The 115,343-nt window shown below is 48.0% G+C and carries 98 protein-coding genes and 1 pseudogene (2 of these 99 running past the window's edge); 26 read left to right on the top strand and 73 right to left on the bottom strand.

Annotated features, from left to right (window positions below; translation table 11 throughout):
- Positions 1-228, top strand: the 3' portion of a protein-coding gene (locus ACU70B_RS04475; RefSeq protein ID WP_447185146.1) for a hypothetical protein. Its footprint begins 324 nt before the window's first position; 228 of the gene's 552 nt are visible here — the last part of the coding sequence; its start codon lies off the left edge, out of view; its stop codon occupies positions 226-228.
- Between the two features lie 274 nt (positions 229-502).
- On the opposite strand, the gene ACU70B_RS04470 is transcribed toward ACU70B_RS04475, so the two are convergent.
- The 7 genes from ACU70B_RS04470 to ACU70B_RS04440 all read right to left on the bottom strand — a co-directional run bounded on the left by ACU70B_RS04470 (position 503) and on the right by ACU70B_RS04440 (position 7,560).
- Entirely contained in the window at positions 503-1,345 is an 843-nt protein-coding gene (locus ACU70B_RS04470) for an FAD/NAD(P)-binding protein (RefSeq protein WP_447185145.1), read from the bottom strand.
- Positions 1,332-2,354, bottom strand: coding sequence for a 4Fe-4S dicluster domain-containing protein (locus tag ACU70B_RS04465; RefSeq protein ID WP_447185144.1), 1,023 nt, complete (start codon positions 2,352-2,354; stop codon positions 1,332-1,334). The genes ACU70B_RS04470 and ACU70B_RS04465 overlap by 14 nt, the downstream gene beginning before the upstream one ends.
- 11 nt (positions 2,355-2,365) lie before the next feature.
- On the bottom strand, positions 2,366-3,271 hold the full coding sequence (locus ACU70B_RS04460; RefSeq protein WP_447185143.1) for a 4Fe-4S dicluster domain-containing protein: 906 nt from the start codon (positions 3,269-3,271) through the stop codon (positions 2,366-2,368).
- Positions 3,268-3,702 carry a hydrogenase iron-sulfur subunit gene (locus tag ACU70B_RS04455; RefSeq protein ID WP_447185142.1) on the bottom strand — a complete coding sequence of 145 codons (435 nt, stop codon included), beginning with the start codon at positions 3,700-3,702 and terminating at the stop codon, positions 3,268-3,270. Before ACU70B_RS04455 ends, ACU70B_RS04460 begins: the two co-directional genes overlap by 4 nt.
- Positions 3,693-5,678, bottom strand: a complete 1,986-nt coding sequence (locus tag ACU70B_RS04450) for a 4Fe-4S binding protein (RefSeq protein ID WP_447185141.1) — start codon at positions 5,676-5,678, stop codon at positions 3,693-3,695. Before ACU70B_RS04450 ends, ACU70B_RS04455 begins: the two co-directional genes overlap by 10 nt.
- Positions 5,679-5,785: 107 nt before the next feature.
- Complete coding sequence (locus ACU70B_RS04445) at positions 5,786-6,988, bottom strand: CoB--CoM heterodisulfide reductase iron-sulfur subunit B family protein (protein ID WP_447185140.1); 1,203 nt, start codon at positions 6,986-6,988, stop codon at positions 5,786-5,788.
- A complete protein-coding gene (locus ACU70B_RS04440) occupies positions 6,985-7,560 on the bottom strand; it encodes a 4Fe-4S dicluster domain-containing protein (RefSeq protein WP_447185139.1) in 576 nt (191 codons plus the stop codon). Before ACU70B_RS04440 ends, ACU70B_RS04445 begins: the two co-directional genes overlap by 4 nt.
- A 490-nt stretch (positions 7,561-8,050) precedes the next feature.
- Between ACU70B_RS04440 and ACU70B_RS04435 the strand changes: the two genes are divergently transcribed.
- Positions 8,051-8,794, top strand: a complete 744-nt coding sequence (locus ACU70B_RS04435) for an HD-GYP domain-containing protein (protein WP_447185138.1) — start codon at positions 8,051-8,053, stop codon at positions 8,792-8,794.
- Positions 8,795-8,808: 14 nt separating this feature from the next.
- Here the strand turns inward: ACU70B_RS04435 and ACU70B_RS04430 are convergent, their stop codons facing one another.
- The 9 genes from ACU70B_RS04430 to ACU70B_RS04390 form a co-directional block, all read right to left on the bottom strand.
- On the bottom strand, positions 8,809-10,026 hold the full coding sequence (locus ACU70B_RS04430) for an MFS transporter (RefSeq protein WP_447185705.1): 1,218 nt from the start codon (positions 10,024-10,026) through the stop codon (positions 8,809-8,811).
- Positions 10,027-10,070: 44 nt separating this feature from the next.
- On the bottom strand, positions 10,071-10,817 hold the full coding sequence (locus tag ACU70B_RS04425; RefSeq protein WP_447185137.1) for a polysaccharide deacetylase family protein: 747 nt from the start codon (positions 10,815-10,817) through the stop codon (positions 10,071-10,073).
- A 371-nt stretch (positions 10,818-11,188) separates the two neighbouring features.
- The gene (locus ACU70B_RS04420) at positions 11,189-11,662 is read right to left on the bottom strand and encodes a hypothetical protein (RefSeq protein ID WP_447185136.1); all 474 of its coding nucleotides are present in this window, start codon (positions 11,660-11,662) and stop codon (positions 11,189-11,191) included.
- On the bottom strand, positions 11,662-12,285 hold the full coding sequence (locus ACU70B_RS04415) for a YiiX/YebB-like N1pC/P60 family cysteine hydrolase (RefSeq protein WP_447185135.1): 624 nt from the start codon (positions 12,283-12,285) through the stop codon (positions 11,662-11,664). Before ACU70B_RS04415 ends, ACU70B_RS04420 begins: the two co-directional genes overlap by 1 nt.
- Positions 12,282-12,407, bottom strand: coding sequence for a hypothetical protein (locus ACU70B_RS04410; protein WP_447185134.1), 126 nt, complete (start codon positions 12,405-12,407; stop codon positions 12,282-12,284). The genes ACU70B_RS04415 and ACU70B_RS04410 overlap by 4 nt, the downstream gene beginning before the upstream one ends.
- A gap of 89 nt (positions 12,408-12,496) precedes the next feature.
- A complete protein-coding gene (locus tag ACU70B_RS04405) occupies positions 12,497-12,664 on the bottom strand; it encodes a twin-arginine translocase TatA/TatE family subunit (protein ID WP_447185133.1) in 168 nt (55 codons plus the stop codon).
- A gap of 64 nt (positions 12,665-12,728) precedes the next feature.
- Positions 12,729-13,550 (bottom strand): cytochrome c biogenesis protein CcsA, encoded by an 822-nt coding sequence (gene ccsA, locus ACU70B_RS04400; protein ID WP_447185132.1) that lies wholly within the window; start codon positions 13,548-13,550, stop codon positions 12,729-12,731.
- Positions 13,551-13,610: 60 nt separating this feature from the next.
- The gene (locus ACU70B_RS04395; RefSeq protein ID WP_447185131.1) at positions 13,611-14,588 is read right to left on the bottom strand and encodes a cytochrome c biogenesis ResB family protein; all 978 of its coding nucleotides are present in this window, start codon (positions 14,586-14,588) and stop codon (positions 13,611-13,613) included.
- 33 nt (positions 14,589-14,621) lie between these two features.
- The gene (locus ACU70B_RS04390) at positions 14,622-15,161 is read right to left on the bottom strand and encodes a cytochrome c3 family protein (RefSeq protein ID WP_447185130.1); all 540 of its coding nucleotides are present in this window, start codon (positions 15,159-15,161) and stop codon (positions 14,622-14,624) included.
- Positions 15,162-15,434: 273 nt separating this feature from the next.
- On the opposite strand from ACU70B_RS04390, the gene ACU70B_RS04385 reads away from it, so the two are divergent.
- Positions 15,435-17,147 (top strand): FAD-dependent oxidoreductase, encoded by a 1,713-nt coding sequence (locus ACU70B_RS04385; protein WP_447185129.1) that lies wholly within the window; start codon positions 15,435-15,437, stop codon positions 17,145-17,147.
- Positions 17,148-17,210: 63 nt separating this feature from the next.
- On the opposite strand, the gene ACU70B_RS04380 is transcribed toward ACU70B_RS04385, so the two are convergent.
- Complete coding sequence (locus ACU70B_RS04380; protein ID WP_447185128.1) at positions 17,211-19,361, bottom strand: sigma-54-dependent Fis family transcriptional regulator; 2,151 nt, start codon at positions 19,359-19,361, stop codon at positions 17,211-17,213.
- A 219-nt stretch (positions 19,362-19,580) separates the two neighbouring features.
- Between ACU70B_RS04380 and ACU70B_RS04375 the strand changes: the two genes are divergently transcribed.
- The 8 genes from ACU70B_RS04375 (at position 19,581) to ACU70B_RS04340 (ending at position 28,833) form a co-directional block, all read left to right on the top strand.
- Complete coding sequence (locus ACU70B_RS04375) at positions 19,581-20,771, top strand: PucR family transcriptional regulator (RefSeq protein ID WP_447185127.1); 1,191 nt, start codon at positions 19,581-19,583, stop codon at positions 20,769-20,771.
- A 269-nt stretch (positions 20,772-21,040) separates the two neighbouring features.
- The gene (locus ACU70B_RS04370; protein ID WP_447185126.1) at positions 21,041-21,250 is read left to right on the top strand and encodes a hypothetical protein; all 210 of its coding nucleotides are present in this window, start codon (positions 21,041-21,043) and stop codon (positions 21,248-21,250) included.
- A 79-nt stretch (positions 21,251-21,329) separates the two neighbouring features.
- Complete coding sequence (gene pdaA / locus ACU70B_RS04365) at positions 21,330-22,235, top strand: delta-lactam-biosynthetic de-N-acetylase (protein WP_447185125.1); 906 nt, start codon at positions 21,330-21,332, stop codon at positions 22,233-22,235.
- A 204-nt stretch (positions 22,236-22,439) separates the two neighbouring features.
- Complete coding sequence (locus ACU70B_RS04360; protein WP_447185124.1) at positions 22,440-23,129, top strand: hypothetical protein; 690 nt, start codon at positions 22,440-22,442, stop codon at positions 23,127-23,129.
- Positions 23,130-23,232: 103 nt separating this feature from the next.
- Positions 23,233-24,702 (top strand): hypothetical protein, encoded by a 1,470-nt coding sequence (locus tag ACU70B_RS04355; protein WP_447185123.1) that lies wholly within the window; start codon positions 23,233-23,235, stop codon positions 24,700-24,702.
- On the top strand, positions 24,703-26,283 hold the full coding sequence (locus ACU70B_RS04350; RefSeq protein ID WP_447185122.1) for a hypothetical protein: 1,581 nt from the start codon (positions 24,703-24,705) through the stop codon (positions 26,281-26,283).
- Between the two features lie 3 nt (positions 26,284-26,286).
- Positions 26,287-27,987: an Hsp70 family protein gene (locus ACU70B_RS04345; protein ID WP_447185121.1), complete on the top strand. Its 1,701-nt coding sequence runs from the start codon at positions 26,287-26,289 to the stop codon at positions 27,985-27,987.
- A gap of 24 nt (positions 27,988-28,011) precedes the next feature.
- Positions 28,012-28,833 carry a hypothetical protein gene (locus ACU70B_RS04340; protein WP_447185120.1) on the top strand — a complete coding sequence of 274 codons (822 nt, stop codon included), beginning with the start codon at positions 28,012-28,014 and terminating at the stop codon, positions 28,831-28,833.
- A 177-nt stretch (positions 28,834-29,010) separates the two neighbouring features.
- Here the strand turns inward: ACU70B_RS04340 and ACU70B_RS04335 are convergent, their stop codons facing one another.
- The 3 genes from ACU70B_RS04335 to ACU70B_RS04325 all read right to left on the bottom strand — a co-directional run bounded on the left by ACU70B_RS04335 (position 29,011) and on the right by ACU70B_RS04325 (position 32,437).
- Positions 29,011-29,313, bottom strand: coding sequence for a hypothetical protein (locus tag ACU70B_RS04335; protein ID WP_447185119.1), 303 nt, complete (start codon positions 29,311-29,313; stop codon positions 29,011-29,013).
- Between the two features lie 429 nt (positions 29,314-29,742).
- Entirely contained in the window at positions 29,743-30,237 is a 495-nt protein-coding gene (locus tag ACU70B_RS04330) for a MerR family transcriptional regulator (protein ID WP_447185118.1), read from the bottom strand.
- Positions 30,238-30,595: 358 nt separating this feature from the next.
- Positions 30,596-32,437, bottom strand: coding sequence for an acyl-CoA dehydrogenase family protein (locus ACU70B_RS04325; RefSeq protein ID WP_447185117.1), 1,842 nt, complete (start codon positions 32,435-32,437; stop codon positions 30,596-30,598).
- A 659-nt stretch (positions 32,438-33,096) separates the two neighbouring features.
- On the opposite strand from ACU70B_RS04325, the gene ACU70B_RS04320 reads away from it, so the two are divergent.
- The gene (locus ACU70B_RS04320) at positions 33,097-33,744 is read left to right on the top strand and encodes an acetate uptake transporter (RefSeq protein WP_447185116.1); all 648 of its coding nucleotides are present in this window, start codon (positions 33,097-33,099) and stop codon (positions 33,742-33,744) included.
- Positions 33,745-33,844: 100 nt separating this feature from the next.
- On the opposite strand, the gene ACU70B_RS04315 is transcribed toward ACU70B_RS04320, so the two are convergent.
- The 4 genes from ACU70B_RS04315 to ACU70B_RS04300 form a co-directional block, all read right to left on the bottom strand.
- Positions 33,845-35,677 (bottom strand): acyl-CoA dehydrogenase family protein, encoded by a 1,833-nt coding sequence (locus ACU70B_RS04315; RefSeq protein WP_447185115.1) that lies wholly within the window; start codon positions 35,675-35,677, stop codon positions 33,845-33,847.
- A gap of 42 nt (positions 35,678-35,719) precedes the next feature.
- Complete coding sequence (locus ACU70B_RS04310) at positions 35,720-36,499, bottom strand: CoA-transferase subunit beta (protein WP_447185114.1); 780 nt, start codon at positions 36,497-36,499, stop codon at positions 35,720-35,722.
- Between the two features lie 18 nt (positions 36,500-36,517).
- Positions 36,518-37,564 carry a CoA transferase subunit A gene (locus tag ACU70B_RS04305; protein ID WP_447185113.1) on the bottom strand — a complete coding sequence of 349 codons (1,047 nt, stop codon included), beginning with the start codon at positions 37,562-37,564 and terminating at the stop codon, positions 36,518-36,520.
- Between the two features lie 399 nt (positions 37,565-37,963).
- Complete coding sequence (locus ACU70B_RS04300; RefSeq protein ID WP_447185112.1) at positions 37,964-39,109, bottom strand: stalk domain-containing protein; 1,146 nt, start codon at positions 39,107-39,109, stop codon at positions 37,964-37,966.
- 457 nt (positions 39,110-39,566) lie between these two features.
- Here ACU70B_RS04300 and ACU70B_RS04295 point away from each other — a divergent pair, with 457 nt between their 5' ends.
- Entirely contained in the window at positions 39,567-42,665 is a 3,099-nt protein-coding gene (locus ACU70B_RS04295; RefSeq protein WP_447185111.1) for a PAS domain S-box protein, read from the top strand.
- A 94-nt stretch (positions 42,666-42,759) separates the two neighbouring features.
- On the top strand, positions 42,760-43,545 hold the full coding sequence (locus ACU70B_RS04290) for an enoyl-CoA hydratase/isomerase family protein (RefSeq protein ID WP_447185110.1): 786 nt from the start codon (positions 42,760-42,762) through the stop codon (positions 43,543-43,545).
- On the opposite strand, the gene ACU70B_RS04285 is transcribed toward ACU70B_RS04290, so the two are convergent.
- Positions 43,546-44,229 carry an MBL fold metallo-hydrolase gene (locus ACU70B_RS04285; RefSeq protein ID WP_447185109.1) on the bottom strand — a complete coding sequence of 228 codons (684 nt, stop codon included), beginning with the start codon at positions 44,227-44,229 and terminating at the stop codon, positions 43,546-43,548.
- Between the two features lie 104 nt (positions 44,230-44,333).
- Here ACU70B_RS04285 and fakB point away from each other — a divergent pair, with 104 nt between their 5' ends.
- Entirely contained in the window at positions 44,334-45,167 is an 834-nt protein-coding gene (gene fakB / locus ACU70B_RS04280; RefSeq protein WP_447185108.1) for a fatty acid kinase binding subunit FakB, read from the top strand.
- 32 nt (positions 45,168-45,199) lie between these two features.
- Here fakB and metF read toward each other — a convergent pair whose 3' ends face one another.
- The 16 genes from metF to asnB all read right to left on the bottom strand — a co-directional run bounded on the left by metF (position 45,200) and on the right by asnB (position 62,922).
- A complete protein-coding gene (gene metF, locus ACU70B_RS04275) occupies positions 45,200-46,063 on the bottom strand; it encodes a methylenetetrahydrofolate reductase [NAD(P)H] (RefSeq protein ID WP_447185107.1) in 864 nt (287 codons plus the stop codon).
- 25 nt (positions 46,064-46,088) lie between these two features.
- The gene (icd, locus tag ACU70B_RS04270) at positions 46,089-47,354 is read right to left on the bottom strand and encodes an NADP-dependent isocitrate dehydrogenase (RefSeq protein ID WP_447185106.1); all 1,266 of its coding nucleotides are present in this window, start codon (positions 47,352-47,354) and stop codon (positions 46,089-46,091) included.
- Between the two features lie 25 nt (positions 47,355-47,379).
- Positions 47,380-47,880 carry a 3-isopropylmalate dehydratase small subunit gene (locus tag ACU70B_RS04265; RefSeq protein ID WP_447185105.1) on the bottom strand — a complete coding sequence of 167 codons (501 nt, stop codon included), beginning with the start codon at positions 47,878-47,880 and terminating at the stop codon, positions 47,380-47,382.
- 15 nt (positions 47,881-47,895) lie between these two features.
- On the bottom strand, positions 47,896-49,152 hold the full coding sequence (locus ACU70B_RS04260) for a 3-isopropylmalate dehydratase large subunit (RefSeq protein ID WP_447185104.1): 1,257 nt from the start codon (positions 49,150-49,152) through the stop codon (positions 47,896-47,898).
- A 38-nt stretch (positions 49,153-49,190) separates the two neighbouring features.
- Positions 49,191-50,369, bottom strand: coding sequence for a homocitrate synthase (nifV, locus tag ACU70B_RS04255; RefSeq protein WP_447185704.1), 1,179 nt, complete (start codon positions 50,367-50,369; stop codon positions 49,191-49,193).
- A 19-nt stretch (positions 50,370-50,388) separates the two neighbouring features.
- Positions 50,389-51,837, bottom strand: coding sequence for an Asp-tRNA(Asn)/Glu-tRNA(Gln) amidotransferase subunit GatB (gatB, locus tag ACU70B_RS04250; RefSeq protein WP_447185103.1), 1,449 nt, complete (start codon positions 51,835-51,837; stop codon positions 50,389-50,391).
- 3 nt (positions 51,838-51,840) lie between these two features.
- Positions 51,841-53,298 carry an Asp-tRNA(Asn)/Glu-tRNA(Gln) amidotransferase subunit GatA gene (gene gatA, locus ACU70B_RS04245; RefSeq protein WP_447185102.1) on the bottom strand — a complete coding sequence of 486 codons (1,458 nt, stop codon included), beginning with the start codon at positions 53,296-53,298 and terminating at the stop codon, positions 51,841-51,843.
- 14 nt (positions 53,299-53,312) lie between these two features.
- Positions 53,313-53,597 carry an Asp-tRNA(Asn)/Glu-tRNA(Gln) amidotransferase subunit GatC gene (gene gatC / locus ACU70B_RS04240; protein ID WP_447185101.1) on the bottom strand — a complete coding sequence of 95 codons (285 nt, stop codon included), beginning with the start codon at positions 53,595-53,597 and terminating at the stop codon, positions 53,313-53,315.
- Between the two features lie 174 nt (positions 53,598-53,771).
- Positions 53,772-54,503, bottom strand: coding sequence for a GltB/FmdC/FwdC-like GXGXG domain-containing protein (locus ACU70B_RS04235; RefSeq protein WP_447185100.1), 732 nt, complete (start codon positions 54,501-54,503; stop codon positions 53,772-53,774).
- Entirely contained in the window at positions 54,484-55,737 is a 1,254-nt protein-coding gene (locus ACU70B_RS04230; RefSeq protein WP_447185099.1) for an NAD(P)/FAD-dependent oxidoreductase, read from the bottom strand. The genes ACU70B_RS04235 and ACU70B_RS04230 overlap by 20 nt, the downstream gene beginning before the upstream one ends.
- A gap of 34 nt (positions 55,738-55,771) precedes the next feature.
- On the bottom strand, positions 55,772-56,245 hold the full coding sequence (locus ACU70B_RS04225; protein ID WP_447185098.1) for a 4Fe-4S dicluster domain-containing protein: 474 nt from the start codon (positions 56,243-56,245) through the stop codon (positions 55,772-55,774).
- A 5-nt stretch (positions 56,246-56,250) separates the two neighbouring features.
- Entirely contained in the window at positions 56,251-57,732 is a 1,482-nt protein-coding gene (locus ACU70B_RS04220) for a glutamate synthase-related protein (RefSeq protein WP_447185097.1), read from the bottom strand.
- Between the two features lie 14 nt (positions 57,733-57,746).
- Entirely contained in the window at positions 57,747-58,868 is a 1,122-nt protein-coding gene (locus tag ACU70B_RS04215; protein WP_447185096.1) for a class II glutamine amidotransferase, read from the bottom strand.
- Positions 58,869-58,895: 27 nt separating this feature from the next.
- Positions 58,896-60,230 carry a type I glutamate--ammonia ligase gene (glnA, locus tag ACU70B_RS04210; RefSeq protein WP_447185095.1) on the bottom strand — a complete coding sequence of 445 codons (1,335 nt, stop codon included), beginning with the start codon at positions 60,228-60,230 and terminating at the stop codon, positions 58,896-58,898.
- A gap of 5 nt (positions 60,231-60,235) precedes the next feature.
- Positions 60,236-60,892, bottom strand: a complete 657-nt coding sequence (locus ACU70B_RS04205; RefSeq protein WP_447185094.1) for an ANTAR domain-containing response regulator — start codon at positions 60,890-60,892, stop codon at positions 60,236-60,238.
- A 182-nt stretch (positions 60,893-61,074) separates the two neighbouring features.
- Positions 61,075-62,922, bottom strand: coding sequence for an asparagine synthase (glutamine-hydrolyzing) (asnB, locus tag ACU70B_RS04200; RefSeq protein ID WP_447185093.1), 1,848 nt, complete (start codon positions 62,920-62,922; stop codon positions 61,075-61,077).
- Positions 62,923-63,214: 292 nt separating this feature from the next.
- Between asnB and ACU70B_RS04195 the strand changes: the two genes are divergently transcribed.
- Complete coding sequence (locus ACU70B_RS04195) at positions 63,215-64,864, top strand: NAD+ synthase (RefSeq protein ID WP_447185092.1); 1,650 nt, start codon at positions 63,215-63,217, stop codon at positions 64,862-64,864.
- A 55-nt stretch (positions 64,865-64,919) separates the two neighbouring features.
- Here the strand turns inward: ACU70B_RS04195 and ACU70B_RS04190 are convergent, their stop codons facing one another.
- The 3 genes from ACU70B_RS04190 to ACU70B_RS04180 form a co-directional block, all read right to left on the bottom strand.
- Positions 64,920-66,257 (bottom strand): ammonium transporter, encoded by a 1,338-nt coding sequence (locus tag ACU70B_RS04190; RefSeq protein WP_447185091.1) that lies wholly within the window; start codon positions 66,255-66,257, stop codon positions 64,920-64,922.
- Between the two features lie 82 nt (positions 66,258-66,339).
- Positions 66,340-66,678, bottom strand: a complete 339-nt coding sequence (locus tag ACU70B_RS04185; RefSeq protein ID WP_447185090.1) for a P-II family nitrogen regulator — start codon at positions 66,676-66,678, stop codon at positions 66,340-66,342.
- 94 nt (positions 66,679-66,772) lie between these two features.
- A complete protein-coding gene (locus ACU70B_RS04180) occupies positions 66,773-67,855 on the bottom strand; it encodes a carbamoyl phosphate synthase small subunit (protein ID WP_447185089.1) in 1,083 nt (360 codons plus the stop codon).
- Between the two features lie 390 nt (positions 67,856-68,245).
- Between ACU70B_RS04180 and ACU70B_RS04175 the strand changes: the two genes are divergently transcribed.
- From ACU70B_RS04175 to gdhA, 3 genes are all read left to right on the top strand, one after another.
- Positions 68,246-70,879: a PEP/pyruvate-binding domain-containing protein gene (locus ACU70B_RS04175; RefSeq protein ID WP_447185088.1), complete on the top strand. Its 2,634-nt coding sequence runs from the start codon at positions 68,246-68,248 to the stop codon at positions 70,877-70,879.
- A 100-nt stretch (positions 70,880-70,979) separates the two neighbouring features.
- Entirely contained in the window at positions 70,980-71,189 is a 210-nt protein-coding gene (locus tag ACU70B_RS04170) for a hypothetical protein (protein ID WP_447185087.1), read from the top strand.
- The gene (gene gdhA, locus ACU70B_RS04165; RefSeq protein ID WP_447185086.1) at positions 71,168-72,499 is read left to right on the top strand and encodes an NADP-specific glutamate dehydrogenase; all 1,332 of its coding nucleotides are present in this window, start codon (positions 71,168-71,170) and stop codon (positions 72,497-72,499) included. Before ACU70B_RS04170 ends, gdhA begins: the two co-directional genes overlap by 22 nt.
- 62 nt (positions 72,500-72,561) lie before the next feature.
- On the opposite strand, the gene ACU70B_RS04160 is transcribed toward gdhA, so the two are convergent.
- From ACU70B_RS04160 to ACU70B_RS04135, 6 genes are all read right to left on the bottom strand, one after another.
- Complete coding sequence (locus tag ACU70B_RS04160; protein ID WP_447185085.1) at positions 72,562-73,719, bottom strand: LL-diaminopimelate aminotransferase; 1,158 nt, start codon at positions 73,717-73,719, stop codon at positions 72,562-72,564.
- Between the two features lie 23 nt (positions 73,720-73,742).
- The gene (gene dapF / locus ACU70B_RS04155; RefSeq protein WP_447185084.1) at positions 73,743-74,666 is read right to left on the bottom strand and encodes a diaminopimelate epimerase; all 924 of its coding nucleotides are present in this window, start codon (positions 74,664-74,666) and stop codon (positions 73,743-73,745) included.
- A 336-nt stretch (positions 74,667-75,002) separates the two neighbouring features.
- On the bottom strand, positions 75,003-75,692 hold the full coding sequence (locus ACU70B_RS04150; RefSeq protein ID WP_447185083.1) for a DUF554 domain-containing protein: 690 nt from the start codon (positions 75,690-75,692) through the stop codon (positions 75,003-75,005).
- Between the two features lie 188 nt (positions 75,693-75,880).
- Positions 75,881-77,863, bottom strand: a complete 1,983-nt coding sequence (gene ligA, locus ACU70B_RS04145) for an NAD-dependent DNA ligase LigA (protein WP_447185082.1) — start codon at positions 77,861-77,863, stop codon at positions 75,881-75,883.
- Positions 77,864-77,891: 28 nt separating this feature from the next.
- Positions 77,892-79,982 (bottom strand): ATP-dependent helicase, encoded by a 2,091-nt coding sequence (locus tag ACU70B_RS04140; RefSeq protein WP_447185081.1) that lies wholly within the window; start codon positions 79,980-79,982, stop codon positions 77,892-77,894.
- Positions 79,983-80,255: 273 nt separating this feature from the next.
- Positions 80,256-83,780, bottom strand: a complete 3,525-nt coding sequence (locus tag ACU70B_RS04135) for a PAS domain S-box protein (RefSeq protein WP_447185080.1) — start codon at positions 83,778-83,780, stop codon at positions 80,256-80,258.
- Between the two features lie 206 nt (positions 83,781-83,986).
- Here ACU70B_RS04135 and ACU70B_RS04130 point away from each other — a divergent pair, with 206 nt between their 5' ends.
- The gene (locus ACU70B_RS04130; protein WP_447185079.1) at positions 83,987-84,406 is read left to right on the top strand and encodes a Smr/MutS family protein; all 420 of its coding nucleotides are present in this window, start codon (positions 83,987-83,989) and stop codon (positions 84,404-84,406) included.
- A 2-nt stretch (positions 84,407-84,408) separates the two neighbouring features.
- Here ACU70B_RS04130 and ACU70B_RS04125 read toward each other — a convergent pair whose 3' ends face one another.
- The 10 genes from ACU70B_RS04125 to ACU70B_RS04080 all read right to left on the bottom strand — a co-directional run bounded on the left by ACU70B_RS04125 (position 84,409) and on the right by ACU70B_RS04080 (position 96,093).
- Positions 84,409-84,972, bottom strand: a complete 564-nt coding sequence (locus tag ACU70B_RS04125; protein WP_447185078.1) for a phosphatase PAP2 family protein — start codon at positions 84,970-84,972, stop codon at positions 84,409-84,411.
- A 26-nt stretch (positions 84,973-84,998) separates the two neighbouring features.
- On the bottom strand, positions 84,999-86,549 hold the full coding sequence (locus tag ACU70B_RS04120) for a methyl-accepting chemotaxis protein (RefSeq protein ID WP_447185077.1): 1,551 nt from the start codon (positions 86,547-86,549) through the stop codon (positions 84,999-85,001).
- Between the two features lie 155 nt (positions 86,550-86,704).
- On the bottom strand, positions 86,705-88,966 hold the full coding sequence (locus tag ACU70B_RS04115; protein WP_447185076.1) for an anthranilate synthase component I: 2,262 nt from the start codon (positions 88,964-88,966) through the stop codon (positions 86,705-86,707).
- Positions 88,953-89,822: a 3-deoxy-7-phosphoheptulonate synthase gene (aroF, locus tag ACU70B_RS04110; RefSeq protein ID WP_447185075.1), complete on the bottom strand. Its 870-nt coding sequence runs from the start codon at positions 89,820-89,822 to the stop codon at positions 88,953-88,955. Before aroF ends, ACU70B_RS04115 begins: the two co-directional genes overlap by 14 nt.
- On the bottom strand, positions 89,809-90,612 hold the full coding sequence (trpA, locus tag ACU70B_RS04105; protein WP_447185074.1) for a tryptophan synthase subunit alpha: 804 nt from the start codon (positions 90,610-90,612) through the stop codon (positions 89,809-89,811). The genes aroF and trpA overlap by 14 nt, the downstream gene beginning before the upstream one ends.
- Positions 90,612-91,805 carry a tryptophan synthase subunit beta gene (trpB, locus tag ACU70B_RS04100; RefSeq protein WP_447185073.1) on the bottom strand — a complete coding sequence of 398 codons (1,194 nt, stop codon included), beginning with the start codon at positions 91,803-91,805 and terminating at the stop codon, positions 90,612-90,614. The genes trpA and trpB overlap by 1 nt, the downstream gene beginning before the upstream one ends.
- A complete protein-coding gene (locus tag ACU70B_RS04095) occupies positions 91,792-92,418 on the bottom strand; it encodes a phosphoribosylanthranilate isomerase (RefSeq protein WP_447185072.1) in 627 nt (208 codons plus the stop codon). The genes trpB and ACU70B_RS04095 overlap by 14 nt, the downstream gene beginning before the upstream one ends.
- A 301-nt stretch (positions 92,419-92,719) precedes the next feature.
- Entirely contained in the window at positions 92,720-93,499 is a 780-nt protein-coding gene (gene trpC / locus ACU70B_RS04090) for an indole-3-glycerol phosphate synthase TrpC (protein WP_447185071.1), read from the bottom strand.
- Entirely contained in the window at positions 93,493-94,515 is a 1,023-nt protein-coding gene (trpD, locus tag ACU70B_RS04085) for an anthranilate phosphoribosyltransferase (RefSeq protein WP_447185070.1), read from the bottom strand. Before trpD ends, trpC begins: the two co-directional genes overlap by 7 nt.
- A gap of 690 nt (positions 94,516-95,205) precedes the next feature.
- Positions 95,206-96,093 (bottom strand): class I SAM-dependent methyltransferase, encoded by an 888-nt coding sequence (locus ACU70B_RS04080; RefSeq protein ID WP_447185069.1) that lies wholly within the window; start codon positions 96,091-96,093, stop codon positions 95,206-95,208.
- Positions 96,094-96,299: 206 nt separating this feature from the next.
- Here ACU70B_RS04080 and ACU70B_RS04075 point away from each other — a divergent pair, with 206 nt between their 5' ends.
- Positions 96,300-97,538, top strand: a complete 1,239-nt coding sequence (locus tag ACU70B_RS04075; protein WP_447185068.1) for an IS3 family transposase — start codon at positions 96,300-96,302, stop codon at positions 97,536-97,538.
- An 8-nt stretch (positions 97,539-97,546) separates the two neighbouring features.
- Here ACU70B_RS04075 and istB read toward each other — a convergent pair whose 3' ends face one another.
- Positions 97,547-98,323, bottom strand: coding sequence for an IS21-like element helper ATPase IstB (gene istB, locus ACU70B_RS04070; protein ID WP_447184671.1), 777 nt, complete (start codon positions 98,321-98,323; stop codon positions 97,547-97,549).
- Between the two features lie 9 nt (positions 98,324-98,332).
- A complete protein-coding gene (istA, locus tag ACU70B_RS04065; RefSeq protein ID WP_447184670.1) occupies positions 98,333-99,871 on the bottom strand; it encodes an IS21 family transposase in 1,539 nt (512 codons plus the stop codon).
- Between the two features lie 162 nt (positions 99,872-100,033).
- Between istA and ACU70B_RS04060 the strand changes: the two are divergent.
- Positions 100,034-100,414: pseudogene (locus ACU70B_RS04060) on the top strand (transposase); the annotation flags it as partial.
- Positions 100,415-100,559: 145 nt separating this feature from the next.
- On the opposite strand, the gene ACU70B_RS04055 reads toward ACU70B_RS04060, so the two are convergent.
- The 5 genes from ACU70B_RS04055 to ACU70B_RS04035 form a co-directional block, all read right to left on the bottom strand.
- Entirely contained in the window at positions 100,560-101,051 is a 492-nt protein-coding gene (locus ACU70B_RS04055) for a prolyl-tRNA synthetase associated domain-containing protein (RefSeq protein ID WP_447185067.1), read from the bottom strand.
- A 252-nt stretch (positions 101,052-101,303) separates the two neighbouring features.
- Complete coding sequence (locus ACU70B_RS04050) at positions 101,304-102,422, bottom strand: hypothetical protein (RefSeq protein WP_447185066.1); 1,119 nt, start codon at positions 102,420-102,422, stop codon at positions 101,304-101,306.
- Between the two features lie 172 nt (positions 102,423-102,594).
- Positions 102,595-103,128, bottom strand: coding sequence for a hypothetical protein (locus ACU70B_RS04045; RefSeq protein WP_447185065.1), 534 nt, complete (start codon positions 103,126-103,128; stop codon positions 102,595-102,597).
- Positions 103,129-103,376: 248 nt separating this feature from the next.
- The gene (locus ACU70B_RS04040; RefSeq protein ID WP_447185064.1) at positions 103,377-104,615 is read right to left on the bottom strand and encodes a hypothetical protein; all 1,239 of its coding nucleotides are present in this window, start codon (positions 104,613-104,615) and stop codon (positions 103,377-103,379) included.
- 529 nt (positions 104,616-105,144) lie between these two features.
- Positions 105,145-105,633, bottom strand: coding sequence for a GNAT family N-acetyltransferase (locus ACU70B_RS04035; protein WP_447185063.1), 489 nt, complete (start codon positions 105,631-105,633; stop codon positions 105,145-105,147).
- Between the two features lie 214 nt (positions 105,634-105,847).
- On the opposite strand from ACU70B_RS04035, the gene ACU70B_RS04030 reads away from it, so the two are divergent.
- Complete coding sequence (locus ACU70B_RS04030) at positions 105,848-106,597, top strand: flavodoxin family protein (protein WP_447185062.1); 750 nt, start codon at positions 105,848-105,850, stop codon at positions 106,595-106,597.
- A complete protein-coding gene (locus ACU70B_RS04025; RefSeq protein WP_447185061.1) occupies positions 106,587-106,958 on the top strand; it encodes a YkvA family protein in 372 nt (123 codons plus the stop codon). The genes ACU70B_RS04030 and ACU70B_RS04025 overlap by 11 nt, the downstream gene beginning before the upstream one ends.
- Positions 106,959-106,989: 31 nt before the next feature.
- Here ACU70B_RS04025 and ACU70B_RS04020 read toward each other — a convergent pair whose 3' ends face one another.
- The 6 genes from ACU70B_RS04020 to ACU70B_RS03995 all read right to left on the bottom strand — a co-directional run bounded on the left by ACU70B_RS04020 (position 106,990) and on the right by ACU70B_RS03995 (position 114,707).
- A complete protein-coding gene (locus ACU70B_RS04020) occupies positions 106,990-108,333 on the bottom strand; it encodes an acetyl-CoA hydrolase/transferase family protein (RefSeq protein WP_447185060.1) in 1,344 nt (447 codons plus the stop codon).
- A 49-nt stretch (positions 108,334-108,382) separates the two neighbouring features.
- Complete coding sequence (locus ACU70B_RS04015) at positions 108,383-109,750, bottom strand: acetyl-CoA hydrolase/transferase family protein (RefSeq protein WP_447185059.1); 1,368 nt, start codon at positions 109,748-109,750, stop codon at positions 108,383-108,385.
- Between the two features lie 35 nt (positions 109,751-109,785).
- The gene (locus ACU70B_RS04010) at positions 109,786-111,129 is read right to left on the bottom strand and encodes an acetyl-CoA hydrolase/transferase family protein (protein ID WP_447185058.1); all 1,344 of its coding nucleotides are present in this window, start codon (positions 111,127-111,129) and stop codon (positions 109,786-109,788) included.
- 212 nt (positions 111,130-111,341) lie between these two features.
- Entirely contained in the window at positions 111,342-112,727 is a 1,386-nt protein-coding gene (locus ACU70B_RS04005; RefSeq protein ID WP_447185057.1) for a sigma-54 interaction domain-containing protein, read from the bottom strand.
- 164 nt (positions 112,728-112,891) lie between these two features.
- Positions 112,892-114,184, bottom strand: coding sequence for a DUF4179 domain-containing protein (locus ACU70B_RS04000; RefSeq protein ID WP_447185703.1), 1,293 nt, complete (start codon positions 114,182-114,184; stop codon positions 112,892-112,894).
- A gap of 1 nt (position 114,185) precedes the next feature.
- The gene (locus tag ACU70B_RS03995; RefSeq protein ID WP_447185056.1) at positions 114,186-114,707 is read right to left on the bottom strand and encodes an RNA polymerase sigma factor; all 522 of its coding nucleotides are present in this window, start codon (positions 114,705-114,707) and stop codon (positions 114,186-114,188) included.
- A 145-nt stretch (positions 114,708-114,852) separates the two neighbouring features.
- Here ACU70B_RS03995 and relB point away from each other — a divergent pair, with 145 nt between their 5' ends.
- Both relB and ACU70B_RS03985 read left to right on the top strand, forming a co-directional pair.
- Entirely contained in the window at positions 114,853-115,065 is a 213-nt protein-coding gene (gene relB / locus ACU70B_RS03990; RefSeq protein WP_447185055.1) for a type II toxin-antitoxin system RelB family anti-toxin, read from the top strand.
- A protein-coding gene (locus tag ACU70B_RS03985; RefSeq protein WP_447185054.1) for a DUF2178 domain-containing protein crosses the window boundary here: on the top strand, positions 115,062-115,343 show its 5' portion. It continues 117 nt past the right edge of the window; 282 of the gene's 399 nt are visible here — the first part of the coding sequence; the start codon lies at positions 115,062-115,064; its stop codon lies beyond the right edge, outside the window. The genes relB and ACU70B_RS03985 overlap by 4 nt, the downstream gene beginning before the upstream one ends.

Below are 115,343 nucleotides of genomic sequence, written 5' to 3'. Positions count from 1 at the left end.
GAAAACAGGCTTAGTGATTATCTGGATTATCTGAGCGGCTTGATAAAAATCAAGGCCTCCGGGTCATCGACGGAGTATGAGTCTTTACTGGCCAGGTTAAAAGAAATCTTATCGGCTAAAGCAATCAAGCCGGGAAGCCTCTCTGACTTTCAAGGGCTGCTGGAAGAGAACGGATGGCTGGCCAACGCGATTGGCGTTATCCTGACCAGTTGGATCAGCCGCAATTAGCATTAAGGGTGCCTGCAGTTTGGTATGCAGGCACCCTTAGAAGTTTGGTGGGAAACTTCCCTAGGAAGGTGTAGCCGCAATATGGATTAAAAGAGATAAAGGCGAGGGAAAGCGATGGAACCTCAGTCCCCTACCCCTAACCATTATTAATCCACAACATCGGCTTTACCACAGCAGAAGGCCGGGCTTTTAAGGAATATTGCGGCTACGACTTCCGCTCTCTCCACAAACGTTTATCCGAACACTAGAAATACTATCCGGGTTGGGGGAGCATCTACCACTCCGGGGGCAGTTTTTTAAGCTGGGCCAGGGTGAAAACCGGGCCGTCCAGACAGATATACTCGCTGCCCACGTTGCAGCGTCCGCACTTGCCGATGCCGCATTTCATCCGCATTTCCAGGGTACTTATGACCTGTTCATCGGTGTATCCCATCTTCTCCAGAGACTGCAGTACGAACTTTATCATTATCGGCGGTCCGCAGACAACTGCTATTGTGCCCTCTGGTGAGGGATTTATTTCTTCCAGGTAGGCCGGGACAAATCCTACATGACCGTCCCAGGCTGCTTCCGGGTTGTCAATGGTGGTATAGACTTCAGTATCTTTTTCCCGGGGCCATTTTTCAAAGAGCTCATCTTTAAAACAAAGATCGGCATAGCTGCGGCTGCCATATATTATCTGAATTTTGCCATAGTCCGCACGGTGTTTAAAGCAGTACTTGATAAAGGAACGCAAAGGAGCCAGCCCGATACCGCCGGCAATAAACAGCATATCCTTGCCTTTGCAGTCCTCTACCGGGAATCCGTTGCCGTATGGTCCTCTGACCCCCAGTTTCTGCCCCACTTCTATCCGATGTAATTCATCGGTCATCAAGCCCACTCTTTTTATGGCAAATTGCAGGTACTCCTGTTCTTCCTGCCAGGAAACGGAGTACATACCTTCACCTACCGGCAAGAGGGACACCATCCCCAACTGACCCGGCATAACATCAAAGGGTACTCCCCCGTCAACACTGCGTACAAAGAAACTCTTGACATCCGGGGTTTCGTCTTTAATGTCTATAACTTCCACAATTCCCGGAACCAGCGGGTTCTCACAGTTACACTTATGCTCCGGCACTGGTATCCGCCTCCTTAATCCGCTTTATAATCTGGGCTATATTTATCCCGGCCGGACAGGCCACTATGCATCTGCCGCAACCGGTGCAAAGGGGTTTGCCATATCTCTCCTTAAAAAACTCCAGCTTGTGCAGAAAGCGGTTACGGAAGCGTTCCCGGGTATCACTACGGGGATTGTGACCACCAGCCATCTGCGTATATTCGCCATACATACAGGAATCGTAGCAACGGAAGCGATAGCCTTCATCTCCCCACGATTTTACCTGAACATCGAAACAATAGCAGGAGGGGCAGACATAGGTACAAATACCACAGGTCTGACAGGTCTGGGAAAGGTCATCCCATATCGAATCTTCGAACATGTCTTTAAGTTTTTCGGCTACCCCCCCATAATCCACCTGGTGCTTAAAAGCCTGCATCGGCGGTGCTGCAGCCTCTTTATTTTCCAGCAGGGAACTCAGGGCCGCAGTCAGTTTATCACCTTTTTCGGTCTTGCTTTCCCAGATGTAGGCATCCCCGCTATCCCTGAGAATCACATCCGCATTAGCCGGTTCAATCGGATCAATGCCCATGGCATCGCAGAAGCAATTATCTCCCGGCTGGTAACAGGCATGGGCTATTATAGCGGTATTTTCCCGGCGGGCTGCATAAAGGCTGTCTACATAACCCATGGTTAAAAACACATCATCAAAACAGCCGATAGCCGCCGCGTCACAGGAACGGATGCCAAAAATAATGCTGGGTTCACGGTTTTCAAAGCTTTCCTTTATTTCCACTCCCTGACCATTGCCGATAAAACTGTAAATCCTCTCGGTCTGAGGGAATACTATCCCTTTCGGAGGAAGCATAACATTTAAAGCATCCAGCATCAGCTGGTCGCTCCCGGCCTGATAGCTCTTCCAGGGATAATAGCCGCTCTCCTCTCCCCGGGCCAGGGGGACAAACAGCTCAGCCTGCCGGCTTAATAAATCAAGGGCAGCATTTAGTTTTGATTTGCTTAATATCTGCATATCTTCACCCCCTATAGGAAATTATCCGGGTCGTTTTCCTGATAGCTGCTAAGGGGTGGTTTAGCCCCCTCAGTATAAGCCATACCCGCTTCATAAGGCCCGAAGAAAGTGTTTACATCTTTGATCAGCTTCTGGTTTATGAGCATAAGAGGGATGTTTACCGGGCAGACCCGTTCACATTCGCCACACTCAACACAGCGTCCGGCCATATGGGAGGCCCGCACCAGGTGGTACATAAAATTGTCGCTGATACTGGTTTCCCGTCCTACCCACTGGGGCTTCATCTCATCAAATATACAGGTGCGGCAGTTGCAGGCTACACAGGCCTGACGGCAGGCGTAGCAGCGAATGCAGCGGGAAAATATGTCTTCAAAGAAGCGATAGCGCTCATCGACAGACATGTTTTCTATATCCTGTACCTGCTGGAAACGCCCCTCCTGCACCCGTGGGGTCTCTTTCTCGCCAATCAATTCATCATAGATAACCGGGTTGGGCTCAATGCAGTTAACGCATTTTGCAGCCAGCCCGGAATCAGCTGCAACAGGGAAGAATCCCGATTTGTTTTTGACCGCCTGCAGCGGGTCTTTCATTCCCGGGCAGGGGACTCCTACTATATACAGGCGTTCTCTCTGGAATTGACCGTCTTGCAATAATCTAATGATTCCGCGGGAATCGCAGCCCTTGGCTACAATTCCTATCTTCTCGTTTCCATCCCGGTATTTTAACAGGGTATTGGCCAGGTTATGAATCGAATACTCGTTAAATACCAGCTTTTCGACATCTTCCACCCGGCGGGCGATAAAGGGACGGGTCTGGTGTTCCTCCGGACCTTTTTCCCAACCCAGAAACATTTGCACCTGACCATTTTCCAAAAGCCGGGCAGCAATTTCTCTTATTTTTAAGGTTATATCTGTCATCTTGCATCCCTCAGCTTTCCGTTAGGTCCCAGCGACTTGACGTCGGCCACCAATTTTTCCATGGTCTGCTGAAACTTAATGCCTTCAGCCCCAGATATCCAGGCAGTCTGGTATCTTTCCGGCTCCACCCCGATATATTCCAACATACTCTTCATTATCGTGTGGCGGCGGCGGTTATAGTAATTGCCACTACCATAGTGGCATTCACCCGGGTGTCACCCCGATAAAAGCACTCCGTCTGCCCCCCGGTTGAAGGCCCGCAGTACAAACATGGGATCCATGCGTCCGGAGCACGGTGTACGGATAATCCTGACATCGGCCGGATATTCCAGATGGTTCAGACCGGCCAGGTCAGCCGCCGCATAGGTACACCAGTTACAGGCAAAAACGATTATCCTGGGCTCCCAGCCAGTTTTGCTGTCTATAGACATAAAGCATCCACCTCCGCTACCAGTTGTTCGTCGGTAAAACCTTTGGTATTCAGGGCTGCACTGCGGCAGGCGGGAACACAGGCTCCACATCCCTGGCAAAGGCTGCTGTTGATTTGCGCTACATTACGTTTGATGGGACCATGATGCCCTCTCTCCTGAATCTCACCCAGGGTGATGGCATTGTAAGGGCATATGGGAACGCATAGCCCGCAGCCCGAACATTTATTGGTGTCGACTTCGGAAACCATCGGCTCCGTGGCCAATTCGGTTTTAGCCAAAAGCCCCATCACTTTCGCTGCAGCCGCACTGGCCTGAGCCACTGAATCCGGAATATCCTTGGGTCCCTGGCAGGCTCCGGCCAGAAATACGCCGGCGGCAAATGTTTCTACCGGCTGCAGTTTGGGATGGGCTTCCTGATAAAAGCCATCCTTGTCGATGGAAAAGCCTATCGTCCTGGCCAGTTCGCCCGAACCCATGGAAGGCACCATGGCAGTCGCTAAAACCACCATATCAGCTTCCACTTCAATGGGCCGGCCTATAAGGCTGTCTTCAGCTTTTAAAACCAACCGGTCCCCGCGGGGATAAATCTTGCTTACCCGGCCTCTAATATATCTGGCTCCGGCATTAAGGGAGCGCTGGTAAAATTCTTCGTAGTTCTTGCCGGCAGTGCGCACGTCCATATAGAATACATAGGCTTCGCTATCGGCAATTTTATCCTTTACCTGATAGGCATGTTTGGCCGTGTACATGCAGCAGGCCCGGGAGCAATAGCTCTTGCCCTTGGTGTCATCCCGCGAGCCCACGCACTTGATAAAGGCAACGCTTTTAGGTTCCCTGCCATCTGAAGGCCTCTTTATCTTGCCTCCGGTAGGACCACCGGCGCTTACCAGGCGTTCAAAGTGCAGACTGCTGACTACATCCGGGTATTTGCCATAACCGTACTCCCCGTAGGCCTCTTCCCAGTTAAACAGGTCATAACCGGTAGCCATAACTATGGCTCCTGCCTCCCGGGTTATATACTCATCCTGGTCATCAAACTTGATGGCCTGGGTTGGACATACCTTCTCACAGACCCCGCACTTGCCTTTGGTCAGCTTGGTACAATGTTCGGCATCTATATAGGGTTTGCCCGGAACTGCCTGGGGGTAGACCTTGTGAATCGCGGTTCTTAAACCCAGACCCAGGTCAAACTCATCCTTGATTTTCTTGGTGGGACATTTCTCCATACAGGTACCGCATCCGGTACAGGCATCCCAGTCAACGTATTTCGCCTTTTTCTTGATGGTTATATTAAAATTGCCGATATATCCGGTAACTTTGGTTACCTCGGCATAGGTTATAAGTTCAATGTTAGGGTGCTGCGCCACAGCAACCATCTTGGGGGTGCCTATTCAGGCGGCGCAGTCCATGGTAGGAAAGGTTTTGTCAATCTGGGTCATTTTGCCCCCGATACTGGCTTCCCTTTCCACCAGTATTACCGGATGCCCGGCTTCGGCAATGTCCAAGGCCGCTTGCATTCCGGAAATACCGCCTCCCACTACCAGTGCCTTCCGGGTAACCGGAATTGTAGAAATCTGCAGCGGTTTATTGCGCAAAACCTTGTTAACTGACATTCTGACCAGGTCAATAGCCTTTCGCGTGGCCTCTTCCCGGTCATGATGAACCCAGGAATCCTGTTCTCTGATATTGACCATCTCGAAAAGGTAGGGGTTTATCCCGCCTGCCTCCACCGCTTTACGAAAAGTCTTTTCATGCATACGCGGTGAACAGGACGCAACTACAACCTGGGACAGCCCCTGCTCTTCAATCGATTTTCTGATTAACTCCTGTCCCGGGTCCGAGCACATATATTTATAGGTGGTGGCAAATACAACCCCGGGCAGCTTTAAAGCTTCCTCTGCCACCCGAACGGTGTCTACCACGGAAGCTATGTTGGTGCCGCACTCACATACGAAAACACCCACCCGTTTGCTCATCTTCTCTCCCTCCTTAAATCACTGGATTAACACAGACTCTATGATCGTTCTCAAACTGTATCAAAATTTTATCTATAGTAAGGGGTGAGGGGATAACGCCTATCCTCCTATGAGCCTGCTTTTTCTCTCTTTTTAAGCTCACCGGTGACAAAAGCATCGGCGGCTTTGCCGGCTTTATCCTTATCGGTAATCATAAGCTCGGCCAGACGGGCTATCTTTTTCTCATCCCCGGTTATTATCTCCGCCAGTATTTTAGCCCTTTCCTCGCCTTCAATCAGACGGGCGGCCATCTTGTCAGGGCTCTTGTTGAAGGCCTTGATCATGGCATCTATCTTTTTCTGCAGCGCTTCGGCATCTTCATTACCAGCAGCATCAGCAGTTTTATCTTCACTTCCTGCTTTTTCGGCTTTTTTCGGGGCTGCCGCTTCCATCGCCGCCGCCCGGGCCGGAAGTGAAGCCAGATAGCCCTTTGCCTCCACAAAGTGCTTGCCTATGCCTATTTCGTCCGGGCTGGCTCCGCCGGCCAAAGCTACCAGTTCGGTTACGTAATATACCGGCAGGCCCAGCTTTTCGCCAGCTGCCTTTTCTGCTCCCGCCTGGCGCATATCAAGATTAAGCATACAAAGAGGGCAGGCCGTAACCAGGCAATCAGCCCCGGCATCTCTGGCATTACTTATCACATCATAAATCATTTTGGCCCCAATTTCCGGCCTGGAGGTAGCGAGGGCTGCACCACAGCACTCGACTTTGAAGGGCCAGTCCACCGTCTCTGCCCCCAGTGCTTGCACAATCCGGTCCATGCTCCGGGGGTCTTCCGGGTCATCAAATCCGGTATGCTCCACCGGTCTAACCAGTAAACAGCCGTAATAGCAGGCCGCTTTCATTCCCTTCAAAGGATTTTTAACCATGGCTTTTATTTTATCTGCCCCCACCTTGCCATCCAGCCATTCCAGAACGGAAACAGTAGAGGTTTGGGCGGCAAAATCCATATCTATTACTTCTTTAATCTGCTCCCGTACCGCTTCATCCTTACGTGCTATCAATTCGGTGCTGTGCAAACGGTTATAGCAGGCGGCACAGGGAGCAAGAATCATGTCCATGCCGTTTTGCTCGGCAATGGCAAGATTCCTGGCCGGCAGAGCCAGGGACAACAGTTTATTGGTATTATGGGCAGATGTGGCCCCGCAGCAATTCCAATCTTTAAGTTCCTTCAGTTCCGTTTCCAAAAGCAGGGCGGTTTTTTTCGTGGAAAGATCATATTCTATAGCGCTGCCCTCCGAGGAACAACCAGGATAGTAGGCTAGTTTCATTCTTGCTCACCCCTCATCTTTTCAGCCCGTTCAAATATCTTCTTTACCTGTTCCCGGCCCTTTATTTTAGCGGGCAAGAGGTGAACCTTGCCCCGACTCATCATAGGCAAACCCAGTTGGGCATCCTTGAAAGGCTGCATGGTTTTCAGGTTATGCTTTAAGAGCAGCCCGGCCTCAAATGTTCTCCCGAAATTTCTAACTCCACCCAGAAAGGCTTCATTAAATATGGCTACTTTTTTATCACTAATTTTCCCTTGCGCCAAGGCTTCCCGCCTCAAGGTGTCCATTAGAGAAGCTATATCAACCCCTCTGGGGCAACGGGCGGAACAGGTATCGCAACTGGCGCAAATCCATATGCTCTCAGCATTCAGGGCCTCATCAGTCAAGTTGAGCTGCAATAACCTGATAACCTGCCGGGGGGTATAATCCATAGCGAACCCCACCGGACAACCAGCAGAACACTTGCCGCACTGGTAGCACAAATTAATGCTGGTTCCGGCTTCCTGTTCTATCCTGCTCAGCAGGGCGCGATCTTTTCCTTGAGGAGGTACCAGTTTTACAGTAGTCCCCATAAGCTTCACTCCTTTCCTAAAAATGCCTTGCGATAAGCTGGCGCATGCTAAAGCAGGCTTTTCACAAGACATGAACCCCATCTTCTAATCTAAACTTAGTAGCGCTACTTTTACAACCGTATTTAGCAGGATATTAAGGGATTTTATGTATACCCCCTATATATAATTGCAGCTTAAACTGTTTATACTGCCCAAATTGCTTTATTCTGGCAAATTCGCGCTTTTTCGATATCGATATTTAATTATAATACATATAAGCCGCCTATTTATGTTAAATCTTTGTTAATATTTCAGTCTCTGCATGCTGCAGAAGGCAATGAATATGCATTTCCGGGCTTTCCCTGCCACCTGCCGGCTCATGCCAGTCTTGCCAATAGAAGGGCAAAGATGTCTATTGTTCTAGGACGATATCCCTAATCTGTGGTAGAATTTACCCAGGCTGTCTGTTATTCTAATTTATAATTACTATTGGCGCTGGCAGGTTCCAAGGATGTTTAATTCTCATATTTTAAACGTTACTGTGATTATAGCAGTTTTTGGAATATGTGGTTGTCTTATAATTTTTTCCTGGGTAAGCTGGGCGTATCTATGTGCCATCCGGGAGCTAAAGCAGCATTTCCTGGCGGTACGCCAGGAATATGCTGCTGCAGTAGAAAACATAGAAGACGTGGTAATTTCGTTGGCTCGAGCTATTGATGCCAAGGATCGCTATACCGAAGGCCATACCGAACGGGTTAGTCAATATGCATTGTTTCTGGGAGAAAGGATGGGTATGAATGAAAAGCAATTAAAAAATCTGCGGATTGGAGCATTGATTCATGATATAGGAAAAATCGGAATTGACCAAAATGTACTCAACAAAACCAGTCCCTTAACCCCTGGCGAGAGGCAACAGATTGAATCCCATCCTATTCTGGGGGCTGATATTTGCCATCCGCTTAATTCGCTGCATGATGCCATGCTCATCATCCGTAATCATCATGAGAAAATGGACGGATCCGGGTATCCCGACGGGCTCAAGGGAGATGAGATACCGCTGGAGGTAAGAATAGTAACTATAGTAGACATCTTTGATGCATTGACTACAGATCGGTCTTATCGGTCAGCTTTGAGCATAAATGAGGCCCTCAGTATCATCAGGCAAGAGGCTGATGAGGGGAAACTCGATCCGGTGCTGGTAAGGGAGTTTGAAATTGTGCTGCAGGATATGTTCTCAATGGTGAAGGATGCCTGAAAGCGCCAAAACCTCTAGCTCCCTTCCCCCGCCGGGCTGATGGCAAATTCGTGTAAATGAAGCCTTATGACTAGGTAAGTCAGGATCATAATAGCGGTTCCAAGCAAATAGGGACTAAAGATGCTAAGCTCATATAAACCACCGCCCACTACCGGCCCAATTATCCTGCCCAGACTCCCAAAAGACTGCATTAATCCCAGAGACGTACCTTGACCCTGGTCATTATACTGAGTTGCCAGGGTTGAAGAACTAGGCCCAATTAATGATACACCAATATTATAGATAGCTGCAGCGAGTAATAAAGACACCATATCAAAGGCAAAAAGAATCAGGCTTAGGCCGGCAGCAGACAGCAACAGCCCTGCTTTTATGAGACTCATATCCCCAAATCGCTTTACCAGCCTACCAATCAGACTTCCTTGGACTATCACCCCGATTGCCCCCAGTATAGTAAAGAGCAGCCCTATCTCTTTAGGTCCGAAAGCCGCTCGATGAGCAGCAAAGAGAACAAAGGTAGCTTCAAACATAGCGGCACTAAAATTAAGTATCAAAGCCAGCGCAAAAAGTGGAAACAACGGGCTGGCAATCACGCGGGAAGATAAGGCTGCGCTTGCATCGGCCACTGCATTTATACCTGTCCTGCTAAGTGTTTCAGGAAGATACCTGTAGGCAAAAGGCCAGGTAACCAGAGCCAACCCTCCCGCAATAAAAAACGGCATAGAAAGGCCCTGTTGCCCCAGCCCCCCGCCCAGAGCAGGTCCAAAAATCAATCCCAGTCCCATAGCCGCACTCATGAGACCAATACCCTGCGATCTCTCATCCTCGCTGGTGGTATCCGCTACGTAGGCCATAGCCGCAGGCAGAGTAGCTGATGAAATAGCACCGGAAAGAATCCTTACCGCAAACAGCATCCATAGTTCGCTGACCAGGCCAAATAGGACAAAGGTAATACCATATCCCGACAACCCGATCAGTATTACCGGCCGCCGGCCTATGCGGTCTGATAAACGACCCCAAAAGGGAGCAAGCAGAAAATGCATCAAGGAATAGGTAGCCATGAACAGACCCAGAATACTTGCATTTCCTCCCAACTCAACAAGGAAGAACGGCATTATGGGAATGATGATGCCAAAGCCAACCATAACCAGAAATAAGATAAAAAAAAGAATAGCTATTGACCGAAGATTGTTTTGCACTTTTATTGCCCTTCCTGATGATACCTGTGAAGTTATTGTTTGCGCTTTAATAGATTCTTATTTACAGGAAGAACCAAGGATTACTCCCGGGATGCAGACTCCCGGTTTAAAGGCCGCTTTTGAGCCAGTTCTTCGAGGGTGACGAATCGATAACCTTGTTTGGAGAGGTTTTCGATTATCAAGCGGGTAGCCTCCACATCTTTCCAGCGTAAATCCGTCCGGCCATCGTGAATAAGAACAATCTCGCCAGGATGAGCATGCTTAATCACCCGGGCCGCCATTAATTCCGGGGTAGGTGCATCATGGTGGTCAGCCGATATGCTCCACAGCACCACCGTATAGCCCTGTTTATGCAGCATTTTGATTATTTTCTGGTTCAGAATGCCTCGCGGGGGACGAAAAAGGCAAGCGTTCTGGTTGGCTAAACGTTCTATGCTCTGCTGGCATCGGGCTACTTCTTTTTTTATGCTTTCCGGGGATTCTGCTCGTAAATTTTTAGGGTGAGTATAGGTATGGTTGGCAATAAGATGGCCCCGGCCGGAAACTTCCTCTACTATCTCGGGATACTCCTCCATGCGGCTGCCAATCATAAAAAACGTGGCTTTGGCCTGATATTGATCCAGGATATCCAGAATCTGGGGGGTATAGATGGGATGGGGACCATCATCGAAGGTAAGGGCGACTATTTTGTCCCGGGTAAACAGTTCGTAGACTACACCGCTGTAGGCAACCCCGAAATCCGGTATAAAAAAAGGTATAACCAGCGGCAACAGCAAAAGCAGCAATATGATTTTAATCAAAAAACTTCCATTCTTACCCGGTCTCACAGGAATCCCCTTTCGCCAGCAACGAATAGGCCGTATACTAATCTATACTTTAATTGCATTTATATATTTCACAATTTAATATTTGCTTGATTTTTCCAGTATAGCCGCTATGAATTTGTCCATAATATGATTAGAGTCAAGCGATACCATTTTGTTAAAGTTCTAAGTCCTTCAAACTGAAGATAAATCTTAGTACTATTTTAACAAAGCTTCCGTAAGGAGTATCGCTGGCTTGATAAAAATCCGCTGGTTAATTTTTCTCACATAGTTGTCGGTCGATCCGATTTTCTAATGATTGAGAAAGAACCAGCGGATTATTTTATGGTGCAATAATGGCCTCAACCTTCGCCGCTGCTCAATCGACTCTCTCATCAAACCCGTTTGCGGCCGCAGCTTCCCGGAATGTCATGAGTCATCCCGATATCATACTGAAAATTACTTAAAAAGTAATGATACGCCGTCATGATAAAAGGCAAAGCGAGAAGCAAGTAGTAGTAGAGGGGCCATCCCCGCCAAGCGATGCCTGGCAGGAGTGAAAGCACAGGCATTAAGGGGGTATACCAGAACAGCATAACGAAGAAGGCGTAGTTGCTTAGATCACAAACAGTGGTATGGCTTATGATAAATAAAAACAACAAAATGCCCGGTCCCTGCCAGGCCAGTATAACCGCTCGCCTGCTGCCGGAGGCATATGGTTCCAATTTACGGGCTTCGATGCCTACGACCAGCAAGTAGAGAAAGGCGAGCAGGATGTCCCAGGGCGGATAATAGGTACTCAAGCCTACCGCCAGGAAAGCGCAAATATGAATAAAATATAAGCGTAAAATAGCCTTCGCAATCTTCATTAAACACTTCTTTCCCGTATTACCTCAACCAAATCGCTCTTATAAAAAAGATCGGGAGCGACCCAGAAATCGTTTCCCGGATCAAAGTCAAGCCCCTGCTCAAAATAGGCTTTCCACATAATTTTAGTGCAGTTCCAGTACCTTTCCCCATTTTTAAATGCCAGAGGATAAAACATGGCTCCCTGCTGCTTACCGGCATAATCGACAGCCCTCTTTTTTACCGCAGCATCAGCCTTTACCCGTAAAAGGCACACTTCACTGTATTGCCGGTAGTGGCTGACGGGTTGAACATTGACCCCAAGGTCGCCATAACTCTCCATAACTTCCCCCTTGCCCAGATAAATGCCGACGTGGGAAAAGCGCCCATAGGCACAGCCTGGATAAGCTCCCAGGATTAAATCCCCGGGTTCCAGCCCCGCAAACGAGATATCATTGCCGTAATAGCTGTTAAATCCGTAGCCGATGTGACCCTGGCGGGCACTTTTAACATAGACGTACATTACCGCTTTATCGTCTCGAAATATATGCTGGTTGCTCAAGGCTATCAGGCTAAAGAATATCAAGGCCAGAAAAGGAAATATTACCAGGTTAAAATGCTTCCCTCTCACAAAAAATCCTTTCATAGCGTCACCACCAGAACCAGATTCCATATATTCAGCATAGCGGCGACCGGCCAGCGGACGCAGCCGTTTCTCCAAGGGATGGCATCAGGCTGGCAATAATCATCACCGCCCCATACTACCATTTCCTATCTACCCCCAGCTTCCCCCTATAGACCACTTTTACCGATATTTTTAGCATATCATACTTTTTAAAATTCAATGTATGTTAACCTCACCCAATATCACCATTCCTCCAAAGCGTTCCTCCCGGGCTTTTTAAAGCTGTCTTGCCCACGGCCTCTGCTGCTTTAGTCAGCTTACCCGGGCCAAAAACGAGCAATACTACCATCAGAATAACAGCCAGCTCCCGGCGACCCAAGCTTCCTATAAAAGTAAACATAGCAGATTTTTTCCTCGATTATCTTTTCATTTCTTATGTGCCTGATATTTCCACCGCTAAGATTTTAACACACAAAAGTATTATTTATGCATTGCACAGCATAGCTGTGCAAGCCGGGCAATAGAAAGTTGACTCCGAAAAAAGTGAACAGGACCAGCAGGTACCCTGTCATTACCACCAGGCAGGCATATCTCCCCTGCCAGTTCTGTTTTTTATAAAGATGCAAATACAGAGCATATATGATCCAGGTAATGAGTGCCCAGGTTTCCTTGGGGTCCCAGGTCCAGTAGCTGCCCCAGACCTGCTCCGCCCAAACGGCTCCAGATACGATGGACAGGGAAAGCAGGGCAAAGGCGGCGGCAATGATCCGGTAGATAGGATCGGGCATTAGACCGGCATCGGCCTGGAAAAGCTTCTTTGCCGCCAGACCGGCTGCCAGGGTAAAACCGGCATAGGCCAAAGCGGCGGTTAAAACATGTATGGAAAGCCAGGGGCTTTTCAGAGCGGGCATTAGAGGACTTGTCTCCATCAACTGCCCTTTCATGACCATAAGTACGATAAGCATAAAAAGGGCCGCTATGAACATTACATATCCACCTACCCCTTTTAGCTGACGGCGCGTTTCCAGACATAGATATAACCCCACCGTTATCCAGGTAAAACTCAGCAAAAACTCACTGCCGTTGCTTAATGGCAGCCTTCCCGTCAGGATGCCCCGCAGGACTAACAACAACAGGTTTGAAAAGCATCCTGTACCTGCCAGTATCCAGGCCAATCTTAAAACCGGCCGTTTTCCTGCTGCCTCTCCCCAGAAATAGAGACCTGCCGCCAGCGCATATAGGATAGCTACCCAATAAATTGTTGCTTTGATCAGCGTTATCACCATTTTCACCACCACTAAACTTTTATTCGCATGTTCCGACCAAGCTTTATGCAGTATGTTATTTTATGAATAGGCCGCCTTTCTGTTCAGCACTGCTGCTATCCAGGCCATCGTTACCCCCATGGTTAACAGCACCCCCCCGCATAAAACCAGCGGCAGTCCCGGATCTGACTTGAGCTTCAGGACCGTGTAGGGTTCGACTCCGGTAAAAACGACCTCATGCCCGGCATCCAGCCTGACTTTTTCCCCTGCTTTGACTGCGCCGATTCCCTGAAGCTGCTCACCCTTATAAACGGAGAAAATAAGATGGGGATTATTAGGCCTCATGCTCCTGGAGGTCATTCCCTGCCGGGGATCGAAATCAGGCAGATAACGATAAGCCTTCAAGGCCTGACGGCTGTCGGGAAACGTTATCCGGTCGCCTTCCCGGCACAGCCTTTCGGTTTGCTTTTCCCCGGCCAGGACGAGTTGAACTTTGATGAAATATCCGTAACTCATCTGGTAGACTTTCACTCCCTGATAACGCAATGGATGGTTGACACTGATAACCGCTTTCTGCTCGGCTTGGTGATTTTTTAAAATGGTAAGATATGAATAGTACTGCGCAGTGGAGCCATCTTCGTTATACCGCATCTCAAAATCATCCAACTGCAGCACAAAAGGCTTCTTGGCTTTTATTTCCCGGATATCGGCGCTTTGACCCTTGACCAGATGGATCTCGCCGGTTTGCCCCCAATACATGCAAACAGCTCCTCCGGCAATAATCAAGACCACACCCAGATGCAGCCCGGTCAGACCGGTCTGCATCAGCAACTGCCGAGCCGGGAGACGACGGGCATAAGCTTTCGGAAGCCCCCTGATCTGTCGGGAGGTACATAGCAGCAGGTTGAAAAAAAGCAAGCCCAGCAGGATTTTAAAGATAATCGTCTTATAAAACGTATCCGGCAGGAATGCACTGCCCAAGGCTGCAGCCAGGCCAACCAGGACCAGCAGAACCAACCCGGTTTGCATAGCAGCCAGAAACCCCATCATCTTTTTCATGATTCTTCCGCCTGCTGTCATTCTAATCACTCCCTACCTGGCCCAGCTGTCATCCAATTCCAGCGTCCAGTCGAAAAAATGACATTGTGCACACATGACTTTAGATTCCTGATGCATGCTGTGACACAAATTACATTCCTGTTGGCCATTATGCGAATCATGGGGATTGGATTCTTCAAAATCGGTTTTCGCTTGAATCGCAGTAAAATCATCATGACAATCCAAGCAAAGCTGCTTGGGAAACTCACGTTTTTCCAAAGGTGTCTGATAGTTGCCGGTGATGTACTTAACCCCCTCTTCCATCTGGGTGGAAATAGAAGGTGTGTGACAATCATGACAGTTCACATCCGCATCGGCATGTTTCTTAGCCAGAAGGCTGCTGTCCTGCCAGGAATCATAATAGGGTTTCATGATATGACAGCTGTTGCAAAAAGAAGGCCGGTCACTGATCTTTACCATCCATATGCCCCCTCCTGCTCCAACCGCAACCACTACCAGGGCAGCTATCATCAGTACCTTTTTATTAAAAAACCTGGCTCGAAACCCCTTGGATTTCCTATCGTTACCTCCCATGACGGTTCCCTCCTGTCCTAAACTTGAATGATTGCTCTTCTCATAACAAATCGTTGTTTATGCAGTATATAACTCCGCTCGCCCTGTTGCCTATGGAGATTCCTCCAAACAAATTCAGGAAAAGATACAATGACGCTATTAAATCAGGGATGATAAGCTGAATTATGCAAACATCTGCACAGCGTCGACCGTATAAGGTTCATTAGCAGGCTATAAGTATGCATGGTTAGGCATCCAAGCAAACCAGATTTTAATGTTAGAGGAGGCTTTATTATGAGTAATGAAGGGACAGAGCGAAGCGGTATCAATCGCAGAGACTTCATTAAAGGCACTGCCATCAGTGCCGTAGGCGTCGCCTCGGTTAGTCTCCTGGCCGGTTGCGGGCAGGATGACGTCAATCCTGCCGGCAACGGTACGCCATCAGGAACAGCCCAGGCCAGCTATGAGGCAGCCCCTGAACCCATTCCGGAAAAGAAGATTAAAAGCACCGTAACCGTTGATGTAGTTGTAGTTGGCGGGGGAACCGGGGGGATGTTTGCCGCCATCGCCGCTGCCGAAGCCGGAGCTAAGACCATCCTGCTGGAAAAAGGCCCGGTTGCCGCAGCCGGACCGGCCTGGATGGCGGCCGTTAACAGCAGTTTGCAGAAAAAACTGGGGGTCAAAATCGACCGGGATGAACTGGTAGCCGAGATCTGTCGCTATGGGGGACATCTGGTTGATCAGCGGCTGGTTAACCTGTGGGCCGACAAGAGCGGCGAGGTTATGGATTGGTTTATCCCTATCGTGGAAACCGGAGGGCTGCAGGTGATGGTGGAAACCGACATGAAAGAAGGCTCCTACAAGAGTTATCCGGTGGCTCATATAGCCGTCGCACCCGACCAGGAGGCCAACAGTTTTCCCACCGGAGGAATCGGCTCGGTCTATTACCTGCCTATTCTGGTGAAAAAAGCCCAGGAGCTGGGTGTTGAGATCCGCTATGAGACGCCCCTGGTTCAGCTGATTCGAGAGGAAAGAGGCCGGGTAAGCGGCGCCGTCGCCCAAAATTCCAAGGGTGAATATATCCGTTTCAATGCTTTAAAAGGGGTTATTCTGTGTACCGGAGGTTATGCCCGGGATGCGAAAATGGTTGAGGAACTATGTCCCGAAGCCCTGTCCACTAGTATGAGTGTATGCCCGTTGACCAATATCGGCGACGGTATAAAAGCAGCCCTCTGGGTCGGCGCCGCGATGGATCCCACCCATGCCATGATGGTTTTTGACCGGGGAGTCGTTATTGAGGGTAAAAAACTCGGTCCGCCCTGGGAAGGCGGTTATCTGCAGTTAGGCAGTCAGCCTTTCCTGCGCGTCAATCTGCGGGGAGAACGTTTCTGTAATGAAGATTTGCCCTATGATTACGCCTGGGATGCGGCTTTGCTGGAACCAGGCAAGGTATGGTGGGAAATCTGGGACAACAACTGGAAAGCCGACGTGGCCCGCTTCCATACCACCATCTGCTCCCGCATTGTCCCCGGCCCGGGTGCACCTCCCCGAGGCGGCCTGGAACTGCAGGAAAAAGAGATCAATAAACTGGTGAAGATGGGCCTAGTCAAAAAAGCCGACACCATTGAAGGCCTAGCCCAGCAGATGAAGGTACCGGCAGCAGCCTTCAAGGCTACGGTGGGAAGATATAACCAACTCTGTAAACAGGGAAAAGACAGCGATTTCGGCAAGATGCCCTCCCGTTTATCAACGCTGGAGCAAGCACCTTTTTATGCGGCTAACTTGGCCGGCATGCTGATCTGCAATCTGAATGGATTAAGAATCAACACCCAACTGCAGGTACTGGATACTGATTTGCAACCCATTCCGGGACTTTACGCAGCCGGCAACGACAGCGGCTCCTTCTTTGCATTGAACTATCCCGAGATGGTGGGAGGCCTGGCTCTTGGCCGGACAGCAACGTTTGGTCGGCTGGCCGGACAAAATGCCGCCGGCAAAAAAGCTTAACATTCCCCCTTTACAATAATCCTTCAGCATGAGAGTAAGAACGGCATTAAAGTTCTTACTCTTTTATTTATTTATTTCAACTCCGGATCTTACTTGCTCCGGCAGTTCATATGCTTTAATCTTGCGGTACAGGGTAGACCGGCTCATCCCCAACCGCGCAGCCGCTTCGCTGATATTATGATCGGTTTTGAGCAGCGTTTGCATAATGGTGATCTTCTCCATTTCCTTCAAAGACAGTTCCGGGCTCCGGGGATTGCCGGGAACGGTTTCCCATCGCGAACCCGACTGGGCAGAGTTGGAAGCAGCCATTTTTCCCCTGACCTCTTCCGGCAAGTCCGCTGCGTTTATAATTCCGTCCCTGGCCATAGCCACGGCGTAGAGCATGGCATTTTTCAATTGTCGTACATTGCCGGGCCAGCGGTATTGCAATAAGGAGTAAATCGCCGCATCACTTAGCACCGGAACCGGGACCTGCTGATCGCGGGCCATGGTTTCAACAAAAGATTTAGCCAGGCTTATCACATCCAAGCCCCTTTCCCGCAAAGCCGGGAGTTGGAGCGTAAATACCGCCAAACGGTAGTATAGGTCCTGGCGAAATTGCTTCTTATCTACCAAATCAGCCAGCTTTTTGTTGCTTACCGTAATTAACCGGAAATCAACCGGAATATAGCGGCTGCCGCCAACCCGCATAACCGTTTTTTCTTCCAGCACGCGTAATAGCACGGCTTGCAATTCCAGGGGCATATCCCCGATTTCATCCAAAAACAACGTACCTTTGTGGGCCAGTTCTATTTTTCCGGGCCGTCCTCGCCTTTCAGCCCCGGTAAAGGCCCCCCCTTCATAACCGAAAAGCTCACTCTCAATGAGGCTTTTGGGAATCGCCGCACAATTTACGGCGATAAAGGGTTGATGGGGACGGCTGACGTTGTGAACGGCCTGAGCCAGAACCTCTTTGCCGGTTCCGCTTTCCCCCTGAATGAGAATATTGGCATCCAGCCGGGCAAACCTCTGGGCCCTGTCGATTAACCTGAGCATGGGCTCAGAATAACCGATCATCGTATCAAAGGTGAATCTGGTTGCAAGTCCGGCTGGACTGAGCAGTTTTCCGGATCGATCACCGGGCTTGATGCTTAACACGCAGCCATAGATCTTTCCGTAAGGATCCTTCACCGGATGGATGGAACGCAGGTGCAGGGGTTGATCACAGCCGTCGATTCTTACCTCTCGATCAAGGACCGGCCGGCCGGTCTCCAATACCGATTTAACCAGGACTTGATCAGCAAAAATATTTTCTGTTTGGTCCGGACTCAATACCTGCCCCAGCGATTGCAGCAGTTTTTGCGCAGCCATATTCGACTTGGTAACGATTCCCTTCCGGTCAATAGTCAATACGGCATCTTCTGCAGCCTCCAGGGTAACGCTGAGCAATTCGCTGTTCAAGGATAGCTGATACTGGTTTTGAATGGCCCAGGCCGTAGAAACCGTTAACCCCAATGAGTGAACATTTTGATGATGCAGATAAGGACTGATGATGGTCAAACTGCCGGCCAGATGACCGCCGGCATCAAAGATGGGGGCTGAAGAACAGGCGGTCTGGTTAAGGCTCAGCGTATTTATATCCGGAGCCAATAATTGATCTGTATGATTGCCCAGTAAAAGCCCCAGCACATACGAACAGGTCTCCAGGTACATCTCGGGGCCGCATAATTGAATGGGTCTTCCCAGCAGAAGGCTCAGCACATGGGAGCAGGTTCCCACCGATTCTTCCGTCCACACTGCTCCCGGAGTAAGTTGAAACCGTTCTTTGACCTGCTCCAGAACCTTCTGATTTCCGGTAACCACCCGCAGAATAATGCCCTTATCATCGGTCAGGAAAACCAGGTAATTGCTGTCCATGTTCTGCAGTTGATGGATATACGGATCAGCCGCCTTTATAAAATAATCTTTTTCCCGCAGCAGCTCTGCAAAATCAGCTTCATCGAGTATATTACAGTGGTTATACGAAAAAGGGTCCAAGCCGTAATTATAGGATCTGATCCAGGAGGCAACGATCTCTGGACGTACCAGATCCACCTGGGCCGGGCTGATGCGCTGACGAATCAGATCCGCCTTTTGCTTTTTGATGCGTTCCATCAGAATAACTTCGTTATGGTTCGGATTCCGCGAAATGATATTATCTCGAATAGGACTTAGCATCTGCTCCAGAGACCACATGATTATCTCTCCTTTGAAGGACTATATACCTTGGCGTTCACTGTATTCTCATAATAGCACATTTTATGTCTGTTCGTGTCACCAACAAGCTATTCATGTACTATTTTGGGAAACGCTTGCTTGCCCTTAATGGGCAGCAAACCTTGAAATAACTTCTTTATCAACCCATTCCCAGGGTTGGCATACATGTTGCAATTAATATCGGCGAGGTGATGTACGATGTCGGTTGCAGCAGGATGTGCATACCAATTAATCGACGGGCTGCTGGAAGAAGGATTGACCTATGTTGCTTCCTATCTGGAAAAAGCAATCAATCGCTCCATTATCATTGCGGATCACAACGGCTTGATACACTACCCTAATCTGCCCCTGAATTCTGCCGGAATTGATAACGTTTTCATTCAGCTGCCGTCCAAACCGGCAGAAAATGCCTATGGTTATCAGGAAAGTGAAAAATCTTTATATTATCCGATTGAATGCAACGGGAACCAGGTTTATATTATCGTCAAAAGCCTGTCTAAAAACAGGCTGGCCCCGAGTTTGGCCATACTCCAGGAGGCCAAATTGGCGATCAAGTGCTATTTTTCCGATTTAAGCAAAAGGGAAAGGAGCAAACCGTCTTTTGAGCAAAACCTGGCTGATTATTTGTTTAAACCAAATCAAACCGATATAGCCGCTATTCTTAAATTAAGCGAGTCGGAACTGGATATACATGCGCCTTTCTATGTCAGCCTGATTGAAGCCGATACAACCGACCCGGCCCTCGATTGGCATAGAATTGGAGTTTATTGCCGTGATTATTTCAAGCATACCCGGCCCGATGTTATTCCTCTAACCGGGCCCAATGGTCTGGTTATTCTATTCCCCGCCGGCAATTTCCCTCCCCTGCAACCAGAGTCTGATTTGCCAGCCTTAAGCAACTATAAAAAAGGGCTGGAAACCCGATTCAATCTGAAGTTGTCTCAGGGTATAGGCCAATCTTATGCCTTGCTGGATTTGAAAAAAAGCTTTCACGAGGCCCGCATCGCTTTAACCCTGTCCCGGCTCATGGGAATAAAATCTTTCGATCAGCCGTTTTCAGCCCTGGGGATATGCTCACTTATCTTTTCTCAGGAGGTAAAGGTTCTGAGCGATTACTGCCAAAAAACGCTGTATCCGCTAACGGAGTATGATAGAAACCACCAGGGCGAACTGCTGGCTACGCTAAGACAATTGCTGGATAACAGCTTCAACTGGAAGGCAACGGCAGACAGCCTGTTTATCCATATTAACACCCTTTATTACCGCATCAATAAAATAGAACATTTACTTGCACTTGATCTGTCCCGGATGGATACCCGGGTCAATCTCTATACCGCCATTAAAATATGGGATACGCTTAAATGCAACCGTCTTTTAGATCAACGGTAGCGGCTGCGGATATCTCCTCCGCAGCTGGTAACGTTTTAAAGCCATGATGCTTCCAGCTTGGGAATCACTGACATATCTGGCGGGGACGGATTTCGACCAGCGGGTTATTTCGTTTCGAAATATATGCTGGATATTCAAAGCTGTCAGGGTAAAGAAGGCCGGGGCCAGGAAAAAATATTAGCAGGTTGATAGCTTCCGTTCATAAAACTTCTTTCATAGTGTCACCATCAGGGCCGGATTCTATATATTTAGTATAGAGGTGAATTGTAATGGCCCGTTGTCAGGTTTCAAAGCTTTTGCTCGACGATTATGATATGCTTAGCCGATACATGGAAGGCAAAGCGGTTAAAATGATTTTAAACTGCACCGAAAACAATATCAGCATGCTCATGGAAGATGGTATTATTATCGACTTTTCCAATCTGGAGGACGAAATAATATTTGACATTCGTTTACCTGCAAGTTCCGACAGTAATTGACGTAAAATAAAATAATAGAAGGCAATTCCTTGCAACCATTTTAAAAATCGACTTTCAAACTTGGAAAGAAGGACAGATCATGAAAAAATTGCCGGTCTTTTTAGTAATCATACTATTACTTGCGCTGCCAGCAGGTTGTAAGGAAGATTCTCCTTCCGGTTCCAGTCCTGACTTTGTTTCTGAAGTTAGCCAGGCTCCGCCGCCCCAGACTAAATCTGCCGAACCTGCGGAGCCGGTAAAACCTGCGCAGCAGCAAGCTAAAGATCCTGCTCCGGCAGTGCCTGCTGCTGCCAATAATCCTGTTCAGAAATCTTACTCCTGGTATTTTCGTCCCAATAGCGAGCACCAACCCCCTTCAGTAAGTGAAGATATCCGGATAATGCTGGCGAACAATGATGCTTTTTATGTTTTACCTAATAAGGACAACAAAATTTATCTCACTTTTGATGAGGGTTACGAAAATGGATATACCGCTCAGATCCTGGATATTCTGAAAGCCAATAACGTCCGGGCCGCCTTCTTTATCACCGGTCATTATCTTAAAAGCCAACCCGAACTGGTGACGAGAATGAAAAACGAAGGCCACCTGGTATGCAACCATACATTAAATCACCCTGATTTATCCACTGTTTCCCAGGAGAAGCTCGAACAGGAGACTAGTTCCCTGGATAACAACTTCCGAGACCTTACCGGCCAGGAAATGGACAAATATCTGCGTCCCCCCATGGGTAATTATTCTCCCGCCAGCCTTGGCTATGCTAGAGAAATGGGATATCACACCGTTTTCTGGAGCATGGCCTTCAAGGATTGGGACGTAAATAACCAACCCGGAGCTGAATATTCCTACCAGCATGTAATTAATAATATTCACCCCGGCGCGGTAATCCTCCTGCATGCCGTTTCCCAGAGCAACACCGAGGCCCTGGACGGAATAATCAAAGATTTAACTGCCCAGGGCTACGTTTTTGCTCTATTTGATCGATAGCCCGGAAGGCAGCCTGCCCTGACTATATATTAAACACCAACCGGGCCAAGCCGGATCTTAACCCGACTCATCCCAGCGCCGGCAGCCTGTAACTGGCCTGAGAAGGCTGTGCGGCCTTCCCATTTCCTCCATTTCGCTATTTCCCAGCTTACGACTTCCAAAACTTTGCGTTAAAATAATATAAAAGCTTGGCGGTGTAAACGGATGCGCAATATTTTCAGAAAATTAAATAACGGCGAAGAACTGGCTGCTGTTGAGTACGGTAAACTCTTAAGCTACATAGACAGCCTGATGCTTGCTTCACCAGAATCCTATGCCGTCTTTTATGAGCAATATGCTTCTCTGCTGTATCGGGATTATAGTACCTTTATCCCCCGTTTCCGGCAGGGTTTTGATGATTTGCTGAACCACCTCTTGCAGCAGCCTGAAGCTCTGCAATTTCTGCAACAAACCCCCTTGCCCCTGCAGGAATTTCCCGCAGACCTGCACCCTTACCTGCGTTACACCTTCAGCCATCAGGCTGATACCCGGGCTTTGCAGATGGCATTGGGGACTTTGGACCAGTTGCTTCCGGAAACAAACATCTTGCCCTGCCCCCGAAAAGGCCCAATGGTTTACAAATATGAAGACGATAATGAGGGTAAAGAGGCTGGATTACAGACTCATTTTGCCAGGCTGGAACGCTATTCCTTTGTTACCCGTTTACAAACTTACCGCTACCTTACCCGTAACAAAGCCCGCACTGACAGGTTTGAGTATATTGATACCGGCCTTTTGGGAGGTATTTTTACCAATAAGGATAAATCCATTTATTACCTGGTATTCTTAAGCGAAAAAGACGCTCGTAAAGCTGAGAATGCCTGCCGGGTTTTGAATACGGCCTTTTATTCATGAAGATGAAAACAGCTACGGATTAACACAGATTTTTTAAGATTACAGCGCAAATCACAAATCATGATTAATCAGCGCTATCCGCGTGCAGCAAGGAGAATGCATTATGCAGGATATTTTGGGGCAATATCAGCATATATCGGAGAACGATGATATTTTCACATTCTGGGAGCAGGAATTAAGCATGCGCACAGCTCTGCGCCGGAGGGCTTTAACTACTGCGGTTATGGTAGACAGTACTGCCCAGGTGGACTTTCTTTACCGCTCTCTGTATTATGCCGGACGCAAGTATGACTTCTTTAAGATTCTTTTCTCCAGTCTACGGTTTATGCCGGTACTACAGTGGCTGGTTCATGCTCCCGCCCAGGTAATGGATGATTTTTTGAGCTTTCTGCCCTGGTATATCCTTAATTCCAGGGTGAAACCGGCAGACCTGGAGTTTATGGCCCGCATCTACCAGGAAGAGCATCGGCCGGCTTTTGAAGCGGTTATTAACATATTGGACCAAGATAGTTGTCTTCACCTTACCTCACGGACAGCTAATGCCGAATTACGCCGCTTATTAAAGGCCAGGCAGGCAACCCTGCAGCAGATGCGGATGGAATCCTATTACGGGTTGGAGGGGCCGCCCCGCAATAATAGTTTCCCGACCCTTTACGGGGACAAGGTGGAGCTTATTAGAGGCGCCTTGGAACAGCTGCAACACAGCAGTGCCGATAATTTTTCCGACCCTTATCAGGCTGACCGTTTTCTACTGCAGATAGAGGCCGCCGAAATGGTCTTCAAATGCGGCTTAGCAGAAGACAGCCTGGCATTCCTGCTGGACATCTACAGTGATTACCAGCAAAAAAACCGTCTGGTAGAAATAATGAGCGACCACAAGATTTATAAGGGCCTGCATCAATTGCTTCGTGCTGTCATACCGGTCTATAGCCTGGTTTATGACCCATTGCAGGCCTATGCCTGCGCCCGCCATTTATATGAACAGTATTTTCCGCTTATAAGCCCCGAAGCTGCACCTCTGCAGTATCTCAAACTATGGGAAGTGATTACAGCCGGATTCAGAACTGATGCTCCCGATAATCTCCTGGAGTTGCTATATACGGCCAAAAAAGCTGAGCAGTTCCGGCCTGCAGAGCTGCCGCTGCTGACGGAGGAAGATATAGGAAGAGGTTTAAGCCCGCAGCGTCTGGAAGAACTGCTGGGAAATGGAGAAGAAAAACTTAGTGCTCTGCCCCATGAGGCATTTGTAGTTTTGGAACTTATCCGGCTGCTGCATTACAAAAAGCGGACAACGCTGCATGGGAAAACGGCTTCGCGCTTGCTCGGTGCTTATTTACTGCTGTGGCAATGGCTTCCCTGCCGAACCTTTATGCATAGTGATTTGCTCGACCAGATAGCACCGTTGGTTGACAACAACAGCCGCTACCAGGCTCAGCGTATAATAGATTTCATGCATACTATGACCAGCGGCAGACTAAAGAGCGAACTGGCTACCCGTCCACAGTTGTTTCGCCAAAAGGGTGAGAATATTCGCCGGGGTATTCTGGCCGGCAGATTAATGGGGGCATTGTAAATGGACAGCAAAGATTTTGACCCGGATTTCTTCACCCAACAATTGGAGCAAATACTTTTCAGACTGAGACAGGAAATAGACTTATCATTACCTGCTGTTGCCCGAGAAGGCAACGATGAGTGGGATAAATATCTCCATGAGCTTAATGCCTTCTATTATCGCAGCTTCAGCGAACGACTATTCCCGCTTTACAAAAATTCAGTACAGGAGGAAATGACCCGGCTTTTAAAAATAAGCTCTCAGGAAGACATGGTAAAAAGAGACATCATGGCTAATATTAAACGCTATGCCATACTCTACAACCAGGTTAAAAGCGTATTATCCCTGTTTAAAGCATCCCGGGAAAAGGCCGGCGAGGCTCGGCTGGCCATAAGCCGGCAACAGGATTATCGGTCAGCGGAGTTATTATGTACGCTGAAACAGCTGCACGGAGGATTTGCCCGTCTGGAAGAGCTAACCGCCGGAACCTTGAGCTGGATGCAGGATCAGGAATTGCTGCCCGTATGGCAAAACCATCCGGCCGCCCTCCCCGCCCTGCAGTTGATGCCTTCCCTGGACCGGGATAACCCTGTGATAGGCGATGCTTTAAATCGTCTGCTGGTTTATCTTACCTACCTGGCTAAAAGCCTGGCCCGGCTCCGGCACCGTCAGGACGACAAGAAACAAATCCGAGGGATCATCGGGGAAATGATGGATCGGCGCCCGGATTTTTTACCAGCTGCCGAAGTTAAAGCCCTGTCTTATTTTTACAAGGTTCAGATTGAAGCTGAAGCAGACCTTTATCTTAATGTTTTAATCCTTAGCTCAGCCAGTGAGGAACCCGTTCTCTTTAACCGCAGTTTGCTGGATTTTGAAAACTGGGTCAGCGGTTTAATCCGTTTAATAGAAAAGGCCACATCCGGTTATAGTCCGGTCATTTGCGCCAGTGTAAGCCTGGATTATAATCTTAATGTGGAATTCATTAAAAATCTTAACCGGGACATCCGCGACGGAGTCGAAGCAATAGCCAGCCTCAAGCAGGATTTGTCTGATTCAAGCGAGCCTGATCTTACCTACTTCGGCAGCCGGACCCTGGAGACTTTGCAGCCGCTGCTGCTCCGGCTCAAAGAGGCTCGGCACAGCCAAGTATTGGCCGGTTTCCCCGAGATTGCCACTCGCCTCAACCGATTGGAAGCGGAATCATCTTTATGGGCGGCCCGCATAGATTTGCTCAACCAGAGACAGGAACATCACAATGAAGTTCTCAGACAGTTCTTAAGCATTATTAATATGCTGGACAACCATCTTAATCTACTGGCCAATATCCGGGCTGACCTGGAGAGAATACTGGCCCCCCGCAATATATCCCGAACCTGGAAGGGAACAGCCGTGAAGGTCGAGCGTATCCCTTTGGAAAAGGGGCAAGTATTCCCTCCCGACTACCTGTATCTCCTGGACAAACACCTGGTTGAAACCCGTATTGGCAAGGACGGGGAGGAAGCCAACCTGATCCTGCATGAAGAAGGGGACGTCTTTATTATTCGGGTCGATGAACTGGTGGAGGAAGAAATGCCCTACCTGCTCATCGTCCAGAAGGGTTGAATTATGCACCTGGGAATTGATTTCGGAACTTCATATACCAAACTGGGCTATATCAAAAATGGCAGGTTTATTAACCTGGCCGGGCCCGGTGCTCAGATTCCAAGTCTGGTAGTGTATCTGCCTAACCAGGCAAAAAAACTGTATTTCGGCAAAATAGCCCAGCGGCTGAATGAGCCCGGAGCAACCCAGGCACGTTTTTTTAAGCTGGAATTGAAGCGCAATCCAGGTTTTAGACTGGGGGAATATACTCTAGAGGATATCATAAGAGAGTATTTTATATTTCTTAGGGACGAGTATGTACAGCCTGGGGGCGAGAAGATCGACTCGGTTACGGTTTCGGTACCCAATTACTTTGGACTCCGGGCCAGAAGCATATTAATGCAGGCCATCAGCGCAAGTTTTGCGGTGCAGGAAATCTACCTCCTACCCGAGCCCGTGGCAGCTCTGCTGGGGTATAATCATAGGCAACCCGCCAATTATTTGAAAGGAGCAATACTCTGCATCGATATTGGGGGTGGCACTACTGATTTCAGTTTTGTAAGTTTATCCCGCAGCCGTGACGAAATCGTCATGGAGAGTCAATTCCAGATTGGGCATGACGCCTTTTCCGGAAGTGAACTGGATCGGGGGGTTTTGCGCCTTATTCTTAATCCCCTCTTCAGGATGCAGCATAGCTATGAAATACCTTCCCCCATTATATCTGAAAAGAACCTGCAGGGAGCAGAACGATACTGGTTTAACCGCCTCATGGCAACTGCCGAAGAGGTCAAAATAAGGATGAGCCGGCAGAATAGCGCTTATTTTAATATCCCCGGCTTCTACCAGGAGGATTCACTGGTTTTTTCCCTCTCCGCAGAAATATTTTTGGCCCAGCTTGATTCATTTTTTTTCCGCCTGAAGCATTATATCATCCACCATGTTCGGGAACGGGCAGAATACCTGGGGCTTTACCGGGAAGGACGCTTTGCCCTGGATTACCTGCTGCTGTTGGGAGGAGCATCCCAAACCCGGGGGATAAAGGAGCTGATATCTGATTTATGCCCCGGTCCGGAAATAATCTGTCCCCACGATCTTAGCTTCAATGTGGTCAGGGGACTTTGCCTCTGGAAGCAGGAGTATATGCCTTCCGCTATTAGGGTGAAAAGTATTTATCCTTTTAATTTCTATATTGAAAAATGGGACGGGGCAAAGGCTGGCACGGTTTTGCAGAAGATACCTTTTGACACCGAAAATCTGGAGCTTGATATCGGCAGCAGATATAAAATCTTTACGTTTCCGCTACACTCCCCTTACAATCTGGCCAACCAGCCAGACCGCCTGAAGTTGAGGATTTATGAGCTCGCTCAGGGGGATTCCCGGGCCAGTGTGCAGCATTTTATGGGACAGGATCTGGTTTTACAGCTTGACTGCCCAGAAATGGATTCGGATATGGTAGACTTATATCTGAATCTGGGTAATTCCGTTATAGAACTGGGAGAGGGCCATAAGACCAGTCCTATTCCCGCTGCAAAGCCTTTTGCTCATTTTTTTGCCCGCCAGGAAACCGTCCTGGAATATCTCAGTCTATACCCCGGCAGTAATCCTGAGCTTCTGCGCGATTATGCCGGATATCTGCAGCAATATCATAATCTGGCAGCAAGCTCGAATCAGGATTATTCCATACTATTGATCTTTAAACTGCTGGCTTTTTTACAGCTGTTATAGCCGTTTTGAAAGGAATGATATGCAGTGATTACTACTTTTGCTCTTCATCCGGCTGCGTCCAAACATCTCATCGCCAAGGCGGTAAAAGTGCTTCCCGAGGTAGAAAACGCTTTCCGGCGGGGAAAGATTTTTATCGGCGCCGGTACCGGCAATATAGCCGTTGCCCAGGAATTGCTCAATATAAGGCTTGATAAGCCCGGAGCCTATGTTGCCGGTGTTACAACTCAGCAATGTGCCTGCTCCACCGCTGTCAATGAGCGCCGGGGGCCCTTCTGCATCGAAAGGGGGCGCCTGATAAAAACAGATAACTGGCTGGACTTTATACGTTCCATGGCACCCGGTGATATATTTATCAAGGGAGCCAATGCCCTGGATCCGGAAGGGAATGTAGGAATATTAATGGCTGACCCGACTGGAGGAACGATCGGCAATGCCATGGGTATACTGAAAGCCCAGGGAATACAGATGATAACCCCGGTAGGCCGGGAAAAACTGATTCCTTCCTGCCGGGAAGCAGAAAAATTAATGGGCCGGTACCATATCGGTCACCGTTTCGGATTGAAAACCGGTTACATGATAGTGCCCAATAGTACGGTTATTACCGAAATTGAGAGCATAAAGATTTTAACCGGTCTTGATGCCGTCCAAGTGGCCGGCGGCGGTGTAGGCGGCATGGAAGGAGCGGTAATGCTGGCCGTGGAATATGAAAACGAGGAGCAGTCGTTATACCTGCTTGGCCTGGTCAAAGAAGCCCTGCGCCAGCCGCAGCTTAAAATACAACATAAAAAGTGCTCCGAATGCACCGACCCCTGTGATTTCATATCGGGATTCAAGGGCGAGGAGTAAAGGTGTTCCGGAGGGGTGAGGATTTCCCCTCCAGGACATTTTGGTCTGTTGTTACTTGTGAATACCCAGCTATAATTAGCAGCGGCATAAAAAAGCAGCAGACAAACCAGCCTGTTTCATCCGCTTTGTCTGCCGCTTGATTTGAAAAATTTCCGGGAGGATCCTCATCAGGGCTTTTTATCTGCGAAGAGAGTCCAGTTCCTTTTCCTGGGCAGTGAGACGTTTATCAAGCCGTTTAATGTCAGACCAAATTTCTCTTATATCACGTTTAATATCCGCAACATCATTCTGCAACTTAGCTTGACCGGCTTCAAGGCTGGCTTGGCCGATTTGCAAATCAGCCAGCCCTATTTGCAAATCGGCTTGGCCTTTCTCCAGATTAGCCTGGCCTTTCTCCAGATTAGCCTGGCCCTCTTTAAGAGATTTAATGTCTGACTGTATAGATTCAAGGATGATGAGGATTTTTTCTTCGTTTTTCATTTGACAATACCCCTTAGTATGAGCTTAGCATTATAATACCATAAAAACAGGAAAAAGGATTTTATATCCTCATCCAAGGACTTTTTTTATTTTCTGACACCATTTTCCCTGGTAAAATTTAATTGGGTACAATAAAGCCACCCCGATGATTTCGAAATCATTGGGGTGGCTTGCTTTTTATACGGAGAGCATAGCAGCGCTTCTTTCTTATAATCACAGTATAGGGAAATCCCCTATCAAATTATATTATGCAAAAGTAGAATTTTTTCTGCCCCGGTCGGCCCAGTTTAAGTGCCACCTTTGGCACCCGAGCCTACCACCAAAGTAGTAGGCGGCCGTTTTGCCTGAAACAAGCTAAAGCGGAAGCTTTTCCCCTTTTAATGCAACTGGCAAGTATCAGGATAGAGGGCGAGTCCCTTCCCCATCCCCTCATTTTCCCCTCAGGCGGGATAGCCAGGATTTCCGGCCTTCTTGTTGCTCAGCCTTCCAAAGATTCAAGAACTCATCTATCTTCTTTTCCCTTTCCAGATTGCGCTGCTCTACCTTTTGTTCCAATTTTTCCATTCTTTGTTCTAAACGACGATTCTGCTGCAGTAATTCCGTATTCTGTTCCCTGATCTGCCGGGCCAGGGACACCATCTCGACCAAATCCAGAGCTGCACCGGCACTGCTGGGGGCGATACCAGTTTCTTCAGCTTCCTCGGTATTTTCCAAAGCCAGCTTTATTGCCGTAGTGTTAAGTCCCCTGCTTTTTAACTGCAGAACCAGCCTTAAGGTATCAAGGTCGGAATCAGTATAGAGACGGTCACCCCGTTCGTTACGTTTTATTTTTAATTTGAGCGAATTCTCCAGGTAGCGCAAAGTATGCTGTTCTATTTCCAAAATTTCTGCCACTTCACCAATTTTATAAAATCTTTCTTCCAAAGTAGCACCTTTCCCCCTCTCACTTCATAGATTGTTATCAGGCGCAGCAATAAAGTTCCAAACCTGTAAAATCGGCAATCTTAAGCTTACAACAAATTGTGAAGTACCCCTCATAGCAGCCAAAATTTTTAAGTTCACTATCAACTTGATAATTAACTTTATTGTAAGCCTTACTTTCCCTTCCCTCTCTTTAAATGCTCATATAACAAGTACTTGGTAAATATATATGAGCATTACCGTCCTGAATAGGACGGCTTTTTTTTTACATGGGTGTCCGGACCAGCAGAGCCGCCCCTTTGTTGCCTGCCTTACATCAAAAAAAAAGCCCCCACCGCAGTGGGGGCCAACCGGATAAATGTTAGTATTCGAATGCTCCAATAGGAACGTCTAAAACTGAGGTATCTCCATCCTTAACAATTTCCGCTACCGCCCATACATTAGGAACAACATTTCTCAGGTAGTAACGGGCAACGGCTACCTTGCCGGTATAGAATTCGTAGTCAAAGTGGCCCGCCCCAACCTCCTGGGCTTTCTTGGCAGCCAGCAAGGCCTGGTCAAGTATCAGGCGGCCACAGAAAAGCTGCGCAGTTGCGGTCAGGATACGGCGGGAATAAAGCGGCATCATTCCATATTGCTTGTTGCCAAAATAGCCGCCGATAGCCATTTGAATCTGGGTATAAGCATCCAGCGCCCGGCCCAGGTTTTCAAATTCTCTTTCAAAGCCTTCCACACCCTTGTTGGCTTCAAAGAAATCTCTCATTTCCTGAACAAACGCTCCAAAGGCTGCGCCTTTCTTCAGCATCCATTTACGTCCAATGAGGTCCATGGACTGGATGAAGTTGGTTCCTTCCCAAATGGAGTAAATCTTGACATCCCGGGCAATCTGAGCTACCGGGTATTCTTCACAGTATCCATAGCCGCCATAACATTGAATGGCTTCGCCGATCAGCCACCAGGCTTCGTCCGAAGGATAAGCTTTGCAGAGCGGAGTAGCAACTTCTACCAGGTCATTGGCCTTGGCCCTTACTTCGGGATCGGGGTCGCAGTGACGTACATCAAAGGCAAAATAGATTTTGTACATCATAGCGCGCATGGCTTCAACATGAGCCTTGCCGCAGAGCAGGGCGCGTTTGATGTCTTCATGGTTTATAATAGTTACCCGGTCGCCCTTGGGATTGGTCAGCGGGCGGCCCTGAATTCTTTCTTTGGCATAGTCGCGGGCATTATAGTAGGCATTGGCGATACAGGAAAGAGCAGCATGTCCGGTCTCCATGCGGGCACCGTTCATCATCTGGAACATCTGGGCCATACCTTCACCGGCACCATCATTTTCCAGCGGATTTTTGCCCAGCAGCCAGCCCCGGCAAGTGTTGTTTTCGCCAAAGGAAAGGGCCGCCGTACAGGAACCGTGCTGTCCCAGTTTATGTTCCGCCGCCGTAGTTTCGACATCATTCAGTTCGCCCAGGCTGCCATCCTCGTTAACCCAGTATTTGGGTACAACAAACAGCGATATTCCCTTGGTTCCTGATTTTGCCCCTTCTACCCGGGCGAGATAAAGGTGAATAATGTTTTCCGTGAAGTCATTGTCTCCGCCGGTTATAAATATTTTGCTGCCTTTGATTTTGAATAAGCGGGGATCATCGGTAGGATAAGCCCTGGACAAAATATCCCCGACGTCGGAACCGGCAGTAGGTTCGGTCAAACACATGGTCCCGGACCAAGTTCCATCCATCATCTTAGGCAGGAACATTTCCTTCAGATGGTCATCGCCAAAACTTTGAATCAGACCGGCAGCGCCACTGGTCAGAATAATATAAGGTCCAAAGGTGGGATTGGCGGCAGCCAGCATCTCCCATACCATGGAATGCAGGATGTGGGGCAGAACCATGGCGTCTTCTGATTCGTCAATATTACTGGTTCCCCATCCTTCTTGCTGCAGCTGCTTAAACAGCGGTCCAAAGGTAGGCGGCAGGGTTACTTTACCGTTTTCTAATTTGACCGGGTTCTTGTCTCCATCTTCATTAGTGGGCTCCACAACTTCTTTGGCCAGCTTAAGTATTGGTTGCAGAACTGATTTTACATCATCTTTCGAATAGTAATCGGCAAACTGAGGATAATTAAAAATCTGTTCTGTGGGTAGCCATTCTTGAATAATAAACTCAAAATCTCTGATGTTTTGATATGCAAAATTAGCAGCCATCTTTCTATACTCCCTCCATTTTTAAGGAGGCCCCCCAAACAAGCATAGACAGCAGATTGAAATAATATCGCATCCCCTATTTTAAGGAAGCTCCCCCTTTTCTCTAATAAAACAAACTTCCCCCAAGTAAACGCCTATCCGGCAAAAGCTTAAAACTCCCCCCAATCACCCCCTATAATCAGGAATCGCCTCTCCAGCAAGACCTCAGCAGATACCGAAACCCGCCTGGTAACGGCGCCTGCTTCCACCCTAACGGATTAAACTGAAGAGTATCCTTAAAAACCCATAAAATCAGCTTAGCCTTGATTCTCTTGAATGGCACAAAGAATCCTTTAATTGTCTTTATTGCCATACCATTCACAATATGCCATTTATCTGCTATATATTTATTATATCCTTCACCCCGGCATGAGTAAAGCAAAAAGGAAATTCCAATGTTAAGGTCTATCACCAGATTTTGCAGAAGAATGACAGTTCTGATCGTTCCGTCAGGTTTACTCAGAGCAAAAAATGAAAAATGTCACAAACTCAACAGGATTTTGCGAAATGGTGTTGAATATACATGTGGAATAAAAAATATTTATTTCACTAACGGAAAGGAGGGGCAGGCCGGATACCTTTGTAAACATCAAAATCTGTAGATTATTAGGGAGGGAATTATGGCAAACTCAAACGAAACAAAAATTAGCGGGCATATTCAAGAGGTGGTTGCCAATCCGTCACCATTGGGATTATTGGGATTAGCTATGGTGACCCTGGTAGCGTGTACGCAGAAATTGGGGATTACTGATGGAACTGCTTTTATTATTCCCTGGGCCATCTTCCTGGGTGCAACAGCCCAATTCGTTGCTGGCCTTTTTGATTTTAAACATAACAATACCTTTGGCGCTACTGCATTTTGTGGTTACGGCTTCTTCTGGTTCGGAGTAGCAATGACCTGGATGATAGGGAATGGTATGTTCGGAATGAACCCGGACGCGGTAATAGATACCGCTCAACTGGGGTTTGCCTTCCTGGGTTATTTTATTTTTACCGTATACATGACTGTCGGAGCCATGGGCGCCAACAAAGTACTCTTTATTATTTTCTTCCTTATTGATTTGCTTTTCCTGGGATTATTTATGAGCACTCTGGGATGGGGCGGAGAAGCATGGCACGTACTGGCTGCCTATGCTGAACTTGGTATCTCCATATTCTCTTTTTACGGCTCAGCCGCTACGGTACTCAATACCCACTACGGATACACGGTACTGCCCATCGGCGCGCCTTTTGGTCCCTGGACCAGGGCTGCCCAGGCAAAATATTAAATATAAATGGCATAAAAAGCAGGCGTCAACTATCAAGCCTGCTTCTTTATGCGCTCGTGGAAAGGGTCAAGCACCCTTTCCACGAATTTTTATTATAAGTCTAAACCGTAAAAGCCTCCTCTTTAATGTCGAGAACCGAGGTGTCACCTTCTTTAACCACTTCCAGGGTTTTAAACAGGTTCGGTACAATATTGCGGATAAAATACCGGGCCGCCATTACCTTGCCGCTATAAAAAGGATAATCATAATGGTCGTTGCCTAGTTCATCAATCTTCTTCCCAGCCAATACGGCCTGTTCCAGCAGCAGCTGTCCACAAATCAAATCCCCGCTGGCCTGCAGAATCCTGGTAGCATAAAGCGGCATCATCGAGATTTGCTGATTCATGAAATAAGAGGCTATGGTGGTTTGTATCTCTTTATAGGCTTCCACTGCCCGCTTCAATATAGCCATGTCTTTTTCCAATCCGGCTTCAGCGGCATTAGCTGCTGCGAATTCTTCAATCTCCGCCAGCCAATCGGCAAAAACTTTCCCCTTACCCATCATCCATTTGCGCCCTATCAAATCCATTGATTGTATATAGTTTGTCCCTTCCCATATGGAGTAAATCTTAACATCTCTACACAGCTCAGCTACGGGATATTCTTCAGAATAACCATTGCCCCCGAAAACCTGCATGGCTTCAGCCGTTAATTCCCACGCCCGATCGGAACAGTAAGCCTTTACGATGGGCGTGTTGACCTCGATGCGAGCCTTCACCCGCTGAACTTCATCCTGATCCTTGGAACAGGCAGCCACATCGAAATAGTAATAGGTCTTAAATATGAGCGCGCGCATAGCTTCCACATAGGCTTTAAGATCCAGCAGCATCCGCCTGATATCTTCATGTTTTATAATCGGCTGTCTTTCTGACCGGGGATTGGTTATAGGCCGGCCTTGAATGCGCTCGCTGGCATAGGCCACTGCATTATAATAGGCCAGCACGGTTTCAGCCAATGCCGCATGACCGGTCTCCATCCGCGCTCCATTCATCATCTGAAACATCTGGGCCATCCCCTCACCTTTGCCTTCGGCATTCGGAGGATTGCCCAGGATATACCCCCGGCACCGGCTATCCTCGCCAAAAGCCATAACACATGTGGCGGAGCCCTTAATTCCCATCTTATGTTCGATACCTATACAATTGACATCATTGCTGCCGGCTATGTTGCCGTCATCATCCACCCACATTTTAGGTACCACAAACAAAGATATGCCTTTCGTACCAGGTTTGGCGCCTTCAACCCGGGCCAGTACCAGGTGGATAATATTTTCGGTAATGTCCTGATCGCCACCGGTGATAAAACATTTGGTGCCCTTTATCCGGTAAACACCTTCCTCGTCCGTCGGATAGGCCCGGGTTAACAGGTCTCCCACGTCCGAACCGGCATTGGGTTCGGTCAGGCACATGGTGCCGCTCCAATCTCCGCTGTACATCTTCTCCTTAAATAAATTTTTTACCTTTTCGCTGCCATAATGGGCAATAAGCCCTGCCGCTCCGGCCGAAGCAAGTATGTAGGGCATTAAAGCCGCGTTGGCGGCTATTTGATATTCGGTGCAGGCCCGGAAAAGGGTCTGGGGCAGGTGCCCTTCCGTTTCTTCATTCTCGTTGCTGGCCCCCCACCCGTTTTGGTTTAGGAACCGATAAGCCTCTTTAAAGGAAGCCGGAACCGTTACTTTGCCCTCGTCAAACCTGGCCTGAACCTTCTCATTATCGTCCCTGCTGGGGGCGGTTATTTCCCTTGCCACCTTTAAAGCCTGATCCAAAATATTGTCTATATCATCAACACTATAGCAATCCTTGAATTCTTCGAAATTAAAAATCTTCTCCATATCCAGCCATTCTTTGAGTATAAATTTATGATCCCGGGATGAATAAATAAAATTGGTTGCCAAATACAGTACCCCCCTAAACTCACAAACTATTTCTCTATCTAATCAGCTTCCCGGCATTTTGGTGAAGACCGCACGGGCGTCAACATCCCGGCGCAATATCTCCAGAATCTCTTCGCTGGGAACCGGGATAGTCACAACCTCGTCAGGAACCAGCAGTTCAAATCCGGTGCAGGCTTGGGCAATTTCCACGGTCATTCCCGGGTTCAGAGCCTTTATTCGCATACGCTTGCTTACCGGCTCAAAATCAAAAACACCGCACTGGGTAACCACTGCTACCGGGCCTCCGATTAGCCCCGCCTTCTCCCGCGAATCGCCGCCATCCAGGTAACCGGGCGTAGTTATAAAGTCAACCCGGGCGGGAAAGCGATCCGGGGTTTGCAAACCAACCAGCACCGACTTTTCAGTTAGGGATCCAATATCGTTGCCCCCTCCGCTCCCCGGCAATATGGATTTCAGATTATCATAAGAGCCGATTACAGAAGTGTTGACATTGCCATACATGTCTATTTGCGCTCCGCCCTGAAACGCTATATCGACATATCCCAAAGCACACTGACCAAATGAGGCGGCCATTTCCATTACCATCGGGGATTTGCGGAAAGTGAAGGGACATCCCACCGACCAGGGCATATCACCCTCCAAGGGATCCTGACCACCGCTTTCGTATACCATGGTTATGTGGGGAGCATGAGTCTTGGCTGCCAATAAGGCTCCAACCATGGGCAACCCGGTCCCCACATAAACAATCTGCCCGTTTTCAATCTGCAGGGAAATATTGTAGGCCAGCATCTCCAGGGGGTTCGCAGGCGCTGTTTTACTCATAGACTATTACCTCCTTTCCTAATTCCGTTGGGGAATGACTTCCTGGTAGGCAAAGCTAATCTGGGAGTCATCAATATCGGCTTCAGCAGCTTCCATCAACTGGCGCGCCTTATCTATAAAGCGAATGCCCCCCAATTTTTCAATAAAATCATACTGGTCTTTGGTGCTGTAAACCCAGTAGTCAAAGAAATCTTGCACCGCTTCGGCCGACGGTGTGGAGCAGCGAACCAGCCATTCCCACCATTCACGGGCCCAATAGTAGTACCCCGGGCAGCAGCCCGGCAATGCTCCATAGGGCATATCAACTACCGCGTCTACATACCAGAAAGGTATCGACCCACTGGTATTCTCCCGTATAGCCATCTCCGGTACGATTCTTTCCGCAGTGACAATGACCCTGCGGCAGGCGGCAGCCAGAGCAATATCATTCACGGCCGGCCCATCGATTATGGCATTGCCGTAGCGGTCCGCTTTTTGAACATGAATGACGCAAATATCAGGAAAAAGAGCCGGGATCAGGCAGACCGGGTCGTTGTCCTTGCCCACCGGACTATCAATCACTTTAACATAAGGGTTTTGTTTTAACATATCCGAACCCAGCAGTTGCTTGGATGCTATAAACGGGGCACCCAGTTGAGCAGCTTTAAAACCCAGAGCCATAGCACCATGGCTCCAGATGGATACGATTTCCGCCTGTTTGGTTTTTATAACCCGGGCAAAATTCTTGTCGTTGCCTCTCATTTCCACTCCGATATAAGACAGGTGGATTGCTTTCATCAAACCCAGGGCCATTAAATATGAACAGTTGGACATAGGTGAGCCAATACCCACCAGATTCTTTTTCTCCTGGCGAATCATCTCAAAATATGCTTGCAGAGGGGCACGGACATAAGCAAAACCAGTTTCGGCAAAGATGTCCCCATCCTCAACAAACCGCCCTACCGCCTCGCTCAAACTCATTCTTTTATCGACCTTGTCCCGTTTTTTCTTAAGATGATATTCACGGGCTCCTTTAAAATCGACAAGCCGCTGCATTTGCTCCTCTGTTACATACTGATAACCCATAAAATCTGGCCTCCTTTTTTGTATTTTTGGTGTTGCGTAGAAAAGCCCATGTACTCGAATATCACCCCCCATGCTATTCGATAACATCTAATTTGATGGAATTGTGGGACAATTCGACAGGTAGTTTGTGGCAAAAAAGTTGTAAACCGTAATATTTTTACTATTATTATAAAGGCAGGAAATGGTTAATTCAATGCAAAAGATAAATTAAGGAAATATAAGAAATGAATGTAAAAAGGCAGGACACTCTGATAGCGAGTATCCTGCCGGTCATCCTGATTTTCATGACCAAAGATTGCACGGATCAACATAGAATTCTTAAGGTTTTTTAATAGTGGTTAACTCTCCCTTTAATCCATTATCATTGGTGGCTGCATCGTATATCCTTGGGACATGAGGTTAATTTGTCTTAATATCCAGAATTTTTTGATAATAATCCTTTAATATGCTGTGACCATAGGTATCATAATTGGCAAAAGCCCTCTGAAAGTCATTTTCATATTTCACCCTATCAAAACCAGGAAAAGCCCATTTACCTCCCAGGTCAATCCAGCGGGATGCGATCCCCCGGGTAGGCTTGATAAAACGGGGATCGACCAGAACCTTGCCTGCGGGCAGGGGTGCCTTGCAGGCATAAGCATACAGATGCTGGATGTGGGCTTCTACCCCGGTAGCCGGGCTGTCAAAGATGGCACCGTGAACTTCGGCTTCATATCTCACCCGGGCAGGGTCAGCTCCCATGAGGTCTTCTTCGCCGGTAGCTGCGCTCCCAGTAGCCCCCAGTCCACAGTAATTATACTGGTAGGGCTGTACCAGTCCCCCGAATTTCCACCACCCGGTTTCCTTGGCAGCCTGGCAGAATGCAACATCCCCTCTAACCCCATATTCTTTACCTATTTGCAGGTACAGGTCAACCAGTTCCCGTGGTGCGGCCGGGTTGTTCTTTTGCATAATTGCCAGCAGCTCAGCCCTTCCCGCTTCGGCCGCACCCATAATGGTAAGGCCATAATTAATGGCGGGGTCAGGCTCTCCATTCCCAACCGGCTCTTTAGCAGGCGGGTTTTCCCCTGTTGCAGGGTTCCGGTCGACAACTTCATTATCTATCGGCGGGAGTGTGGTGATTACAACCCGGCGAATATCTTTTTCCCACTCCACCTCCATCCCCAAGCCCTCAGCAATTACCCGCAGGGGAACCATAGTTCGGTCTTTCAAGATAAATGGCACCGGCTGTCCGCCCGTTTCGATATAACGGCCGTCAACAAATATCCTCACCCCCATGTCAGTGGGAGAACTGACCAGAGGAAGCTCACGGTTAACTCCGGGAGTAGTAATTATTACCTGACGCTTATCCGGCTGCCAGTATACGTCCCGTCCTAACTCTTCACTGATTACCCGTACCGGAACCATAGTTCGGTCATTTACAATTACGGGCGCAACATCAGATTGAACAACTTTGCCATCGATATGTATGCTTATCGGCTCTGCTGCATGCAGGTTCGCCGCAGCAGCCAGGGTAAATGTTCCCAGAACTAGAAATAATGCCATTACCTGCCATGCTTTCTTAGCTAGCAGCCTGAAAAAAAACAGCGTCAATCTGTGACCATCCGGGCAATCTGCTACCTTAACAGCGAACCTGGGGGGCATCAATGCCCTCCCGGGCGCTATTTTCTTATTAAATCCTAACAACAGTTCTGCACCTCCATACAATTTCCACAATACTTTTTTAATTCCCTTTGCTTCCATCAAAATCCTGCCCGTTATTATTATGATTTTTTTCATACAAAGCTTGCACTTTTACGTCAATAAGCGTGAATAATCGGCTTAATCTTAAGAGTAACCCAAAAAAGAAGAGTATTTACCTATGAATTCAACATAAAACCCTAAAAATATTGCATCGGCAGGAACCATAAGCAGACACATTTTTTAAAAACCATGGTGTAATCTTTTATTTAGCATCTATATTATCTTTCATTTCATTAAAATTCGGGATGGTGAAAAAACCTTGTCGTCAAAAGTAAAACTTCACATTAATATTCTCCTTTTGCTTACCCTGGTCATCGCGGGCTTTATATGGAAAGAAAACCCTTATCATGTCTTCTCGCCTGCATGGACCGTTCATGCCCTGACTCCCCTGTTTATATGGTTTCTGATCATGGCTGCTTTTCTGGCCTATTTGGTTATAAAACTGCGCTCAGCCGAAGCATTCATTTCTGCCAGTCTTGACAAGGCACGGGAAATAGTAACCATTTTTGATGTGGGGGAAAAGCGCTTTGTTTATGTTAATCAGGCAATTAAGGACGTTCTTGGTTACACGGCGGAAGAAGTTTTAAAAGATGATATTCTTCCGAGTATCTTATTCATTGATAAGGAGCAGCCATTTGACAATATAAATAATATCGGGTCATTATCCGGTACAAGGCAGTTGAGGAAAAAAGACGGTAGCCCTATCTATCTGGAGCATACGGCTATTCCCATACATAATAAAGGTCACCTGGACAAGATCGTAATAAGCAGTTGGGATGTCAGTAAACGCATAAAGATGGAGCAAGCGCTGACCACATCGGAAAAATTATACCGCGATATAGTCGAGAACTCTTATAATGTCATATTCATTTATAATGAAAACGGCATCCTCCAGTACATGAACGGTGCGATCAAGGAACATACCGGCTGGGATCCGGAACAGTTCGTAGGTACAAATTGCCTGGAATGGGTTTACCCCGATGATAAAAGAGATATGCATTTGGTTATCCAGCAAGTCCGCCATGGTCCCTTCAGCTTCCGTTTCCGAATGCTGGCTAAAAACGGGGTTATACACGTCAGCGCCCATAACTCACCCATTTTTGATGAATATGGTACTTTCCGGGGAGCGGTAGCCATTGCTGTAAATATAGAGCGTGACCTGGAGCTGGAAAACAAGCTGAAAACATCTGAAGAAAAGTATCATACGCTCTACAACAATGCCCAGGTGGGATTATTGACCAGCAAATTAGACGGTTCCGAAATTATAATGACCAACGAAATAGTTGCTCATATAATGGGCTATAATCGGGCCAGTGATCTTATTGGCCTTCCTTCCCAAGATGTATGGGCCAACCCGGAGGAAAGAAATGCCTTTACCAAGCTTCTGCAGGACGAACATATTATATCCAACTATTATTTTGAAGCCCGCTGTCGCGATAATAGCATAAAGACAATTGAATTATTTGCACGTTTAAACCCCTATACGGAAGAAATTGAATCGAATCTTGTAGATGTAACGGAAAAAATAATTGCCGACAAATGGGCGCACTACCAGGCTTACATATTAGAAAACATTCAAGAAAGTATAATCGCACTGGATACCAAAGGCAAAGTACTGTTCTTAAACCGACAGGCTCAGGAGCTCATCAACTCAAAAGCCGCACCCCAATGCTGCAGCAATAATATCCAGAATATACTGGCTATGAGGGAGGCGGATTTCAAGCAAATGCTGGACGACGTGCTGGCCGGGCGGAGTTGGCAGGGGGAAACCATTCTCTATATTGACGGTATCGGCCGCCATTTCATGCATCGCATCGATTCTCTGCAAGAGAACGGAAGCGTAAGCGGAGCAGTTGTCATATCAACCGATATCACCGAACTGGTAAAAAACCGGGAACAGGCTCAGGCTGCCAATATGGCTAAAAGCCAGTTTCTTGCTAATATGAGTCACGAAATACGCACCCCCATGATAGGTATCTTAGGAGCGGTGGATCTGCTGCACGAGAGCAAACTGGACAATGTCCAAAACGAAAACGTGGAAATCATACGTGAATGCGGTGAACAATTGCTTAATATAATCAACGATATCCTGGACATGTCCAAGATTGAGCTGTCCCTGATGGAGCTGCACCCCCGGGTATGTAACCCCGTCAATATATTCAATCGTCTGGTCAATAATATAGAACCACTGCTCAAGAATAAGGGGCTGCAGGTTAAACTTGACATATCTGCCGATATCCCGGCTCTCATCCGGGTAGATGAGGCCAAACTACGTCAGATTTTAAGCAATCTTTTTTACAATGCGATTAAATTTACCAATCGGGGATATATAAGCTTTACTGCCGCTTTGGAAGAAGAGGACGACCTGTTCTATCTCTCTACGATAATTTCCGATACCGGTATCGGTATTCCCGAATATGAATTCAAAAACATTTTTAATCCTTTTACCCAGGTAGATAATTCTACCTCCCGCCAGTATGGGGGCACTGGTCTTGGCCTGTATATCAGTAAAAGATATGTAGATTTGATGAAAGGTACTATTAACCTTACCAGTGAGGAAGGGGTCGGGACTACTTTTTCTATAAAAATCCCGGTGGAAATTATCTCCCAGCCCGAAGCAGCTAACGAGTCCGGTCTTTATAGCGACGACCGTTTCGAGGACAAGCTGGTGCTGGGTTTTACTCCGGTTAAGATTTTACTGGTGGAGGATAACGACCTTAACCAGAAGATAGTCTCCCAGATGTTGATAAACTACGGTTTTGAAGTAACTCTGGCCAACAATGGGCTGGATTGCCTAAGACTTTTGCAGGAAAGGCATTTCGACGTACTTTTGATGGATATGCAAATGCCGGTAATGGACGGCTATGAAGCTACCCGCATGATACGCCAGTATGAAGAACTGCGGGATATTCCTATAATAGCCATGACCGCTCACGCCATGACTGGTGACCGGGAGAAATGTCTGGCCAGCGGCTGCACCTCTTACATCGCCAAGCCCTTTAAGTCTGAGGAGCTGGCCCGGGAAATCAGGCAGCATTTTAACACCGGCATACCTCCCGGTCATAACCATGACCCCGAGCTTAATAACTTTATAAACGAGCTGTTACCCGAGTTTATGGCCCAGCTTGAAGACATGGTTGACAATCTCGGGTTGGCTTTCGAAAATCGTGATTTACAGGCTATAAAAAGTATCAGCCATGATATTAAAGGTACGGCCGGGATGTATGGCTTCAAGGAGATTTCCAGCAGTGCCGCCTTAATCGAAAAGGCCGCCCGGGAGGCCTCATTTCCAAATATTAAGCATGCTTTGGAACAACTGTATCAGCTCTACGAAGAGGCCAACCAGCAGGTTGGTTGAACAATTCCGGTCGACATTAACTGCTATATAAGGTTATAATTTGTTATAATACTAATTTGTAGCATATAGAGAGATATTTATGGGGGGTATTGTTGTGGAATTTAGTACCATTATTTTTACTGTTAAGGATAACGGGGTAGCCAGTATTACATTGAACCGTCCCGAGCTGTTCAATTCTTTTAATGACGCCCAGATAGGTGATGTTCTGGCAGCCTGCAGGCTGGCAGCAGAAGATGATGCTGTCAAAGTGCTGGTTATAACGGGAGCCGGGAAATCGTTTTCGGCAGGTGGAGATGCGGGTATGCTGGCTGCCATGCAGAGTAGTTTTGATGCCCGCTATATTTTTGACCGCTCCGCCCTGCTTATTCAAACCATTTACAGCTTCCCCAAGCCGGTTATTGCAGCCGTAAACGGGGTAGCCGCAGGAGCCGCTACCGGTGCGGCTCTGGCTTGTGATATCGTGATTGCATCGGAAAAAGCTAAATTTGCGGCTAATTTCGTTAATATAGCTTTTGTCCCGGACGGCGGGACCTCATACTTCCTGTTTGAAAAGCTGGGACATCATCGGGCAGCCGAAATATTATTCACCGGTAAAATACTGGATGCCCAGGAGGGGCTGCAGGCAGGGGTTTTCAACCGGGTAGTCCCGCCGGAATCCCTGGAGGAAGAAGTATATAAACTGGCTGGGAAAATTGCCGCCGGCCCACCCATCACCCTGAAATATATGAAAAATATTCTCCGTGCCTGCAGTGACAACACCCTGCAAACCATAGCATCCCTGGAATCGGGAGCTCAGGTCATGTGCTGGAATTCGCAGGATTTCAGAGAAGGCATCCAGGCCTTTCTGGAAAAGAGGAAACCGGTTTTTCAGGGGAAATAACTAAACCTTAATCCTTATAAACGGCTTGATGTCGCCGGCATTAATCGGGCCGCCATGGCCGGGGTAGATAACCTTCACTCCCCGGCCTTTTAATAGGTTCATACTTTTATTGAATCTGCTCCGGTCATGCATGAACGGAGCCGGGCAAGGCTTTCCCCGAAATAAGTGTTTCCGCACGATCAAATCGCCGGTAATTGCTCTGCCATCCGGCAAAAACAAGGAGGCTGAACCCAGAGTATGCCCGGGGGTAGGCAGTATAAGCCCTTTAATGCCATACTTTTCTAGCTCAACCCTGTTATTAAAGGCTATATCGGCCTTTATGCCATAGCGTTTTTTCACCTTAAGGTTTTTTCCTACCAGCTTAACGGCGCCGGCAACTGGATTAACCGGATAAAGAGGGGCTTGCACCCCTTGATTAAGATAAGGCGCATCCAAGCGTTGGATGGCTACCGGTACATCAATGCTTTTCTTTAACTCAAACAAGCTGCCGTAATGGTCAATATGCCCGTGGGTAATAAAAATCAGACTGATATCCGACTTTTTTATATCATTTTTCTGCATGGCCCTAAGAATCCCCCGGCTAAACCCGGGGTCTCCTGTATCAACTATTATTGTCTTTTCACCTGCAACCAGATAGCTGTTGGCAAAACGTAATGGTATTCTTATGATTCTAGCCTCTGTCATTTTAACTCCCCCGCCAATTCAGATTGCTCTCCTTGACACTGCATATCAATATTAGCTAAACTTATGGTGATTGTTTTCAGAATATTTCGAATAAGGAGGTTGGCATGTCCCGGATACTCATAAGTGATAGCACCTCATATTTACCTGAAGATACGATAAACCACTATGGCATCATTATAATACCTCTTAATATTCATTTGGAAGGAAAATCCTATAAAGAAGGCCGAGATATAAGCCCCACCGACTTCTACAGCATTTTTAAGTCCAGCAAGGAGTTTCCCACCACCTCGCAACCCTCTGCCGGAGAGTTTCTAGAAATATTCCAGAGTCTTGGTTCGGATGACGAAGCTTTAGTGATATTGCTTTCCGCCGAACTCTCTGGAACCGTACAGTCGGCCTTGATGGCTCGCAGCATGCTGCAACCGGAACGGCAAGATAGGATTACTATCATAGATTCCCGTTCTGCCGCCGCAGGACTGGGCTTTCAACTGTTGCAAGCGGGAGAAATGCTTGCTCAGGGCCGGCCGGTAAAGGAAGTCCTGGAAGAAAATAAGCGTATAAAATTTAAGCAGGAGATTTTTTTTGCGGTAGACAATCTGGAATATCTGGTCAGGGGGGGCAGGTTAGGCAAAAAAAGCGGCCTCATCGGTAATCTGCTGAAGCTGAAACCGGTTTTGCGCCTGCAGGACGGCAGGATTGAACTCTTTGACAAAGTGCGTACTTCTCACCGGGCCATACAGGCAATACTGCGGCAGGTGGAACTAAGCCAATCCTGGTTGGAGCAACTGGCTGTAATCCATATTCAAGCGGAAGAGCAAGCTTTACTGCTTCAGCAAAAGCTGCAGGAACAGTACCATCTGCCTGTTCTTATCAGTGAGGCCGGGCCAGTTATCGGCTCCCATGTAGGTCCCGGCACTCTGGGTATAGCTTTTTATTGAAAAAGCGGGGTCTAGAGATCCCGCTTTATATATTAAAGACCCACATTGTTTACTATTTCTGCTATCTGGCGGTATTTATTCATGGTATAGAGATGTATGCCGGGCACTCCGCTATCCAGCAGGTCTTTCACCTGCATAGAGGCATATTCGATTCCCGCTTTTCCCATTCCCTCGGGGTCATTCTCGTACTTATCCACCAGCTTTAAAAGCGGGGCTGGTATGGACGCCCCGCAGAGGTAAATCGTCCTTTTTATCTGCCGGGCATTCAGCACCGGCATAATCCCAGGTACGACCGGGCAGCCTATCTGCATTGCCAGAGCCTTGTCAATAAAATCATAGTATATGCGGTTATCAAAAAAAAGCTGGGTAATTAAAAAATCCACCCCGCAATCAACTTTTTGCTTTAGGTTTACCAAATCATCCTTTAGGCGCAGACATTCGGGATGCCCGGCAGGATAAGCCGCAGCAGCGACACCAAACGCTGCTTTTTTCCGGATATCATGGATTAATTCATAGGCAAAACGATAATCCTGCCGACTTAGATCAAAATTTGGCTCATCCTCAGGCAAATCCCCGCGCAAAGCCAATATATTGTTGATTCCTTCGTTTATCAAGTCGTCCAGAATTTCATTAACCTCTGACCGGGTATGGCGAACACAGGTCAGGTGAGCCAGGGATTCGATCCCGTATTCTTTTTTAATCCGGGCCGCAATTTCCACTGTCCGGGCCCGGTTGCTCCCCCCGGCACCATAGGTAACACTGATAAAACCGGGGTTAAGTGTTCTCAAATGGTCAAGGGTCTCAAAAATAGTCTCCAGCGGGTAATCAGTTCTGGGGGGAAATATCTCCAGGGAAAGAATCGGTGGTTCTCCCCCATATAAATCAATTATTCTCATTTATACCCCTCTCCCCAACCGTTGATTACAGGTTATTGATTAACTCGCTGGCAAACTCCGAACATTTGACCTCCGTAGCCCCTTCCATAAGCCGGGCAAAATCGTAAGTAACCACCTTGCTGGCGATAGTCTTTTCCATGGCCTTAATAATAAGGTCGGCAGCCTCATCCCATTTCAGGTGGCGCAGCATCATCTCTCCCGACAGTATTACCGAGGAAGGATTGACCTTGTCCAGCCCTGCATATTTGGGCGCAGTGCCGTGAGTTGCCTCAAATATGGCGTGACCGGTATCATAGTTAAGGTTGGCGCCAGGAGCTATGCCTATTCCCCCCACCTGCGCTGCCAAAGCATCTGATATATAGTCGCCGTTGAGGTTAAGGGTAGCCACCACGTCAAACTCCTTGGGTCGGGTAAGGATCTGTTGCAGGAACATATCGGCTATAGCATCCTTTATAATGATCTTGCCTTCATTTTCCGCCGCCTTTTGGGCCTTGTCAGCAGCCTGTTCGCCCTCATTGTCCTTTATCCGGTCGTATTGGTTCCAGGTAAAAACCTGGCCGCCGAATTCTGCTTCCGCTACTTCGTAACCCCAATTCTTAAAAGCGCCTTCGGTGAATTTCATTATATTGCCCTTATGCACCAGGGTTACACTCCTGCGGTCATTATGCAGGGCATAGTTAACGGCTGCCCGCACCAGACGTTTGCTGCCTTCTTCGGATACAGGCTTAATACCAATTCCCGAACTCTCAGGGAAACGTATTTTATTGACTTTCATCTCGTCCAGCAGAAACCGGAGCAGTTGCTTGGCCTCTTTTGAATCACGGGCATATTCGATTCCGGCATATATATCCTCGGTATTTTCGCGAAAGATAGCCATATCAACGTATTCCGGATGTTTTACCGGTGAAGGCACTCCTTTAAAATAACGTACCGGGCGCAGGCAGGTATATAAATCCAGTTCCTGGCGCAGGGCAACGTTTAGAGAACGTATTCCCCCCCCCACCGGTGTCGTAAGCGGGCCTTTAATGGCAATTATATAATCCCGGATGATATCCACCGTTTCCTGGGGAAGCCATTCTCCGGTTTTGCCATATGCCTTTTCCCCGGCATAAATCTCTTTCCATACAATTGACTTTTTCCCGTTATAGGCTTTGGCAACTGCGGCATCAAAAACCCGCGATGCCGCCGCCCATATATCGGGCCCGGTGCCATCGCCCTCAATAAATGGAATAATAGGGTGGTCAGGAACCTGCAATATCCCATCCCGAACCGAAATTTTCTCTCCCTGCATGAAGCTTCCTCCTTAAAACCATAACTTAATCAAAGTTAAAGGTGCCGTATTTTTTAAAATGTTCGACCAGCCCACCCTCGGAAAGGATTTGCAGCATTACCTGGGGCAAAGGTGCAATCTTGACATCCAGCCCTTTGGTCCGGTTATGCAATATCCCGGCCTGCAAATCTATTTCCAGTTCATCCCCCTCATCGATTTGGTCGGTATCACATTCTATTACCGGTAAACCCGTATTTATGCAATTGCGATAGAAAATGCGGGCAAAAGATTTTGCCACTACGGCACTTATATCAGCATTGATTATAGCCAGCGGGGCCTGTTCCCGGGAAGAACCACAGCCAAAATTCCTTCCCCCGACAATAAAATCACCTTTTGCCACCTTGGCATAAAAATCCGGATCCAAATCCTCCATAACATGTTTGGCCAGTTCTTTCATATCCAGGGTTTTAAATTTATGCCGTCCGGAAATTATATAATCGGTATTAACGTCATCACCGAACTTGTGTACCCTGCCTTTTAACTCCATCCTTATCCTCCTGCTCTACACTAAAAATTCCCTGGGGTCGGTAATCTTGCCGAACAGCACCGAAGCCGCAACTGTAGCCGGTGAACCCAGGTATATGAAGGCCTTGTTATTCCCCATACGCCCCTTAAAATTACGATTGGCGGTTGAGATAACATTCTCCCCGTCAGAAGGCACGCCGTTATGGGTGCCTACGCAAGGGCCGCAGCCCGGTGTTACCACGGCCGCGCCGGCTTCAACGAATATCTCCAGCAAACCTTCCCGCATAGCCTGAAGCATTACCTGCCGCGATGCCGGGGCTACAATCAGGCGGGTCTGCCGGTCTATTCTGCGCCCTTTGAGAATGCCGGCAGCAATACGCAAATCCTCAATCCTCCCATTGGTACAGGTTCCTATAACTCCCTGCTGAATTGGAGTTCCGGCTACCTGGCCGACGGGGGACACGTTGTCTACGGTATGGGGCTTGGCCACCTGGGGCTCCAGGGTGGAAACATCGTATTCCTTGACCCGGGCATATACCGCATCATCATCAGCCTTTACCGATGCAAAATCTTTCCTGCCGTGAGCATTTACCCAATCTACGGTTTTCTGGTCAGCTTCCATCAATCCGCATTTGGCTCCCATCTCTATGGCCATATTGCTGATGGTGAAACGCTGTTCCACCGAGAGGGCATCGATCGCTTCACCGACATATTCCGCCGCCATGTAGGTAGCTCCGTCAGCAGTTACATCACCAATCAGATACAGAATCAAATCCTTGGAAAATACCCCGGCTGGCAAGGCACCGTTTAACACGAATTTAAAGGTATCCGGTACTTTAAACCATAGCTTGCCTGCTATCAGCCCGGCTGCCAGGTCGGTGGATCCCACCCCGGTCGAAAAGGCATTTATGGCCCCATAAGTGCAGGTATGGGAATCCGCCCCTATCACCAGATCACCCGGAATCACATGACCCTGCTCCGGCATAAGCTGGTGGCAAACACCCTCGCCAATATCGTAAAAATTTATTCCCTGCTCACCTGCAAATACCCGCATTTGCCGATGCAGCTCCGATACTCCTTCCAACGGACTGGGTGAACTGTGGTCAATCACCATGGCCACCCGGGATGGGTCAAAAACCTTAGTAGCCTGCATTTCCGAAAAGGCCTTTATAGCCAGGGGAGAAGTCCCATCCTGCCCCATAACAAAATCCAGACTGGCAATAACAATATCACCAGCCTTGGCATCCTGTCCGCTTTTCCTGCTTAAAATCTTCTCCGCTATCGTCTTCCCCAATGCTTTTACTTCTCCCTTCGGTTGATATTCAGGAATTCCTAGTTATTCTTTTTTGCCTTCAGGTATTCCTCATATATATACATGAGTTCTTTATCAAATAAGGAACGTTTTTTATCTATCGACATCTGCCGTGCCAGGGCCAGTATATCCCGGACCTCATCGTTTTGGAGCTTGATGCCGTACTCCCGGGCAAACTTGGAGCGAATAGCCGCTGATCCCGAGTGTTTTCCTATCACTATCTGCCTTTCCAGACCAACTTCTTCCGGGCTGAACACCTCGTAAGTGAGGGGGTTTTTCAGTACTCCATCCCCGTGTATCCCCGATTCATGGGCAAAAATATTAGATCCTACTATGGGCTTGCTCACCGGCAAATCCCGGCCTGAAGCCCGGGCTACATATTCCGCCACTTCCCGGAACAGGGTGGTATTATAAGGCAGTTCCAGCTTCATCAGGTATTTCATGCCCATAATGACTTCCTGGAGACAGGCATTGCCCGCTCTTTCTCCCAGGCCGTTAACTGTTACGCCTACATATTTGGCCCCGGCATATACCCCCGCCAGGGCATTGGCGGTGGCCATACCAAAGTCATTATGGGTGTGCATCTCTATATCTATCCCCACCGCATTGATTAAGGTGCTTATATAACGGTAGGTAGTAAGGGGATCAAGCGTCCCCACCGTGTCGCAGAAGCGCAGACGGTCGGCGCCCGCATGCTTGGCAATCAGGGCAAATTCCGTTAAATACGCTATATCGGAACGAGAAGCGTCTTCGGCATTGACTGATACATAAAGCTGATTGTCCTTGGCAAACTTGACAGCGTCAGCCATGCGATTCAGCACATCCTGACGGGTAGTCTGCAGCTTGTGCTCAATATGGATATCCGAAGTAGATATGGATATGGCTACCGCATCCACTCCACAGCAAATCGACTGCTCTATATCCGAAATAACCGCGCGATTCCAGGCCATTATACTGGATTTTAAGCCCAGGCTCATTATCTCCTTGATACAGTCTTTCTCAAAACCTCCCATTACCGGGATTCCCGCTTCAATCTGGTCGACTCCCATTTGATTCAGATAGCGGGCTATCTGCACTTTTTCCTGGTTGGTGAATACCACCCCGGCAGTCTGTTCCCCATCCCTTAAAGTAGTATCCACTACATATACCCGGGCATCTTTTTCTTTAAACCAATCTTTTTGAATATCATCCATTTTCATCGACAAACTCGCTCCCCCATCACTCGCTCTTTAAGCGTTCCTTTAACAAAGAGTTGACAACGGCCGGGTTGGCCTGGCCTTTGGTAGCTTTCATCACCTGGCCTACAAAAAACCCGAAAGCCTTTTCCTTTCCATTACGATAATCCTCAACAACACCGGGATTAGCCCCTATAATTTCGTCAATCATCTTCTGCAGAGTTGATTCATCGGATATTTGCACCATGCCTTTTTCCTTAACAACTACATCCGGATCCTTACCGGTAATAAACATCTCCTCAAATACACCTTTAGCCATTTTGCCGCTAATCGTGCCTTTATCAATGAGGGCCAGAAGTCTGGCCATAGCGGCTGGTTTGATCCTGCAAGCGGCAATTTCTATATTATATTGATTCAAATATTTGCTCAGTTCCCCCATCATCCAGTTGGATACCTGCTTGGCATCATCATATAAGGACAGGCACTGGTCAAAATACTCCAGGAATTCGGGGGTTAAGGTCAGAATAGCAGCATCATATTGAGGTAAATCGTATTTCTCCATCAGCCTTTGCTGGGCCTGGTCGGGAAGCTCCGGCAGATCTGCCTTTAATTGCTCTACCCATTCCCGCTCAATCTTAAGGGGCGGCAAGTCCGGATCGGGGAAATAACGATAATCATGGGCTTCTTCCTTACTGCGCATCCCCCTGGTTATCTGTTTTTCTTCGTCCCAGGTTCTGGTCTCCTGAATAATCGCTTCACCGTCTTCAATAGACTCCACCTGCCTTTGGGCTTCATATTCAATAGCTCTTTCCAGAGCCCGGAATGAATTCAGATTCTTAATTTCAGTACGGGTTCCCAGCTCTTTTTGGCCGCAGGGACGCACTGATACATTGGCATCACAGCGCAGTGAGCCCTCCTGCATCTTGCAGTCAGAGACACCGGCAAAAAGCAGAATGGAACGCAGTTTCTCCAAATAAGCCCTGGCCTCCCGAGCACTCCTCATATCCGGCTCGGATACTATTTCCAACAGCGGCATCCCTGAACGATTCAAGTCAACCAGAGAAAAAGGGGTGCTGGTGATATTGCCCTGATGCACCAGTTTACCCGCGTCCTCCTCCATATGCGCCCGGGTTATGCCAACCCGTTTTTTATCGCCGTCCAGATCGATTTCCAGGTACCCGTTCTTGCAAATGGGCAGGTCGTATTGCGAAATCTGATAAGCCTTGGGCAAATCCGGGTAAAAGTAATTTTTCCGGTCAAATTTGCAGATTTCAGCAATTTCACAATTCAGGGCCAACCCGGCTTTAACGGCTATTTCCACCACCTTTTTGTTCAGGACCGGCAGCATACCGGGAAAGCCGGAACAGATCGGGCAAACCTGGGTGTTGGGCTCGGCTCCAAAAGCAGTGGAACAGGAGCAAAATATCTTGGTCGCGGTTTTTAATTCCGCATGTACTTCCAGCCCAATCACGGTTTCATAATTACGGTTCATCAATCATTCACCCCCCAGCGAAGGCTTGACCGCGTGATACGCAGTATTTTGTTCGAAGGCGTAAGCAGCTTTTATCAGGCTGCCTTCATCAAATGGCTTACCAACTATCTGCATACCTACGGGAAGGCCGTCACTGAAACCGCAGGGAACTGATATTCCGGGTAAACCGGCTAAATTAACGGGGACGGTTAATATATCATTCATATACAGGGTTAACGGTTCGCTGCTTTGTTCCCCTATTTTAAAGGCAGTCGTAGGTGTGGTCGGAGAAACGATAATATCAAAATCTTTAAATACTTTATCAAAGTCGTTATTGATTAAGCGTCTTATTTTCAGGGCCTTAAGGTAGTAGGCATCATAATATCCTGAACTCAGGGCATAGGTACCCAGCATAATCCTGCGCTTCACTTCAGCCCCAAAGCCTGCGGACCGGCTATGGGAGAACATGTCGGTCACATTATCAGCCTCGAAATCCCTGAGCCCATAACGGACTCCGTCAAAACGAGCCAGATTGGCACTGGCTTCCGCCGGAGCAATAATATAATAAGCCGGCAAGGCATATTCACTGTGCGGCAAAGAAACCTCCTCGACAATGGCGCCCAATTCTCCGTATTTTTTAAGGGCTTCCATAACCAAATCCCTGGTTTTTTTATCTACCCCCTGCTGAAAATATTCCCGCGGGTAAGCTATTTTCATACCCTTTATATTCGTGCTCAGGAACGAGGTGTAATCCGGTACTTTGATATTAACGCTGGTGGAATCAAGCGGGTCGTAACCACAGATTATATTCATAACCAGAGCACAATCGGCTACGTCCTTGCTGAATACCCCCACCTGATCCAGAGAAGAGGCAAAAGCAACTACTCCCCAGCGAGAAACCCGACCATATGTAGGTTTTAAGCCTACCACCCCACAGAAGGCAGCCGGCTGGCGAATAGAACCACCAGTGTCGGTTCCCAGTGCAAACGGCACCTCACCCGCAGCTACTGCAGCAGCAGAACCGCCGGAAGACCCCCCCGACACCCGCTCCAGATCCCAGGGGTTATGGGTGGGGAAAAAAGCGGAAAATTCAGTGGAAGAGCCCATAGCAAATTCATCCATATTCAATTTTCCAACGGATATGCCCTGCTCGGCATTGAGCCGGGCGGCAACCGTAGCATCATAAGTCGGTATAAATTGCTCCAGCATGCGTGAGGAACAGGTAGTTCTTAAACCGCGGGTACAGATAAGATCCTTGAGGGCAAAAGGCAACCCGGCTATCCGCCCCTGGCGGAGCTCTTTGCGGTTAAGCCCGTCAGCCTTTTGCAGTGCGTTTTCTTCATCCAGGGTAACAAAAGCTCTCACCCTGTCATCCACTTGGTGAATCCGCTGCAATACCGACTCTATAATGTCGCGAGGCGAGATTTCTTCATTGTTCAACTTATCCCGCAATTCATGTAAACCAAGCTCATATAACTCCACAGCCAGTTGCCCCCCTATACGATTTTCGGAACTTTGTACTGGCCGTCTTCCAGCAACGGTCCATTGGCTAATATCTCGTCCCGGGACGGACTTGCCCCTACAATATCCTCGCGAAAAACATTGTAAACCGGCAGGATATGGGCTAACGGTTCTATCTCATCGGTATTGATCTCATTCAAACGGTTGGCATAATCTAATATTAAGCTAAGTTGCCCGGCAAATTCTTTCTTTTCCTTGTCATTAAGGGTCAATCTGGCCAGCAAGGCCACGTGTTCAACCTCGTTTGTCGTAAGGGGCATAACACTACCTCCAAACCCGCTAAAACATTTATGTTCACTATTATATCAAAAAGGCTATCGATAAACTAATTTCTATTCATAAAAAACTGAGTATACAAAATTGTGTACTCAGTTCAGGCAAGATAGCATATATATTTATCCTGGACGTTTGCATGATTACGATATCCGGGTGGATCAACTGACGAATCCGGTATAGAGGGCGGCAAAAGGGCGGTCTCTTTTACGGGTCAGGCGGGTAAACGGCTGTTGCCGGATAAGGTCTAAAGGGTATCCGAAGCAGGCGGCAAAGTCCTCCAGGGCTTGCTCCAATTCGCCCAGTTGGCCGGATTCCATCACTTCGGCTTGCACACCGGAAGCCAGATTATTTACCGGATAGTTGCCACGCAGGTAGATGCTTCCGGCATAAAGGCCGGTACCACAGTATTTACCCACCAGTTCTTGATCACGGTTCAAACCCAATATGATGATAGTTCCTCCGGCCATGTATTCGCCGGCAAATGCCCCGGCAGTACCTCCGACCACGATCAGCGGCTTTTTATCCTGATAGGCTTTCGTGTGAATACCCAGGCGATAGCCCGCATCATCACGAATAAAAAGTTCTCCGCCCCGCATGGCATATCCGGCAATATCACCGGCACGCCCATGAACAATGATGCGCCCTTCACTCATAGTATTGGCCACCCCTTCCTGGCAATTGCCATACAGCACTATTTCCGGCCCGGAGGCAAAGGCCCCCAGGTTGTTGCCGGCCGTTCCTTTTAAAATAAGACTCTTTTTCTGCTGCCACCCACAAGCGATATAGCGCTGCCCGCACAGGTTGGTTACCTCTATTTCCGTTTCATCAGTGCTATTCAGCCTTTGCAGCAGTTCTTCCTGGGAATATCGGTCAGCATTCAATACCGTCATTTTTTTCACCCTCCCATATTTTCTGCCGGTAGGGGGCAGGCAGATTGGCTATTGTGGGATAGCCTTCCACATACTCCTGCCACATTTTTTCCGGAATAGGCAACTGGGTTTCGATAATACTCAATAGCGGGCCTGCTGCTTCCGGCAGATTAATGGCTATGAATTTTTGCAGGCAGTTCTGGTGGTGATGAATTTCCAGATATTTATCATCTTCCTGCCAGTAAAATCTTGATGCTCCGGGTTTGGGAATACCAGCCGCAAAGAGACTCCATCCCTGCAATTTTACCGAATTCATTGCCACTCCGCCCCGATAGAACAAGGTCTGGCCTGACATATTAGCCCCGGCTAGGTATCCTTCCCGGTGGGCATGGGGGAGAAGAGCCATAAATTCACGCTTCGATGTAATGAGATTCGGGGTTTCTATTACATCTCCGGCGGCAAAGATATATTCATCAGAAGTACGCAGGCAGCGGTCGACCACAATACCTTTGCCGACCTTCAGGCCGGCGCTAAAAGCCAGTTCAGTGTTAGGCCTGATCCCGACCGCCATTATCAGTTGATCCGACTGCAGAACCGTTCCACTGCCAAGCTGTATCCGGTGCCGGGGGTAAACTGCCGCCAGTTCGTCACCTGCTATTATTTTGATTCCGGCCTTTTCCAGATATACGCCCAACCGGGCAGCCGCTGTCGGGCTCAAAACCTGGGGCAGTATATGCTGGGCTTTCTCGACCAGGGTAACCCGCAGTCCTCTCTTGAGTAGGGCTTCGGCAGCCTTTAGACCAATCAGGCCTGCTCCTGTTACTACGGCCTCTTGACCCTCTCTGATATTCATATCCAGCCTTTCCACATCCTCTAAAGTATAGAAATTGCTCACCCACCGCTGGTTCAGATCAGAAAGTTCAGGCTGCACCGGTGAGGCTCCACAAGCAAGCAGAAGGCGGTCATAGGCGAGCTGCATTCCACTATCCAAGTTCAGTATCCTGGCTCGGCGGTCTATTTTAATGCCCCGGGCTTTAATCATTTCCACCTGGTTTAATCGAAAAAACGAGTCCGGCCGGAAAGATAAGTCGGCATAGTGAATCGGATCGCTTAAATAATAGGAAATAAGCGGGCGGGTATAGACCCCCCGTTTTTCTCCGTCCAAAACGGTTATTTCCCCCCGCCGGTCAAAGCGCCTTATCCCTTCCACTGCTCCCACGGCGGCGATACCGCTGCCGACAATCAAGTATCTCATCACTCATTCCTCCTGACCGGTTCATAATCAAATTCTATTCCCCATGCACATTATTTTTAGCGCTGCCGGTTGGGCCGCTTTCCTCATCCCAAATAATAGCTTCATTGGGGCAATGCTTTACACAAGCCGGTTCACGATTGCTTTCGCGGCACAGGTCACATTTCAGTATCCCCGGCCTTTCCCGGGAAACTTGCGGGTGGCCGAAGGGACAGACCAGAATACAGGTATAGCAGCTGACGCAACGGCTGTTATCCACATAGACCCGACCATTTTCATCTCTCTGCATGGCGCCACTGATACAGGCATTTATGCAGGGAGCATCCTGACAATGACGGCAGACATTAAAATAGGTCAGTCCCTGCCAATTGATTAAATTAATTCGAGGGAGGGGAGCACCATGTTTGAAAGCCCGTAAAACATTGCCTTGGAAGCCATCATGAGCAGCAGCGCAGTAAATTCTGCATAGGCCGCAGCCTAAGCAATAATCAGGTATAGCTGTTATCTTCATGGCTGTCACCCCTCTTCCCCTGCCGCTTTAACTCCCAGGATTTGCAGTTCCTCGGGTCCAAGCCCGATTCCCCTCAGCATAAGGCGGTTGCCGCGCAGGCTGTCAATAGCATTTATGCCCATAGCCCCCATTATCTCTTTGATTTCATGTTCCCAGGCCTGAAGCAGGTTTTGAGCCCGCCTGGCTCCCACTTCCGGATTTAAACGCCGGCTGAGGTCGGGTCGGGTGGTAGCTATCCCCCAGTTGCATTTGCCGGTAAAGCACATCTGGCATAAGTGGCAGCCCAGGGCGATGAGTGCCGCGGTAGCGATATACACGGCGTCCGCCCCCAGGGCTATGGCCTTTACCACATCAGCGCTGTTTCTGATCCCCCCCGCTGCTACCAGGGAAACCTGCTGGCGAATACCTTCATCCCGCAAGCGGCTGTCCACCTGGGCCAATGCTATTTCTATGGGAATGCCGACATGATCCCTTATTCTCATGGGCGCTGCTCCGGTAGCCCCCCGGAAACCGTCTATGGCCAGGATGTCAGCCCCCGCTCTTGCCACCCCCGAAGCAATGGCACTGATATTATGAACTGCGGCCACCTTGACCGCTATCGGTTTTTTATATCCGGTAGCCACTTTAAGACTTTCTATTAATTGGGCCAGATCCTCAATAGAGTAAATATCATGATGAGGAGCCGGGGATATGGCATCGGACCAAGCCGGTATCATCCGAGTCCGGGCTACCTCCTCACTAACCTTGGCGCCGGGCAGATGACCCCCAATACCCGGTTTGGCTCCCTGGCCGATCTTGATCTCAATCACCGCCGAATTTTCCAGATAGGCGGGGTGAACGCCGAAACGTCCGGAAGCAACCTGGACCACCGCATTATCTTTATAGGAAAATAAATCCGGGTGCAGGCCCCCCTCTCCCGTGTTCCACAAAGTGCCCATCGCATTTGCTGCCCGGGACAGGGATTTATGCACATTAAGGCTTACCGAACCAAACGACATGGCCGAAAACATAATCGGCAGGCGCAGGCTGATCAGGGGTTTCTCCGATGATTGGGAGGGCCCGCTTTTATTGCCCAAAGAAGTATTTAATTCCATAGGCTCCCGCAGAGGATCTATGGAGGGATTGGTTACCTGACTGGCGTTTAAAAGCAGGTGGTCGAAATACGATTTATAAGATCGGGGGTTGCCCATACCGGCAAGCAAAACCCCGCCGCTGTCAGCCTGAGCATATATTTCCCTGATGGTGGCCGGAGTCCAGTGACTGTTAACTCTGAAGCTCAGGGGATACTCCTTTATAGCCAGGGCTTGGGTAGGGCAAAGCGACACACAGCGCTGGCAGGCTACACATTCCTCATCATTGGTCCACATCCAGCCACTTTCAAGCTGGTGCACCTCGTTGGCACATTGCTGAACACAAACGCCGCACTTGATACAGCGGCCCTCCTCCCTTTCCACTTTAAAGACCGGGGCTAACATAGTGAGCGCCATTGCTTTCACCTTCCTTAGGCTGAACGGATAAAAACGCCGGTCAGCTTTGGTTCTAATAGTCCAACTTTGTTGTCAATCAACCCTATTACCGGCTCCCCGCCGGAAGGAGACCATAGTTTATCCAGGATGGGTTCTACTCCGCGTATGGCTGCTTCTTCGCTGCTGACATAAAGAAAATCGTCTTTGCGGGCAGCCACCAGAGGACGCAGCTTGATACGGTCATTGACCGCCACCATACCGTTACCGGTGGCAATAATAATAGAGAAGGGGCCATTAAGCAGCAGACTGGAATACCTATGCCGCAGCCAGGCCAGTTTGGGATCGTCAATATCTTCCCACAGGGGAGCGGCAATGATATTTACGGTCTCATCCAGGCTGAGCCTCTGTTGGCGCATCAGGAAGTCAAAAATATAAGCGATCACTTCAGTATCGGTCTGCAAACTGCAGCAGTAGCCAAGCATCTCCAAAAAGCGGCGGTTGCTGCCGTAGGAGGAAATCTCCCCGTTATGCACCACCGACCAATCCAGCAGGGTAAACGGATGGGCCCCGCCCCACCAGCCCGGTGTGTTGGTAGGAAACCGTCCATGGGCAGTCCACAGGTAAGCCCGGTATTCATCCAGGCGGAAATAAGCGCCTAAATCTTCAGGGTAAGCCACTCCCTTGAACACTCCCATATTATGACCGCTGGAAGCCACAAAGGCTCCGGCTATGCCGGAATTAATCTGCATGACCGTTCGCACCATAAACTCTTCTTCGCCCATCCCCTTTTCATGCAACCGCTCTTCCCGCGGGTCGGCGAAATAGCGCCATGCCAGCGGAGCTTCACCCACCCGGGAATGTTTTCTTACCGGGACGGGTTCCGCGTAATATATTTTAAAATTGCGGTTAAGCAAAGTTTCACTGTCGCTGCGCGCCTTTTCATGGTCATAATAAAGGTGCAGAGCGTATTCCCTTTCATATTGCGGGTAAATGCCATAAGCAGCGAAGCCTCCCCCCAACCCGTTGGAGCGCTGGTGCATACCGGCGATACAGGATATGATCCTGTCACCGCTGAAACAATTACCCTTCTGATTCAATATCCCGGCAATAGCACAGCCGCTCGGGATTCTGACCTCTCCTTCTTTCAGCCGCACCATGTTCACTCCTCTCTTTTACCCTGGTTTTTAATAGCGGCGCAGATACTCCTTGACTTCCCACGGATGCACCTCAATGTTGTAACGCTGCCATTCATCGTATTTGGCCTCCATAAAGCGGGTATAAATATGGGGCCCCAGGGCGTTTATAATAACCTCATCCCGGGCCAACTCCTCCAGGGCTTCACCCAGGTTGCCGGGCAGGCTTTCTATCCCCATGGCTTCCCGGTCTTCCCGGCTCATACGATAAATGTTGGCATCGACCGGCAGCGGGGGCTCGATTTTATTCCTGATACCGTCCATTCCGGCAGCCAGCATCGCGGCCAGAGCCATATACGGATTACAGGTAGGATCGGGATGACGTACTTCTATCCGGGTGGATGCCCCCCTTTTGGCCGGAACCCGGATCAGACAGCTTCGGTTCTTCTCCGACCAGGCAATATAAACCGGGGCTTCGTAACCGGGCACCAGCCGTTTGTAGGAATTTACCCCGGGGTTGGTAACAGCGGCCAAACTGCGGGCATGTTTTATTATCCCCCCCGTATACCAGCGGGCAATGTCGCTTAACTGGCTGGGACTGCCGGAATCATAAAAGGCATTTTTTCCATCCAGAGTCCACAGGGACTGGTGACAGTGCATACCGGAACCGTTAATGCCGCCGATCGGTTTGGCCATAAAAGAGGCATGCAATCCATGCCGTTCGGCAATTGCTCTTACCACCAGCTTGTAAGTCATAATATCATCCGCTATTTTCACAGCGGGACCGTATTTAAAATCAATCTCATGCTGCCCGGGTGCTACCTCGTGATGGGAAGCTTCGATCTCAAACCCCATGTCCTCCAGAGTACATACTATATCCCGTCGGGCATCTTCCCCCAGATCCAGGGGGGCCAAATCAAAATAGGCGGCCTGATCCTGGGTATGAAGCAGCGGCTGACCCTGCCGGTCAACCAGGAAAAGGAAAAACTCGCACTCCGGTCCGGCATTCATGACCATCCCCATCTCTTCCGCTTCTTTTACCACCCGTTTCAGGTTGGTACGCGGGTCACCGGCAAAAGGTTCTTTATCCGGTGTATAAACATCACATATCAGCCGGGCTACGGCACCGTTGCTGGGTCGCCAGGGAAAGATGCTGAAGGTGTCCGCATCAGGAACCAGAAACATGTCGGATTCTTCAATGCTGGCAAAGCCGTCAATGGATGAACCGTCAAACATCAACTCACCGTCCAGAGCCTTTGCCAGCTGGTTTACAGGTATGGCAACATTTTTGAGTATGCCGTGTATATCCGTGAATTGAAGCCTGATAAAGCGAACTCCGTATTCCCTCACTTTTTCCATAACTTCAGCTTGCTTGTCTTTGGTCATCAAAATCACTCCTTTTCTAATCGGTCATCACCGGGAAGCAGATTATCGATAATCTCCCGGGCCACCTGGCGCAGAGTCTGCCCCCGGTTCATGGCTTCTTTCTGGATCCAGCGATGGGCCTGACCTTCATTTATACCCATCTGCGCAATGAGGATTCCTTTGGCCTTATCCAAGAGCTTGCGGGTCTGGAGGGTTTCTTTCAGCTTCCTGATTTCTTCTCTCAGTTCCCCTTCCCGGTGCCAGTACATAAGGGCTGCTTCTACCGCCGGAATCAGATTGTTGTAGTTCAGCGGTTTCATCAGGTAATGAAACTGGTGCATCCGGGGCAATATATCCCGGTCTACCAGAAGTAAAACAGCCGCCAACTGATCCTCACTGATTATAGCCGCGGTTTTTAAGCCCTTGCCGCCTTCAATGCCGCTGTCAACAATAACCAGATCGCAATAAAGGGTCCGGATTCGTCTGAAGGTATGGTTCATGCCTGCTGTTTCAGCCGTGATCTGGTAACCGGCACGGCTTAAAGTTTCAACGATCATTTTGCGTTCCGGCAGTATATCGTCGGCAACAATAATCCGTCCACCCAATAGCATCACCTGCCTTCCAACATCATCACAACTTGGGTTCAGGGCAGAAATAAAAGCGTCCAGTCCAGGTTCTGTCATAGTTATGTAAAACCTGTCTGGACGCCTTTGTCCGCTTGAATAATTATTAAGCTGAAAATGCGTTCACTGCCTTGCTAAATCATTCTAAACCTGCAGCAATCAAGCTGACAAGAGTTATAAGCCAGATATATTGTATACTTGGCAGCTTGATGTTGCTGCTGCTTCAATATGGATTGCACGCATTAGCCGATGGTTACTTTATAGGCTCTTAGCCAGGCATCAAGCTGAAGCAGATAAGCCAGATACTGGGTCTCTCCCATAAGCTGCCCGAACCAAGGCCGGGCGAACAGGCTACCGGATGAGGTCAGCGCACTTCTGACGGCATTGATATCCACCAGCTCCAGCAGCGGTGAAGAAGAGTCATTCACTATTTTTAGAAACCTGCTGTGAACGGTTTGCCGGTAGGAGGGGTTATGGCTTCGGGGATAGGGACTTTTAGGTCTTTGCAAAACATCAGCAGGCAAAATATCCATTAATGCCCGCCGCAGGATTCCCTTGCTCCTCCCGCCCCAGTTTTTCATCTGCCAGGGGATGTTCCAAGCGTATTCCACCAAACGGTGGTCGCTGAACGGAACACGGATTTCCAGCCCCCAGGCCATGCTCATACGATCCTTGCGTTCCAACAAAGCAGGCATAAAACGGGTAATATTCAGATAAGACATTTCCCGTATACGGGCTTCAAAAACTTCTTCACCCGGAATACGCGGCACTTCTTCAAGAGCCTCCCGGTACCTGGCGGTGATATAATCCCATGGCCTGATTGCCGCCGCTGCATCCGGTGATAATAACCGCAGCCGTTCAGGAAGCATTCTGATCCAGGGGAAGTATGGCGTATCCATGGCTTCCTGCTGATAAAACCAGGGATAACCGCCGAAAACTTCATCGGCACATTCGCCGGATAAAGCAACCGTAGCGGTTTTCCTGATTTCCCGGCAAAAGAGGTAAAGGGAAGAATCGATGTCGGCCATTCCGGGCAAGTCCCGGGCCCATGCAGCGGGGAATAAAGCATCCGCCAGTTCCTGGTTGTCGATGGTTATCTGACGGTGTACAGTTCCCAGGCTTTGGGCCACTCTTCCTGCCCACGCGAAATCGGCATCCGGCTGAAATTCACTGATCGCAAAATAATCCTGGTTCTCCGCATAATCAACCGAAAGGCTGTGCAACGGTGTCCGTCCGGCTGGCCTGAATACCTCTGCCGCTAAAGCGGTAAGGGCACTGGAATCCAGGCCGCCGGAAAGAAGGGCGCATACCCCGACATCAGCCACAAGCTGCCTGGAAACCGTATCTTCCAGCAATTCGCGCACCTTTCCGGCCGTCATCTCCAGGTCATCCTCGTGCGGCTTACTTGCCAATCCCCAGTATTTGGTGATACGAACTCCTTTTCTCTGGTATAACAGCCAGTGGCCCGGCTTCAGTTCCGCAATCCCCTTGAAAATCCCCTGACCTGGTGTACGCGAAGGCCCCATGACAAGGATTTCCGCCAGCCCTTCTTTTGTGATTTCGGTTTTTACGGCCGGATGAGCCAGCAAAGCTTTCAATTCCGAAGCAAAAAGGAAGCTTTCACCCTGCCGGGCATAGAAAAGCGGTTTCACCCCCAGGCGGTCACGGGCTAAAAAAAGGCTCCGGTTGAACTCATCCCAGACGGCAAAGGCAAATATGCCGTTTAAACGCTGCAGACAAGCTTCACCCCACTCCATAAATGCCAGCAGAAGCACTTCGGTATCGGAGTTGCGGCTAAGAAAAGTATATTTCCGTGCTTCCAGTTCCCGGCGCAATTCCAGGGTATTGTACAACTCCCCGTTATAGGTAATGGTGTAACTATTGTCCCCGCGCCGACGGGTCATGGGCTGAGCCCCCCCTTCGGGATCCACCACCACCAGCCGCCGGTGCCCCAGAGCTGCGTGTTTTGACAAATAAACACCTTCTGCGTCCGGCCCCCGGTGCCTGACGGCTTTGGTCATCTTATCCAGGATACGGCTCTGCTCAGTCAAATCTTGTTTCCAGTCTATCCAGCCGACAATTCCACACATTTTATTCCCCTCCCTCAAGTTTGAATCTTTATGAGCCAGCCGGAGGAATCCCTTTGCTAAGCGATACCACCGGCCAAAAAAAATGGCGCTTAAGGATCCATGTCCTTGGCGCCATTGCCTTCGCTATAGGATATTAATTTATGGTTCAAATGTGTTTGGAATTTTTCCCCACCGCATTGCAGTATTGCCTTCCGGCAAGTAAATTCCGGGGACTGGTTAATGCCATTGCTTAATTAGTTTGCCGGTGGTAACCTTTTAGCCAGGAACATTCCTGCAGAAAGGACAACCGGCCATGCGAATTACCCTGGCTCAGTTAAATCCGACAGTTGGAGATATTCAGGGAAACATGCTGAAAATGATAGACGCTTGGGAACAGGGCAGTCGGGGAAACAGTGATCTAGTCGTTTTTCCCGAACTGTTTTTACCCGGATACCCTCCCCGTGACCTCCTGGAAAAAGCTTGGTTTATCGAGCAGAACCAACAGGCCCTGCAAAAAATAATCAATGTTTCCGGCAGTTACTCCCATACCGGAATATTATTTGGCATCCCCCAAATAAACAATGGTACCGGCAAGGGGCTGTATAACTCTGCGCTGCTGGTTTACCGGGGGCAAATTCTTGCTTCCCGGCATAAATCCTTGCTTCCGGTCTACGATTTTTTTGATGAAGCCAGGTATTTTGACCCGGCCCCGGATATTCTTACCGTACCTTTCAAAGAAGAAGTGCTGGGCATTTCAATCTGTGAAGACGCCTGGAATGACCCCCGGTTCTGGAACTCCAGGAGCAATTACAGTTTTAATCCCATAGCGGCTCTGGCCGCCCAAGGCGCCACCCTCCTGATTAACATTTCCGCCTCCCCTTTCCATGCCGGAAAGGAAGAAACCCGATACCGTCTTATTTGCAATCATGCTCGCCGTCATGCTTTGCCTTTTATCTACGTCAACCAGGTGGGGGCCAATGACGAACTTATATTTGACGGTCGCAGCATGTGCATCGACCGCAGCGGCAAACCTTTTTTGACTGCCCCCGCTTATGAAGAATATCAGGCAACAGTTGATACCCGAACGCCCGGTTCCGAGAGGCTCCACCGGCCGGATTGCGGAATCGAGTCCGTCTACCGGGCGCTGGGTCTGGGTATAAAAGATTATGTCCGCAAATGCGGTTTTAAAAAGGTGCTGATCGGCCTTTCGGGAGGCATTGATTCCGCACTCACCGCCTGCCTGGCGGTACAAGCCGTAGGGAAGGAAAATGTCCGGGCCATTTCGATGCCCTCACCGTTTTCATCTTCCGGCAGCGTTGATGATTCCCGAAAACTTGCGCAAAACCTGGGTATCGAATGTAACGTACTTCCCATAGGAGAGATTTATCATTCCTATGTCAGGACTCTGGGTGATGCGTCGACCGGGGAAAGCACCGAAATAACGCTGGGAAACATCCAGGCCCGCATTCGGGGCAGTATTTTAATGGCTATATCCAACAAGTACGGTTATCTGCTTCTCTCTACCGGAAACAAAAGCGAATTGGCCGTAGGCTATTGTACCCTCTACGGAGATATGAGCGGAGGGTTGAATGTTCTGGCCGACGTCCCCAAAACCACGGTCTATGAGCTGGCGCATTATATTAACCGCGACGGGGAGCTCATTCCTCATGAAATCCTCAGCAAACCCCCTTCAGCCGAATTGAAACCCGGACAGACGGATCAGGATGAACTTCCTCCCTATGATATTCTTGATCTTATACTGCACTATTATATTGAGGGCGGCTATTCTCCCCAGCAGATAATTGACCTGGGCTTCGGGCCGGTTACCGTAAAATGGGTGATTCAGGCCGTGGACCAGAACGAGTACAAGCGAAGGCAGGCCGCCCCCGGGCTAAAGATAACCGCAAAGGCCTTCGGCATAGGGCGAAGAATGCCTGTCGCCGCACACGTAAAGCATTTCTAAATGAATCCTGGGGCAAAGCCTGCCTGAATCGGCAGGAAAGGCCCGGGTGAGTTAATTAGCAGCTAAGATTCTGCCCATCGCCGCTGACCTGGCTATAGGCAACTTCTCCCTGCAGTGAGGCATCAAGTCCCGCTTCCTCTTCGGAACTGCTTACCCGCAAGGGCAGGAACCGATGAATAAACTTTAGAATCAAAAAGGTCATTATTCCCGCAAAAACATAGGTAGCCGCTACTGCAACAAGCTGCACTGACAACAGACGAATGCCCCCTGATGCCAGAAGGCCGTCGGCGCCGGCGGGATTGACGGCTGTGCTGGCGAAAACGCCAGTAGCCAGAGCACCAAAGGTGCCGCCTACACCGTGGATGCCAAAGGCATCCAAAGAATCATCATAAGCCAGTTTTTCCTTCATTCTGCTTATGGCCAGGTAGCAGACGGGCCCGACCAGCAATCCCATTATGATGGAAGCCAGCGGGCTTACGAAACCGGCGGCCGGGGTAACGGCTACCAGGCCTGCTACCGCACCGCTGACCGCCCCAAACACAGTAGGCTTGCCGTGGTGCAACCATTCTGCTGTCACCCAGGAAAGGGCCGCCGTGGCTGCACAGGTATTGGTAACCAGGAAAGCGAGCGAAGCCAGCCCATCAGCCGCCAAAGCGCTGCCGGCATTAAATCCGAACCAGCCAAACCACAGTAAGGAGGCTCCGGTTATCGTCATGGGCAGGTTATGGGGAACAATCGCTTCTTTTTCCTGACCAATGCGCCGCCCCAGTACCAGAGCAGCTACCAGGCCGGAAATGCCTGAGCTGATATGGACAACAGCACCTCCGGCAAAGTCCAGCGCCCCCAATCGTCCCAGCCATCCTCCTCCCCAGACCCAGTGAGCCAGGGGATCATAGACCAGGGTGGTCCATAACAAGATGAAGATGACAAAGGCAGTGAAATTCATGCGTTCAGCAAAGGAACCGCATATAATCGCACCCGTGATTACCGCGAACATAAGCTGGAAACCAACAAAGGCCAGTTGCGGTATGCTCCCCACCGAAGAACAAGTCGCAATACCCTGCAAGCCTAAAAATTCCAGACTTCCTATCAAACCACCATGGTCAGAACCGAAAGCCAGGGTATAACCGCCTAAAACCCACTGTACCGAAACTATAGCCAGAACCGTAAAACACTGCATCAGAATACTGAGTACATTCTTTTTCCGTACCATCCCGCCATAAAATAAGGCCAGCCCGGGGGTCATCAACATTACCAGAGCGGAACACAGCAGTATAAATGCTGTATTTCCAGGGTCGGCCGGATTTTCTGCTGCCCAGGCAGTAACGGGCAGGCATAGTAAAAGCGAAACCGCAATCATTATGGTAAGCCGTCTTTTTATTCCCGTTTTCATAAAACATCTCTCCTAAAAATAAAAAGGCGTTCACCCGGACCATATATCCGGTGAGCGCCTTTGCCCAACAACCGTTTGCAGTTTACAGAGCCGAATCCCCCCTTTCTTTACTGCTTATCCTGATAATTTCATCTACCGGATAGACGAATATTTTGCCATCGCCAATACTTCCAGTGGAGCAGACCCTTAAAATGGTATCGATTATTCTCTCCAGCCAATAATCGCGGCAGATAATCTCCACCTTGACCTTGGGGAAAAGGTCCACTGACACCTCCTGCCCACGATAGTATTGTTTTACATCCTTCTGCAATCCTCTGCCCATGACATTGTAAATCGTCATTCCTCTGACCTCCAAATCGTTTAAGGCCTGTTTCAGTTCCTCCAGCCTGGTAGGCCGAATGACGGCCTCAACCTTCTTCATTCTCACCCCTCCTTAATAATTCTTAATTAGTAAAAAAAACGCCTGGTTACCCTTCTTATCAGGTAGCTTGGCGCCTTTGCCTGCCATTGATTCTTTATGCCATTGCAGCCAGGAAATCATCAATTAAATACCGGGTATCCTGTGGGCCCGGTGCAGCTTCCGGGTGGAATTGCACTCCCCTTATATTCATTTCCCGGTGTATAATTCCCTCAACACTATTATCGTTTAAGTTTTGAAACCAAAGCTCTGCCCCGGTTTGAACCAGGGAATTCGGTTCGACCGCATAGCCATGATTCTGGGCACTTATATAAATGCGGCCGCTGGTAAGGTCTTTTACCGGATGATTGGCTCCCCGGTGTCCAAATTTGAGCTTATAGGTACTCGCCCCCAGAGCCAGGGACAATAGCTGATGTCCCAGACAAATGCCCAACATGGGTTGGCATCCCAGCAATTTGCGGATTGTTTCGATGGCGTAGGTACATTCACCCGGATCACCGGGTCCATTGGACAATACTATGGCATCGGGAGCCAGCTGCTTAATCTTTTCCGGGCTGGTATGGGCAGGCACCACTATTACCTGATTTTTACGTTTCAGTAATGCATCAACCATGCTCTTTTTAGTGCCAAAGTCCATAAGGAGCAATCGTTTACGGCCTGCACCCAGTCTGACGATATTCTGGCGACCGGCCTGCAGTGCATATCCGCCGGCAGGCGGCTGCATTGCCCTTCGGGCCCGCTCGATGAGATCATTGTTATATTTCAGGGAGGAAGCAAGGACCCCTCCCATGGTTCCCCTCATTCTTAAGTGGCGGGCCAGAGCTCGTGTATCTACTCCGCTAAGACAAGGAACACGGTTTTGAGCCAAAAACTGCTTAAAGCTCATTTTCTGCTGATAATGCTTTCCTCCCTCATCCTCACATAAATCTCTTACCACCATACCCTTGAGCCAGGGATGATCGCTTTCCAGATTTTCCGGGTTTACTCCATAGTTGCCGATCAGAGGGTAAGTCAAAACTACAATCTGACCGGCATAAGATGGGTCAGTGGCTATCTGCTCATAACCGCTCATACTGGTGTTAAAGACTACCTCGCCCGCGGATTCGCAATCCCCGGTATTAAGACGTCCGGAATAGACCGAGCCGTCTTCGAGAACCAGGTATCCTTCTCTCAGGTTCATATTTTTCCCTCCCGGGCAGCAAAAAAACGTCCTTCCTGACTTGATATCGACATAGGTCAAGAGGACGCCTTTGCCCTTGGTAATATTTAGTTTAAGCTTTGCTGTCAATTATTATAGCAGCGCTGAAATTTAAATCAAGGCTATTCATTTCTTTATACTGTATACCTAACATACTTGCTTCCAGATTGCATTGATTAATGCTATACTGAGGTTGGTACAGCTTCGGTTAAAGGCTGACCTGACCCGCAAAGGAGCGGAAATTTAAGAGAATAGCCAGAACGCAAGGACAATGGCGTCCGTGGGTATGCTTGCCGGCATATCAACGGACGCCATTTTTTAGGAATCTATAGGGGCGGATGGTTTAGGAACAACTCCTGAGCAAAGGAGGAAATGATGGTGGAATATAATTGCATATCTACGGGAATTCCAGGTTTAGACACGGTTCTGGATTATTTGCGGCCGGGAGATAACGTAGTATGGCAGGTTGAATCCGTCCAGGATTACCAACGCTTTATAATACCTTTGGTTAAGCAGGGATTAAAAGAAAAGCGCAAAATGGTTTATATACGATTTGCCCACCATGCTCCCGTAATTGATGAATCGACGGTCAAGACCTATCGGTTGAACCCTCAAACCGGATTTGAAGCTTTCTTGAGCCGCGTACACGAAATAGCTGCCCGGGAAGGAGCAAATACTGTTTATGTTTTTGATTCGCTGTCGGATTTATTATACGCATGGGCCACAGACTTGATGATAGGCAACTTCTTTCGCATTATCTGCCCTTATCTTTATAAATTAAGGGCCATAGCCTACTTCGCCATCCTTCGCAACTGCAATTCGCAGCACACGACGATGCGCATCCGCAATACCACCCAGCTGCTGCTGGATGTTTATCGGTATGAAGACAAGTATTATGTTCATCCGCTCAAAGCAAACGGGCGTTATTCCCCCACCATGTTCCTGCCTCACCTGATGGTCAATAATGACATGGTTCCTGTTACCAACAGCTACGAGGTATCGAATCTGTTTGCCCGCTTTCAGCGCTTGGGTGATGCCGGACGCAAATTGGACTACTGGGATAGGGTAATACTGAAAGCCCAGGAATTACAGGACCGAATTTACAGCGGCGAAACAGTCCCGCCGGAAAAAATCAATGCGACGGTTGAGATGCTGTGCCGAATGATGATAGGGCGGGAGACCGGAGTATCAGCTCTGGCTCGCAAACACTTTTCCCTGAGAGATCTGCTTTACATCCGCAGCCGACTCATCGGCACCGGTATGATCGGGGGCAAGGCGGCGGGAATGCTCCTGGCCCGCAGTATCCTGCGCGACAGCCGCGACCATGATTGGCATCTGGTTTTGGAACCGCATGACTCCTTTTTTGTCGGCTCAGACGTCTATTACACCTATCTGATTGAGAACGATTGCTGGAATCTGATATTGGAACAGAGAAAACCGGAAAATTATTTTTCCATGGCCGTAAAATTACGGCAAAGAATATTGGACGGAGTCTTGCCGGAGACCATTCGCGAGCACTTCACCGAGGTTATTGATTATTTTGGTCAGGCTCCGATTATCGTCCGCTCCAGCAGCTTGCTGGAGGACAATTTCGGCCATGCCTTTGCCGGTAAATATGAAAGTCTGTTCTGTGTGAACCAGGGTGATCCCCAGGAGCGCTGCCGCCGCCTTGAGCAAGCCATCAAGTCGGTATATGCCAGTACCATGAGCGAGGATGCCTTGACTTACCGGCGGCAAAGAGGAATGGACCGATGCAATGAACAAATGCCGCTTTTAATTCAACGCGTTTCCGGGTCATATCGCGGCCGCTATTTTTTCCCCGATCTGGCCGGTGTCGCACTATCTCACAATCTTTACGTATGGCAAAAGGGTATGGATCAGAGGGCCGGAATGATGCGTCTGGTAGCAGGTCTCGGAACCCGGGCGGTGGCTCGCACCGGAGGCGATTATACCCGCATTGCAGCTTTGGACCAACCGTTGCTGCGGCCCGAATCGGCCTGGAACGATGTACGCAGCTTTTCCCAGCACCAGGTTGACCTTCTGGATACCGCAGAAAACAGATTGGTTACCGTACCCGTTAATACCCTGGGGGCTTTACGCCCTGAACCGGAGTTCTGGAAATCAGTGGCTGAAGAGGATCATGAACTGCAGCACAACCGCCGCCGGGAAAAGAGATGGGTACTCACTTTTGGCCGAGTGCTGGGCGGCACCTCCTTTCCCCGGATAATCCGGGAGATGCTGAAAACTCTGGAAAAAGCCTATAATCACCCCGTGGATATTGAATTCACCGCAAACTTGAGCGGAGACACACTGAAAATAAACCTGCTGCAATGTCGGCCTATGCAAACTTGGAATAGACATCAAAATCAGCTGCGCGCTCCGCCGATCATCCCGGAAAATGCTGTGTTTATCTCCCAAGGAAATTGCATGGGCGGGAATACTTCCCAGTTGATACAATGGGTCATTATGATTGACTCCAAAGCCTATTCCCGGTTGAATGAGGCCGATAAACACCTGGTAGCACGGTGGGTGGGTCGTCTGAACCGCACTTTTAAACGCCCTGCCGCAACGGCAATGCTGATTGGGCCGGGACGATGGGGAAGCAGTATTCCTTCCCTGGGAGTGCCGGTTTCGTTTGCTGAAATATGCAATTTTGCAGTTCTGGTTGAGATTGCCGGTTGTGGCTATTTGCCCGAAGTATCCTTTGGTACTCATTTTTTTCAGGATCTGGTCGAAAACCGGATAAGCTATGTTGCCCTGTATCCCGGACAAGACGGAGCTTGCTTTAATCCGAAGTTATTGAACAGCTCGAACCAGCCCGACCAAGTCCTGCCCGAAGAGCCTAAGTTGAAGAAGGTCATAACGATTACGGATTTAGCTTCCGTTAACGCACATTTATGGTTTACTGCGAATACCAACAGCGGGACGGTTGCCTGTTATTACGCACCCGATGAAAAAGCTGAATCATGTCCTGCCATGGCATCAGGTAAAGCATTAATCCATTGACAGCAAACAAATCCAGTACTATTATCAAACAGAATAGATTCATAGGTGTGTAATTCCTGGAAAGCAGCCATGACGGTTGCTTAGGTGCAGAACATTGTAAATGAATATTAACAGCGGTAAGAATTCCGGGGACAAAGGCGTCCTTTTGCGTAAATTACTTTGCGCAGAAGACGCCTTTTTGCTTTTTAAAGAAGCCTATCCCCCTTTTGGAGGCATGCTGCATTTTGCCGGCCCCCAAACGGGACTGAGGGACGATCTTTGTCAGGAAGCAGAGAAAGGAGAAATACAATGGGGTATATACAAGATGTGATTAATAAGGTAAAAGCGAGGAACCCGAACGAACCGGAGTTTCACCAGGCGGTAACCGAGGTTCTGGAGTCGCTGGAGCCGGTGCTGGAAAGATATCCGGAGTATAAAAAAGCCGGTATCCTGGAGAGGCTTGTAGAGCCGGAAAGGCAAATCATTTTCCGCGTGCCCTGGGTGGACGATGCGGGTAAAATCCAGGTAAATCGCGGTATGCGTATTCAATTCAACAGTGCCATCGGCCCCTATAAAGGCGGGCTGCGGCTTCATTCTACGGTCTATCCCGGTATTATCAAATTTTTGGGTTTTGAACAGATATTCAAAAATTCTTTAACGGGCTTGCCCATCGGCGGGGCTAAAGGGGGGGCCGACTTTGACCCTAAAGGCAAGTCCGACGGCGAGGTGATGCGTTTCTGCCAGAGCTTTATGACTGAATTATACCGTCATATCGGTGCGGATGTCGATATACCGGCCGGTGATATCGGTGTAGGCAGTCGTGAGATCGGCTACTTATATGGGCAGTACAAGAGAATCACCCAGGCCTATGAGGGGGTATTGACTGGTAAAGGCCTGGATTGGGGCGGCAGCCTGGTTCGAACCGAAGCTACCGGGTACGGTCTGGTTTACTTTATGGATGAGATGCTGAGAGACAAGGGCAAGACCATAGCCGGATCTGACGCAGTGATATCCGGTTCAGGCAATGTGGCGGTTTATGCCGCCGAAAAAATCCATCAGCTGGGCGGTAAAGTCGTGGCCCTGAGTGATTCGGACGGGTATATTTACGATGCCGGCGGAATCAAACTTACTACCGTAAAACGTATCAAGGAGATTGAAAGAGGCAGAATCAGGGATTACGTCAAAGCTCACCCTGCCGCCCAATACTTTGAAGGCAAAGACATATGGCAGATTAAATGCGATATTGCCCTGCCCTGCGCGACTCAAAACGAATTGGGGGAAGAAGATGCCCGGGCTTTGGTTGCCAACGGCTGCTTCGCGGTTGGGGAAGGTGCCAACATGCCGTCGACTCAGGCGGCCATTCGTATTTTCCAGACCAACCAGGTGTTATTTGCCCCCGGCAAAGCCGCCAATGCCGGAGGAGTTGCCACTTCCGCCCTGGAGATGGCTCAGAACAGCATGAGATATTCCTGGACGTTTGAAGAAACCGATGCCAAGCTTAAAAACATCATGGTTAACATATATAGAAATGCCTCCGCAGTGGCCTGTGAATACGGTTATGAGGACAATCTGGCGGCAGGAGCAAACATTGCAGGATTTATGAAAGTAGCCCGAGCCATGCTGGCCCAAGGTGTTGCCTAAACCTTCCTGAAGGAAGCAAAAGGATTTTTCTTTTTGCTTCCTCATCGGGGCGGCAGCGTTAATCAGGAAACCGACCTTATCCTGGTCAAAGCCTCTTTTATCCTGGCAGCATCCACGGTAAGGGCAACCCGGAAATATCCTTCTCCGTATTGACCATAACCATTCCCCGGCGTAATTATAACCCGGGCCTTATCCAAGATGAATTCACAATACTCGGCCGAAGTGTATCCCCGCGGGACCTTTACCCACATATAGAAGCTTCCCCGCGGTGGTCGAAATGACCAGCCCAGCTCACACATGCCTTTCACAGCAACATCACGCCGCTCCCGGTACATCTTCTGCAAGCCGGCCACGTCATCATGAGAACCTTCCAGGGCAGCTATACCAGCATATTGTATGGCCTGAAATATACCGGAATCAATATTGGATTTAAAGCGCCCCATCACTTCCACGGCATTCCGGTTGCCTGCCATCCACCCAATTCTCCAGCCGGTCATATTGTAGGTCTTGGAAAGAGAGTGAAATTCAACCCCCACTTCTTTGGCCCCGGGCGTTTGCAGAAAACTGGGGGCTGCATAACCATCATAAACCAGTTCCGAATAAGCGGCATCATGACAAACCAGAATATCATAGCTGCGGGCAAACTCCACTACCTGCTGATAAAAGCCGATATCCGCCACCGCTCCGGTAGGGTTGTTGGGATAGTTGATAAACATAAGGCAAGCTGTTTGCGCCATGCGAGAGGGAATATCTTCCAGCAACGGCAGGTAGCCGTTTTCTTCTTTTAACGGCATAATGTGCGCAATCCCTCCCGCCAGCTGAGTGGCAATCCCATAGACCGGGTAACCGGGATCAGGGACCAGGTTAACATCACCCGGGTTCATGCAGGCAAACGATATGTGAGCGATTCCTTCTTTCGATCCCAGCAATGACACCACTTCCGTTTGGGGGTCCAGCTCCACTCCAAAACGATTTTGATACCAGCGGGCAACTGCCTCACGATAACGCAATAATCCGACTGAACTGGGATATTGGTGATTGGCTCTTTGGTAAATTGCTTCCGCCATTGCTGCAAGGATATGTTCCGGGGTAGGCTGGTCGGGGTCTCCTATCCCCAGATTAATAACGTCGAGACCTTGTTGCCGGGCCTCATCTATTTTCTTTTCGATACGGGCAAACAGATAAGGGGGTAATTTTTGCATGACAGCGCTTTCCCTCATAAGCACCATCCTCCTCTTCGCTTTTATATGTTCTGCTCAACGATAACACCCTTAAATACCTCAACCGCAGTTCCGGTCATATAAACATGGTCATCCTCAGCATTCCACTCTATCCATAAATCTCCGCCCGGCAAATATACCCGGGCCTGGCGGTTGCTTTTACCCAGCAGGCAGCATGCTACCACGGCCGCACAGGCTCCGGTTCCACAGGCCTGGGTCATTCCTGCCCCCCGCTCCCAAACCCGCACCTTGAGTTCTTCCTTCCCCAGGATCTCAACAAACTCCACGTTGGCGCCGTATGGGAACAAGGGGTTGTTTTCCAAACCGGCTCCCCATTTTTCCAGGGGGATCCGGCTTACATCTTCCACCACAGCCACGGCATGGGGATTTCCCAAGGAAACAGCAGTTACTTTAAAATGCTGTCCGGCAGCGCTTACTGCCATATTCAAATTATCTTCCTTTCTCATTACAGGAAGGTTTAAAGGGTTTAGTCCGGGCTGCCCCATATCTACCCGAACCGCTTTACTTCCCGGGGAAACTATCTTAACCACTCGGGTACCGGCCAAGGTTTTTACCGGGAATTCATCTTTATCAACCAGCCCGGCCTGCTTTGCCCATAAGGCGATACAGCGAATGCCGTTACCGCACATCTCCGCTTCGGAGCCGTCAGGATTGAAGATGCGCATGAAAACACCCTCTTCGGAATCGTAACCGGCAGCCAGAATACCATCAGCGCCAATGCCATAATTGCGATTGCACCAGGACATGCTCAGGGGCCGAAAACGGACTGCTTCCGCAAAGGATTCCGCCCGAACCACAATGAAATCGTTACCCAGACCGTGCATCTTGGTAAAGTTCATAAATCTCACTCCCTTCTTTTTCTGCTCTTGCCCCCTGAGCGAAGGGGCAATATTCTGGACAACAATCTTTCCACCCAGAATCGGCACTGACCAGTCCCCCTCTCCAAAGCGCTGTTGTCAACCCCGGACAGCCACCCTTTCATCTCTATCCGGAAATAAAAAAAACGCCCTTAAGATAAAGTCTGCGGGCCATTTGCAGCTTCACACCCCAAGGACGCCTTTGCCTTCAAAGTATAATATTCAGTTTGACATTATTATAGCACCTCTGCCAATCCAAACAACTCTTTGCGGCTCTTTATACTGTATACCTGTTATAACTGTTGGAGCCGGCTGTTCCGTCAAGGTCTCTCATGCCGGTTCTCCGCCCCGGAGGGCAAGTCTAACCCTCAATCCGACCTATATCAGGGCCTAATATTATGTAAACTAAAAGGGGAGATGCCGGAACAGCAGCATAACAAAAGGAACCAGAATGAGACCCGGCAGGAGATTGGCTACCCGGATGCGGGTAAGACCCAGCAGGTTTAAGCCCAGGCCTGCTATAAGGATTCCGCCCAGAGCGGTGATGTTATCCAACATGGGGCCGCTTAATAGCGGTTTTAAGAAGCCTGCACCCAGGCTGATCGCCCCCTGATAGAGCAAAACCGGTACCGAGGAGAACAATACTCCCATGCCCATGCTGGCGGCAAATATAATGGAGAAAATACCATCCAGCAAGGATTTTACCAACAGAATCTGATAGTTGCCGGTGAGCCCGTCTTCCAGCGCGCCAACCACCCCCATGGCCCCTGCGCAGAAAAGCAGGCTGGCAGAAACAAAGCCCTTTACAAACTCACTCTCTCCGAAGGCGAAGCGGCTTTGGATTCTGGTGCCCAAAACTTCGAGTTTATGCTCCCACTGCCGCCATTCGCCAATCAGGGCTCCAAGCGCCAAAGCCAATCCGATAACGGCAAAATTGTCAGCCTGAAAGCTATATTTCACCCCTATTATAAATACCAGCAAGGCCAGTCCATCCTGAATACTCTTGCTGAAGTTCTCCCTTATCCCCCGGCGTAATAATAATCCTACCAATCCCGCTCCCGCTATTGCGGCCGCATTTATTATAGTACCTGTCACGAAATCACCCTGCCGTAAAATTAATAGAAAATAGGCGCAGATTGCACGGATTAACACTGCTTTTTTTAGGTCAAAACAGTCCCCACCTTTGTTTCACACTCGCCCGCCTGCCTATGCCCGGAGGGTATGGCTCACGGCCACGGGGTTAAGTACTGCAGTGTTATTTATAATATCTTTGTATTCAGTGTCTAGGGCAGCATCTTCATAAACTCTTCTTCCGTCAGTAAGGCAACCCCCAGTTGTATGGCTTTGTCGTATTTACTGCCCGGTTCGCTGCCGGCTACCACGTAACTGGTCTTTTTACTCACGCTGCTGCTGACTTTGCCGCCCAGGGCCTCTATTCTGTCGCTGGCTTCGTTACGGGTCATGCTCTCCATGGTTCCGGTCAGAACGAAGGTTTTACCGGTCAGGGGCTGCAGTCCTTTTTCACTTTCTGCTTCCGCGGTATTGACCCCGGCTGCTTTAAGCCGGGCAATAGTGGCCTGGTTGCGAGGCTCCCGGAAGAACTTGACCACGCTTTCGGCCATTTTAGGGCCAATATCCGGAATACTTAACAGTTGTTCCTCGCCTATCTCCGTAAAGGTCTCGATATCATGGACATACTCGGTCAAAATACGAGCCGTCTTGGCCCCCACATGGCGAATACCCAGAGCGGTCAATAGCCGGTACAAAGGCCGTGATTTGCTGTCTTCAATAGCCCGGATAAGGTTGGTTGCCGATTTAGCTCCCATTCTTTCCAGTCCGGCTATCTGCTCTTCCTGCAGGTAGTAGAGATCATCGACTTTTTGCACCAGTTTTTTCTCCACCACCTGGTCGATAACTGCCGGACCCAGGCCATCTATGTCCATAGCGGTACGGGAAGCAAAAAAGACCAGGCTTTCTTTCAGGCGGGCAGGGCAATTGATGTTCCCGCAGCGATAAGCTACTTCCCCTTCAAATCGCACTACCTGGCTGCCGCAGGCCGGACAATCACGGGGAGGCTCTATCTTCTGCTCATCGCCCTGTCTTCTTTCGCTTATGGGTCTGATTATCTCCGGGATAATGTCTCCAGCCTTGTGTACCAGTACCAGGTCGCCGACCCGGATGTCCTTTTCCTGGAGCAGGTCGAAGTTGTGCATGCTGGCTCGACTCACGGTGGTTCCAGCCAGAACTACCGGCTCCAGAATGGCGGTAGGTGCGATTATTCCCGTTCTGCCGACATTGACTTCCACCTTCAACAAACGGGTTTCTTTTTCTTCCGCCGGAAATTTATAGGCTATGGCCCAGCGCGGGCTTTTGGCAGTCTGACCGAGTTCTTCCCGTTCGGCAAAGGGGTCAAGTTTGATTACAACCCCATCGATTTCATAGGGTAAATCGTGGCGTTTTTCCTGATACTCCTGACTATACTCATAAACCTCGTCTATACCCGGACAAAAACGGGCCTCACTGTTAACCGGGAAGCCCTGCTGCTTTAAATAATCCAAAGCCTGCCGCTGTTTTTCAATTTTTACGTCGTCACAAAAAATAATATCGTAGATGAAAGCTGCCAAGGCCCGTTGAGCGGTAATACCCGGGTTCAGTTGGCGCAGGGAACCGGCAGCGGCGTTGCGGGGGTTGGCAAAAACCCTTTCCCCCTTTTCTTCCTTGTCCTGGTTAAGCCGCAAAAACTCCCGCTTGGGCATATAGACTTCTCCGCGCACCTCCAGGCGGGCAACTTTTTCCTGCAGCCGCAAGGGGATACTTTTTATCGTCTTGATATTGGCAGTAACATCCTCCCCTACCAGACCATCACCCCTGGTAGCAGCATTAATCAGAATTCCGTCCTCATAGATCAGGGCAATGGATACCCCGTCTATTTTCAACTCGGCCATATAAGGAGCCGGGGATACTACCCGCGCCACCCGGCGGTCAAAATCCTTAAGGTCAGCTAGGGAAAAGGCGTTGTCCAGACTGAGTAAGGGCCGACGGTGGGTAACCGGGTTAAATCTTTGCGCCGTCTCTCCCCCTACCCTCTGCGTAGGTGAATCGGAAGTCAAGAATTCCGGGTTTTCCTTTTCCAAGCGACTCAATTCCCGCATCATAAGGTCATATTCCGTGTCGCTTATCAGGGGATCGTCAAGTACATAGTAACGGTATTCATGCTTGCGCAGTTCTTCCCGCAGCTGGTTTATACGCTGGGCAATTCCGGCCACTATAATTCCTCCCTGAAATTTCAGTATTTTAACTTATCTTTTCCAGAGGAGCAATATCTAAACGCAGCGTCCTGGTTCCCGCCCGCTCAAAATCAATTATTGCGGTTTCGTAGTCTTCACTTATGCTAATTATTACTCCCATGCCGAATTTATGATGAATAACAGTATCTCCCTTTTCCAACTGGCAATCGACGATTTCCTTTTCATGAGGTGAAAGTACCAAATCCAACGGTATCTCCTGCAGAAAACGGGAGGGAGGATTGCTCCTCTCATATCCATACAGCAGGCGGCTTACGGCATTAGTCAGGTAAAGCCTTTCCATGGCTCTGGTAATACCGACATAGCAGAGCCGTCTCTCTTCCTCAATCTCCTTCGGGGTCTCACTGCGATAGGAGGGGAAGACTCCCTCCTCCATGCCCGTCATGAATACTACCGGAAACTCAAGGCCTTTAGCCCCGTGAAAGGTCATAAGCATCACTGATTCGGAGTAGTCGATGCCGTCATTGTCCTGAACCAGGGCTATGTCCGCCAGGAAGTCCTCCAGGGTCTCCCCGCCCTCTTTTTCATATTCCAAGGCCAGTGATCTCAGTTCCTCAATATTTTCTATCCGCGTTTGGGCTTCGATCGGATTATTCTTTTTAATATCCTCTACGTAATTGCTCACGCTTATGAGCTGGTCGATGATTTCATGCACCGAAGCTTTATCCGTGCCCATTATGTTAAGAAAATCAATCATGCCGTGAAATTCTTCCAATTTTTCTACTATTTTTTTACTGATACCGGTTATTTCCGGAGCATGAGCCAGGGCTTCCAGGAGAGGCAGGTTTCTCTCCTGAGCAAAAGCCTTGATTTTTTCCAGGGTCTTGTCTCCGATGCCGCGCCGGGGAGTATTTATTATCCGGTCAAAGCTTAAGGTATCATTGGGATTACAGGCCAGCTTAAGATAAGCTATGATATCCTTTATTTCTTTTCTCTCATAGAACCTGCGCGCCCCAATAATCTTATAGGGTATATATCTTCTCACCAGGGATTCCTCCAGAATCCGGGATTGGGCATGAGTGCGGTAAAAAATAGCAAAGTCGCTGTATTTTCTCCCTTCCCGGTCCAGCAGATCCGCAATGGTGTCGGCCACAAAGCGGGATTCCTGATAGCTGTCACTGGCGCAGAAATAAACTACCTTTTCCCCTTCTCCCCGGCTGCTGTATAGGTTTTTTTCCTGGCGCTCCAGGTTGTTGGCTATAAGCGAGTTGGCGGCCGAGAGTATATTCTGGCTGGAACGGTAATTCATTTCCAGCTTGATCACCACAGTATCCTGATAGTCATTCAGGAATCGGGTAATGTTATAGGGCTCTGCTCCCCGCCAGCTGTATATGGATTGATCAGGGTCACCGACCACAAATATATTATGATGGCCCGAGGCTAACAACCGGGCCCAGTAATACTGGGCGTAGTTGGTATCCTGGTATTCGTCGATCATGATATATTTAAACCAATGCTGGTATTTTTCCAGAATGTCGGGATATTGCTGAAAAAGCCTTATACATAGTACTATCAGGTCATCAAAATCAAGAGCATTCAGTTCCTTTAGCCTGGCATTGTAGAGTTTGTATATCCGCAGATTCTTTTCCTTAACATAGTAAGGCAGTTTGAGGCTGTCAAAATGCTTCTCCGGATCCAGCAGACTGTTTTTCACCTGTTTGAAACCGTACAGCAGTTCGTCCGGGGCGGTCTCCAGGTCATTCTCTTCTTTCAACAGGCTTTTTATCAGGGATTTGCACTCGGTTTCATCGACTATGGTAAAGTTAGGCTGGTACCCTAATATTTCGATATCCATGCGCAGTATGCGGTAACAGGCCGCATGGAAGGTCTGTATCCATCTGCCTGCATAGTCAGGTATCATGCCTGCCACCCGGGAGCGCATTTCCTGGGCCGCCTTATTGGTAAAGGTAATGGCAAGAATGGAATTGGCAGGTACCCCCTGCTCAATCAGATGGGCTATTCTTCTGGTAAGAACCCTGGTCTTGCCACTGCCGGCTCCGGCCAGCACCATACAGGGCCCTTCTCTTTGCAAGACTGCCTGCTTTTGTTGTTCATTTAAATCCTTCATCAAATCTATCATAATATTAAAACCACCTTTTGCTACCGGGAATGATAAATTATAAAAAAGCAACGTTTTTTCGGATTTATTCCGGATTACTCCCTTCATCACCTAGCGGCTTGATCTTTCCCACAGTTGTTAAACTAGTATTAATAATACCATAAAGACTAAAACTCTTTCATTCTAATTGGGGACTCCATAAGAGATGAACCTCGACATGTAATGGGGGAAATGCCAGGGAGCAGCACTCCTGCGCATATTACCGGGCCAATTTAAAAATTGCCCCAATATCTATTAGTTCAGGTCGCTTTCGGGCTCGATAACATCTATAAACATACCGACCAGGTCGGGGTCAAATTGAATTCCGGCAAATCTTCTTAATTCTTCGATCGCCCTGCCGTGGGGCATGGCTCGACGATAGGGACGGTCACTGGTCATGGCATCGTAAGCATCAGCCAAAGCTAAAATACGACACTCCAGCGGTATGTTCTCCCCTTCCAGCCCCAGCGGATATCCTTTTCCATTCCACCATTCGTGGTGTTTCAGTATCCAGTCGGCAATGAGCACCAGTTCCGGTGCGGACAGGGCAATGCGGTGGCCTATCTCGCAGTGCCTCTGCATTATAGAATATTCGGATTTGGTAAGGGAACCCCTTTTAAACAGTATCGAATCAGGGACGCCCACTTTGCCGATATCATGAAACTGGGCCAGCAGGCGCAGATCATTTTCCTTTCCTTCAGACAAATCAAGTACCCGGGCCATTTTAACCACCAGGCGCTGCAAGCGGTCCCCATGGCCTTCGGTGATAAAATCCCTCGCTTCCAGTGCCCGCATCAAGGTCTGAACAATGGAACTGCGGGCACTTAACCGGCTATGCAGCTTTTCCCGGTACATATTATTATCAGCCTCTTCGAATATAGTCCCCATTGTGGTTTCCGGGGTAGTGCGCACTGCGTACCCCAAGGATACGCTTAGGGGAAGCTCGGGATTGATCAGGTTGTATTCTCTTACTTTCTCCCTTATGCGGCTTAAAGTCTGTTCCACCGTAATTTTGGAAGTTTCGGGCAGGAGGATGGCAAATTCATCTCCCCCAACCCGGGCAACTATATCGTTTTTGCGGAAACATTGGTTAACCAGGCCGGCCACTGTTTTGAGCAGTCGGTCGCCTTTATCATGACCCAGGGTATCATTGACTATTTTAAGCCCATCTACATCACACATAACCAGACCTATCGGGTCATACCCGCCATTTTCCATAACCGCCATCTGCTCTTCAAAATACAGTCGATTATGTAAGTCCGTAAGAGAATCATGGGTGCTCAAATAGCGCAGTTGTTCCTCGGCTTCTTTTCTTTCCGTTATATCCCGCCCAACCGACTGGTAGTCCACCAACAGGCCTTTTTCATTATACAGCGCCCGATGAGTCCACTGCTGCCAGCGGATCTTTCCTCCTTCCAGCATAACCCGGTGCTCTATGGTAGTAACCGGATTCCTATAGCTTAAACGAGCAATTTCACTTTCCACCAGAACCATATCATCCTGGAGAAAATTGATTCTAAAGTCCTTTCCCAGCAGTTCCGGGCGCTTTTTGCTGAAATAGCGGCAGTAGGTTTCATTTACAAATGTAAGCTCCCCACCCGGTAAAAAGCGACAGATAAGTTCGGTCTGGTCTTCCACGATTCCCCGGTAGCGGGCTTCGCTGATAGCCAAAGCCTCCTCATATATCTTGCGGTTGGTGATATCGAGCAGAGAGGTCACGCTCTGTGTAGTTCCCGGTATCATCGCAATGGTAAGCACTACTTCCTTTATACCGCCATCCCGGCTCAGCAGCTTGAATTCATAGTTACGGGGCGCCTTGTCTGGCGATTCCCGCCGTTTTAAATGATATTCGATCATGCGGTTCCGATGTTCCGGCTCCACAAACATGGTCCACTTCTGCTTCCCCTCTATTTCCTTCTTGCTATAGCCTATCAGCCTTTCCATTTCACTGTTCATCAAGGAAACGGTCATGTCATCTTCGATAATAATAGTAGCTGTTCCCGTAGTCTCAAATATGGTTCGGTATAGGTTTTCCGACTTGCGCAGAGCTTCCTCGGCCTGCTTGCGTTCGCTGATATCGCGCACTATGCCTCTGAAGCCGACTACTGTAATATTATCTTTGATAGGTAAGACGGTAGTTTCTACAAAAAGAGTGGTGCCATCCTTTTTCCTAACCTGCCAATCCAGTTCTTTTACCGATTGCCCGGTATTATATACCCGGTTAAAGGCAGAAAATACCTTGCGTCCGTTTTCACCATCCATGACCTTGCGGTAGTTGTGGCTTTGCAATTCATCTTCGGTATAACCCAGCACTTTAACCAGCCAGGGATTAAAGAAAACAAAGTTTCCGCCCTGGTCGACTTCGAAGTAACCATCTTCGATGCTTTCGATTATATTGCGGTATTTCTCCTCGCTGTCCTTAAGGGCTTTTTGGGCCTGACGATTTTCGGTGACATCCCGCAGTGATTCAATCGCCCCGATTAACTTGCCGCAGCGGTCATAGAGGGGGGCACTCTTCTCCGAGATATAAATCTCGCGTTCTCCGATCTGGGTACAGATACTTTCACCATAAAAATTTCCTCTTTCCTGTTTTAGAAAAATATATCGGCTTTCATCATACGCCTCAGCCCCCAAGGCCAAGTCAATCAACATCGGCCTGCGGCTGCCGTAAAAAATAAGAGAATATTCCCTACTGCCCCTCCCCCATATCTCCCTGTTTCTTACTCCGGTAAGCTCCTCCATGGCCCGATTCCACATCACTACTTTGCCCTCTGCATCAATCACAAAAGTGGGGTCGGGCAGGAAGTTGAATATGACTTCAAGCTGCTGGTGGGCATTGGCCAGAGCCTCTTTATTGCTTTCGGACTCTTCCAGTTGCTGGCGCAGTTCCTCTTCGGCCGCCGTCAGTTGTTCATTGGCAGCCGTAAGTTCTTCCTGTATTCTCTGCAGCTCCTCATTGCTTTGCTTTAAGGCCTTTTCCGTCCTGCGCTGCTCGCTTATATCTTGGGCCAGTACCATTTCCCCGCGAATGCTGCCATCCTCTACAATAGGGGCGGCATTTAAGCGGAATATGCGCTCCTCGCCGTTTTTGTTCAATACCGTAACATTATAACTGTCCGGCTGGCCCTTTTTTAACCTGCGTTCGACCTCAAGCTTAAACGCCTGGCGGTAGCGTTCGGGGACAAAATCCCAGAGAACCATATCCACCGCTTCTTCGGGTTTATAGCCCAGTAAATCCTTGCTCTTCTGATTGGCAAAGGTGATACTTCCATCAAGATCGTAAGTATAAAAGAGCTCGTTCATGTTATCCAGTAAAGTATTGAGGTAAGCTACCTGTTTTTGAGCACTTAATCTGCCCTTTAATAATCTTTGTTCGGCTTTTTTGCGTTTACTGATATTATAAATAAAGAAATACAGACAACCGGGGTCTCCCGATGTCGATAATAGAGAATGCACCAGTATTTCGACCGGCAGGCGGTCGCCGTTTTTCAATAGGTACTCTTTTTCGTAAAAACCCGGCTTTCCCGCCAAAAGGTGATCCTGGATGGACTTTTCTTCCGCGCTTCTCCATTCTGACGGAGTTAAATCCGTTACCCAGTGCTTTTGCAATAGTTCATTCCTGGAATAGCCCAGCAGATTCTGAAATGCCCGATTAAAGTCAATTATTTTGCCGTTTTGATAGGCTATGAGAAAAGGCTGTGGAGAATCGCTCATGAAGTGTTTTAATACCAGCATAGGATTGAAGTTTACAGGCTCTGAGCCAGCGTTTATACCAGTCATAATAACCCCCCTGCCAATGATAGCTCCAATAGCCAAACTGGCTCCAGTCAGTTATTGTTTTTCCATGTATAAGGTTATTTTACATTTCTTTACATCAAGAGTATATCATAAATATATTTATGTTTTTTCTGAAATATCTGATAAAATATCGCCACATCAACACACAGAAATAAGACAGCAAAATACACAGAGAAGGGAATACCGGCATGAGAATAGAGTATCTCGATTTACACGGACTCACGGTGGAGCAAGCCCTGGAAAAGACGAGAAAAAATTTGGCGTGGTGCATGGGACACGGCGTCGATGTACTGGATATTAATCACGGCAAAGGCTATCATAGTGAAAATCGTTTTTCAGTTATTAAGGCTGAAATACGAAAATTTCTTCGTCAGGAAAAATCGCTCCCGGAATACGGTTATAAAGTAGTGTATGGCGAGTCAGATTTACCGGTAGCCTTAAGCTTTGATCAAGGTCATACCCTGGTGGTAGCCCGGGGAAAAGAGAAAGAATACCTGGGCGGAAAAAAGCAGCAGGAAAAAAACCAGCAGCTATACTCGGATGAAGCCCGGAAGGAAAGGAAAAGTCATAAAGCCCGGAAGGCGGGAAAACGCAAACGCTGGAAATAATATCATTGCCCGGAGGAGGTCGGCATTTTTTGCCCTAGCCTTATAAAAATGAAAAGTATAAATCCGCCCATTAAAAATCCAGCCAGAACATCGCTGAAATAGTGCACATTAAGATATATCCGGCTGATGCCGATTAAAAAAACAAGAACACCCAGGATAACGGCCAATGCTTTCCCTGTTCTGCCCGGTAACAACCGTAAAGCCAGATAGGCTAAAAAACCATAAAAAGCGATTGAAATCATGGCATGTCCACTGGGAAAACTGTATCCGGCAGCATAAGTCAGGTGTTCTCCCTCAGGTCTGGGACGGGCAAACAATTCTTTTAACAGCCTCATCACCCACCAGCTGGTAAGCAGGCATCCATCCATAAAAAAGGCCTCCCACCGTTTTTTCCGGAATACCAGCAACACTGAAAACAGCATAGCCAAAATAATAAAGGTACCAGGAGAACCAAAATCGGTTATCTGTAAAAAAAAGCGCTCCAGAGAAGGACCGGATAACTTAACCAGTCCTTCTCTTATCAACTGGTCAACTAGCAGGCTATCACTGCAATTGAATGCCACCATATATATTACCTTTCATATTTTTATAATTATATACGGAATTGCTGAGCCAGGGCTTGCATACTGGCAGCCAATTTGGCCAGAGCTTCCGTTGATGCTGCCATTTCTTCCACCGCAGCCGTGGATTCCTGGGTTATACTGGTTACGTTTTGAACAGCCATAAACGCCTGTTGAATTCCTTCCGCAACATTTTCCACCTGGCCCGCTAATTCCGTTACCTGCATAATTATATTATGAAAAGACGCTCCGGTATTATTTACTATTTTTACTCCGAACTCAACTTTACTCAGACTTTCATTCATAACGTTTACCGCTTTCTCACTTTCGGTCTGAATATTGCTGATTAATTGCTGAATCTCTTCGGCTGCCGCTGCCGACTGTTCTGCAAGCTTCCTGACCTCATCGGCCACAACAGCAAAACCGCGCCCATGCTCTCCTGCCCGAGCTGCTTCGATAGCAGCATTAAGTGCAAGCAAATTAGTCTGTGATGCTATATCCGATACGGTCTTTACAATTACCCCTATTTTCCTGGACATTAAATTCAGCTCGTTAACTACTTTGGTAGCATTTTCGGTTGATAGGTTAATCTCATTCATTTGCTCTAATACGTTATTAACAGCATCTTTCCCTTTTCCTGCTTCATCACTTGTAGTATTGGCTGCTTCTTTAATTCTAACGGCATTTTCACTTACCCGAGTTACCAGATTGGCCAGTTCCACCATACTGGTTGCAGTTTGATTAGCCCCGGCAGACGTTTCCTCGGCACTGGCAGAAAGCTGCTGTCCTGATGAAGCCAGCTCGTTCGCAGCGTCTCTCAAGTTGACAACTATATTATGCAGATTTTTCACCATACTGCTCAAAGCTTCCATCAATATGTCTTCAGCTGAGCGTTTGGCAATGTTTATGCCTAAATTCCCTGCGGCAATTTCACGGGCCGAGCGTGTAATTTGCTCCATAGCTTCTAATAATAGGTTTAGATTATTTTTGATCGCATTGAAATCACCATGATATTTGTCGGTTATTTTTTCCGGTATATCCCCCCGGGAGATCCGCTCTACATACTCGGCCGCCACATTCAGCGGCCCTATCACTGCATCCAGAGTATTGTTTACCCCCTCCACGATTACCCGGAAATCTCCCTGGTGCCTGGTCTCATCTGCCCGGGTAGACAGTTTCCCTTCCACTCCGGCCCGGACCAGGTAATTGGCGTCACTGACCAAAAGATTTACCGCATCGATACAGGTGTTTAGATTGTTTTTGATCGTATTAAAATCACCCTGATATTCATCGGTTATTCTTTCCGGTATTTCCCCCCGAGATATTCTCTCTACATACTCGGCTGCCACATTCAGCGGCCCTATTATTGCATCCAGCATTTCGTTTATATTATTTAACAGTTCTCTGTCAGTTCCGCTGACGTTTGCAACTTTGGCCCGGGCCGATAAATTTCCCTGCCTGATTGCGCTTACCAAAACATTTAACTCATTAAATAATACTATATTGTTTTTCCCGACCTTATCCGGACTATGCTCTCCACCATTATGAAGAAATCTGGATAAACCACGGATCATTCGGCTCATTGATAACTTTCTCCTTTCTCCATAACCAATGTTTTATAGCATATATTATGCAATCATTTATCATGTCGTAACTTTTTTTAACTATTATGTAATATTATGCTATAGAGAAAGGTAAAAAAACCGTATCCCTGCCTCCTCGGTCCCCGCACTTGTTTCTAACCGGTCAGGCTTTCACTTTGTTTCTTCCTTCCAGCCAGATGAGCAGTTACATTCATTATTAACCTCAGGCCGCAATCATCCCGGGCACTCATTATGGACTCGGGATGAAATTGCACCGCAGCAACCGGCAGATGCCGGTGTTCAACTGCCATCACCACATTATCCTGTGATACCGCACTTACCTTAAGGCAATCTGTTACCGCTGCTGCATACAACGAATGGTACCGTCCCACCTTGAATTCCGGGGGAAGTTCTTCCCACAGGCTGCCGGGGTGTAAAATCCTAACCCACCCGGTTTTGCCATGCTGGGGGTACCCCAGCACCCCTAACTGACCCCCGAAGTATTCAACTATGGCCTGTAAGCCCAGACATACGCCGAAAATAGGGATTCCTTGATTAAGGCAGCACTTAATAGTAGCGTCGATATTAAAATCCGCCGGTCGTCCCGGTCCGGGTGAGAGCACTACCAGATTGTAATCCGGAGTCATCTTCATAACCTCAGCAACCAGATTCCAGCGAATCACTTCCACCCGGGCTCCGCTCTGGCGGAAGTAATCGGCCAAGGTATGCACAAAGGAATCCTCGTGGTCGACCAGCAATACTTTCTTGCCTTGCCCGGGCAGGTGCCCGGCTTCTGTTGGCTCAGTAGCCTGAAATTCATGGCTGCTGCGCAAAGCCCTCTTCAGTGCTGCAGCTTTCATATAGGTTTCCGCTTCTTCACTTTCCGGCACCGAATCGTACAACAGCGTAGCCCCAACTCTGATTTGCGCCATGCCCGATTTCATACTGATCGTCCGCAGGGTCAAGCCGGTATTCAGGTCCCCGCTGAAGGTAAAATAGCCTACCGCCCCCCCGTACCATCCCCGGGCCGAGTCCTCATTCTCCTCCAGCCATTGTATGGCCGCCCGTTTGGGGGCGCCGGTAACCGTTACCGCCCACATATGGGTGAGAAAGGCATCCAGGGCATCGAATCCTTCACGCAGGCACCCTTCGACATGGTCAACCGTATGAATCACATGGGAATATAACTCAATCTGCCGTCTCCCTATTACCCGCACTGAGCCCGGCTCACAGATGCGCGACTTGTCATTGCGGTCAACATCGGTGCACATGGTAAGCTCGGACTCATCCTTGCCGGAATTCAATAATTCCCTGATCTGCACCTCATCCTCCAGGGCATCTTTGCCTCGCCTAACCGTTCCGGAGATAGGGCAGGTCTCCACCCGTCTCCCCTCCACCCGGACATACATTTCCGGTGAAGCCCCTACCAGGAACTCGCCCCCGAGATTGATAATGAAACCATAGGGGCTGGGATTAATGGAGCGCAAAGAGGCAAACACCCGGGAAGGAGGCTCAGGGCAGGGCTCGTAAAGGCTCTGGGATAAAACCACCTCGAACAGTTCACCCTGGGCAAATGCCTTTTTAGCAAGCTTAACCTTGTCGGCATAGCGGCCCGGCTGGTGCTCAGGCAAAGCACATAGCGGTTCCCTTACGGCACATTGCCCCCTGCCCGCCAGTTCTCCCTGATGCCCCGGCAACACAGATGCCGGTTCGCTGATTATGCTTCTAGCCTCCCCTGCATACCACGGCTCATCTGCTGATGCCCCACCAAAAGAATAGTCGCTGCGGTAAGCCCGACCCATGCGGTGATCCACCACCAGCAGTTTATCCGGCAAATAAAGCACCAGATCCCATTGATCGGAAGACCTTTCCCGCTTTAACTCCATGGGCTCAAACTGAAAAACCAGATCATAACCAAAGGCTCCATACAGCCCCAGAAACCGGTCTTCCTCTGCCATCAGCAATTCCTGCAGCGCTCTGATTACAGAGAAAACACCGGGCTGCCGACTGCGTTCCTCCTCCCTGAAAAACCCCTCCGCTCCCATAATTCTCCCATATATCACGGGGACTCCTTTGCTATATGAAATATCAAGCACGGCTGCAGTAGAGGCCAGGCAACGGTAGATGGGCGGCAGCAATTTGCGCCCATTGGGATTTAAGGCCTTTATGGCAAACTCTTTTTGCCGGGCCCGGATTTCCAGGCAGGGCTCGATAAACCCGATATCCCACTGGGTATAGCGGCCCGGGTACTCGTAGCTGCTGGAAAAGAGCGCTCCTTTTTGATAATCAATTCTCTCCAATATATAATCACTGGCACCGCTTACCTCAACCTCTTCCACTTCGCGCCGTATCTCAATCCCGCCCTGACTGGCATAGCTTCGTGAAGTAAACTGGCCAGCCGCATTATGTCGGTTCATTGCCGTTCTCCTCTCCGCTGACTCCGGTAATATAAGTTTTGCTGCATATAGCAGCCTGTTTTCTTAATTCCTTGCTCAAGGCGGCAAAAGCCGCCGGAGTAATGGATTGGGGCCCATCGGATAAAGCCTGTTCCGGATTCTGGTGCACCTCTATCATCAGGCCATCCGCTCCGGCAGCAATCGCCGCCCGGGCTACCGGAGCCACCAGGGAACGGCGGCCGGTGGCATGGCTGGGGTCGACTATAACCGGGAGGTGGGAGAGCTCCTTCACCAGGGCTACCGCACCGATGTCAACCGTATTGCGGGTCATTTCCTCAAAGGTACGAATGCCCCGCTCACACAGTATTACCTGCTCATTGCCCGCATCCAGAATATATTCGCAGGCTAACAGCCATTCCTCTATAGTAGCGGCAAATCCCCGTTTCAAAACTACCGGACGCTGAATTCGGCCTGCTTCTTTTAACAGCGTAAAATTCTGCATATTGCGGCTGCCGATTTGAATAATGTCACTGTAGTAAGCCACCTTCTCCATATCCCGCACATCTACAACCTCGGTAACCACCGGCAGGCCGGTCATTTCCCGGGCTTCCTTCAATATCTTTAATCCCTCTTCCCCCAGACCGGCAAAGGAATAAGGCGAAGTACGCGGTTTATAGGCTCCGCCGCGAAGGATATGCACTCCCCTGTCCTTGATCAGGGCTGCAATTTCCAGATAACGGTCCCGGGATTCCACGGAACAGGGCCCGGCTATTACTGTGCAATAACCTTCTCCTATATATACTGGCCCTGCGGGAGATGAAATCTCAATTATGGTCCTGCTGTCACCCTGGCGGGAGGCCAGTTTATACGCTTCCATAGTTCCCCTCCCTGCTGCGGATCAGTTCTTTTATCGCCCTTTCCATCTGCCCGGGCAACAGCCGGGGTCGGGATTCATACTCCTCGATTATCCGGGCCAGATAACTGCCCACAACCACTGCATCGGCATAGTCTCTGAATGTTTCTATCTGCTGCCCGCTGGATATACCAAATCCCAGTGCCAGCGGGGTTGGGGTAAATTTCTTGATCCTCTGCAGGTATTCCTTAATCTCCTGCTCAGGGAGCTCTCTCATTCCGGTTACCCCCCGTACGGATACACAGTAGATAAAGGCTGCCTGCTGTTCGGCTGCCAGTTGGATTCTGTCCTCACTGCTGCTGGGAGCCAGCATGGGTATGGCCTCGAGATGATATTCCTGTAGAACCGGCATTTCATCCAGGGGAAGGTCAGGTACGATTAAGCCTTCTATACCTGCCGCCCGGGCTTCTTGCATAAATCTATCCAACCCCATACGGTACAGGGGATTATAATAGGAAAATAGAATTAAGGGCAAATGGCAGGCCTCACTAACCCGGTGGGCAAATTCCAGGCCCCGTTTCAGGTTTAATCCCTGCTTTATCCCCCGGTGGTGAAACCGTTCAATAACTTCCCCATCAGCCAACGGGTCCGTGAACGGGACACCCAGTTCCAGAAGATCACAGCCTCCCTGTTCCAGGGCCTTGATACAATCCAGGCATAGTTCTTCATCCGGCAGGAGGGCCATTATGAAGGCAATCAAGGCCGGTTTATGTTCCTGCTGGTAACGCAGCATCAGCTCTCTTATTCTGGACATTATTGCACCTCCCGTCTTGATTCCAGGTAGCTCAGGACTTCTTCCGTGTCCTTATCCCCCCGGCCGGAAATATTTATCACCAGGCTGGTTCCGGTCGGAAGCCCGGGGGCCATTTTCAAGGCATAAGCTACCGCATGAGCACTTTCCAGGGCAGGGATAATACCTTCATATTCGCTTAGCATAAGGAAAGCATTTACCGCTTCATCATCACTCACATTGACATAATTGACCCGCTCAGTAGCCCGCAGGTAAGCATGTTCCGGACCCACCCCGGGATAATCCAGGCCTGCGGAAATGGAATGAGTGTCCATTATCTGCCCGTTTTCGTCCTGCAGCAGCTTGCTCAGCGCACCGTGCAGAATACCATCAGTGCCCCGGGAAAGAGTGGCACAATGCTCACCCGCATGGTCACTGCGGCCACCGGCTTCCACCCCGATGAGCTCAACCGGCTCGTTAAGAAAGGGGTAAAATATTCCCATGGCATTGCTGCCGCCGCCCACACAGGCCAGTATGCACGATGGCAGCCGACCTTCCTCCTGCTTAAACTGTTCCTTCAGTTCCCGGCCTATAATGGACTGAAAATTGCGCACTATCATGGGATAGGGATGGGGACCTACCACTGAGCCAATAAGCATATGGGAGTACTCAAAGCTCTGGATAAAATCCCGAAAGGCTTCATTGGTGGCATCTTTTAAGGTCTGACTGCCTTTATTCACCTCTTTTACCTCGGCCCCCAGCATCTGCATGCGGAAAACATTAAGCCGCTGTCTTTGCATGTCGCGAGATCCCATATAAACCGTGCATTTCATTCCCAGCACGGCTGCGGCCGTGGCTGTAGCCACCCCATGCTGCCCGGCACCAGTTTCCGCAATCAGGCGCTCCTTGCCCATCCTTTGTGCCAGCAGGGCCTGCCCCAGAGTGTTGTTTATCTTGTGCGAACCGGTATGATTGAGGTCTTCCCGCTTAAGGTATATACGGGCGGAGCCGACCTCTTGGCTGAGCCGCCGGGCAAAATAGAGTGGTGACTCCCTCCCGACATAGTTTTTCAAGTAGTAGTCAAGCTCCTCACTGAACCCGGAGTCTTCAAGTATTTGCCCGTAAGCCTGTTCTATCTTTTTTAGCGCTGGAATCAGGGTCTCCGGTACGAACCTGCCTCCATAGCGGCCATAATAACCTTTGTCATCGGGATACATCGCCATCAGCCTCCTTTACTTCATTAATAAACGCCTCTATCATCAAAGGGTCTTTGCCTCCTCCGGGATATTCCACCCCGCTGGAAACATCCACAGCCAGGGGGTTCAGCCTTCTTACCGCTGTTCCCACATTACCCGGGTTTAGCCCCCCCGCCAGTATGAATTCAATATCCGGCGGGAGTTCGCCCAACCATTCCCAGTTAAAACTTCTGCCGCTGCCTCCCCTTACGGCAGTACTGCAGGTGTCAAACAGATAAAGGTAAGGTCGCCATCGCCGCAGGTAGTCAGGGTCAGGAGGCCCTTTCAGGGAGAAACATTTGATAACCGGCAGGCTTAACTCCGCCAGGTACTCGGGCGCTTCGTCCCCATGCAACTGCACCAGGTCCAGCCGGCAGTAATCCACGATTCGTTTAACCTCTGCCAGTTCTTCATTAACAAACACCCCCACCTTGAGGATGCCGTCCTTTAGTTCCCGGTTTATGGCGGCAGCCTCCTCTGCCTCAATCCGGCGCGGGGAAGGAGCAAATACTTCCCCAACCGCCCAGGCCCCGCACTTCCCGGCCCAAACCGCTTCCGTCAGGTTTTTTATTCCACATATCTTAACCAGGGTCATTACTTCTTCCCCTCCCATGGCAGGTTATTTAGATGCTTTACAGTTTTGGATGAACCACAGATTACACTGATTTTCACAGATTATTTTTTCTTAATTATTATCAGCGTTAATCTGTGCCTGAAGGGTTTGCTTCCTTAATAGCGACCGCAGGGAACATTTGTGTACCCCATAGGTGTGTCCGTCTGCGTCTATGTTCGTACTAACCCCACCATGGCGTAGCAAACCGCAACCATGAATGAAAATAGAATGATATGGATCAACCACAATGAAAAACCTTTTAAAAATCTGCGTTAATCTGTGTCTATTTCCGTGTTAATCTGTGGTTATTAAGTTCCCGCAGCTTTGCTCCGGGGTCGGGGGCGGTGACCAGGGCTTCTCCTACCAGAACCGCATTATAGCCGTGCCCCTTAAGCAGCAGGACATCCTCCCGGGTCCTGATGCCGCTTTCACTCACCTTGAGCATTGATGGGGGGATATACTGGGCCAGTTCCAGGCTGCGGTGAATGTCTACCGAGAAATCTTTCAGATTGCGGTTATTTACCCCCAGCATCTTTGCCGGCAGGTCCATGGCCTTTTGCAGTTCTTCCCGGTCATGCACCTCCAGCAGCACTTCCAGCCCCAGTTCCCGGCTTTTATCACATAGAGCCAGCAACTCAGGATAATCGTGCAGGGCGGCTATAAGAAGCACCATATCGGCCTGCAGCAAAACAGTTTCGTACAGCTGGACTTCATCAATAATGAAGTCTTTGCGTAAAACCGGCAGGCCGGTAATTTCCTTTACCCGGGGAAGCAGGTCTTTCCGCCCTTGAAATAACCGGCTGTCAGTAATATAGGAAATAGCAGCAGCACCGTTATCCCGGTAACAACCGGCCAGTTGCAAAACATCCATTTCATGAGCCAGTACCCCTTTCACCGGAGATGCCTTCTTGACTTCCGCAATTACGGCCATACTGTCTTGTGAACTTTTGAATACTCTATCCACATCCAGAGGTGGAAGGCGGGAAGCTATATCATCTATTGCCCCACGGCTTTTCAACTCCCGCACTTCCAGCTCTTTAAACCTGACTATCCGCTCTAACATGGGATCACCTTATCCCGGCTGTAGCTGATCATGGCCTGTAATGTTGCCTGGCTCTTGCCGGAATCAATGGCTTCGGCAGCTATCAGCATACCGTCCTCAATATCTGCTGCCCGCTCCGCTGCCACCAGGGCTGCGGCTGCATTAAGGATAACTACCTGCCGATGGGGGCCTGGCATCCCTTGCAATACCTCGCCAATAATCCTGGCATTACTTTCCTTATTTCCCCCCCTGATGGCTTCCAGGCCAAAGGGTGCTATACCCAGGCTCGTGGGGTCGATATTATAGGTTTGCTGCTGTTGCATTCCGGCATCAAAGACCCGGGTTGTGCCAATGGGACTTATTTCATCCATACCGTTTTGGGCACATACTACCAGAGCCCGTTTCCGCCCCAGTTGCAACAAAGTCTGCCCGATTGCTTCCTGCAGGCTGGCATCAGCTATACCCATAACCTGATAAGCCAGGGGACAGGGATTAAGTAAAGGACCCAGGAAATTAAAAATAGTCGCTACCCCCATTCCGCGCCGCAGGGGACCCAATTGCTTCAAAATGGGATGGTAATTGGGAGCAAATAAAAATGTGATTCCCGCCTTATCCAGCATCTCCCTGGCTTCATCCGGGGTGAGCTGAATATTTACCCCCAGGGCTTCCAGGACATCAGCACTGCCTACATTGCCGGTAACCGCCCGGTTGCCATGTTTGGCTACCGGAACTCCGCAACTGGCCGTCACCAGAGCAGCAGCCGTAGATATATTGAAAGTCCCCAAGCCATCTCCCCCGGTGCCGCAGGTGTCTATCAGTTCCAAATCACTGTCAATAGTAATGGCTTCTTCATACAGGGCCTGGACAAAGCCGCTCAGTTCAGCAGCAGTCTCCTTCCGGGTGCGCAGGGCACTCAGAAAGGCAGCCGCTTTTACCTCGGGAATACTCTCATGCAGAAGCATGCGGGCGGTCAAATAGGCCTCTTCCAGGTTGAGGTATTCTCCCCCCACCACGGTTTTCAAATAACGGTCAAACATATTAGCTCTCCTCTCCTCGTCAATTCTCCTCTGTTCTCCGCAGTGTTGTTAATCAACCAGTATTTTGGGGCCAAAAAATCACCATATTTTAAACAGTTGCCTTGAATACGAAACTAAAACGCGCTTAATAGAGGGGCCATCGTTTTAGCCCCCCATCGTGGTTTATGACATAACTCAGGTGAGAAGACAAAATTGTACGCTTAATTAATGTGCTAATGGAGGTAAGAAATAGTTGGGTCGAAGGGTAGTCTAAACCGGGAAGAAATGCTCTTTGCATAATGCAGGGTGTATGGTTGGTACTAAAGAATGGCAGGACAATATGGCCACTGGCCATGCTGGCAGTGGTCGCAGCAGTATTGGGAATCAAGGGAAAATTAAAACCAGCACGGTAGAATGTGCTGGTCACCATATTATAAGACCGGCTCATCTCGTCCATGTTCTCCTCTGCTCTTCTCATCTCGTCAATCTCATCAGCTATTCGCTTGTAGATATTGTAAATTTAACCTCGCTGCAGGTAATTTGTCAATCAGTTATTTTGTAAAAAAATTGCTGATTTCAGGAGCGATACCCCTAAAGATTCTTGACAACCGTCCTTGACCCCAGGCCATAACTACTTATGAAAATAACCAACAGGGTTTTATTTTTTAGTTTCCCTTAAAAAGTCAGCGTCAGTCTGCGTCTTTTTTCTTGCTAAATGTATTTAAACCTGAATGGCATCTCCCGTCTAATATCCTGCTTTAGTTTATCCACCACTGCTGCAGGTACCCTGTTTTCACTTTTGCCCAGAACCAGGCTAAAAGCCCAGCAAAGACCCAGATAAGGCATGATTTTTACCATGTAAGGCTCTCCTGCCGGATAGCGCAGGTGCAACAATGGCGATAAGCCGATATCCCTGACCCCACGGGCTAATTCCCGGTCATCTATCCCGGTATAAGTCTGATATTCCGCCATATCAAAATCGGCATTGTTGGCACCACTATTAGGGGAAAACATCTGCTTTATCATTTGTTTTTTATGCTCGCTGCCGGCCGCCAGGAAGCGGAAAAACTGATAGCGCCTGCTTTTGGTGATGGTTGTGGGATCGGCAATAGTAATGATAACGCCGTTTTCCGATAACCGGTCAGCGGCACTCTTCAGTAAACCAAGCGGTTCTTTGAAATGATGTATGGCCGAAGAGAATACAATTAAATCGTACTCCCCCTCGGAATCCAGAAAAGAGAAGGCATCTGCCTGAACCACATCTATCTCCTGGATGTTATTCTTAGCTATCATTTCCCGGGCAATCGCCAGCATCTTTTCCGACAGATCCACCAGCGTAACCTTGCACTCCGGGGCACAGGATTTAAGCACAAATGCCGCCTTACCCGCCCCCCCGCAGAGGTCGACCGCCCGCAGGCTGTGGTCAAGCGTCTTTTCCAACATATCGGTAACGGCCTTGAAGATTACATTATACTCAATATAGGAATATCGGGGTTCTTCAAAATCTTTATAGAAATTTACAATATGCTCGCTATCATACTTTTCGATATTCGCCTGTAATATATCTTCCTCCGTGCATTCTTCCCACCTTTTCGCCATGTTTTACCCCCACCCTTATCTTTCTTAATATTACTATTTCTCCAAATTATTGCATTACCCTTTATTGTTTTGCAAAGAGCGGCAGTTGAAAAAACCATGACTAGAATGCTTACTCCCAGGGTGATTATGTAATGATTCAAGGAAAAAATGGCCTCTGGAGGTGCGGACAAAATCTTGGACCCTGATAGAGACAGGAGGGTGTCCGTATGTATTCAAGAGAAGAGCGCATGAAGGCAATTGAGCTATACATCAAGTATGATAAAAGTATAGCTGCTGTAATTCATGAACTTGGCTATCCAAGCCGTGGATTATTGCCGAGATGGTATAAAGCATATCTAAAAGAACAAGAGACTGGGATCTTGTGGGATCGATATTCACGATGCTCGAAATATTCACTAGAGCAGAAGATAGCTGCTGTAGAACACTATTTTGAGCATGGTCGCAATTTATCAAGGACGGTAATATTACTGGGGTACCCCTCTAAGGAGGCACTCAGATTATGGTGTGATGAGTTGGCACCAGGAAGTCGCAAAAAGCGTGTTGGAGGTGTACAATGCACTCAAGAGCAGAAGAAAGAAGCCGTAATTGCACTATGCACCAGAACCGGCAATGCTAAAGAAATCGCCAGGGAATATGGCGTCACCCGAGAGGCACTATACAACTGGAAAAACGATCTGCTCGGCAAGGAGGATAGCATAACGATGCCTGAGGCAGAGGACAAACCGCTCCCCGATAACAAGGATGCCCTTTTATCCGAAATCGAATCGCTGAAACGTCAGATTAAAGGACTGAAGCTTGAAAAGGCCATTTTGGAAGGGACAGCAGAGATTATAAAAAAAGATCCGGGCGTCGATCCGAAGAACCTAACAAACAAAGAGAAGGCGATTCTGGCCGACGCCCTGAGAAATGAGTATCCGTTGAAGGAAGTGCTTGCGTGTCTAGGAATGCCACGCAGCAGTTACTTTTACCATCGAAAGCTCGCGTCAATTCCAGGCAAATACGAAGAACTGAGGCGCCGTATCATAGAGTTGTTTGGGGAGAACGGTGGACGATATGGCTACCGACGAATCCATGCTTTGCTTGCGCGAGAAGAAACACGCGTTTCCGAAAAGGTTGTGCGACGTATAATGGGGGAATCCGAGCTTGTTGTTTTCCAAAAAAGGAGGCGGAAATACAGTTCGTACCAAGGCGAGAAGACTCCGGGCGCAGACAACTTAATCGAGCGCAATTTCCATGCGGATGGGCCGAAAGTCAAATGGCTCACGGACATAACGGAATTCGCTATCCCTGCTGGGAAAGTATATCTTTCCCCAATTGTGGATTGTTTTGATGGGTTGCTGCCAAGCTGGTCTATAGGGACTAGCCCTGATGAATATTCCGGTGCGGCGAAGCCGCAGTTCCGGAGAATAGGAAACCGCCTGTCCGGAACTGGAAACCGCACTTGAATAATCCTTTACTCACTAAGCAATTTATCTAGACCATACACTTCACGCATTGAAATGTCTTTTGACGGATCGGTGCTTTCGATATTAATTTTGTATGCATCGTGTACGATGCGGTCAAGAATGGCATCTGCTATTGTGCTGTTATCGCCGCCCAACTGATCATACCAGCCTTCCTGGCGGAACTGGGAACAGAAGATAGTGGAAGACTTCTTTCGGCGCTTATGAAGCAGTTCGAAAATATCCTTACTTTCTGATTCAGAAGGCTTTAAAAGCAGCCATTCATCCAGAATGAGCAGCACTGGATTGGTATACTTGGTCATAACTCTTCTGTAAGAACCGTCAGTTCTTGCAATTTCAAGATCAAGAAGCAGGTCAGGTAACCTTATGTATTTTACTGAATAATATTGCTTGCAGGCTTCCATGCCAAAGGCACAAGCCATGTAGGTTTTTCCGCTGCCGGTTGCGCCGGTAATAAAAATATTTCGGTGCTCGGTGATATATTCACAGGTTGACAGTCTTTGCAGTAACGACTTATTCAGCTTTCTGCCTGAAGCATAGTTGATATCCATAATGCTGGCATCTGGCTGATCCAATTCGGCCTGCCGGATCAACCTTCTCAAACGGTTGTTTTTACGGCTGGTGTATTCGATATCCACCAGCATGCCCAGACGATCTTCGAAAGGTACGTCCTTCATTCTGGGATCGCTCAGCTGGTTGCGAAATGCATCTGCCATAGCAGTAAGACGCATTTCAATCAATTTATCGATTGTACTCTGGTTTGTCATAATGGCTGCTTACCTCCCATAGTAACCGGCACCTCTGGTGATGCCGTATTTGTTTGTGGTGGATTCAGCTATTGGGGATTGATCAGTGATCTGACCATCCTTTCCGGCTGTGAGTATGTTTTTAATACTCTTGTAGCTGGGCGCTGCAGTATAGGAGAGAGCCTTTTTACAGGCCGCTTCCAGACGCTCTGCGGAATATTTATCCGCAAGCTTCAGAAGCCCCATACAGCTTTTGTAGCTCTGTTGTTCCACCCGTTGGGAGGTAAGTATTGCATCAACAGCTTGATACGTATTGATTCCAATTTTATCAGCCCATTTACGGAATCGATCGCCGTTCCATTCCAGATATTTCTGATGGTCTTCCGGCATATGTTCCACAATGGTGCTGTACTGCCCAGGCCTACCGTGTAGACGGGCATGTGAACATAGACGGTTATGGTTAAAGAAAACCTCAATGGTTGTCTCTGTTATCCTTACATCGACCTTGCGTTTGATATACTCACAAGGAACAGAATATAGCATTCTGTCAACAGATATATGATAATTGAACTGAACAGTGGCTTTTTTCCAAGCTGCCAGTTCATAGGGGGTAGCAGGTAAAGGTGCCAAAAGTGACTGTTCTTCCGCAAGAAACAAACTGATCCGGCTACCCTCTTTCTTTTGGAATAACCGGGCATTAAAAGCTTCCAGCTTTACTCCTATGGCCTTGTTTAATTCATACAGAGAAAAGAACTGCTCGTTGCGGAGAGCTGCGGTGATCCAGGTGGATATGTTTCCGACAGATCCCTCCACGTTTGGCTTGTCCTTAGGCTTTCTGACTCTGGCAGGAATGATGGCTGTGCCATAGTGTTCTGCCATTTCATAGTAGGTGGTGTTGACCTGCTGGCTATACCAGCCGCCATTCTGGATCACAGCTGTCTTGCAGTTGTCCGAGACCAGAATCTTAGCCACACCGCCAAAGTATTGGTACATATGGATATGGGCTGTGATCCATGCCTGTTGTTTTTCGTTAATAAAAGCTTCGACATAGGCATACTGGCTGTAAGTCATGACACCTACGAATATACTTGCTTCAATGATTTCGCCGGTATCCGGGTCTATGATTTGGGCAGGATCACCTGCCCAATCGACCTCGACCTGTTCTCCCGGTTTGCGGGCTATGTGCATGGTAGCACGACGTTTCTGCTCATCCTGCTGGATGTAATAGCAGAATTGAGAATACATAAGCGGCTGCTCATTGTTAAGACGGCATTCCTCCATGTATTCGGTCCATAAGAGCTTTTTGCTGACTCCATTTTTAAGCAACTCTTTGTGGATGTAAGCAAAGTCCGGCATTTTCTTAACTGTGTTTACTTTGGATTTGGAAAAAAGAATTTGTTCTAGTACAGCATCAGTCTGGTTGTCGTCAATTGGCCATGAAATATTAAGTTCTTTAGCCCTGTTGATAACTCGATTGACTGTTTTCTTAGAGACATTGCTGCTGTAGGCGATGTTCTGCTGGCTGAATCCAAGACTATGAAGTCTTAGGATTTCCCGATACTTGGTCATTTTGTGATGACCTCCTTCAAATGTATTTACACCCTCAGGTGCATTGATACATTATATCGGAGGAGGCTTCTTTCACGGTTTCCGCTTCCGGTACAGCGGTTTCCTCTAGAACGGAATAGCGGTTTCCAACCACCGGACAGGCGGTGTAATTTGCTCCGGAATACTCACCCTGATGCCGATTTGGTCAACAGCATGCTTGACCGCGCGACAGAAACCCTGAAAGAAGGTGAACATCCGCTGGTGCATTCAGATCGGGGCGGCCATTATCGTTGGCCTGGGTGGATATCACGAATGGAAAAAGCGGGTCTTCAACGCTCGATGTCAAAGAAGGGCTGCTCGCCCGACAACGCAGCTTGTGAGGGATTCTTCGGCAGGCTCAAGAACGAGATGTTCTACAATAGATCATGGACAGGGGTCAGCATAGAGGAATTCATGGATATCCTTGACGAATATTTGGTCTGGTATAATGAGAAGAGGATCAAACTTTCTTTGGGTGCGATGAGTCCGTTGGAATATAGGCGAAGCCTTGGTTTGGCCGCCTAAGGTGTCCAAAAAAACGTCCGCACCTCCTTGCTGTATTTTTTACTTGCCAAACACAGGAAGTCTATATCATAGTGCATTTTCTTCTTTATATATACGGAATTTGGGTTAAGCGAATCTACAGATTTTGTTTAATTTGGTAAGAAGTTTAAATAGTGACAAAGTGAAGCATATTACCATTTTGCCCGATGATTTTTTTCAAAGCATCAAAAGAAATCCATACCGTAGCAGTATTGTCATTGGGATGAACCCCAAGCTTGTTTTTTCCCGCTAAATCTTTGTCCAGTACTACTTCTACAAAAGCATCAGGATCATTAATTATGCCTAAAGGTGTTACTTCCCCTTTTTGAAGATGTAAATACTTAAAAAGCCTTTCTTCAGAAGCAAAGCTTAATCTAGTGCAACCCAGTTGTTTTTGAATACTTTTTAAATCGGCCTTTTTGTCTTGATATAGAACCACAAGGAAATGCCGTTTTCCTTGTGCATCGCTTAAAAATAGGCTTTTACACATATCCCCATATTGGGATATATTTAGATTAAGCCCTTCTTCTGCTGTAAAAACAGCCGGATGATTTATACTCTGGTACTCAATATTTAAAGCATTTAATATTTTAAAAACTTTTTCTTTTTGATTATCCATTCCTTCTTCTCCTTTATGTATTCCACTTTATCTAAATAAGCTTTATCTTTGACATTCTACCCCTACATAGTTCGGTAAAACAAATCCGATTTCAAATTTTTATACTTTTCCATTGACTACTCAATATCAGCTTCCCAATATTGTTATAACTTTTGATATGTCAGGCAACTAGAAATTATTAGCCAAACGCGAAGCTCACAACTCAGAAGGAATAGTTGGTTATAAACATTAAGCGAAGTCGGCTAAAAATGATTATTCTTTATCCATAGGTTTGATTGTAACGTCACTCTTGTCAACGATGCGTACTAATTTATTAGTTTCATCCAAAAACACACTCATTCCGGCAGGCGCTTTTGCAGAGACATCTTGCATTTTTCCGCTTACTTCATCATATATGGCGTTCAAATAACCACCAAACTTGAGAACGTATTTTTTTGCATGATATTCGACACCTTGAATAATCGTTACACCTTCTTGCTTATTCACGATAACACTTTGAGGAATATCGAGAGAGTACTCCTGCGGATAGCCTTTGATTACAATATTTTTTACCCCATTACTATTAATGTCGAATTCAGCATACATGATTTTGCCGTCAGGAGTTTTAATTTCGCAACGAGCTTCATCGCCATCTATTTGGAGCATCGTATTGCCTTGCTTAATTAGCTCATTTGGTGTAACAACTTTTCCTGTATCCGAACGAGTCCAAGTCTTAATCGTTTGCATGTTATTGTCATTGATCTTTTCATAATCTTTTTTCTTTAACCATCCTATGATCTTGTTTTCATATTCATCTTTACTTACAGTTCTACCTTTAGTTCCCAAGAACATATGAAAAGATAGTAATGCATAAGCAATCACTTCCAAAGTAGAATAATCTATATCGTAGTCTTTTAAAGAGATGAAACGATTTAATGAATCCCTTATTACACCCATTAGATGATTTTCGTCAAACGGCATCAACATGATATTTATGGTTTTAGCTTTAAGATATTTCTCAAATCCATTTATGCTGGAAGTAGCTTCTTTATCCATTTTATTTGTATAATATTTGTCAACTGATTTGATAAAGGTATTAGCTGGTTCTTGACAGTTACCAATGAGAATTAATTGATATACTTTAGAGGGAACATCACTTATTAGACTTATGAGCCAACCCTTAATGTCATCTTTGGAAAAGAGATTAACTGACGATTTGACTTGTATTGCCCTAAGAACAGAGCTATCGTCATCTATAAGTGCAATATCAACTTTATCATTCGGAGTTGTATATTCAACAGAAATTTCATGCCAATCGTTTTCTGTACAAGCATTAAAAATTGAGATTATTCCTTGATATATGTATCCACGACTTCCTTCTTGTCCGCCCATAACCACAACTCCTCGTAATGAATTTCACCTATTTAATGATTTCGCATTATTGCTAAAACTTTCATTGCAAAATGTCGGTTATTAGCCTTTCTAGAACTTAGTTATCCATACAATTTATACATATTTAATCATGCCAAGTATATTCTTACTATTAAATTGCCCTTAATATCTGTTATGGCAACAGTATTCCTTTTGATGCTAAATATATCTTAATTGCACTGTATATAACAGGTGCACCACCGGTAACTCCAGCCACCACAATATCCCCGCCTTTATCCTTGACATAATCCCACAACGGGTGACTTGAGTCTATTTGATCCTGAATAAGTTTCATGATTTCCTTTTCAACAGCTACTCCATCTTCTCCAGATTCGAAGATATTTTTGAGGATAGTCAACTTCTGTTCATCAAGTTCAAGTTGTTGTTTCTGTGCGGATAACTGATCCTTCAATATATCAATATATGAATTTTGATTTTCCACAACTTTCTGTAATTGAACATTAGTTTCGGCGGTATTGATTGCCGTCTGCTTAATCGCCTCTTGCATTCTTTGACGATTATTATAGGCTTCTTCGGCAATCTGCTGTGTTCTTTTATTCGATTCTTCAATTTGTGCCTGGATACCTGATGCCAAGTTTGCTGTATAAGAATAATTAATTTTTGGTAAACCTGCTAATTCCATTCTATTAAAATCATCGTTTACCATGATTTGCTCCTTTCTCACTTAAAGTTTCATTAAATTGTTTATATGTTATTACCTGAAGTCCCAGTACTTTCAATTACAATTCCGATTTATCGAACTGCTTATAATTGCTAAAACATTCAGTCGCATGAATTAGATTATTAGCCTAATTAGAATAATCCGCATGACAGCAACCCCATTCCTTGACACTCTTCTTTTATATTATGCAAAGCACCAGAGTTACCTGGCTATTGAGAATTCTTATCTATAAACTATATAACTCCAGTAGCTGGCACTAAAGGTTCAACTTTCCTGTAAGCACTGGAAATATCGAATCTTAAATCATTGTCAAATAGTTGTTTTGTAATCAAAAATGCATTGAAAATTAGTAATCTGAGCACTCGGTTTTGGAGATATCCCACTCCTAACCTATCCATATAATGAGAGTAGTAGTTTCTGAATATTTTCAAGGCTAAAAGATATAGTATGAAATTGTCAAAAGTTCCTTCGTTTTTTGAATTGATTTTTTCAAGTAACTCCATCAATCCTTTTGTATTTACAGCGGCATTTGTTTTGAATTTATCAAATAATTCCCCTTGGATTTTTTTAAATTTTTTTTCATATTCACTATCAATTTTATTTAAGAAGGTTTGAATTGTTTTATCTAACGGATTACCGAACTCCTCCTCAGGAAATTTACTTTTTAGCTTATCTTTCAAATAAATTTCAAATAACCATGTTAACTCGCCGATAAATCTAGTTGTTCTTATGTTTCTATATCGACCATTTTCATTATATGACTCTCTGAAATTAAAGCTTGTACTGATACTTCGAAAATGTTTCAAAACATGAATAAATTGCAGTATCACATCAAATTCAAAATCGCAAATAAGATCATTAAAACTTTCATTGGACAAATTAATGTTAAATGCTTCTAGTGTTTTTTCAAGCTGACTAAAATGTCTATTGGCAACTTTGTAATTGTTATAGTCACTTATTATATATGGGACAATATTCCATGAGGCGAGATTCTTACTTTGAATTAGGTTAAGAATAAAGGTACCTTCCCTGCAGTTATTCTTTATAGCATATTCATTATCAGCCAAAGACAAATAATGAAGGTAATTATTTACATCTCCATTTTCTCCAATCAAAACTGCATAGTTATAATATATTGAAGTAAAATCATGAGACTTAATAAATTCGAGGACACTCGCATCAAAATCAAATTTCTCAAAATTATAATCAATAGTTGTCAAAGTCATATAAAAATGATAATAGATTTTAATGGCATTATAGTATTCATTACCCCTCAATGCATCAACAAGAAGGTTAATAGAATAAACAAAATCATCAAAAACCTCATGTGACTGTAAAGTGCAAGATTTTTCAATTCCATCATTTATAAATGAATATATATCATGGGAATTATTGATATTTAAAGCTTTGGGGAAAAGTTTATGATTTCTATCAACGCTAATTACATTACTAAAAAGATAATACTTATCCATAATCAATTCCCCCAATCAAAGCAGGCTTCTTATTATTCGCGATTTATAAATCCAAACAGGTTCGCATTATAGACATTAGCTACTATATAACCTTGTAAAACTTCCATTATCCCTAAGATAATAAAGTGGATATTTTTATAGCGCACCCTATCTTGGGGGTCAATCTACCCAGAATCATTCTCACCCATATACGTAGAATCTGAGCGGAGACAATTCATTGGGCAAGACACCAAATTTATGCATAATATTCCATATTTATAGCATAGGCTTAATTTGATTACTTATCAACCGTAAATTACGTAATTTGGGGCTATTATTAAGTTGTTAACCATTATATTTTTGTCTTGACTTAATCCCAGGCATTAACTGAATATACTCAGGTCAAAACATTACACTGCCTTGAACTAATCTCGATTGATGAGATTGAAGTTTTTGGTGGTGGATATAAAGATTGGAAGTAAGAAGAGCAGACTTATTACTCCCGGTGAATACGGTAATAAGCAGGTGAAAGCAAACCTTCTTTATAAATCTAAACACTTTTCTCCATCAGGCACACTTCAAAAGGCAGATGGGGGTAATTCTTTACTGCAGTTTCGGTAAAACCATATTGTAGATACCAGTTCTTTAAAACCAGGTTTTCATTTATAATTCCGATGGAGATTCTTCCTCCCCCTGCTCGATTTACATATTCGGAAACGAAGTCTAGCATTTGTTTGCCATAACCGTTATGCCTGTAATCTGGCAGAACCGCGAGTTTGTTCAGATAATACAGGTCGTTATCCGTTTGTTCGATGGTAAAGAAACCTATCTGTATTTCATCTTTATACACGCCGAATAGATGTATGTCTTTTTCTTTCATCTTTAATAAGTCTTTAAGTTGAATAAAAGCAGCGTTGGTGGGGGCATTTTCCCTGGTGAGCTTAAATTGACGGGCTACGGTGATAAATGATTCCCGGATTACGTTTACACTGTTACGTAATTCAGCTTCATCAACCATTTGTCTTATTTCAATATCCATGTCTGCCTCCCTATTCTCCTCTGTTGGGCCTAATCCTCACCGACCATAAAACCACTGGTTTCCAAAAAGTCGTGGGGGCTCGGTTTCAATGGGACGGGTTGTTTGCATATACAACCATCGGAAGGATAGTTATATAAGCGCTTATTACAATGTATTATAATGGAAATTACAGGTAGGGAACAGGTATTATTACCTGATATAAGGAGGGGGAATTATGCAAATCGCAGCCATCAACGGGGGCCCCAGGGGGGGTAAGATATCCAAGACTGCAATGCTTCTGGAGGCTTTTTTGTCTGGTTGCCGGCAGGGAGGGGCTGATGTTGAGACTATCAATCTTCGGGATAAGGATATTAAAATGTGCACCGGGTGTTACAGTTGCTGGATTAAAACGCCGGGCCAATGCGCCCTGAAAGATGATATGAAAGACATCCTCTTAACTCTGGATAAGGCGGATGTGGAGGTCTGGGCCACTCCGCTGTATTTTTTTGGTCCTACCGCCTTGTTTAAGAACTTTGTAGATCGTACCATACCTCTGGCCGAACCCTACATCATTGAAAAAGATGGGCTCTGTACCCATCCGCTGCGCAATAAGAAAGCCCGGCAAATTGTATTCATGTCTGTGGCTGGCTTCTGCGAAGTAGAACATTTTCATCCCCTGTCGCAATGGCTCCGTTTTATGGAAGGGCGCGGGCTTTTGCAGATCAGGGCTGAAATATACCGACCCAGTGCTGAGTTTATGAGTGCTCCACCTTTAAAGGAAAAGGTAGAGGAGATTTTGGCCGCTACCCGGAAGGCTGGTCAGGAATTCGTACAAACCGGGGATGTTTCAGAGACTACCATGCAATCTATTTGCCAGGATATGCTCCCTGATAAGCAGACTTACATGGATCTAGCCAATAAGTACTGGAACTGGGAAATTGAAAGAAGTAAAAAGCGTTTAAAAGGTGTTGCTGATGAACATTGAATCCTTGAAAACCAGGGCTCAAGCAATGGAATCCGATTTGGGAGTTATATACCTGGCATTTAAACATCCTCGTACGCCCTGGTATGTAAAAGTTCTAATTGTTATCGTGATTTCATACGCTTTAAGCCCTATCGATTTGATACCCGATTTTATTCCTGTCCTGGGCTATCTTGACGATTTAATCCTGATTCCGGCTGGTATTGCTCTGGCCGTAAAGCTTATACCTGATAATATAATTGCGGAATGCAGGGAGAATAGTGCTAATTCATCCGGCATTCAAATAAAGGGAATATATGCTGGCATCATCATCATTGCCCTGTGGTTAGTGGTTTTATACTTTGTTATTAATGCCTTTTGGTAATGAAATTGCGCCGGGTTATTATTTTAACTTCTTAAATTTTATTGCTGTGGCGCCAGATTCCTTGTTTTTCCGCAGCGGCGACGAGTTCATCCCGGAATTTAGGATGCGCCAGGTTAACCAGGCCTTCGGCTCTTTGCCATGCCGTTTTTCCCTTCAAGTTAAATTTCCCATATTCAGTGACGATATAATGCGCTACCGAGCGGCAGTCGGTTACTATGCCTCCCAATGCCAGGGTGGGTACGATACGCGACTTAATTATTCCATATTTGCCCTGATAATATGAGGGCAGGCATATAAACGCTTTGCCTCCGCGGGATTCGTAAGCGGCCAGAACAAAGTCAAGCTGCCCCCCGGTTCCGCTTATGTGACGGGTTCCCAATGACTCCGAGCATACCTGGCCATAAAGGTCTATTTGAACGGCGCTGTTTACGGTTATCAGGTTATCATTCGAGGCAGCGATAGATGAACGGTTGGTGTAATCAACCGGGTAACTGGCACACAGGGGATTGTCATCGATAAAATCATATACCTCCTGGGTGCCCAGGGCGAAGCAGTATGCTATTTTACCTCGGTCTACCGCTTTTCGCTTCCCGGTAAGCTTCCCGGCCCGGTGCATTTTAAGATAAGGGTCGCCAAGCATTTCCGTATGGCAACCCAAATCTTTAAGCCCGGATGCGGCTACCATATCACCCACCGCGCCGGGCAGACCTCCGATCCCCAGTTGGATACAGGCTCCGTCACGGATTTCCTCCACAACGTATTCGGCAACTTTTAAGTCAGCCGGTGAAGGTTCAGGATTCTTCAACTGGTCCAAAGCAGGGTTTTCACCTTCAACAATATAATCCACTTCCGAAATGTGGATGGCTTCATGGTACCCCCCCAGGCAGCGCGGTTGATTCTGGTTAATTTCAACTATCACTATCCTGGCCCGGTCACATACAGCCTTGCTATGTGAATTCTGCGGCCCAAAATTGAAGTAACCGTGTTTATCCATAGGGGCGACCTGGCGCATGGCAACGTCGATAGGTTCTATTTCTTCGCGGATATAGCGCGGCAATTCGGAATAGCGCATGGGAGTATAGTAAACTGGAGTTCCGTTGCCTGATAGTTTTCGGTCCAGACTGGAAAAATGCCAGGAATTCCAAACAAAGCTTTCTCCCTCCGGGTCAGCCGCCATTATTCGAGGCGGTGAAAGCGGCAGCATACTCCATATCTTGACCTCTTTCAGTTCATTTTTACGTTCGGCCAAAGCTTCGTCCAGGATTTTTACCTGACCGCAGAGCAGACCGTAATCCACCCAGTCTCCGGATTTTATATGCTTGACTGCTTGTTCAGGCGAAACCAGCTTGCTTTGGTATTCTTTCATCCAGTCCATATATACACTCCCTCTCTTATCAGATGGTTTAAACTATACTCCGGTTTTTCTAAAAAGGAATGCGGTTAGTCCGGGACCATATCTTCAGTTCCCGGGCATTCCTGATCAGCTCATCCCGGAAATCAGGATGGGCAAGTTTGATTAGAGCCTCGGCTCTCCCCCAGATGGAAAGCGATTTGAGATTGGCTTTGCCGTATTCGCTGACCACATACTGCACCACCGTTCGGGGAACGGTAACAATAGCCCCCGGGGTCAAAAGGGGTTTGATGCGGGAGTGCCGATTCCCGTCCTTGTCCTGGAATGTAGAGCTGAAAGCGAGAAAGCTCTTACCTCCTCTGGAATGAAAGGCGCCTTCCACAAAATCCAGTTGTCCGCCTGTTCCCGATATCTGGCGCAGGCCATGAGTCTCAGAGCATATCTGGGAAAATAAATCGATTTCCAGTATGTTATTGATGGAAACGGCATTATCATTGGCAGCTATAGCGGACGGGCTGTTCACATCATATACGGCCATGGAGGCGCAGCGGGGATTTTCGTGTAAGAAGTCATAGGTTTCCTGAGAACCCAGGCAAAAGGAGTAGGCACTTTTATGTCTGTCCTTGGCCTTCCTGCTGTTGGTTACCTTGCCTCTTTCGTACATGCGTACCATGGCATCGCAGAACATCTCACTCTGAATCCCCAGTTCTTTGAGGTCAGACTCCGCTATCAGGTTGCCGATCAGGTTGGGCAGAGCTCCGATACCCAGTTGCAGGCACGCACCAACGGGGATTTCCTCCATAATGTAATCGGCAATCTGTCGTTCGGCATCATTTGCTTCCGGAGCAGGAGGCACTGCAAAAACAGGTTGATCGGAGCCTTCGATGATATAATCGATTTCACTGATGTGGATAAATTCATCACTGCCGCCCAAACAACGCGGCATGTTCCGGTTCACCTCGGCAATGGCGATTCTGCTGTTAAGCGCAATTCCGCGATTATGCGAATTACCCAGGCCGAAGTTAAAACACCCGGAGGGATCCATGGGTGAAACCTGAGCCACCCATACATCGGCCCAGGCATGGGAAAAATCAGGACTATATGCCAGCAAGGTGGCTTCATGATAATTAAAAGGACAGTGACAGGCCAGGCCGTAGTCCCCTGCCTTCCGGTCTATAGCAGTAAAATACCAGCTGAAATATTGAAAACTTTTTTGTTCCGGGTCATTTTTGATTACTTCCGGAACTGGCAGCACGGTACCCGTTCCGCGGATAGAAACGTTCTCCAGCCCGTCTCCGGCACGTTGTCCCAAAGCTGTATCAAAATCAATCGGTTTGGTAGCAAACATACCGTATTCCACAGTATCTCCCGATTTAACCAGTTGGGCTGCGGTTTTTGCACTTATGAGCTTTGATTTATACTCATCCCAATAAGCACTCATCTGGTCTCCCCCTTTAAAAGTAAAGTCAGGGAGTTTTACTCCCGCCAAAAGCGCCGGGCCTGAAACTTCAGTTGGTCCCTAAAGTCGGGATGGGCGATGGAAATCATAGCGTTGACCCGCTCCGAAACCCGCTTGTATTTCAGGTTGACTACACCGTACTCGGTAACCACATAATCCACTTCGGTGCGGGGAGTAGTGACAATGGTTCCGGGAGGGATGAAAGGCACTATGCTGGATCTTAGATTTCCTTCTTTATCCTTCCAAGTGGAGTTAAGGGCGATAACACTTTTGCCGCCCCGGGACAGAGCCGCACCCTGTAGAAAATTCATCTGCCCCCCGGTTCCGCTATACTGGCGGTGACGAATTGACTCTGATCCCACCTGCCCGGTCAGATCCATGCACAATGCGTTATTGATTGACACCAGGTTGTCGTTTTTTCCTATTACCTGGGGGTCATTATTGAATGCCACTTCGGTAAACAGAAAATCGGCGTTACGATTTACGTAATCCCATAATTCCTGGTCCCCCACGCAAAAAGTTGCCAGTACCTTATCCGGATAAAAATTCTTGCGGGAGCCGTTTACTACTCCGGCTTTCATCAAATCCATAAATGACTTTTGCACTACCTCGGTATGAACGCCCAGATCCTTTTTGTCCAGCAGGAAATAGCCAATGGCATTGGCCAGACCGCCCAGACCCAATTGAATAGTGGAGCCGTCAGGTATCATTTCTGTAATGTAGGCCGCTATTTGCCGTTCGATCTCGGTAATTGGGATATCAGGTATCTCTACCAGATCGGCATTGCTTTCGCAGATATAGTCGATTTCAGAAACGTGGATCAGGAGGTCTTTCCCTTCCAGCCACGGGGTTTTAGGATTTACTTCGACCATAACCACATCTGCTTGGGTGATGGCGTCCCTGGGGACCAGACCGCCGAAGCAGGAGCGGTTGAAGAAACCGTTTTCATCCGGCGGAGTCACCACCATCGACACTACATTCGGTTTTCTTCGGGCCTGCCAGGGACCCAGTTGATTCAAATGCTGAGGGACATAAGATGCCGTCCCCCATTCAATCAGAGTTCTTTCCACCGGTCCCACAAAAGGTGTTTCGATATGAATATTCTCTTTATATTGCGGCTGCATAAAATCATAGAGCTTCAGAGCCAATCCCAGGCATATGGTAACCCGGTTCAGTTCCTGTACCCGCTTGGACAGCGCCACATGAAAGTCGTGCGGTATGTTGATACCGCCAGGTTCCAGAATTACGTCGCCACTCTTGATCATGGCTGCCAAATCTTCGGCACTGCGCAGTTTGCTTCGGTATTCATCCTTCCACGACAGGTATTTCCCCGCATTAATCTGTCCCCCTGATATTGCCATAACAAAACCTCCCCCAAATTAGATTACTGCCGATCAGGTTGCAAGCAGCGTACCAATCCCGGAGGGAGGCTGTTTCCCGGCTGTTTACCGTATTTTATTCATAAGGTAATGTCAAGATAATTGGACTCTTTTTTCAACCTTGTTATTCTTTGGCGGGTGTAGATGTCCATTAAACTGGACTATAGTTCAACAAATCAGACAGTTTTAAATATTCACTCAATTTCCAGCGCCTCGATTTTAATGTAGAGTGCGGAGCGGCTGATCCCCATCAGTTCTGCCGCTTTTCTGCGGTTATTGTTGCTGGCTTTCAAGGCTCTGCTAATTACCGCCTTCTCTGCTTCCTTCCGGGCTTCTTTTATATCGAAGCCCTGGTAACCTTCGGCAATACTATTCTGCCCACTGACGAATCGGGTAAAACGCAGCAGGTTATTGACCGTGATAATACCTTTCCGGGCGTCTATACAGGCCCTTTCAATGGCGATATTGAGTTCCCTGACATTGCCAGGCCAGTGATAAGAAGCAAGGAGCTGCAAAGCTTCATTGTTTATGCCTACTACCGTGGTACCGTTTTCCTGGTTGTAGTGGTGAATGAAATGCCGGCAGAGCAAAGGCAAGTCACTGAGATGTTCCCTCAAGGGGGGAATGGTTATGGCAAAGGTATTGAGACGGAAAAACAGGTCTTTTCGGAATTTGCCTTCGGCCACCAGCTTGTTCAGGGGAATGTTGGTGGCGGATATGAACCTGGTATCCACTGCGGTCAGTGAAGTCGAACCCACCCTTTCGATTTCATTTTCCTGCAAAGCCCGCAGCAACTTGGCCTGGGCTGCCCAGGACAGTTCACTCACTTCATCCAGAAATATGCTGCCATGATGGGCCAGCTCGAATTTACCGGGTTTGCCGCCTTTACGGGCCCCGGTAAAGGCTCCTTCTTCATAGCCGAACAGCTCGGACTCGATAAGATTATCGGGGATGCCGGCGCAGTTTACCCGCACAAACGGTCCTTCCCGGCGGGCGCTTTCCTGGTGGACAGCGTGAGCGAACAGTTCTTTGCCGGTACCGGTTTCACCGTAAATAAGCACCGGGTTATTCGTTGGAGCTATGGTTTGAACCATTTCTTTGGCTTCAAGTATTTCTTTGCTTTTACCAATTATCGCCCCCAATGAATACTTGGCCCCATAGATGCGTTGAACTTCTTCTTTGTAGTATTTGAGCTCGGAGAACATCTTCTGTACCCGCCGGGCGAATCCCCGGGCTTCGTTGAGATAGCGGAAAATATTGATTCCCAGTACCCCGATAATCTCACCTTCGCTCATAATGGGAACCCGCGAAACAATCTGGCATTTGCCGTTTAGTTCCCACATATCAGCGGTTATGGCTTTCCCCGTGTTCAGAACCTCCAACAGGCGGGTATGGGGAAAGACCTGGTCAACTCTTTTACCCAGCACCTCTTCTTTTACAAAACCTGATTCCCGTTCATAATAATCGGTAAAAATCCTTATGATGCCGTTTTCATCAATTATGATAGCTCCTTCAACCCCATTTAAAACCCCTTCTATTGCCTCCAATTCCCGGGTGCTTAACTGACTGAGCTTTTTCATATTCTCCCCACCTTAAATGTTTCAGTTATTAAACGAAAAGCCATAAGGTTATGGTCGGCGCTCACACACAAATTCTTAAAACACTTTCATGAAATAATTGTATACGGTGAACACATTCATAACTTTATGGCACTTTAATTATATACCAATTTTTGCCTGTTTGGTCAATTTACCGGTATGACTATGTTTTTATTATAGGTCTTGGCATAAGTCATTCTCTGTATATCGAGCTGATATGTTTTCCCGCTTCCGGGGAAATGCAGGGTCCGGGTATGGATGATAGCGCCATCCTCTTTTTTATCGTATTCATCCCTGATGGTTTCTTCCAGGCTCACCCGTTTTCCGTCCATTATGAGGTATACCTTGGTCAACACTACACTTTCTTCGCTGCTGATGGCCAGATAGGTATCACCCTGGGATGTATATAATTGATCTAAAACCAGGGACTGCCCCATTGTCTGATGAGACTGCCTCATCTTGCCTAACCGCAATTCAAACTGCTGATCAACATCGTGATCAGCACTGAAACGTACCACATTCAGGTGCAGATCTTTTAGATCAACCGGCAGGGCATCAAATTCCTGCTCAAATGTAATCCCTTGGGCATCCGTTGTCATGCCTGCTCCCTTTTGCTCCAGCTTTTTCCCGTTGGCAACCAGTTCCATCTCTAAATCATGAGGCCGAAAGCGCTTATGCAGAACCTGATCCCGGGCCAGCTCCAGCGGAGTTTGCAAGGTGCCTTTTATAACGGTAGTAGTTGGCGTAGCCATAATAGTATCAAAACGGAGTTTGGTCTCGTCTAATTGCACCGACTTGCGGAGTTCCTTTTTCAGGGTATGTCCCATAGCCCGGTTGCGATCCAGGGTAAACGCGATACTTCCGGTCTCCCTGTTGGGGCTATCACCCAGACTGCAAACAAATGAAAGCCCTTTCTCAAAGAAATACGGAGGCTTAAAATCGGCAATATACCTTGCCCGGGTTTCACTGTCATTAATTATCCCCCGCGACGAGCGCATCATATACTCGCTAAACATTCCTTTAATACATATGTTTGCGCTTCCGGTATCCAACTTCCCATGGGGGTTTTTAATGCTATAGTAGGCCAGAAGCTGGTTATCATCCAGCATGATCCCATCCAGAGTTAATATGACGCCATTTTTATAGGTATAGCTTTTATTAATACTCTGCCCTTTACCCAGTTCGTTGAGCTGCTGTAAGGTGCCGTTCATAATGGGGTCGTAGCCGATCAGTTTCTTGCCGTAATAAGCCAGGGTATCGGACTGATAAACCGCCAGCAGAGCCAGGATACACAGCACAGCTATCCCCGGCTTCCAGTTTCTCTTTCGCCCCGGCCATGCTTGCTGCTGGTTTAAAGCACTGCGCAGCCGCGATTCCATTTCATCCGGTACCGGTATTTGTTCCGTCTCGCTTTTCTTTTTACTGAGCCATTCTTCCACCTTATTCAAAGCGCTCACCTCCCAGGGCCTTTTCTAATTTCTGCAGTCCAATGGAGATTCTGGATTTAACTGTTCCTACCGGTATCTTAAGAATATCCGCAATGGTCTGATAATCCAGATCCAGGTAAAAGCGAAGTCTTATAGCCTCCTGCTGTTTTCCGCTCAAACGGGACAAATGCTGCTCCAGTACAATCTGGGAATCCTTGAACCCGAAGGGGCTCTCACCGGCCTCTTCGCGAAGAGCGTCCAGGGAAACCAGCTTTTTGTTTTTACGGAGCAGGCTTTTACAGCAGTTCGCCAGGATGGTTTTACTCCAGCTGCAAAAAACTTCCTCTTTTCTCAGCCGATGAATATTCTCATAGAGGATTACAATCATGTCTTCCAAAGCATCCAGGGTATCCTCCGGGTTTTTCATGTAGACATAAGCCAGTTTATAATAATCCTCTTTCCGCTCAATAATCAGTTGAACCAGCGCTTCCCGGTCTCCTTTTTTGGCTTTTTTTACAAGTACTGCTGTCTCCACTTTTACACCTCTCTTCTCTTAAGAGTCCCTGGCTCTTGCAAAAGTTCATTTTTTATTATCCATTATGTAAAATTAACTTGACATATTGCCGGAGCCGAACTAACCTATATGTAAAGTCAACTTTACTCAAGGATGGTGGTAGCGAATGCAAAATCGCCTGCGCGAACTTCGAGAACAAAATGGACTTACCCAGGAAGATCTTGCTGTACTGGTAGGCGTTTCCCGACAGACTATTATTTCGCTGGAAAAAGGGAAGTACAACCCGTCAATTTCTCTGGCCTATAAATTAGCCCGAGCTTTTAGTTTAAGCATCGAGGAAGTATTTGTCTTTAATGAGAAAGGAGAGGATTTAATATGACAAATATACGGAGAACTGCTGCCTTTTGGATAACTATAGCCATTCTGGCCGGATTGGGACTATGGCAACTGATTTTTGTCAGCCCCGGTTTTGGAACAGGTTTAATCGGTGGGGCTGTGGGCGTATCTGTTGCCCGCTATATTAAACAAAGGAAGATCAAGGAGATGCGGGCCAAGGGTCTGAATCCTTATGATGAGAGAACTTATTATATTGCCGGCAAAGCATCCTACGCTGCCATGGTCAGCAGTATACTGCTGGCGGCCCTGGTTGTGCTTACC

The sequence above is a fragment of the Syntrophomonas curvata genome (assembly GCF_052976825.1).
Note: the sequence above shows the minus strand (reverse complement) of the source record. Positions and strands in the feature narration are given on the sequence as shown.

What these genes read in the sequence shown, in the direction of transcription:
- ACU70B_RS04465 (WP_447185144.1), bottom strand. Translation starts at nt 2,354, where the DNA reads ATGCAGATATTAAGCAAATCAAAACTAAATGCTGCCCTTGATTTATTA.
- ACU70B_RS04460 (WP_447185143.1), bottom strand. Translation starts at nt 3,271, where the DNA reads ATGACAGATATAACCTTAAAAATAAGAGAAATTGCTGCCCGGCTTTTG.
- ACU70B_RS04445 (WP_447185140.1), bottom strand. Translation starts at nt 6,988, where the DNA reads ATGAAACTAGCCTACTATCCTGGTTGTTCCTCGGAGGGCAGCGCTATA.
- ACU70B_RS04440 (WP_447185139.1), bottom strand. Translation starts at nt 7,560, where the DNA reads ATGGGGACTACTGTAAAACTGGTACCTCCTCAAGGAAAAGATCGCGCC.
- ACU70B_RS04435 (WP_447185138.1), top strand. Translation starts at nt 8,051, where the DNA reads ATGTTTAATTCTCATATTTTAAACGTTACTGTGATTATAGCAGTTTTT.
- ACU70B_RS04420 (WP_447185136.1), bottom strand. Translation starts at nt 11,662, where the DNA reads ATGAAGATTGCGAAGGCTATTTTACGCTTATATTTTATTCATATTTGC.
- ACU70B_RS04415 (WP_447185135.1), bottom strand. Translation starts at nt 12,285, where the DNA reads ATGAAAGGATTTTTTGTGAGAGGGAAGCATTTTAACCTGGTAATATTT.
- ACU70B_RS04410 (WP_447185134.1), bottom strand. Translation starts at nt 12,407, where the DNA reads ATGGTAGTATGGGGCGGTGATGATTATTGCCAGCCTGATGCCATCCCT.
- ACU70B_RS04405 (WP_447185133.1), bottom strand. Translation starts at nt 12,664, where the DNA reads ATGTTTACTTTTATAGGAAGCTTGGGTCGCCGGGAGCTGGCTGTTATT.
- ccsA (WP_447185132.1), bottom strand. Translation starts at nt 13,550, where the DNA reads ATGGTGATAACGCTGATCAAAGCAACAATTTATTGGGTAGCTATCCTA.
- ACU70B_RS04395 (WP_447185131.1), bottom strand. Translation starts at nt 14,588, where the DNA reads ATGAAAAAGATGATGGGGTTTCTGGCTGCTATGCAAACCGGGTTGGTT.
- ACU70B_RS04390 (WP_447185130.1), bottom strand. Translation starts at nt 15,161, where the DNA reads ATGGGAGGTAACGATAGGAAATCCAAGGGGTTTCGAGCCAGGTTTTTT.
- ACU70B_RS04385 (WP_447185129.1), top strand. Translation starts at nt 15,435, where the DNA reads ATGAGTAATGAAGGGACAGAGCGAAGCGGTATCAATCGCAGAGACTTC.
- ACU70B_RS04380 (WP_447185128.1), bottom strand. Translation starts at nt 19,361, where the DNA reads ATGTGGTCTCTGGAGCAGATGCTAAGTCCTATTCGAGATAATATCATT.
- ACU70B_RS04375 (WP_447185127.1), top strand. Translation starts at nt 19,581, where the DNA reads ATGTCGGTTGCAGCAGGATGTGCATACCAATTAATCGACGGGCTGCTG.
- ACU70B_RS04370 (WP_447185126.1), top strand. Translation starts at nt 21,041, where the DNA reads ATGGCCCGTTGTCAGGTTTCAAAGCTTTTGCTCGACGATTATGATATG.
- pdaA (WP_447185125.1), top strand. Translation starts at nt 21,330, where the DNA reads ATGAAAAAATTGCCGGTCTTTTTAGTAATCATACTATTACTTGCGCTG.
- ACU70B_RS04360 (WP_447185124.1), top strand. Translation starts at nt 22,440, where the DNA reads ATGCGCAATATTTTCAGAAAATTAAATAACGGCGAAGAACTGGCTGCT.
- ACU70B_RS04355 (WP_447185123.1), top strand. Translation starts at nt 23,233, where the DNA reads ATGCAGGATATTTTGGGGCAATATCAGCATATATCGGAGAACGATGAT.
- ACU70B_RS04350 (WP_447185122.1), top strand. Translation starts at nt 24,703, where the DNA reads ATGGACAGCAAAGATTTTGACCCGGATTTCTTCACCCAACAATTGGAG.
- ACU70B_RS04345 (WP_447185121.1), top strand. Translation starts at nt 26,287, where the DNA reads ATGCACCTGGGAATTGATTTCGGAACTTCATATACCAAACTGGGCTAT.
- ACU70B_RS04335 (WP_447185119.1), bottom strand. Translation starts at nt 29,313, where the DNA reads ATGAAAAACGAAGAAAAAATCCTCATCATCCTTGAATCTATACAGTCA.
- ACU70B_RS04325 (WP_447185117.1), bottom strand. Translation starts at nt 32,437, where the DNA reads ATGGCTGCTAATTTTGCATATCAAAACATCAGAGATTTTGAGTTTATT.
- ACU70B_RS04320 (WP_447185116.1), top strand. Translation starts at nt 33,097, where the DNA reads ATGGCAAACTCAAACGAAACAAAAATTAGCGGGCATATTCAAGAGGTG.
- ACU70B_RS04310 (WP_447185114.1), bottom strand. Translation starts at nt 36,499, where the DNA reads ATGAGTAAAACAGCGCCTGCGAACCCCCTGGAGATGCTGGCCTACAAT.
- ACU70B_RS04305 (WP_447185113.1), bottom strand. Translation starts at nt 37,564, where the DNA reads ATGGGTTATCAGTATGTAACAGAGGAGCAAATGCAGCGGCTTGTCGAT.
- ACU70B_RS04300 (WP_447185112.1), bottom strand. Translation starts at nt 39,109, where the DNA reads ATGGCATTATTTCTAGTTCTGGGAACATTTACCCTGGCTGCTGCGGCG.
- ACU70B_RS04285 (WP_447185109.1), bottom strand. Translation starts at nt 44,229, where the DNA reads ATGACAGAGGCTAGAATCATAAGAATACCATTACGTTTTGCCAACAGC.
- fakB (WP_447185108.1), top strand. Translation starts at nt 44,334, where the DNA reads ATGTCCCGGATACTCATAAGTGATAGCACCTCATATTTACCTGAAGAT.
- metF (WP_447185107.1), bottom strand. Translation starts at nt 46,063, where the DNA reads ATGAGAATAATTGATTTATATGGGGGAGAACCACCGATTCTTTCCCTG.
- icd (WP_447185106.1), bottom strand. Translation starts at nt 47,354, where the DNA reads ATGCAGGGAGAGAAAATTTCGGTTCGGGATGGGATATTGCAGGTTCCT.
- ACU70B_RS04265 (WP_447185105.1), bottom strand. Translation starts at nt 47,880, where the DNA reads ATGGAGTTAAAAGGCAGGGTACACAAGTTCGGTGATGACGTTAATACC.
- nifV (WP_447185704.1), bottom strand. Translation starts at nt 50,369, where the DNA reads ATGAAAATGGATGATATTCAAAAAGATTGGTTTAAAGAAAAAGATGCC.
- gatB (WP_447185103.1), bottom strand. Translation starts at nt 51,837, where the DNA reads ATGAACCGTAATTATGAAACCGTGATTGGGCTGGAAGTACATGCGGAA.
- gatC (WP_447185101.1), bottom strand. Translation starts at nt 53,597, where the DNA reads ATGCCCCTTACGACAAACGAGGTTGAACACGTGGCCTTGCTGGCCAGA.
- ACU70B_RS04235 (WP_447185100.1), bottom strand. Translation starts at nt 54,503, where the DNA reads ATGACGGTATTGAATGCTGACCGATATTCCCAGGAAGAACTGCTGCAA.
- ACU70B_RS04230 (WP_447185099.1), bottom strand. Translation starts at nt 55,737, where the DNA reads ATGAGATACTTGATTGTCGGCAGCGGTATCGCCGCCGTGGGAGCAGTG.
- ACU70B_RS04225 (WP_447185098.1), bottom strand. Translation starts at nt 56,245, where the DNA reads ATGAAGATAACAGCTATACCTGATTATTGCTTAGGCTGCGGCCTATGC.
- ACU70B_RS04220 (WP_447185097.1), bottom strand. Translation starts at nt 57,732, where the DNA reads ATGGCGCTCACTATGTTAGCCCCGGTCTTTAAAGTGGAAAGGGAGGAG.
- ACU70B_RS04215 (WP_447185096.1), bottom strand. Translation starts at nt 58,868, where the DNA reads ATGGTGCGGCTGAAAGAAGGAGAGGTCAGAATCCCGAGCGGCTGTGCT.
- glnA (WP_447185095.1), bottom strand. Translation starts at nt 60,230, where the DNA reads ATGACCAAAGACAAGCAAGCTGAAGTTATGGAAAAAGTGAGGGAATAC.
- ACU70B_RS04205 (WP_447185094.1), bottom strand. Translation starts at nt 60,892, where the DNA reads ATGACAGAACCTGGACTGGACGCTTTTATTTCTGCCCTGAACCCAAGT.
- asnB (WP_447185093.1), bottom strand. Translation starts at nt 62,922, where the DNA reads ATGTGTGGAATTGTCGGCTGGATAGACTGGAAACAAGATTTGACTGAG.
- ACU70B_RS04195 (WP_447185092.1), top strand. Translation starts at nt 63,215, where the DNA reads ATGCGAATTACCCTGGCTCAGTTAAATCCGACAGTTGGAGATATTCAG.
- ACU70B_RS04190 (WP_447185091.1), bottom strand. Translation starts at nt 66,257, where the DNA reads ATGAAAACGGGAATAAAAAGACGGCTTACCATAATGATTGCGGTTTCG.
- ACU70B_RS04185 (WP_447185090.1), bottom strand. Translation starts at nt 66,678, where the DNA reads ATGAAGAAGGTTGAGGCCGTCATTCGGCCTACCAGGCTGGAGGAACTG.
- ACU70B_RS04180 (WP_447185089.1), bottom strand. Translation starts at nt 67,855, where the DNA reads ATGAACCTGAGAGAAGGATACCTGGTTCTCGAAGACGGCTCGGTCTAT.
- ACU70B_RS04175 (WP_447185088.1), top strand. Translation starts at nt 68,246, where the DNA reads ATGATGGTGGAATATAATTGCATATCTACGGGAATTCCAGGTTTAGAC.
- ACU70B_RS04170 (WP_447185087.1), top strand. Translation starts at nt 70,980, where the DNA reads ATGAATATTAACAGCGGTAAGAATTCCGGGGACAAAGGCGTCCTTTTG.
- gdhA (WP_447185086.1), top strand. Translation starts at nt 71,168, where the DNA reads ATGGGGTATATACAAGATGTGATTAATAAGGTAAAAGCGAGGAACCCG.
- ACU70B_RS04160 (WP_447185085.1), bottom strand. Translation starts at nt 73,719, where the DNA reads ATGAGGGAAAGCGCTGTCATGCAAAAATTACCCCCTTATCTGTTTGCC.
- ACU70B_RS04140 (WP_447185081.1), bottom strand. Translation starts at nt 79,982, where the DNA reads ATGATAGATTTGATGAAGGATTTAAATGAACAACAAAAGCAGGCAGTC.
- ACU70B_RS04135 (WP_447185080.1), bottom strand. Translation starts at nt 83,780, where the DNA reads ATGACTGGTATAAACGCTGGCTCAGAGCCTGTAAACTTCAATCCTATG.
- ACU70B_RS04130 (WP_447185079.1), top strand. Translation starts at nt 83,987, where the DNA reads ATGAGAATAGAGTATCTCGATTTACACGGACTCACGGTGGAGCAAGCC.
- ACU70B_RS04125 (WP_447185078.1), bottom strand. Translation starts at nt 84,972, where the DNA reads ATGGTGGCATTCAATTGCAGTGATAGCCTGCTAGTTGACCAGTTGATA.
- ACU70B_RS04120 (WP_447185077.1), bottom strand. Translation starts at nt 86,549, where the DNA reads ATGAGCCGAATGATCCGTGGTTTATCCAGATTTCTTCATAATGGTGGA.
- ACU70B_RS04115 (WP_447185076.1), bottom strand. Translation starts at nt 88,966, where the DNA reads ATGAACCGACATAATGCGGCTGGCCAGTTTACTTCACGAAGCTATGCC.
- aroF (WP_447185075.1), bottom strand. Translation starts at nt 89,822, where the DNA reads ATGGAAGCGTATAAACTGGCCTCCCGCCAGGGTGACAGCAGGACCATA.
- trpA (WP_447185074.1), bottom strand. Translation starts at nt 90,612, where the DNA reads ATGTCCAGAATAAGAGAGCTGATGCTGCGTTACCAGCAGGAACATAAA.
- trpB (WP_447185073.1), bottom strand. Translation starts at nt 91,805, where the DNA reads ATGTATCCCGATGACAAAGGTTATTATGGCCGCTATGGAGGCAGGTTC.
- ACU70B_RS04095 (WP_447185072.1), bottom strand. Translation starts at nt 92,418, where the DNA reads ATGACCCTGGTTAAGATATGTGGAATAAAAAACCTGACGGAAGCGGTT.
- trpC (WP_447185071.1), bottom strand. Translation starts at nt 93,499, where the DNA reads ATGTTAGAGCGGATAGTCAGGTTTAAAGAGCTGGAAGTGCGGGAGTTG.
- trpD (WP_447185070.1), bottom strand. Translation starts at nt 94,515, where the DNA reads ATGTTTGACCGTTATTTGAAAACCGTGGTGGGGGGAGAATACCTCAAC.
- ACU70B_RS04080 (WP_447185069.1), bottom strand. Translation starts at nt 96,093, where the DNA reads ATGGCGAAAAGGTGGGAAGAATGCACGGAGGAAGATATATTACAGGCG.
- ACU70B_RS04075 (WP_447185068.1), top strand. Translation starts at nt 96,300, where the DNA reads ATGTATTCAAGAGAAGAGCGCATGAAGGCAATTGAGCTATACATCAAG.
- istB (WP_447184671.1), bottom strand. Translation starts at nt 98,323, where the DNA reads ATGACAAACCAGAGTACAATCGATAAATTGATTGAAATGCGTCTTACT.
- istA (WP_447184670.1), bottom strand. Translation starts at nt 99,871, where the DNA reads ATGACCAAGTATCGGGAAATCCTAAGACTTCATAGTCTTGGATTCAGC.
- ACU70B_RS04055 (WP_447185067.1), bottom strand. Translation starts at nt 101,051, where the DNA reads ATGGATAATCAAAAAGAAAAAGTTTTTAAAATATTAAATGCTTTAAAT.
- ACU70B_RS04050 (WP_447185066.1), bottom strand. Translation starts at nt 102,422, where the DNA reads ATGGGCGGACAAGAAGGAAGTCGTGGATACATATATCAAGGAATAATC.
- ACU70B_RS04045 (WP_447185065.1), bottom strand. Translation starts at nt 103,128, where the DNA reads ATGGTAAACGATGATTTTAATAGAATGGAATTAGCAGGTTTACCAAAA.
- ACU70B_RS04040 (WP_447185064.1), bottom strand. Translation starts at nt 104,615, where the DNA reads ATGGATAAGTATTATCTTTTTAGTAATGTAATTAGCGTTGATAGAAAT.
- ACU70B_RS04035 (WP_447185063.1), bottom strand. Translation starts at nt 105,633, where the DNA reads ATGGATATTGAAATAAGACAAATGGTTGATGAAGCTGAATTACGTAAC.
- ACU70B_RS04030 (WP_447185062.1), top strand. Translation starts at nt 105,848, where the DNA reads ATGCAAATCGCAGCCATCAACGGGGGCCCCAGGGGGGGTAAGATATCC.
- ACU70B_RS04025 (WP_447185061.1), top strand. Translation starts at nt 106,587, where the DNA reads ATGAACATTGAATCCTTGAAAACCAGGGCTCAAGCAATGGAATCCGAT.
- ACU70B_RS04020 (WP_447185060.1), bottom strand. Translation starts at nt 108,333, where the DNA reads ATGGACTGGATGAAAGAATACCAAAGCAAGCTGGTTTCGCCTGAACAA.
- ACU70B_RS04015 (WP_447185059.1), bottom strand. Translation starts at nt 109,750, where the DNA reads ATGAGTGCTTATTGGGATGAGTATAAATCAAAGCTCATAAGTGCAAAA.
- ACU70B_RS04010 (WP_447185058.1), bottom strand. Translation starts at nt 111,129, where the DNA reads ATGGCAATATCAGGGGGACAGATTAATGCGGGGAAATACCTGTCGTGG.
- ACU70B_RS04005 (WP_447185057.1), bottom strand. Translation starts at nt 112,727, where the DNA reads ATGAAAAAGCTCAGTCAGTTAAGCACCCGGGAATTGGAGGCAATAGAA.
- relB (WP_447185055.1), top strand. Translation starts at nt 114,853, where the DNA reads ATGCAAAATCGCCTGCGCGAACTTCGAGAACAAAATGGACTTACCCAG.